Origin of the sequence: Streptomyces kanamyceticus, assembly GCF_008704495.1 — a bacterium.
Classification (GTDB): domain Bacteria; phylum Actinomycetota; class Actinomycetes; order Streptomycetales; family Streptomycetaceae; genus Streptomyces; species Streptomyces kanamyceticus.
Genome location: NZ_CP023699.1, coordinates 6281239 through 6391577, shown reverse-complemented (window position 1 = coordinate 6391577; position 110339 = coordinate 6281239). Strand labels below are relative to the sequence as shown.

The following is a 110339-nucleotide window of genomic DNA, read 5'->3' as shown; positions in this document are numbered from 1 at the left end:
TCGACGAGAACGGCGAGGTCACCGGCGAGGCGCCGGCCATCGCCAAGGTCATCTTCCCGCGCCTCGGCGTGCCCAAGGTCAAGGCGGTGCCCACCAAGTTCGGAGCGCTGATACCGGGACTGACGCAGGCCCGGCAGTTCGACGTGGTGTCGGCGGGCATGTACATCAACCCGACGCGCTGCGAACAGGTCCTCTTTTCCGACCCCGACTACCTCATGCTCGACTCCTTCATCGTGAAGAAGGGCAACCCGCACGGCATCAAGGGTTACGAGGACATCGCCAAGAAAGGCCTGAAGCTGGCGAGCGGCACCGCCTACGCGGAGATCGACTACGCCAAGGCCGCGGGCGTGGAGTCCGTCCTCGTGCTTCCCGACCAGGTGGCGGGACTCGACGCCGTCGCCCAGGGCCGGGTCGACGCCTTCGCGGGCACCAACGTCACCGTACGTACGGTGATCAAGGGGAATCCGCAGGTCGAGGCGACGAAGCCCTTCCAGCCCGAGGTCGACGGCAAACCGGCCTACGGCGCGGGCGGCTTCGCCTTCCGGCTCTCGGAGAAGAACCTGCGCGACGCCTTCAACGAAGAGCTGCACAAGCTCAAGAAGAGCGGCGAGCTCCTGCGGATCGTCAAGCCGTTCGGCTTCACCGCGGACGAGATGACGGATCTGACCGTGGCGAAGCTGTGCCCCCCGGCGAAGGGCGCCTCCTCATGATGTCGTCCGAGTTCTTCTCGAACTGGTTCCTGCCCGGGGTCTGGATCACGATCCAGGTCACCTTGCTCAGCGCGGCCCTCGCCTTCGTGATCGCCTTCCCGATCGGCGTGCTGCGCACCTCCCGGCTCTGGATCGTGCGGTTCCTCGCCGGGGCCTACTTCGAGATCTTCCGCAGCACGTCGTCGCTGGTCTTCATGTTCTGGATCGCGTTCACGGTGCCGCCGGTGTTCCACATCAGCTTCCAGCCGATGGCCGCGGGCATCGTCGCGCTCGGCATCACCTACGGGGCGTACGCCTCCGAGATCGTGCGCGGCGCGCTCGCCGCGGTGCCGCCCGCGCAGCGCGAGGCGGGCATCGCCCTGAACTTCACCCCGGCGCAGCGACTGCGCCGCATCGAACTGCCGCAGGCCTGGCCGGAGATGATCCCGCCGTTCAACAACCTGCTCATCGAGCTGCTCAAGGGCACCTCGCTGGTGTCCCTCATCGCGGTGGCCGACATGACCTTCGCGGGTGACCTGCTGCGGCTGGTCAAGAACGAGAGCGCGCCGATCTACACGCTGCTGCTCGTCCTGTACTTCGTCTTCGCATTCGTCCTCACGCGCGGCATGCGGCTCCTGGAGCGGCACGCCAAGAAGCGGGTGGGGCAGACGCCCGCGAAGACCGGCCTGTTCGGCGGGATGCGCTCTTCGTCGTCGATCGATGCCGTCACCGGCACAGGGGGTGCCAAGTGAACTGGGACTGGTCGAATGTCGACGACTTCATGCCGATGTTCTGGGACGGCGTGTGGCTCACCCTCAAGGCGCTGTTCTTCGGCACCCTGATCGCCTTCTCGCTCGGCCTGGTCTGGGCGGTCGCCCAGCGCTCCGAGAAGAAGTGGATCCGCTGGCCCGTCACGGTGGTCACCGAGTTCATCCGCAACACCCCGCTCCTGGTGCAGCTGTTCTTCCTCTTCTACGTGGTGCCGGAGTGGGGCCCCTCGATGTCCCCGCTCGCCACGGGCATCGTCGGCCTCGGCCTTCACTACTCGACGTACACCTCCGAGGTCTACCGGGCGGGGATCGACGGCGTCCCGGAGGGCCAGTGGGAGGCGGCCACCGCGCTCAGCCTCTCCAAGCGCCGCACCTGGACGGCCGTGATCCTGCCGCAGGCGGTGCGCAGGGTGATCCCCGCGCTCGGCAACTACGTGATCGTCATGCTGAAGGAGTCGCCGCAGATGGCGGCCATCGGCGCGCTGGACATGCTGGGCCAGGCCCAGAACTACAGCCAGACGACCTTCACCTACGAGGCGATCAGTGTGGTCGGTGTCGCCTTCATCGTCATCGCCTACCCGGCCTCTCTTCTTCTGCGAGTTTTGGAGCGTCGCCTTGTCCGCTGACAGCAGCACTTCCCAGGAAATCCCCAACCCGGCCGTCGACGGCAGCGAGCTGATCCGCTTCGACAAGGTCGTCAAGCGCTACGGCTCGAACGTCGTCCTCGACGAGCTGGACTTCTCGGTCGCCTCCGGCAAGCACGTGACGCTGATCGGGCCCTCCGGTTCCGGCAAGACCACGATCCTTCGGCTCCTGATGACGCTGGTGAAACCGGAGCAGGGCACCATCAAGGTGGGCGGCAAGTACCTCACCCACGAGGAGAGAAACGGCAAGCTCGTCCCCGCGGGCGAGAAGCACGTCCGCGAGGTCCGCAAGAACATCGGGATGGTCTTCCAGCAGTTCAACCTCTTCCCGAACATGAAGGTCCTGCGCAACATCATGGAGGCGCCGGTCACCGTCCTCGGCCTCTCCAAGGACGAGGCCGAGCAGCGCGCCCGCGAGCTGCTCGACCTGGTCGGGCTCGGCGACAAGTGCGACGCGTATCCGTCGCAGCTCTCCGGCGGCCAGCAGCAGCGCGTCGCCATCGCGCGCGCCCTGGCGATGCGTCCGCAGGTCCTGCTGCTCGACGAGGTGACGTCCGCGCTCGACCCTGAGCTGGTGGCGGGCGTCCTGGACGTCCTGCGCGACATCGCGCACACCACCGACATCACGATGCTGTGCGTGACCCACGAGATGAGCTTCGCCCGCGACATCTCGGACCAGGTGCTGATGTTCGACTCGGGCCGGGTCATCGAGTCCGGTACGCCGGAGAAGATCTTCACGGAGCCGGAGCACGAGCGCACCCGGGAGTTCCTCAGCGCGGTCCTGTGACCCAGGCCCCTGTCCCATGACAGGGGCATATGCCAGGGTGGCGCGTTCCTGCTGACAGGCACGAGCGCGCCACCAATCTCCCCAACAGCCGCTCCAAATGCGCCACTTGGCAGCTATCGTGGGACAGAGCCCAGCTGTCCGGAACCGTTCCACGCAGGGGGAAGCCGTGGCGTTGCAGCACGAGGCGACCACGCCGCACCACTCCGTCCAGAGCGCTCTGCGCGTGCTCGAGATCGTCGCCAGGCACAACACCGGGGTGACCACCGCCGACCTCGCCCGCGAGACCCGGCTGCCTCCCGGCCGACTGGCACCCCTGCTGCGCATGCTGCGCCGCGAAGGCTATGTCGTACAGCTCACCGACAGCGCCACCGGGGCGTACGTCACCGGGGAGTCCTTCGCCCGGCTCGGCTCCGCCCACCAGCACGACCAGGCCCTGCGCGAGAAGCTGCAGCGCACCCTGGACGGCCTGCGCGACTCGATCGGCGCGGCGGTCTACATCAGCCGTTACGTGGACGGCGAGGTCAAGGTCACCGACTTCGCCGCGGGCCCCCGCGCCCCCGCGGTCAACGAGTGGGTGGATTTCCGGTCCTCCGCGCACGCCAGCGCGGTCGGCAAGAGCCTGCTGACGCAGCTCGACGTCAATGGCCGCAGGGATCATCTCTCCCGGCACAAGATGGCGCGGCTCACGTCCCGGACGATCACGAACGAGCGGGTGCTGCTGAATCGTCTTGCCGCTCAACCGGCCACGGTGCCGGTGCTTGATCTTCAGGAGTACGCGGTGGGCACGGTGTGTGCGGCCGTGCCGATCACCGCGGGTGCCGCTGTGGGGTGCCTTGCGCTTTCCCTGCCGGTCGAGCATGCGCATCGCTTGCGGGAGGCTGCGGACACGCTTAACCGTGGGGCTGCGCCGGTGTTGCTGTCCCTGGCGATCTAGCTTTCGACCGCGGGTGCACTGTGGCTGGGCGCGCAGTTCCCCGCGCCCCTTACGGGGCGCCCCTCACCGTGGTCATCGGCACCCCCTCGCACCAGGTAGTATTTTCTTGTCAGCAGGCGCCGCTAGCTCAGTTGGTTAGAGCAGCTGACTCTTAATCAGCGGGTCCGGGGTTCGAGTCCCTGGCGGCGCACAGACAGCGAAAGGCCCTCCGTTCACGCGGGGGGCCTTTCGCGTACGGCACGTTCCACGCAGGACGCGCCCCGGGGGTGCGGAAAACCGCACCCCGAGTCGACGGCAACCCCCATACCGCCGCTGACCTGCAATTTCTAGCGTTGCCCCTATGGACCTCATGACTCTCGCCCTCCCCCAGGAGCCCGCGGGCGGCATCGCGGGCTGGGCAGCCGACCTCGTGGACACACTGGGCGGTCCCGGCGCCGGTCTCGCCATCGCCCTGGAGAACCTCTTCCCGCCGCTGCCCAGCGAGGTGATCCTGCCGCTGACCGGCTTCGCCGCCGGGCAGGGCGTGATCAGCCTCGCCTCCGCGCTGTTCTGGACCACGCTCGGCTCGGTCGTCGGCGCCGCCGCCCTCTACTGGATCGGCGTGCTCTTCGGACGCGAGCGCATGCACGCCCTGTGGGCGAAGCTGCCGCTGGTCAAGGCCTCCGACCTGGAACGCACCGAGGCGTGGTTCGCCAAGCACGGCACCAAGGCCGTCCTGCTCGGCCGGATGGTGCCGATCTTCCGGAGCCTGATCTCCGTCCCCGCCGGGGTGGAGCGCATGCGGCTGCCGGTCTTCCTCGCCCTCACCACGCTCGGCAGCCTGGTCTGGAACTCCGTGCTCGTCCTCGCCGGGTACTGGCTCGGCGACCAGTGGGACGCGGTCGAGACGTACGTCGGGCTGCTCTCCAAGGCGGTCCTGGTCATGGTCGTCGTGGCCGTCGCCGTCTATGTGGTGGTGCGCGTCCGGTCCAGGAAGCGGCCCCAGGCCGCCTCGACGCCCCGGCACCGCCGCGTCGACTAGGGGTCGGCTAATGTCGGACGGCGTGAAGGAGCCCGTGGCCGCCCCATTCCTGCTCAGAGTCGTCGGCGTGCTGATCGGCTGCCTCACCGCCCTGCTCGGGCTCGGCTACTTCGTCGTCGCCGGTGCGGCCCTCGGCGCCTTCCTGCTCTGGCCGCGCACCCGCGGCCGCGCCCACGCGCTCCTCGCGTCGGGCGCGCGCAGGCTGACCGGCGTCGAGCGGTGGCGCAGGTCGGTCTTCTTCCACGACACGTTCCCCGAGCACCGCGCCTCCGACCAGCAGATCCTGCGCTACCTCGCGGCTCGTACGTACTCGGGGCTGCTGTGCGCCGTCGTGGTCGGTCTGGTCGACTTCGGCGCGGTCCTCGCCGGGATCTTCGCGGTCTCTCTCACCACTCGGGCCACGATGACCTGGGTCGACGTGCTCAGCCAGGTCGTACTCGGCGGCACCCTGCTCTTCCTCGCCGTGCAGGGTCTTCGCGCGCTGACCGACCAGGACGCCCGGCTCGCCAGCGAGTGCTTCGGCCCCTCCGAGCGCGAGCTGCTCCAGCGGCGCATCGACGAGCTCGCCACCAGCAGGGCCGCGGTGGTCCAGGCCGTCGACGTGGAGCGGCGCCGCGTCGAGCGGGATCTGCACGACGGCGTCCAGCAGCGGCTCGTCGCGCTCGCCATGCTGCTCGGCAGGGCCCGCCGCGGCCGCACCCCCGAGCGGGCCGACGCGCTCCTGGAGCAGGCGCACAAGGAGGCCCAGGAAGTCCTCACCGAGCTGCGCGAGGTGGCCTGGCGGGTCTACCCCACCGCGCTCGACAGCCTGGGCCTTCGCGAGGCGCTGGGCGGGGTCTCCGAGCGGTCCGCGATCCCCGTGCGCATGGAGTACGACGTGCCGGCGCCGCTGCCGCCCGCCGTCGAGACGGCCGCCTACTTCGTCGTCTCCGAGACCGTCACCAACGCCGCCAAGCACTCCCTCGCCGACGAGGTCCACGTGACGGTGCGCGGCAGCGGGGCCACGCTCACCGTCGTCGTACGCGACACCGGGGCGGGCGGCGCCGACCCCGCGGGCAGCGGTCTGACCGGGCTGCACAGCCGGGTCGCCGCGCTCGACGGCACCCTGCGAGTCGACAGCCCCCTCGGGGGACCCACCACCATCACCGCGGAGCTGCCGTGCGCGTAATCCTCGCCGAGGACTCGACCCTGTTGCGGGAGGGCCTCGTCCGGCTGCTCGCCGAGGAGGGCCACGAGGTCCTCGCCGCCGTGGGCGACGCCGACGCGCTGCTCCGCGAGGTCGAGGCGCACGCCCCGGACGTCGTGGTCACCGACATCCGCATGCCGCCCGACCACACCGACGAGGGGCTGCGCGCCGCGGTGCGGATCCGGGAGCTGCGCCCCGAGATCGGCGTGGTCGTCCTGTCCCAGTACGTGGAGCGCAACTACGCGGCGCAGCTGCTCACTTCGAGCGCCGAACGCGTCGGCTACCTCCTCAAGGACCGGGTCGCGCAGGTCGAGGAGTTCCTCGACGCCCTGGAGCGGGTGCACGCGGGCGGCGCCGCCATCGACCCCGAAGTCGTACGGCAGTTGCTGATCCGCACCACGCACGTCGATCCCCTGACCCGCCTCACGCCCCGGGAGCGCACCGTCCTGGAGGCGCTCGCCGAGGGGCACACCAACGCGGCCATCGGGGAGAAGCTGCACATCTCGCTGAGCGCGGTCGAGAAGAACCTCAACGCGATCTTCGACAAGCTGGGCCTGCACCGGACGACGGGCTACAGCCGCCGGGTGCTGGCGGTGCTGCGGTACTTGGAGTCCTGAACGTCCCCTGCGGGCGCTACGAAAGCACGACCCCGTCCATGAGCAGCGCCGCCACGAGACCCGCGGCGAGCAGCCAGGTGCCGAGCCTGGTGCGGCCGCGGCGGCTCAGTTCGATCACCATGCCGCAGAGGATGAGCAGCAGGCCGTAGACCCCGACGACGAGCACGGACGATCTGCTCGCCAGACGCAGTGCGAGGACCACGGCGGCGGCGGCCATCAGGAGCGAGGCCGCGGCTATGCGGGCGCGGCGGGCTCTGGCCGCGGGGGTGGGGCCCTCGTGCGGCGTGGGGCCGGGTTCCGGGGTGTCGTGCGTCGCGGACTCTGTCCGGTCTGGCGTGCTCATGTCGTGGATCGTAATCCCGTCGGTGCGTTCGCATGTTCCGTCACCACGGATCCCTCACGCCCTCAGGTACGCCAGGACCGCGAGGACCCTGCGGTGCGTGCCGTCCGCCGGTGGCAGGTCCAGCTTTCCGAGGATGTTGCCGATGTGCTTGCCGACCGCCGCCTCGCTGACCACGAGTTCGCGGGCGATCGCCGCGTTCGACTTGCCCTCGGCGACGAGCCCGAGCACCTCGCGCTCGCGCGGCGTCAGGTGCGCCAGCGGGTCGCGGCGGCGGCGCAGCAACTGCCGTACGACCTCGGGGTCGACGACCGTGCCGCCCTCCGCGACCCGCGTCAGCGCCGCCACGAACTGCTCGACCTGGCCGACCCTGTCCTTGAGGAGGTAACCGACGCCGGTGCCGTCGCCGGTGTCCAGGAGCTCGGCAGCGTAGGACCGTTGGACGTACTGGCTGAGCACGAGCACCGGCAGCGTCGGCCGGGCGGCTCTGAGCTCCACCGCCGCGCGCAGCCCCTCGTCCTGGAAGCCCGGCGGCATCCGCACGTCCGTGACCACGATGTCCGGCTCGTACGCCGATACCGCGTCCCGCAGCGCGTCCGCGTCGCCGACCGCGGCGACCGTCTCGTGGCCGAAGCGGGTGAGCACGCCGACGAGGCCCTCGCGGAGCAGCACGCTGTCCTCGGCCAGTACGACTCTCAGCGGGCTTCGGCTTGGCAAGGGATCTCCACGGAGAGGACGGTCGGGCCGCCGGGCGGGCTGGTGACCGCCAGTCTGCCATCGAGGACGGCGAGCCGGTCGGCGAGTCCCGTCAGGCCCGTGCCGCGCCCGGGGTCGGCGCCGCCGCGGCCGTCGTCGCGCACGTCGATGCGGAGGACTCCTGCCGTATGGGCGGTGGTGATGTGGGCGCGGGTGGCTCCGCTGTGCTTGCCGACGTTCGCGAGCGCCTCGCGCACCGCGAAGTACGCCGCGGACTCGACCGGTTCGGGCAGCCGGGGCAGCGGCGGCCCGGTGCCGTCCGTGTCCACGGGGACCGCCGAGCGGTCCGCCGCGTCCTCCATCGCCGCGGTGAGGCCGTAGTCGGCGAGGACTTGGGGATGGATGCCGCGGATCAGCTCCCGCAGCTCGGTCAGTACGCGGCCCGCCTCGTCGTGCGCGGTCGCCAGCTTGTCCGCCAGGGGGCCGTCCGGAGCGGCGTCCATCCTCGCCAGGCCCAGCGTCATGGTCAGCGCGACGAGCCGCTGCTGGGCTCCGTCGTGCAAGTCCCGCTCGATGCGCCGCCGTTCCGCCTCGAACGCGTCCACCAGACGGGCCCTGGAACGGGTGACCTCCGCGAGCCTGTCGGCCAGTTCCGCCTCGCGCGGCGCGAGCAGGAGGCGGGTGAACGCGGCGCGGGCCGCGGCGTAGGCGCCCAGGGGGTGCAGGAGCACGAGCAGGAGTACGACGCCGAGCAACGCGGTGCCGGTGGCCGCCGGGTAGCCGTCGACCAGCCACAGCTTCGCGGGCCGGATGTCGCCCCCGGCGAGGGCGAGTTGGGCCGGGGCCGCGACGAGCAGGACCGGGAGTCCGACCGCGCACGCCACGACGAGGAGGTCCAGGGGCCACAGGACGAGCGCGAGCAGGACGGCGTACGCCAGCTCGCGCCAGGTCGCCTGCTCCTTGAGCCTGAGCCGGAACCAGGCGGGGATGCCCGGGGCGTCCGGGGTGCGGTGCGGGGTGGGCGCGGGGGCGGGGTCCACGAGGCGGACGCGGCGGCGTTCCAGGGCGGCGAGGGGGATGCCGGAGAGGGTGAGGGCGGCGAGGAGGGGGATGCCGATGAGGACTACGGCGAGGATGCCCGCGAGGGCGACGAGGACGGAGCCGATGACCAGGACGACGGCGCCGAGTAGGGCGCCGCCGGCCAGGTACGCGGCGCTGCGCCACGGGGCGCTTCCCCTGAGGTAGCCGCCGCCGCGCAGCTCGTCCCAGACGGTCTTCTCTCGGAGCATGGGCTTACGTTAGGCGCCTTTGGTTCGGGTGGGGGGGCGGGGCCGCGGCGGTATGTCCGTCCTCGCCGTCGCGGGGCTGATGCCTGGGGCGGGATTGCTTGTCACGGTGGCTCAATGTGCTCCGGGCGGACATACCACCACGTCCCCTCCGGCATCGCTCGCGGCTGCGGGCCGGTGGTCGCTCTGCTCCTACAGGCGGTGCTCGGTGCGGAGATACGGGTGGGCGGGTGGGGACGATGCTCCTACAAGCGGTGCTCGGTGCGGAGATACGGGTGGGCGGGTGGGAATGATCCGCCGCGGAGCGGCGGTGTCGGTGCTCCTACAGGAGGGGGCGGTGCGGAGCACGCAGGCAACGGGTTTCAGCCGCGCAGCCGTCAAGTGGCGGACACATAAACGAGCTTCGGGCGCTGGTGAGCGACCGTAACCCGCACCGACGCGCACCGTCCGCAGCCGTGATCCGGACACCGGCGTGAACGGCTCACTCGACGCGGCGCGCACACGGAGCGTCACGGCGGCAGGGAGCCCACCCCGGGCCCGTGGGGGCGCTCCGCCCGTTGCCGTACGGGCTCGCCACCTGGCGCGAAATCACGGCGTGCATACGTTCGCCATGCCCCCCATTCTGATGAATCTGCAGGTCAGCGCCTCGTGGGCCGAAATTGCCCTCGGCATGGGCCAGTCGGTGGCCGCACCGTAAGACTCGTACCGAAGATCGGTGCATCCCTCGACCAGGGAAGGAACACCATGAACCACAGGTCACTGGTGCGGCGCGTCGTCCTCATGGCGGTTGCCGGACTCCTCACCCTCCCCTTCGCCTCCGCGGCCTCAGCGGCAGCCCCGGCTCAGGGCCACGCCCAACTCCGCGTGCCCGTCAACGTCTGGGCCAGCGACGTCAACACCCACTCCGGCCCGCACACGACGGACCCGGTCACCGGCCAAGTGGGCCCGGGCACGGTGGAGGCGGTGTGCCAGGCGGCGGGCGGCAGCGTTTCCTACGGCTCCTACTACAACTTCTGGTGGGCGCAGCTCGACGACGGCAGTTGGATCTCGGACGTCTTCATCTCCGGCGGCAACAACGACGAGCCCGTACCCGGCATCCCCTACTGCTGAATCCGGCCGCCGCACCACCCCTGGGCGCAAGCTCAGGGGTCCAGCAGGTCCCGCCTGCCCTGCGCCCGGTACTGGGCGAGGAGTTCGGTCAGGCCCGGCCGGGCCAGTCGGCGGTAGGACGAGGAGCCCGGTGGCCGCCACCACACGGGGTCCTCGCAGCGGAAGCCCTCGCCCCGCAGCGCGGCCCGTGCCACCTTGTTCGTCGCCGTCACCGGCATCCGCTCCACGACCCGGACGAAGCTGGGCGCCATCTTCGTGCCCAAGTCGGGTTGGGAGAGCAGGAATTCGGCGAAGTCGAGAGGGTCGAAGGGGATGCCGGGAGGTGGCGCAAGGGCCGCCATGACCTGGTCCCCGGCCACCGGGTCCGGCACCGCGTACACCGCGACCGCCGCCGCCCCCTCGTACCGCGCGAGGATGTTCTCGATGACCGCCGCCGCGAGGTTCTCGCTGTCGACCCGCAGCCGGTCGTCGGTGCGTCCGGCGAAGTAGAGGTAGCCGTCGGCGTCGCGGTAGAAGAGGTCGCCGGTCCAGTACCAGCCGCCGCGCAGCCGTTCCGCCTCCGCCTCCTCGTTGCGCCAGTAGCCCTCGAAGGGGCTCCTGCCCCGGTTCACCAACTCCCCTATCGCCGTGGCGCCGTTGAGGAGTCTGCCGTCCGCGGCGAAGAGCGCGGTCTCGCACTCGTCGAGCGTCTGCGGATCCACCACCGCGAGGTCGTCGCCGGGTGCCGACCTGCCGATCGCGTTCGGCGGCGCGTCCGGTGAGCGCTGGATCGCCGCGCCGCCCTCGGAAGAGCCGTAGCCCTCGACGAGCCGCACCCCGAAACGCTCCTCGAAGCGTGCCGCGTCCACCGCGCCCGCCTCGGTCCCGAACCCGACCCGCAGCGGGTTCTCCCGGTCGTCGGGGCGGGCCTCGGTGGCCAGGACGTACTGGACGGCCCGGCCCACGTAGGTGAAGTACGTCGCCCTGAACTCCCGTACGTCGTCGAGGAAGTGGGACGCGGAGAAGCGGCGGCGCAGCGCCACCCCGGCCCCCGCGGCCAGCGCGGGCGCCCAGTCCGCGATGACCGCGTTCCCGTGGAACATGGGCATGCAGACGTAGTGGGTGTCCGCGGGGCGGATGCCGAAGTGCCCGACCAGGGAGCCGCCCGCCGCCGCCAGCCTGCCCTGGCTGCAGATGGCCGCCTTGGGCGCGCCTGTCGATCCCGAGGTGAAGTAGAGCAGCATGCGGCTGCGCGGCGTCACGCTCCGCGCGATCTCCGGTTTCGCGCCCGCGTAGGGCGCGAGCAGCTCCGCGTACGCGTCCGTGTCGGTCACCAGGATGCGTACGGAGGGGAGTTGGAGCCCGTCGAGGAGCGGGAGATGGGCCCGCTCCGTCACCAGGACCGCGCAGTCGGTGTGCAGGATGTCGCGGGCCAGCTCGGCGCCGCGCCGCGTGGGGTTGATGCCCGCCACGGCCGCGCCCGCGAGCGCCGCCGCGCTCAACCACAGGGGATATTCGGGGGTGTTGTCGAGCAGTACGCCGATGTGGGGTTCACCGTGCCGGGGCAGCAGGTCGGCGAGCAGGGCCGCCCGCGCCGCCGCCCCCGCCGTCACCTGGTGGTGACTGAGCCGCCCCTCCGCGAAGCGCAGCCCTGTGCGGTGGTCGCCCCAGCGCGCCAGTACGAGTTCCGCGACCGTGGCCGCGGCCGTGCTCCCGGTGCTCTCCATGGCCGCGCACGATAATTGACGGGCCGTCATATTGGCAGGGGGCGGAGTGACCGGGGGTAGGAGGTGGTCGGTCGCTCCGCGCACGCCGCGTGGTCAGCACGGCGTGCGCGGAATCTACCCGTGGCGTGCGGGGAAGAGCCCCGGGCAGTCCCCGTGACCGCCGGAGCGGATCAGAACTTGACGTCCGAGCAGGCGTAGAACGCGTTCGTCGTGTCCGCGACCGTCCAGACCGCGACGATCACGTGGTGCCCGCTGCGGCCGCCGGGGATGGCGCCACTGTGCGAGAGCGAGGCGGGCGGCTGCTGGCTGTTGTAGGGAACGGTGAGGAACGGCGTGGTGTCCAGGGAGGCCCTGGTCACGGGCTTGCTCTCGTCCCAGCCCTGCTTGGTGATGTAGTACTTGAAATCGGTGGTGCGGTGCCGTGCGGTGAACTGCCAGCGGAACGTGTAGTTCTGACCACCGCTCACCTGCGTCGTCGGCCAGGCTCCGCCGCCCGGGGTCTTGGGCGAGTTGAGCTGGTCGAAGCCCGCGATGCCCGCCGAGCAGATCTTGCCGTCGGCCGGACCCGCGGCCGGGAAGCCCTTGAGGCCCTCGACGCTCTGCGGTTCGTACTGGATGGAACCACAACCGGTCACCACGCCCTTGGCGCAGTTGATCTGCCGACTGGCCGGCAGGTCCGTGTAGCCGTGGCTGCTGGCGCCGCTCGCGGAGAGCGCGAACGCGCCGACCGTACCGAGACCGACCAAGGCCGCGTACATCTTCTTGTTTCGCATGTGCCGCTCCTGCCGAACGTGGGAAGTTCCGTGGGACGTGCGCGCACTGCGGTCTAGACCAAGCTCAGATTATTGCCGTTAGTTGAACATGTCCATACCAATCTTGGAGAGGATCCGTCCGCATCGCCCACGCGAGGTCTCCACGAGTTCACCGTTGGGCCCGTCGTTCCCCGCGACCCAGGCCGCGGCCTCGTCGGGCGCCCGGCCCCCCGCCAACTGCCGCGCGACCAAGCGCTCTTGGCGTACGCCGCCGGGAACCTCCAGGTACCAGCACTGGCCGAGCAACGCGTGCGCCGCGCGCCAGCCCGGCAGGTCGCAGGCCAGATAGTTCCCCTCGGTGACCACCAGGCGCGCGGTGGGCGCGACGAGATGGCGGGCCGCGACCGGCTCGTGGAGGGTGCGGTCGTAATCCGGTACGTAGATGTCGTGCGCCGGGTCGTCCAGGACGCGGCGCAGCAGCGCGACGTACCCCGCCACGTCGAAACTCGGCTCCGAGCCCTTGCGGTCCGTCAGGCCGAGGCGGGCCAACTGCGCGTTGGACAGGTGGAATCCGTCGAGCGGCAGATACGCGGCCCCCTCGCCGAGCCGCGCGACAAGGGCCCGCGCCAGCGTCGACTTCCCGGCGCCCGGCGGTCCCGCGATCCCGAGTACGGCTCGCGGCACCCCTGCCGTCAGCTGCCAGGCGTCGGCCGCCAGGTTCGCCAGGTCATCCCGGCTCTCGCGGTCATCTGTGTTCTCCATGGCCCGTATAGAACGCCACCGTCAGGTCCTTCACCAAGGCCTTGCGCTCGTAGTCGTCCAGCTCGACCAGGCCCCGCGTGGTCAGCCGCGTCACCGTGTCCTCGACCGAGTCGACCACCGAGGTCAGCACCGTGTCGCGGTGCCGTGCGTCGAGGGCCGCGACCCTGCGGCGCTGCATCGCTCCGGCCACCTCCGGGGCGTACTCGATACGGGTCGGCTGCGCCGAGAAGATCTCCACGCCGACCGCCTCCGCGTCCACGGCGAGCGCCTTCGTCAGCGCCTCGCCGACCGCCTCGGCGTCGCGCAGCGTGGGCGCGTCGTCGTGGAAGGCGTCGGCGGGCAGCCGCGAGAGCACCCGTGCGGTGGTCGCCTCCACGCACTCGCGCAGATACTCCTGGTGGTCGGCGACCGCCAGGGTCGCCCGCGCGGTGTCCTTGACCCGCCACACGACGAGCACGACGACCCGCAGCGCCACCCCGGAGCGGTCCACGGCAGGCATCGGCTCACTCCGCCAGTGCCGCAGCCGTACGTCCACGCGGCGCCGCAGCAGCAGCGGGTTCACCCACAGCAGGCCGGTGCGCCGGACGGTCCCCCGGTAGCGGCCGAAGAGGCTGAGGACCCAGGCGCCGCCGACCCGGCCCCTGGCGAGCCCGCCGAACCCGAACAGGGCGAGCGTCCCCGATCCGGCGAGCGAGGCCCACTGTTCGACGCCGAGCCCGGCACCCGCGTACCCGGGCAGCCCCGCCAGCTGGACCGCGGGGTCGGGCAGCGTCCCCGCCCACCACAGCGAGAGCACGCACCCCGCGGCGCCCGCGCAGCCGCCGAGCACCCCGGCGATGCCCGGCAGGACCCGCGCGCGCCGCTCGACGAGGTCCGGGTCGACGTCCGGCACGGCCCGCGCGGGCGGCTCGACGACGACCGGGCGGCGCGCGGCGCGCGGCTGCTCCCCCGTGCCCTGTCTGCGCCGCACCACGGCGGGCGGCAGCGGCACCGCCGCCGCGGCGCCCGGCTCATCGGGGTCGTCGCGGAAGAGGAGGTGGACGGGGATCTCGGTGGTGGCCTCGCTCTGGATCACCCGCGGCGGCCGGGCGGTGCCCGGCTCCGGCGCCCCCGCGGGCCCCGGGGACTGCGGCTGTGAAGCTGCCGTCGCACTCATCCGTGCCTCCCACTCATCCGTGCCTCCGCCTTGTTCGTGCCTGGATCTGACCGCTGCCGGAATCACGCCCGCCGTGCCCGGACCTCACCGCTGCCGTAGTCACGTCCGCGCCCGGAACTCGTCGCCGCCGGAATCACTCCCGCGCCGGGGTCCGCTGCCGGAGTCACGTCCGTGCCCGGAACTCACCGCTGCCGGAATCACTCCCGCGCCCGGATCCGCCGCCGGAATCACTCCCGCGCCCGGATTCCTCGCGTCACCTCCGCCGCCGCGCCTCACCGGAACAACCGCCGCCAGGTCTCGGGCCCCGGGAAGCCATCGGCCGCGGCCCCCCGCCAGCCCTGGGCCCGCTGGAACGCCTCCACGTTGCGCCGGTCGCTCTCGCCCCAGCTCGGGCCCGGGCCCCGGGTGTAGTACGTGCCGAAGCCCTTCTTCACCAGCTGCCTGCCGAGCCGCTCGATCGCCGCGTCCGTCCGGCCGGGGCGGAAGACCCCCTTGCCGGGGTAGGCGGGGGCACCCTTCGCGCCGGTGCCCGTGCCGCCGCCGGGGCTCGCGCCGATGTCCCTGCCCTTGCCCGACATCAGGTACGACCAGGTGGTGCGGCCCGGCAGGCCGTCCGCGTCCTTGCCGCGCCAGCCCTGGGCCCGCTGGAACGCCTGGGTCGCCCGCCGGTCCGCGTCGCTCCAGCGCGGTCCAGGACCCGAGCGGTAGTAGCGCTTGCCGCCCCGGGCGACCAGGGCCTCGCCGAGCCGGGTGACGTACTTGTTGTGCGCGCCGGGACCGAAGGACCCGGCGCCCGGGTAGCGCGTCGCCGATGCGCCCGAGCCGCCCGGGGTGCCGCCCTTCACGCCCTTGTAGCGGTAGGCCACATAGCGGTCTCCGTACGACCAGTAGCCGTACGGAGTGGCCTGCTTGCGGGCGTGCGGGCGGGCCTGTTCGTAGGCGAGGTAATGCGTGTGCGTGTAATCCGTCCAGCCGCCGAAAATCGTCACGTGCGAACCCTTCGTGGGGTTCGCCGGATTGTGGAAGAGCAGAATGTCGCCGGGCTGCAGCTGGTCCTTGGAAATACGCGTCCCGTACGTGTCGAGGCTGCCCGTCCATTCGTTTCCGCTCAGGTTCCACGCCATGGAGACAAAGCCCGAGCAGTCCTGCCGGTAGCCGTCGGACCAGTACGCGTCCATGCTGTACGGCACCCGCGCCGCGACCCACTTCTTGGCCCGGTTGATGATCGCCGAGCGGGTCGTCGACCGATAGGCCACCGTCGGCGCCGCGCCCGCGGACGCTGGTGTCGCCGTGGCCCCCTGCCTGCCGTGCAGCGGGCTCGTGGCCCCCTGCGGCATGCCGGGACCGTCGTCGGCCGGGAGCCTCCCCGGAGTCGCCGGGGGGCCTCCCACCTCGGTGGACGCCACGGCCGGGAGCGTCTGGCCGCCGCCGAGCACCGTGCACGAGGCGGCCGCGAGCACCAGGGCCCTGCGTGCGCCGTGCGCCGCCGGATGGCCGCCGAGCCGTAGCGGGAGAGCGTGCGCCGCCGTACGCCGCCAGTGAATACAACCGGGGCAGTCACAGTCGCTCTCGGGGTCGAATTCCTCGAATACCGGAGCGTCCTCCATGCGATTCCCCTCACACCCCAGGAAAGAATGTCCGCGCATCTGCACGTCCGTCAGTTTCTCAACTGTCCGGGGATACCGCATGTTGACGGTCCGAATGATGCATTCGCCCACGCCAGGGGTCCCCGGCCGCGCTCCGGGCCCGCCCGGGGTGGTCGGGAGCACCCCCGCGCATCCGGTAGAGTTCTCCAGGTCAGCAGGCGCCGCTAGCTCAGTTGGTTAGAGCAGCTGACTCTTAATCAGCGGGTCCGGGGTTCGAGTCCCTGGCGGCGCACAGACAGCGAAAGGCCCTCCGTTCACGCGGAGGGCCTTTCGCGTTCCCGCGCCGGGCCGGAAGCAGCTCCCGCGCCGGGCCGGAAGCAGCGCCCCTGCCGCTACCGTTGCGCCATGGCGCGTGACATCCAGGAGCGGATCAAGAGGCTGATCATCGACCAGCGGCTGCCCTCCGGGGCCACGCTGCCCACCGAGCCCGAGCTGATGGAGCGCCTGGGCGTCAGCCGGAACTCCGTGCGGGAGGCCCTCAAGGCGCTCCAGGCGATGGGGATCGTGGAGATCCGGCACGGTTTCGGGACGTACGTCGGACCGATGTCGGTGGCACCGATGATCGAGGGGCTCGCCTTCCGTACGGTCGCGGGCCACTACCGGGGCGAGGACAGCCTGCTCCAGCTCCTGGAGCTGCGCGAGGCCGTGGAGACCGGCCTGATCGCGCGCCTCGCGGGCCGGATCCCGGACGCCGACCTGGCCGAACTGGACGCCTTGGTGGACCGGATGGACGCGGAGGCCGCCTCCCCGCGGGGCGCCGTGCGCGCCGAGACCGACCGCGCGTTTCACGCCGCGCTCTACCGCGGCCTCGGGAACGTTCTGCTCGGCGAGGTCCTGGAGGCGTTCTGGGACGCCTTTCACAAGGTCCGCACAGATCTCGTGGACGTACCGCAGGATCCCAAGGTCACCTGCCGTCAGCACCGCGAGATCCTGGAGGCAGTGCGCTCGGGCGACGCCCTCCGGGCTGAGCAGGCCATACGCGAGCACTTCGGCAACATCCGCGCCCGCCTGAGCTCACCCGCCCCAACAGACGCCCCAAATCGCTCGTATGACCGGTAAACACCATGTTTCGCTCTTGCGATCATGGCTGGAGGCAGAGAACCTTGTGATGGAGCCATTGGCTCTCATGAGGCGGGCGATACGGGGTAGTTGGGGGCCCGAGACGACCGCGGCGGGACAGGGACGGGGGCCCCGTTCATGAAGCGATGCCGAGGGGGGCATCATGCAACCGGAAGGTAGTCGTTCCATGTCTAGGGAGACGACGGCCTGACACTGATGCGTCCATGACGGTCTAGGGGGACCCGACCGGACGGAAGGACCAACGAACACGCGGGGGACCGCGTGCGGGGGGATGACTCATGACGTCGACGCCGACGGGCGCCCGACAGAACGACCCGTCAGAGACGACCCAACTACGGGTGCCGTCGCACAGGACGGGCGGATTCCGCAGAATCAAGAAGACCCTGCCGCGCTACGACTACGAGCACTACAGCCGTCTCGCCGGGCCGCTGACCCAGCCCGATCCGAGCAAGCCGTACAAGGTCAAGTACCGCTCGCTCCTCTCGCAGGAGCCGCACAAGGTACGGGCCGCGCTGATGCTGGGCGCGGCCCCGCTGCTCTCCCTGGTCCTGCTCGGCTGGCTGCTCCAGCCCGAGCACTGGACCGAGCGCGACTACGTGGCCAACGACTGGCTGCCGGTGCTCGACGTCGTCATGCTCGTCTCGATCGGTCTGATCGAGTTCTTCCGCTGCATGAACGTGCTCTCCAACGCGCACGCGACGCTCGTGGCCCGCGACCCGATCCCGGTGGTGCCCGAAACCGGCACCAGAGTCGCCTTCCTCACCTCGTTCGTGCCCGGCAAGGAGCCGATCGAGATGGTGACGAAGACGCTGGAGGCCGCGGTCAAGATCCGCCACCGCGGTCTGATGCACGTCTGGCTCCTGGACGAGGGTGACGACCCTGAGGTCAAGGAGGTCTGCCGACGGCTCGGCGTGCACCACTTCTCCCGCAAGGGCGTGGCGAAGTGGAACATGACCAAGGGCCCGCACCGCGCCAAGACCAAGCACGGCAACTACAACGCCTGGCTCGACGCGCACGGCGACGACTACGACTACTTCGCGTCCGTGGACACCGACCACGTCCCGATGCCGAACTACCTGGAGCGGATGCTCGGCTTCTTCCGCGACGAGAACGTGGGCTTCGTCATCGGCCCGCAGGTCTACGGCAACTACGACAACTTCGTCACCAAGGCCGCCGAGTCCCAGCAGTTCCTCTTCCACGCGCTGATCCAGCGCGCGGGCAACGCGTACGGCGCCCCGATGTTCGTCGGCACGTCCAACGCGGTGCGCATCAAGGCCCTGAAGCAGATCGGCGGCCTGTACGACTCGATCACCGAGGACATGGCGACGGGCTTCGAGATCCACCGCGCCACGAACCCGGGGACCGGGAAGAAGTGGAAGTCGGTCTACACGCCCGACGTGCTCGCGGTCGGCGAGGGCCCGAACGCCTGGACGGACTTCTTCACCCAGCAGCTGCGCTGGTCACGGGGTACGTACGAGACGATCCTCAAGCAGTTCTGGAAGGCGCCCTTCTCGCTGCCCCCCGGCCGTCTCTTCAACTACACGATGATGGTCATCTTCTACCCGATGTCCGCCATGAACTGGATCCTGGCCGCGCTCAGTTGCGCGCTGTTCCTGGGCCTCGGCGCGTCCGGCGTGAACATCGACCCGACCATCTGGCTGATGCTGTACGGCAACGCGTCCGCGCTGCAGATCGGCCTCTACATCTGGAACCGCAGGCACAACGTCTCCCCGCACGAGCCCGAGGGCTCCGGCGGTGTGGCGGGCATGGTGATGTCGGCCCTCTCGGCGCCGATCTACGCCCGCTCGCTCCTGGACGCCGCGCTGCGCCGCAAGAGCAAGTTCGTGGTGACCCCCAAGGGCGACTCGGCGAGCCCGGACACGCTGTTCGGGACCTTCCGGATCCACCTGTTCTTCATCCTGGTCTTCGGTGGCTCGATGGCCGCCTCCTTCATGTACGGGCACTCCCACCCCGCGATGATCACCTGGGCCACCTTCGCCCTGCTGATCACGGCCGCGCCGATCTTCGCCTGGCGCTGGGGCATGCGGCAGGACAAGAAGAAGGCCAAGTCCGCGCAGGGCCCCGGGACTTCGGTGCCGCCGTCCGGGCCGGACACGCTGGTCCCGCAGCAGCGCGACGCCACGGCGACGACGCCCCTGCCGCAGGCCCAGCCGGGTCCGCCCGCACCGCACGGGCAGCACGCCGCCCCGCACCCGCCGCAGCAGAAGCCCAGCTGGGCGGCGCCCGACCAGACCATGCAGATTTCCCTTGGGGGACGTAAGAAATGAAAGACCGTTCCAGCCGCCGCCGCGCCCGCCGCATCGCGATAGGCGCGGCGGTGGTCATAGCGCTGGCCGGGATGAACGGCCCGTGGCTCTGGCGCGTGGGATCCGAGAAGTACCACGACTACAAGATCAACAAGCCGGAGTACAAGGCCGACAACGGCCACTGGGAGGTCCTCAACTTCCCCGAGGAGTACCGCCAGAACACCATCCACGCGGCCCTCCTGCACACGGGCAAGGTCCTGCTCGTCGCCGGTTCCGGCAACAACCAGAAGAACTTCGACAAGAAGCAGTTCGACACGCGCCTGTGGGACCCGGTCAAGAACACCATCAAGAAGATCCCGACGCCCGTCGACCTGTTCTGCACGGGCCACACCCAGCTGGGCAACGGCAACCTGCTGATCGCGGGCGGCACCCAGCGCTACGAGAAGCTGAAGGGCGACATCACGAAGGCCGGTGGCCTGATGATCGTCCACAACGAGGACCCGGACGAGCCGAAGACGATCCCCGCGGGCACGAAGTTCACCGGCAAGAAGAACGGCAAGACGTTCGTCTCGCAGCACAACATCCTCGTCGACAAGGCGAAGAAGGTCTTCGACCCGGCGACGGGCGCGTTCCTGCGCACCGAGCCCGGCCTCGGCCGGGTCTACGTGGAAGCGGCCAGGAGCGGCACCAAGTACGAGACGGGCACCCAGGACAACTACCGCATCCAGGGCCTGAAGGGCGCCGACACCCGCAACGTGTACGGCATGGCGCAGAAGCTCGCCCTGGACAAGAAGGACTTCCAGGGGATCAAGGACACCTTCGAGTTCGACCCGGTCGCCGAGCGGTACATCAAGGTCGACCCGATGAACGAGGCGCGCTGGTACCCCACGCTGACCACGCTCACCGACGGCAAGATCCTCTCCACCTCGGGCCTCGACGAGATCGGCCAGCTCGTCCCCGGAAAGAACGAGGTGTACGACCCGAAGACCAAGAAGTGGACGTACACCAAGGGGATCCGCCAGTTCCCGACCTACCCGGCGATCTTCCAGATGGCCAACGGGAAGCTCTTCTACTCCGGTTCGAACGCGGGCTACGGCCCCGACGACATCGGCCGCAAGCCCGGCATCTGGGACCTGAAGACCAACAAGTGGCAGGGCATCCCCGGCCTCGGCGACCCCAAGCTCCTGGAGACCTCGGGCACGGTCGAGCTGCCGCCCGCCCAGGACCAGAAGTACATGGTGGTCGGCGGCGGTGGCGTCGGCGAGTCCGAGGACTCCAGCAACAAGACCCGCATCGTCGACCTCCTCGCCGAGAAGCCGATGTTCGCGAACGGCCCCGAGCTGGAGAAGGGCACGCGCTACCCGCAGATCTCCACGCTGCCCGACGACACGGTGCTGATCTCCGGCGGCTCCGAGGACTACCGCGGCCGCGGCGACTCCAACATCCACCAGGCGCGCATCTACGACGCGAAGACCGGTGAGATGCGACGGGTCGCCGACCCGGAGGTGGGCCGCAACTACCACTCGGGCTCGATCCTGCTGCCCGACGGCCGCGTGATGTTCTTCGGCTCCGACTCTCTCTACGCCGACAAGGCCAACACCAAGCCGGGCGTCTTCGAGCAGCGCATCGAGATCTACACGCCGCCGTACCTCTACCACGGCTCACAGCCGGCGCTCGGCGCGGGCCCGAAGACGATCGCGCGGGGCGGTTCCGGCACGTTCCCGACGAAGCACGCGTCGGCCATCAAGACGGCCCGCCTCATCAAGCCGAGTGCGTCGACGCACGTCACGGACATCGACCAGACGTCGATCGCGCTCGACCTGAAGAAGTCGAAGGACTCGGTCACCGTGACGGTGCCGAAGAATCGGTCGATGGTGGAGTCGGGCTGGTACATGCTCTTCGTTACGGACGATCAGGGGACCCCCAGCAAGGCCCGCTGGGTACGGGTGCCGTAGGTCGGGCCCCGATAGGGGCGCGGGGAACTGCGCGCTCAGCGCACGAAAAGCCGCGGTCGCGTCTGCCAGGTAACTCGGCAGACGCGACCGCGGCTTTTCTCCGGTTGCTCGCGCCCACGCGGCGGAGCCGCAAATGTCACAGCCCCGCGCCCCTTACGGGGCTACTTGCCCGCGAGGCCCAACGCGTACTCCGGCCACCACTGCCCGGCCTTGGGGCCACCCCTGCACGTCCCATCAGACTCACCGGGCCGCTTGATCCACAGATACGCGTCGACGAGCGGGTCGGACGTCTGGGTGGTGGGCGCCTCCCCTAGGGCCCGCCCCGGCGGATTGCACCAGGGATCCTTGCCCTTGGTGTACGGCCCGTTCCCGTTCCGCGCCGTGTCGATGACGAACGGCTTGTTGCCGATCTTCGCCGACAGCTTCTTGCCGAAGTCCGTACTGGTCTGCGTGGTCTGGAAGTTGGAGACGTTGACCGAGAAGCCGTCGGCCTGCTCGACGCCGGACCGCTTCAGGGGCTCCCAGAGCGCGTCGGGGTTCTGCCAGCCCGCGTTGCCCGCGTCCAGGTACACCTTCGTGTTCTTCAGGGACTTGAGCTTGCCGATGGCGCCCTTGAGGAGGTCGTAGCGCTCCTCGTGGAACTGCGCGGGCGTGCAGTTGTCGACCATGTGGAGCACCGCGTCCGGCTCCAGGATCACCGTGGCGTGGCGGTCCTCGATGCCCTTGGCGACCTGGTCGATGAAGGCGCGGTAGGCGTTGCCGTCGGCCGCGCCGCCGCCCGAGTACTGGCCGCAGTCGCGGTGCGGGATGTTGTAGACGACCAGGAGCGCGTCGCGGTCGGCCTTCTCCGCGGCCTCGGTGAAGCCGCGCGCCTGGTCCTCCGCGTTCTCCGGGACGATCCACTCGGCGACCGGCTGCTCGGCGATCTTCCGGATCAGCCCGGCGTCGTCCTTCTTGCCGTCCTTGTCGTACGCGGCGACCTGTTTGGCCGCGTTTCCGTCCGGGTTGACCCAGTAGGGGTCCTTGCCCTTGGGCTGTTGTTTCACCGGCGGGCTCGACGTGTCGCCGTCCGAGTCACCGCCGGAGGAACACGCGGAAAGGACCAGAGCGGCGCCCGCGAGCGCCACTGCGGTCCTCACGCCCCTGGTCGCGAAACCATGCCCGCGACCGGTGCTTTTGCGGTACATCCACTCCCCCTTGGGTGCACTGTCCGTATCTCAATCCTGGCATAGGTATTCGCTGCCCACGAGGGCCGACCGCCCGGCGTGAAGACCTGTAGAAGAGCTGTTACAGCACGCCGCGCGCGGGCGGCGGCGGCCGGATTGCGCAGCCGTCGCCCTCACGCGGAGTGCCCAACTCCCTCCGGTCGGCCGAGGATCGCACTGGACAGTCGCATTCGAACTGAACAGGCCAAAGGCATACTCGCCGAACGCCGGGGTGTCGGCATGGGCGGGCCGTTTGACGTGCCGCGTTGCCTCACGCGCGGAGAACGCCTGGTCATCGACGCGGTCGCGGCGCGAGTGATCAAGGGCGAGATCAAGGGCGAGATCGACAGCGGAGCGTTCCCGCAGGATGGGTCCGGACCTTTCCCGGAGCCCCGCCCACCTGGGATGATCACAGAGGGAAAGCGCTTCACGACTTGGCGTCATTCGGCCTCTAGGCCGACGCGCTCATTCGTTCTAAAGTCTGTCTCACGGCCCAAGCCCCCGGCCTTGTCGACCGTTCCGTATTTCGGAATGGTCCCCGAACCTCCCGCGCCGGCGCCGGGTTTCTCCCGCAGCTCGTGCGCGCGCGGTCGAGGACCAGCCCGGTCGGCGGCTCCGGGGGGAGCGGGCCGCCGATCGGGCACAGGTCGACCGGCTACCGGCCGCCGACTCCCGTCAGATACGCGGAGACGACCACGTTCGCCGTATACGTACGGGTCGCCCTGTCGAACGTGCCGCCGCAGGTGATCAGGCGCAGCTCGGCCCGGCCCTCCTCGTGCGGGCCGTACGCCTTCTTCGCGTCGAACCGGTCCCGGGCGAGCACCCGCACGTCCTCCACCGTGAACTCCGCGACCGTGCCGTCCTCGCGGCTCACCCCGACCTTCTCGCCGGGACGCAGCGCGCTCAGGTCGTAGAAGACGGCGGGCTCGGTCTCCGTGTCGACGTGGCCGACCAGGAGGGCCGCGCCGGGGGCGCCGGGGCGGGTGCCGCCGCCGTACCAGCCCACCGTGCCCGGCTGTTCGAAGGGCGGCGGGTCGATCGCCCCTTCGGCGTCCAGGCCGCGGGCCGCCACCGGGGCCCGCACCTTCAGCGCGGGCACGTCGACGCGCTCCGGGCGGGCGGGCGCCAACGGCTCGTGGGCGGGCGGCAGTTCGACGCCGAGCGGGCGGCCGACCTCGGCGACGTCACCGGTCGCGGGCCCGGACGTGCCGCCGCGCAGGTCCGCCATGTCACTGCCCCAGAGCCACAGGCCGACCAGGAGGACCGCCCAGGCGACGCCGGTCAGCAGGCGGCTGGTCCCCGACGCGCGCTCACCGTCGGACATGGGTGCGCCGTCCCCGTCACCCGGAGCGGCGTCGGCGGACGCTGCGGAACGCCACGGCGACCGCCGCGACCCCCGCGAGGACCAGGCCGATCACCGCGTGCCGGGTACCGGGCCCCGCTTCGTCGGCGCCCTGCGGCGCGGCGACGGCCAGCTCGGCGGTGCCGCCGCCACCGGCGCGCACCGGGGAGACCGGGGCCGGGTTGTGCTGGATGACGTGGACGGTGCCCGCGCCCTGGTGGGGGTGGCCGTCACAGGTCACGCTGACGTCGTACGTACCGGCGACGCCGTGCTTGATCCGGCCGCTGCCGTTGAGCGAGAACTGGTCGCCGTCACGCCCGGTCAGCTTGACCTCCCCGTCGAAGGCACCGGACCCGGCTGACCCGGTCGTGCCGTCGCAGCCCGAGACGCTCACCTCCACGGTGGCGCCGGGCGCGGCACTGGACGGGGTGACGGTCGCCCGTACGGAGCTGTGGTCGTGGGCCTGGGCCACGGTGAGGGGCAGGGCGGCCGTCAGGGCGACGGCCGCCGCGGCACCACGCAGGGCAAGGGGACATATACGCATCGTGAACCTCCTGCTACCGAGGTTCACGCGCGGTGACGCCACCCGCATCCCTGACGCACCCGTATGGCTGCCAGGGCCCCTACAAACACGCTCCGGCGCGGAGATTCGGGCGGGCGGGCGGGAAAGGTATCGCCGCGAAGCGGCGCTTAGACCCGATCCACAAGATCAGCGATGGAATCAACGATGTTCGAAGGCCGGAAGGGATGCTGATCAACATCCCCCCGGGCGGTAAGCCCGGTGAGCACCAGAAACGTCTCCATCCCCGCTTCCAGTCCGGCAAGGACATCCGTGTCCATGCGGTCCCCGATCATCGCGCTCGTCTCCGAATGCGCCCCGATCGCGTTCAGCCCCGTCCGCATCATCAGCGGATTCGGCTTGCCCGCGAAGTACGGGTTCTTGCCGGTCGCCTTGGTGATCAGCGCCGCGACGGCCCCGGTGGCGGGCAGCGGCCCCTCGGTGGAGGGACCGGTCTCGTCCGGGTTGGTGCAGATGAAGCGCGCCCCGCCGTTGATCAGCCGGACGGCCTTCGTCATGGCCTCGAAGGAGTACGTCCGGGTCTCGCCGAGCACCACGTAGTCGGGGTCGTGGTCGGTCAGGACGTACCCGATGTCGTGCAGCGCCGTGGTAAGACCGGCCTCACCGATGACGTACGCCGTGCCGCCGGGCCGCTGGTCGTCCAGGAACTTCGCCGTGGCGAGCGCGGACGTCCAGATGTTCTCGACGGGCACCTCCAGGCCCATCCGGGTCAGCCGGGCCTGGAGGTCGCGCGCGGTGTAGATGGAGTTGTTCGTCAGGACCAGGAAGGGCTTCCCTGAGTCGCGCAGCTTCTTGATGAAGGCGTCGGCTCCGGGGATCGGCACTCCCTCGTGGATGAGTACGCCGTCCATGTCGGTGAGCCACGATTCGATGGGCTTGCGCTCTGCCATGGGGTGCACTCCTGCGGTGTACGGGTTGCCTGGGGCGCCGGGACAGCGCTGTGCCGACGCCCACAGCCTAATCAGGAAGCCGTGATCTTGACCCCGTCGATCGTCCAGTACCAGTTGTTGCCCCCGGTGTAGCGGAACCGGACCTGAGCCTTCCGGGCGCCGGCCGGTACCTGGAGGGTGAGGTTCTCGACGACGGATGCCGTGTCCGCCGTGTACGTCTTCACCGCGACAGGGGCCCCGCCGTCGTACGAGACGAGGACCTCGCCCTTCTGCGGTGCCTCCTGGCGGTAGTACGTCGTGTACGTGAGCGTCGCCTTCGCGCCGCCCCGCACGTCGTACGAGGGGCTGATCAGTGTCGAGTCGAAGGTGCCGGAGAAGGACTTGTCCGCCCACTCGTCGCCGTCGGCGACGGCGAACACGCCCCGCGCGCGGATGTTGTTCTCGCGCCGCTGGTCGCGCTCGGCCTTGGTCCAGAACTCGTCGGTCGTGAAGGACCAGCCGCGCCACTCGGTGATGCCGCCGGTGCCCATCTTCGTGTTGTCGACGCTCCAGCCGCTCGGCGGCGTGTGGGTGAAGCCGATGACGCCGGAGCCGATGCCGCCCTCGTCGACCGGGCCCGTCAGCTCGGCGCGCAGCGCGTCGAAGTCGTCGGGCCTCGGCTGCTGGACCGGGCGGCCGTCCAGGCCCCAGGCGGGGTCGATGGCGATGCCGAGGTGGGCGAGGGCGCTGGCCGCGATGTCGGGCATGCGGACGTCGTGGCGCACCGATCCCGCCGTGACCGTGCCGCCCGTGGCGATCATGAAGGTCTGGCGCTCGGCCCAGCTGGAGCCGCCGTGGCCGCCCGCGTCGGTGTGCCCGTGGTCCGCGGTGATCATGATGAGCCAGTCCTCGTTGCCGTACGTGGCGCGGGACTTGACGGCGGCGAGGATCTGGCCGACCTGGGTGTCGACGCCGTGCAGCGCGTCCAGGTACGCCTGGCTCGCCGCGCCGCTCTCGTGGCCCGCGTGGTCGACGTTGTCGAGCTGGACGAAGACCGCGTCGGGGTTGCCGTTCTTGACCTCGGCGACGGCGCGGGACGTGGTGCCCACGTCGTACTCGGCGGCCGGGGTGGAGACCCGGGCGTCGACCTTCGCGGAGAAGATGATGTCGGTGATCGGCGCCCAGGACGCCACGGCGTAGGTCCGGAGCCCTGGCTTCGCCGCCTCGACTCGGGTCATGAAGTCCGGGTACTTGGCGAGCTGGTGTCCCGTGAACTCGTTGTTCACGACCTTGTGCTTGTCGGGCCAGACGCCGGTGATCAGCGTCGACCAGCCGGGGCCCGACGAGGTGGGCGCGAGCGGCTGGGCGTAGAGCGCGCTGGGCGCGGTCAGGCCCGCGCTCATCAGGCCCTTGAGGGTGGGGGTTTCCGCGTCCTTGATTCTGTTCAGCAGCGCGCCGTCGAGGCCGATGACCAGGACCTTGGGGGTCTTGGCCGCGGCCCTGGCGACGGCGGCGAGGGGCCCCGCGGCGAGGGCGGCGGCCGCGGTGGAGACGAGCAGTGAGCGGCGGGTGATACCTGACGACACGTGGTCCTCCGAAGTCGGTGATGCGTTGGGGGGAGTCGGAGCACGCCAACGCCCCTGGGTTTCCAGGGGCGTTGGGTCCATACCCGTTATCTTTTCGCTACCGAGTACCCCGGGGCCAGAGGTGCGACGGTGAACTCTCGGCTGCCCGGTGAACTCTCAGCTACCCGTCGCCGACTTCCAGTCCTCGACGTACGCCTTGAGGTTCTTGGAGATGTCCGCCCAGTCGGGCTCGAAGACCTCGACGCCGTCCACGATCTTGTCGAGCGCGACCGCGTTGTCGTCGGTGGCCTTGACGTCCTTGCGGGCCGCGAAGCCGCCGCCGATCTCGCTGACCTGCTGCTGGGCCTTGCGGCCGAGCAGGTAGTCGAGGAACTTCTTGGCGTTGGCGTCGTGCGGGGCCTTGGTGACGAGCCCGGCCGCGTAGGGCAGGGCGAAGGTGGTCGGCTTGCCGCCCTGCTTGGCGGGGAACCAGATGCCGAGGTTCGGCATGTCCTTGGACTGCGCGTAGTTCATCTGGACGTCGCCGTTGGCGGCGAGCAGCTCGCCCTTGTCGACCTTGGGCGCGAGCTTGCCGGTGGAGGCGGACGGGCCGACGTTGTTGGTCTGGAGCTTCTTCAGGTAGTCCATGGCGGGCTTCTTGCCGCCGAAGTCGTGCATCGCCTTGATGAGCACGGCGGTGCCGTCGCCCGCGACGCCGGGCGTGGAGTACTGCACCTTGTCCTTGAACGAACTGTCGGTGAGGTCCTCCCACGTCTTGGGCGCCTTGCCGCCCGACAGCTCCTTCTTGTTGTAGATGAAGCCGAAGTAGTTGTTCACGACGGAGGTCCACTTGCCGTCGGCGTCCTTGTCGGCGCCGTCGACCTGCTCGGACCCCTTGGGCTTGTACTCCTGCAGCAGGCCCTTCTCGTCGGCCTGCTGGATGAACGGCGGCAGGGTGATGATGACGTCGGCCTGCGTGTTGGACTTCTCGCGGACGGCGCGCTGCACCATCTCGCCGGAGCCGCCCTCGACGTAGTTCACCTTGATGCCGGTCTTCTTCGTGAAGTCCTTGAAGACCTGGTCGTACCAGCCGTCGCCGTTCTCGCCCTTGAGGCCGTCGGCGCTGTAGACGGTGACGGTCTTCTCGTCGGACGCGGCGGAGCTGCCGCCGCACGCGCTGAGGGATCCGGCGAGGACGAGGCTGCCGGTGACGGCGGCGATCGTGCGGGCGTGGCGGGCTCGGATAAGGCGGGACATGGCGTTTCGTACTCCTTGAAGAACCGTGGGACGGGGGTCAGTTCGGCGAGTTCAGCGATAGGAGGCGCGGGTGCGGACGCGGGACACGGCGAAGAGCACCAGCAGCGTCGCCGCCATCAGGACCACGGCGACGGCGGCACCGGTGAAGAGGGAGCCTCGGTCGGTGGCCGCGTAGATCCGCACGGGGAGCGGCATCCAGTCCGGCGGGTAGAGCATCATCGTGGCGCTCAACTCGCCCATGGAGAGCGCGAAGCAGAGCCCGGCGGCCGCCGTCAGGGACGGCAGCAGGAGCGGCAGCTTCACCTTCCACAGGACGTACGAGGGCCGGGCACCGAGCGATGCGGCGGCCTGTTCGTACGCCGGGTCGAGACGCACGATGGCAGCCGAAACCGACTGGTAGGCGAACGCCGTGACAAGAATGGTGTGCGCGAGGATCACGATCGAGCTCGTGCCGTTGAGGATCATCGGCGGCTTGCTGAACGCGACGAGGACCGCGAGGCCGACGACGACGGACGGCACGGCGACGGGCAGCATGAACAGCGCGTCGAGCAGCCGCTTGCCGCCCTTCCTCAGCGAGGCCGCGGCGAGCGCGGCCCACGATCCGACGGTCAGCGCGAGCAGGCTGGCGCTGAGGGCCGTGACCAGGCTGGTGGTGAGCGCCTGGAGCGACTCCCCTCGGGTGGCCGACCCGTAGTGCTCGGTGGTGAACCCGGAGGGGAAGGCCCCCGACCAGTGCTGGGCGAACGACGCCGCGAGGATCACGAGCAGCGGCAGCGCGAAGAGCGGCAGGAAGAGGACGAAGAAGAGCGCCCAGGTGGCCCACTTCCCCTTGCGGCTATGCACCAACACGACGGCTCACCACCCGGTACAGGCCGTAGAGGCCCACGGAAATCGCGATGTTGACGACGGCGACGACACAGGCCGCCGGATAGTCGGACTCCAGGATCGCCTTGCTGTAGACGAGCATCGGCAGGGTCGTGACGCCCTTGGCCCCCGTGAAGAGGACGATCCCGAACTCGTTCAGACACATGACGAGGACGAGGCTGCCGCCCGCCGCGAGCGCGGGCAGCGCCTCGGGCAGGATCACCCGGCGCACGATCCGCCACGGCTTGGCGCCCAGGCTCGACGCGACCTCCAGCTGCGCGGTGTCGAGCTGCGAGAACGCGGCGAGCAGCGGCCGCATCACGAAGGGCGTGAAGTACGTGATCTCGGCGAGCAGCACGCCCCACGGGGTGGTGAGGAACTGGAAAGGCCCCTCGGCGGCGCCCGTCGCGTCCGTCCACACCCCGTTCGCCATGCCCTTCGTCCCGTAGACGAACAGCAGGGCGAGCGTGATCAGGAAGGACGGGAAGGAGAGGAAGACGTCGATGAACCGGGAGACGGCCTTGCCACCGGGAAACGGCACGAAGGCGATGACGAGCGCGAGGGCGAACCCCAGCACGAGGCACCCCACGGTCGCCCCCACCGCGAGCCACACGGTGGTCCCGAGCGCCTCCCGGAACGCCTCGGAGGCGAACACGTCGGAGTAGGGCTGGAGGGAGGTCCCCCCGCTGTCGGGTTGCACGGACTGCTGGACGACGAGGGCGAGGGGATAGAGGAAGAAGAGGGAGAGGAGGGCGATGGGGGGCAGGGCCCAGACGAAGGCGGGCACCTTGCGCCCCGGCTGCCCGCCCCTGCCTCCGGCAGCCTTCGCCGTGCCGGTCGCGGCGGCAGTGGCCGCTACCGCTGTGGGCATGCCCTCCGCCGGGGCGAGTGGGGCCTCCCCTGTTCGAGCGCAGCCGAGAGCTTGGGGATGGGTGGGCACAGCCCCCGTCGCCGAGCCCTGCTTACCGAGGCGCTCAGTCGGACTACCCATCGGTCACCCCGCCGGACAAGAGCACCGCGTCCTCAGGAGCGAAGTGCAAGGTGACCGAGTCCCCGATGGCAGGCGGTGTCCGGAGTTCCCGGACATCCGCCTTCACCCGCTGACCATCCACATCGACGTACAACCGATGCGTGGAGCCCCGCCATTGGACCTCGCTCACCTTCCCCCGGAGGGGGTTGGGCCCGTCGCCGAGCCCCACCAGATGCGGCCGCACGCACAACGTGGCCGTCGCCCCCGGCGCCGCCGACCCCGTGTCCACCTTGAGCTCGGCCCCGCCGAGGGAGACACCCGCCGACCCCACCGTCACCGGAAGGAGATTCGCGTTGCCCACGAAGGAAGCGGTGAACTCGGTCCGAGGCGCCCGATAGAGCTCCTGCGGCGTACCGCAGTCCCGCAGCCGCGCCCGGTCCATGACGGCGATCCGGTCGGCCAGGGTCAGCGCCTCCACCTGGTCATGGGTGACGTACAGAATGGAGACGTCCGGCAACTCCCGGTGCAACCGGGCGAGTTCGGCGAGCATTCCCGACCGCAGCTGCGCGTCGAGCGCGGACAGCGGCTCGTCGAGGAGCAGCACTCCGGGCCGGATGGCGAGCGCCCGCGCGATCGCGACCCGCTGCTGCTGCCCGCCGGACAGCTCGCGCGGGAAGCGCCGCGCGTACGCCGCCATGCCCGTCATCTCCAGGGCTTCGGCGACCCGTCCGGGGATCTCGCCCTTCGCCACCTTCTGCGCCTTCATGCCGAAGGCGACGTTGTCCGCGACGCGCATGTGCGGGAAGAGCGCGTACTGCTGGACGACCATGCCGATGCCGCGCTGGTGCGGCGGCAGGCCCGTGACGTCGCGCTCCCCGATGAACACCCGCCCGGAGGCGGGCCGCACGAAGCCCGCGACGGCCCGCAGCGCGGTGGTCTTGCCGGACCCGGAGGGCCCGAGCAGGGCCATGACCTCGCCGGGTTCGACGGTCAGGTCGAGCGAGTCGAGGACGGTGTTCCCGCCGTAGGCGACGGAGACCCGGTCGAAGCGGATGCCGCTGCCCATCAGCCGGTTCCCCGGAGCAGCGCGGGCAGTTCGGCGACGGAGCCGAGGACGTGGGTGGCACCGGCCTCGCGGAGCGCCGCGTCGCCGTGGGCGCCGGTCAGCACTCCGGCGACGACCGAGGCCCCGGACCGTACGCCGCTGAGCATGTCGTACGCCGTGTCGCCCGCGACCGCGACGTCCTGGACCCCGTCGACCGCCCCGGTGCGCAGGAACGCGGCGAGCACCATGTCCGGGTAGGGCCGCCCGCGGCCGCCCGCGTCGGCGGGACACAGGGTGAGCCCGACGAGGTCGCGCCAGCCGAGCGCGTCGAGGATGGCGTCCTGCGTGACGCGGGCGAACCCGGTGGTCAGGACGACGGTCCTGCCGTCCTCCTGGAGCTCCTCGACGGCCTCGCGCGCCCCGGGTATCGGGGCGATGCGGCCGCCGTCGACGAGCGTCCCGTACGCCTTCTCGAACGCGACGTTCGCCTGCTGGGCGAGCGCCTCTTCGCCGAAGAGGTGCCGGAAGACGGAGATCTTGGACTCGCCCATCGTGGCGCGGACGTACTCCAGTTTCGCCGCGTGGTCGGCGGAGTCGGGCTCGACGCCGAGCTCCCGCGCGGCGGCGGCGAAGGCCTGCTCGACGAGGCCGCCGTCGGCGACGGTGGTGCCCGCCATGTCCAGTACGACGAGGCCCGTACGGTGCGTGCTCAATTCGTTCACCATCCCAGTTGGTCCGCGGTCTTCTCGGCGATGGCGGGCGAGCAGGTCATGCCGCGCCCGCCGGGCCCGGTGACCAGCCACACGCCGGGGCGCAGCTCCTGTCGGTGCACGACGCGGCTGGTGTCGACGCACTGCGCGTACACCCCGGCCCAGCGCCGCCTGATCTTCGGCAGCGGGCGGCCGAGGAAGCCCTCGACGACCTCGGTGAGGTGCTCGTAGGGGTCTTCGAGGGTGTCGAAGGCGAAGGGGTGTTCGTACTCGTGGGTGTCGCCGATGGTCAGGCCGCCGTCCGCGCGCTGCACCATGAGCAGCTGCATCTTGTGCGCTTCGGCGGTCGGCCGCTGGGCCTGTCCGGCGTTGAGCGCGTCGAGCGCGTCGGACTTGTACGCCGGGTAGTAGCGGAAGCTGTCGGCGTCGGCGACGGAGGTGGTGAGCGTCTCGCCGAGCGGTTCGGTCTGCATCATCTGGAGGCGTACGCGGCGCACGGGCAGGTCGGGGCCCGCCAGTTCGCGCACGAGGCCGCCGAGCCAGGCGCCGGTGGCGAGCACGACGGCGTCGCCGGTGTGCACGTCACCGTGGTCGTCGCGGACGCTGCCCGTGCCGACGACCTCGCGGACCTCACGGCCGGGCAGGAAGGTGTAGCGCGGGGACTTCGACAGGGCTTCGCGCAGCCTCAGTTGGGCGGTGCGCGGCTCCACCGCCGCGTCCCGCTCGCACCACAGGGCGGCGCTGAACTCGCCGCGCAGGGCGGGGTTGAGGTCGCGCGCCTCGTCGGCGGTGAGCAGCTTGTAGCCGCGGGCGGCCGCGTCCGGGCGGGCGAGCGCCGCCTCGGCGACGGCGCGCTCGCGTTCGTTCCGCACCAGGGTCAGCGAGCCGATGGCCCGGAAACCGAGGCCCGGCACGCGTTCGCCGATGCCCTCCCAGAGCTCCCGGGCGCGCAGCGCGGTGTCGAGCTCCTCGCCGCCCGCGCGGCCGCTCACCCATATCTGTCCGAAGTTGCGCAGCGACGCCCCGCGGGCCTCGCTCTCGCGCTCGATCTGTACGACCTCGTGGCCGCGTTCCACTGCGTGCCAGGCGTGCATGGTTCCCACCACGCCGGCTCCTACGACGATGACTCTCACGGCGGCAACGCTCCTGGGGACGGGTGACCCGCGTGGGGCCGACGGGCAACGGGACGGTGAACGGCCACCCAAGCTTGGCCTAGACCCGTTACGTTTCCGTTATCATCTTGGGTCGATCGCCGTCTGTGGAGGGCGTGTTCAGCCGTTGTCCGTGACGCCCGCGGTGTGGCCGAGATGCGTGGTGAACGAGAACCGGTCGCCCCGGTAGAGGGTCCGCACCCGCTCGAGGGGGCGTCCCGAGGTGTCCCGGGAGAGCCGGTGGATCAGCAGCATCGGCAGCGCGGGCGGCGTCCCGACGAGCAGCGCCTCGCGCGGGGTGGCGAGCACCGTCTCGATCCGTTCGTCGGCGTCCCCGAAGGCGATGCCGAGTTCGTCGCGCAGATAGGCGTAGAAGGACGAGTCCGGCTCGAAGTCGCCGTCGAGCCGGGGCACCAGGCCCACCGGGACGTAGGTGCTCTCCAGGCCGACCCGCTCGTCGTCGGCGAGCAGCACGCGCTCCATGTGCCAGACGGGTTCGCCCACGTCGGCGCGGATCTCCGCGGCGAGCACGGGCGGGCACGGGAAGCGGTCGAGGGAGATGAGGTGACGTCCCGGCCTGCGCCCCTGCCGTCGTACGCCTTCGGTGTAACTCGCGAGCGACAGCGGCTGCTCCAGCTTGGGGCCCGCGACGACGGTGCCGCGGCCCTGCCTGCGCAGCCGTCCCTCCAGGAGCAGTTCGCGCAGCGCCTGGCGCACGGTCTCGCGCGCCACCTCGTAGCGCACGGCGAGATCCCGCTCGGTGGGCAGCGCCTTGCCGTCCCCCAACTCCTCGATGAGGACGGCGATCCTGGCCTTCACGGCGTAGTACTTCGGGATGCGTCCGTGCTCCGGGATGCCGGAGCGCACGGGGGCGCCGGGGGCCTGGTCGAGCAGGTGGGCGGGCGGCTGCGCGGTGTTCGGGTTGTCCACCCGGGGATGTTCGCAGACGTTCGTGAACTGGCAGGTGAACGGCGGGTGCCGCCAGCCGTTCGGCAGGTGACGGGAACGGAATGGCCAGTTCAGCGCCCGGTGGCCCGAATGCGCCGGGAACCCACCACCAGGGCGCCGCCGACGAAGAGGAGCGCGCCCGCGGTGGCGCCGAGCCCGAGCAGCGCGTCCGGGCCCGTCTCGGCGAGCTGATTGGTGGCCGACGGCAGACGGGAAGAGCCGCCGGTCACGATGTCGAACGGATAGTCGTTGGACTCGCCGACCCAGTCGCCGTCGTCGCCCCTGCGCTGGACGAGCGCGGCGGAGGCGACCACGTGATCGGGCCGCGCGTCGGCGGTGAAGGCGAGCCGGGCCTTGACGGTGACGGTCCTGCCGGGGCCGACCGTGAAGCCCTCGAAGTCGCCGGAGCCGCCGTTGGCGTCGGTGCCGTCGGAGCCCTCGCCGAAGACGCCGATCTTCTCGTCCCGGTCGGTCTTCTCGAACGCCACGGGCCGCCAGCGCGTCCCGTCGTGGAACTCCAGGCGGATCTGGCGCGCCCGCAGCGTCCGCTTCCCGTCGACGAGGACGAGGACCGGGTGGACGTCGTCGCAGGTGTCACCCGTGGTGTTGGTGAGGTCGATCGTCCAGCTCCGGTGGCCGCCGCCCGCGCGGTAGGCGGCGGGGCCCGCGTGGATGCGGGTGTCGACGGGGAAGTCGGCGCTGTCCGCGGGCGCGCAGCCGGGTCCCTGATGCGCGCCGCTGTCCGCCACAGCTGGTGTCCCCACCGCGCCGGACGCGAGGGCGACGACCGCGGCGGCGACGCCGGAGGCGAGAGAACTGCACAAGCGCATGGCGGACCTTTGCTCAACGGGGCGCGGAAGACCGGTCGTGGCCCGCGACCCTGCCACGCGCGCGCGACCTCACCGGCACGCCACCACCCAATGGGACCGATCGGGCGTCCGAACCCGCCCGATCAGCGGATTTCCCTCACTCCTGATGAACGGGAAAGCCCCGGCGAACCAGAAAGGCCCGGCGAACCGGAAAGGCCCCGATGGGCGGGAATCGCCACATCCGCCCGGCCGAAGACCGGCGCGAGCACCAGCTGGGCCGCCCCCTCCGCGACCCCGCGCTCCCCGCCGGGAGCGAGCGCGACGGGCACCCGCGCTCCCCCGCCGCCGCGCCGCACCCGCTCGTCGACGACCGCGCCCACACCGCGTACGAAGAGGTCCTCGGCGGCGAATACGGTCCGTCCGCCGAGCAGGACGCGGTCGATGTCGAGGAGCCCGACGAGGTTGCCCGCCGCCGTGCCGAGCACGCGTGCCGCCTCGTCGAGCGCGCCGCCCGCGACGGCCGCCAGGCACAGCGCCTCGACGCAGCCGCGGTCCCCGCACGCGCACGCGGGCCCGTCCAACTGGAGCACCTGGTGGCCGAATTCGCCTGCCCCGGTGCGCTCGCCCCGGTACAGGGCGCCGCCGAGCACGAGTCCGGCGCCGAGCCCGGTGCCCAGGTGCAGATACGCGAAGGACTCGGCGGCGCCCGCGAGCGCGAGGCCGAGGGCGGCGGCGTTGGTGTCCTTGTCGACCACGACGGGCAGCGCGAGCCGCTCCGCGAGCGCGTCCCCGAGCGGGAAGCCGTCCCAGGCGGGGAAGCCGGTCACCCGGTGCAGCACGCCTTCGGCGTGGTCGAGCGGGCCCGGCAGCGCCACGCCGACGCCGGACACCGCGCCGTGCCCGGCGAGCAGCGCCCGCACCTCCCCCGCCGCCGCGGCCACCACGGCGTCGGCGCCCGCGCCGAAGGCCAGCGGGGCGCGGCGCTCGGCGACCACCGCGCCGGTCAGGTCGACCAGGACGGCGGTCAGCTCGTCGCGGTCGAGGTGCAGTCCGACGGCGTGCCCGGCGTCGGGGACGAGCCGGAGCACCGTGCGCGGCTTGCCGCCCGTCGAGGCGCGGCGGCCCGCGTCGGCGGCGAGCCCTTCGGCGCGCAGCCGGGCGGTGATCTTGCTGACCGCCTGCGGGGTGAGCCCGGTGCGCTCGGCGAGTTCCAGGCGGCTGATGCCGCCGTCGCCCGCCGCGCGCAGCAGATCGAGCACGAGCGCGGCGTTGTGGCCGCGCAGCGCAGGCAGGTTCACTCCGGCGTTGGCCCTGTTCACGTACGACTTCACGGGGCCATTGTCCCTTCCGCTTGCACTTTGGCAACACCGTTGCTTAAGTGGAGTGCATGACTGGTACAGGCTCCGGCACCCCTCTCAGCGTCGGCACCCCCCTCAGCGACGGCACCCCCCTCCGCGTCGGCCTCGTCGGGTACGGCCTCGCGGGTTCCGTCTTCCACGCCCCGCTGATCGCCGCCACCGAAGGGCTCGTCCTCGACACCGTCGTGACGTCGAACCCGGAGCGGCAGGAGCAGGCCCGCGCCGAGTTCGGCGACGGGCTGCGCGCCGCCGCGTCGGCCGACGAGCTGTGGGAGCGTGCCGACGAGCTCGACCTGATCGTCATCGCGTCCCCGAACAAGACCCATGTGCCGCTGGCCACCGCCGCCCTCAAGGCGGGCCTGCCGGTCGTCGTGGACAAGCCGATCGCGGGCACGGCCGCCGAGGCCCGCGAGCTCGCCGCCCTCGCCGACGAGCGCGGCCTGCTCCTCTCCGTCTTCCAGAACCGGCGCTGGGACAACGACTTCCGTACGCTGCGCGCCCTGATCGCCGACGGCGAGCTCGGCGACATCTGGCGCTTCGAGTCCCGCTTCGAGCGGTGGCGGCCGCGACCCAAGGGCGGCTGGCGCGAGTCCGGGAACCCGGAGGAGATCGGCGGTCTCCTCTACGACCTGGGCAGCCACGTCGTCGACCAGGCGCTCGTGCTCTTCGGCCCGGCGGCCCGCGTGTACGCGGAGACCGATGTGCGCCGCCCCGGCGCCGAGGCCGACGACGACACGTTCATCGCGATCACGCACGCGAACGGCGTCCGCTCGCACCTCTACGTCAGCGCCACCACCGCCCAGCTCGGCCCGCGCTTCCGCGCGCTCGGCTCGCAGGCGGGCTATGTGAAGTACGGCCTGGACCCCCAGGAGGCGGCCCTGCGCGACGGCAAGCGGCCCGCGTCCGACACCCCCTGGGGCGTGGAGCCCGATTCGATGTGGGGCCGGGTCGGCTCCGGAGAGTCCCCGCTGACCGGCGGCGGCCGCCCCACGCCCACGCTGCCCGGCGACTACCCCGCCTACTACGCGGCGGTCGCCGACGCCCTGCTCGGCACCGGCGAGAACCCGGTCACCGCGCACGAGGCGGCCGCGGCCCTCGACGTCATCGAGGCGGCCCGCCGCTCGGCGCGCGACGGCGTGACGGTGACGCTGTGACGACGCCCGCGTCCTCGCCCACACCCACGCCCACGGTCGCCGAGCTGGAGGAGCAGGAGCGCCGCCTTGTCCTGCCCCACTTCACGTACGACGACGCCTGGCGGCTCGGCACGCTCCTGGTCGGCCTGGCCCGCGAGCGCGAGGCCCCCGTCGCCATCGACATCCGGCGCGGCGGCCAGCAGCTGTTCCACGCGGCGCTGCCGGGATCGACGCCCGACAACGACGCCTGGATCGACCGCAAGCGCCGCGTCGTCGAGCGCTACGGCTGCGCCTCGTACCTGGTCGGCGCCCGCTTCCGCGCCAAGGGCACCACGTTCGAGGAGTCCTCTCACCTGGACCTCGACGTCTACGCGGCGCACGGCGGCGCGTTCCCCCTCGCGGTCGAGGGCGCGGGGGTCATCGGCACGGTGGTGGTGTCGGGGTTGCCACAGGTGGCGGATCACGCACTGGTGGTGGAGGCACTGGAGCGGTTCATGGCCTAGGCCATGCCATCTACGCATACACTCGCGCCCCCGACGGTCAGAACCAGGCTCTTTCAGCCTGATCGGGTGATTCCGGCCATGCGTCGCCCCAGGGACCCCATAAGGTCGCCCGCATGCGCCTGCCCGCGTCCGTCGGACCGCCCCCCGTACGTCTGCCCGCCTTCGTGGACCTGCGCCCCATCGGCCGTTGCAATCTCGACTGCCCCTTCTGTTTCGGCCCCCGCCACGACGTCCCCTCCATGGACGAGGAAACGGCACTGCGCGTCGCCTCCGTCCTGCGGGACGGCGGCGTCCAGGGCGTCGTGATCTCCGGTGGCGAACCGACCCTGCTGCCCTATCTCCCGGATCTCGTACGGGAGTTGAGCGATCCCCTGCCGGACGGCCGAAGGACCCGCGTGGTCCTCAGCACCAACGGCCTCGCCCCGCTGCGCGCCATGGAGCGCGTGCTGCCGGGGCTCTCCTGGATCGCCCTGCCGCTTGAGTCCAAGGACGAGGCGGAGCACAAGCTCATGCGCACCGGCGTCGCGCCGCACCGCGACAGGGTGCTCGGCCTCCTCAGGGAGGTCCGCAAGAACCACCAGCACGTCCGCGTCAAGCTGGGCACGGTGGTCACCCGCCTCAACACCCAGGGCGCGCCGGACGTCCTCGACCTGATCGAGGACGACGGATCGCTCCCCCACGTGTGGAAGGTCTACCAGATGTCGGAGACCAACTACGGCGCGGACAACCGGGACTGGCTCTCCATCGGGGACGCCGAGTTCGAGGACGTGGTGGCCCGCTGCCAGGAGGCGGCCGACCGGCGCGGCGTGCCGCTGCGCGTGTACCGCAACTCCACCCGCACCGGCAGCTACTTCTTCGTCGACCCGGACTGCGAGATCGTCGTGGTCGACGAGGATGGGGAGCGCAGGACAGGGAATCTCTTCGAGAGGCTGGCTCGCGGAACGCTGCGCCCCGCCGAGCTGATCGCCCCGGCGCGCAATGCCGAGAACTTCGACGGTACGTACCCGGACGCATGAGGAGCTCCCGATGACAGCACACGTTCGCGTAGGGGTCCAGGCGATCGTCCGCCTCGGCGGCGACGTCCTGCTCGGCCTGCGGGCCAACTGCTTCGGGGCGGGCACCTGGGGCCTGCCCGGCGGCCATCTGGAGGTGGGCGAGACCCTCATGGACGCCGCCCGCAGGGAGCTCGACGAGGAGACCGGCGTCCGCGCCCTGGACATGCGGGTCGCCTGCGTCACGGATCCCGACCCGGCGGCCAACCACCACATGCAGGTCGGCGTCGAGATCGTCGACTACAGCGGCGACATCCGCCTACGCGAGCCCGACCGGTGTCTGCGCTGGGAGTTCTGGCCCATGGACGCGCTGCCCGATGCCCTCTTCGTCGGCTCGGCCGGTGTCCTCGGGAGCGTCAGGGCCGGCGCGCTGCACCGCCCATGAAGCCCTCGCCGCTCTCGCCGCCCGCGCCGTCCGCGTCGTCGTCGGCATCGTCGTTCTTGCTCAGCCGGTCGTCGGACTGCGTCGCGAGCAGCGCCCGCAGCCGCCCCTTGTGCCGCTCCTCGTGCACCCTGAACTGCTCCCAGGTACTGGTCAGTTCCCACTGTGCGAGGAACGCCGCCTGGCTGTCCGCGTAGTACTTGCTGTCCTTGCGGAACCGGTGCTCGAAGACCATCAGGCCCCTGCGCGTACGGTGCTGCGGGTTCGTGGTGATGTACGGCTCGAAGAAGCTCACCTCCGAGGTGATCAGCGTCGACCCGGAGAGGTCGGTGGGGGTCAGCTTCAGCTCCACCTGACCGGGGAACTCCTTGCGCAGCGAGAGATAGGAACGGATCACGGGCACATAGGTCTTGCGGTAATAATCGCTCGCCTTCACCCGGTCCACGATGTTCTCGCAGGCCCGGTCCGATTCCGTGCCGTGGTGCATGAAGATCGCGAGATTGTTCCAGGGACTGCTGAGGATCACGTGGAAAAGAACGCCGCGTTGCAGCGCCGCCCTGATCTGCCAGTAGAAGATGTCCAGGTCGTCGAGGAAATACGAGGCTCCCGCGTGCGCGATGAGGCGGATGACATTGCCCTCCGCGTTGATCGCCGTGCGCTTCGCCTCATTGCGGAGGTCGTTCTGCTGCGGTGTATAGGTGTGATCGATGAGGTACGGCAGGTCGTCCGGCTGCACGGTGGCTTCTCGTAAATGCGCGAGCGCCTCCCTTATCGCCAGGGTCTGGGCGTGGCCGCGGCCCAGCACGTCCACCGCCATCTCCTCGGCCGTCTCAAGGAGGCACACGGCACGCTGCCTGCGCAGCAGGCTGCCCGAGCCGCCGCTCGCCGCGTCGAACTCGGCGACCGCCAGGGCCGCTTGGGCCACGATGGTCTCGCGGTGGCGCGCCCCGAGGAGAGCCGAGGCGTTCAGCTTCACGATCTCCATCTCGCCCAGCTGGCGCTCGCTGCGCTCCACGTCGTGGGTCGCGGCGGCCTTCTCGTACTTCGCGGTGGCCAGGGCGCGCCGCGCGGCGATCGCCGTGGGGTGGTCGCCGCCCTTGAGGCGGATGACGTCGTCGGCCGACTGGTCGAACTGCTCCATGGCGGAGTCGAGTCGACTGATGTCCTCGTGCTCCCTGGCGACTTCGAGGAACACCCAGTCCGCGGTCATCCGCGCTTCGCGGTCCTCGTCGCCCCAGTACGTGTCCAGCTCCCGCAGCGCCTTGCCCGCCCAGACCTCGGCGTCCGCGATGTGCCCCATGCGCAGGCTCACGGCGCCCAGGTTCGCGAGGATCCTGCCCCGCTCGGGGGCGTCACTGCCCCTCTTGGCCCTGCCGAGGGCGCAGCACAGGATGAGCCTGGACCGCTCGAGCTCGCCGTGTTCGGCCAGCAGCGCGCCCAGTTCGTTCCAGACGGAGGCCCCGTACACCTCGTGGTCCGCCTCCGAGATCTCCATGTGCCGCAGCGTCATGCCCGCCACGTTCAAGGAGAGCGTCTTCATGTCGAGCGCGCCGAGCAGCTTGGCGAGGTGGGTGAGTTGCTCGGCGAAGGCTTGTTGGGACTCGGCGGCCGGCTCCGGCCTGCCGACGTACTTCACGTAGTCCGCGAGGCGGTCCCTGTCGCCCCTGCGCGGCGCGGACGGCGCGAGGAGCATCTCCTCGGCGACCGCGATGGCGTGATCCAGGTATTCGGTCGTGGTCATGGTTCCTCCTGGGGTGCCGCCGGCCCGCTGCCGGTCGGGCGCGGTATCAGCGGCGTTTCCACGGCAGTCTCACCACGGACGAGTAGCCGGCCCGGTCGAGGGCTTCTCTCGCCGCGGCCCTGCTCCGCATGTCGTCCACCGATTCGGTGGACTCCAGGCGGTAAGGGCTCACGGACAGGGGATAGGGCTCCCTGTCCAGGTCCTCGATGCGGAAGCGTCCGAACCGCCGGACGGCCTCCCGCACGGTGCCCGCGTAGACCGTCTTCGGGTCGGGGCCCGCTCCTGGCCGCAGTTTGACGATGAGCCCGAGGACGACGGGCGGCCGATAGGGGTCTCCGCGTTCCACGGGACTCCCGGCGAACCTGCCGTAGTCATCTGGTACCCGGTAACAGTCGAGGCGCAACGCGCAGACCCGGGCCCCATCCTGTGTACTTCGGTACGGGCTGGCGACTTCGGCGACGCTGCCCCTCAAGTCATTTCCCGTGTCGGGCAGTTGGTGGGTCGCCTGCCACAGCTCGCCCTCGCGCGCCTCGTCGAAGCACACTCCCGGAAGCTGGACGTCCTCGTCCTTGTGGAAGATGAGCCTCAGTAGCGCGAGGTCGGAGAGATCGTCGTATTCCTGCACCTCACCCATGGCCTGCTTGCCGTCCGGCAGACAGAGCCTTACCGCCGCCCTGCCCTCGAGTTCGTTCAACTCCAGGCAGTGCGCCGCGGTGAGGGCGAAATCCCGGGTGAGCCGCACTCCGGACCCCAGCCGGAAGTCGTCCCGGAAGATTTCGATGAAGTACTCGTCATAGACCACGGGTCACCCCCCGTACCGGACCCTGAGCGAACCCCCGCTTTCGCCCGGAAGACGCCATGGTAGCCAGGAAAGGTTTCGGCCGCGCCACGCTCTGCGCGCTTCTTGGCGAATATGCCGGAAGAAGGGCCGAATACCGTTGCTGTTACGTCACGTTGGGCGTATTCCGCCCCGTGAATCACCGCTTCCCGTACGGCTCGGTGATCTATCGATTCGATGCGCGCGCATTCTCTGCCGCAGCTGCCGTCAGTTTCCGTCAGTCGCCGTCAGTTCCCTGTCCTGCGCCTCTTCCGCCAGGCGTGCCGCTCCCGCAACTTCCACCACTCGGGGGGCCGTTCGACGTGCACGTCGGACCTCAGTAGTCCGATGGCGCGGCTCTCCGCCTCACGCGACACCTTGACGAGGTCCAGGAACCGCACCCACCGTGGATCGGACGCGCTGCGCCGGGGGTTGGTCTCGCGCTGGGTGTGCCAGGCGCCCCAGGCCCTGTTCCAGCCATCCAGCGCCTCGAAGACCCGTTCACAGGCCGCCAGGAGTTCATCGGTCCCGTAGATGTCCATGCGGGCCACGAGTGCGGTCATGTCACCCACGGGGTCGGGGTCGCCGGGCGCGCGCTCGGGGAAGGCGCCGGTCTCCTCGACCTCGTCGCGCAGGTGCCCGATCCGGTGCATCAAGATCACGGCCTCGTCGTAGACACCCCGCCGCCGCTCCCAGAGGCGGCTCTCGTGCTCGCGCCTGGTCGTGGCGCGCTGGATGTACCAGGCACTGGAGAACGTGGCGAGGGATCCCAGCGCCGTGCCGGTGAGCGCGGCTTCGACCGCAGTCAGTCCCACGGCGTCATCATGCACCGGCGGCACGCCGGGCGGCAGCCCTCGCTCCCGGCGCACGGGAGCCGGCTGCCGCCACGGCGCTTTCCTCGCCGCGACGTCGAGGACGGGCCGGTTACGCGCCCTTGAGTTCCTGCCGCTGCCGCCCGAGCCCTTCGATCTCCAGCTCCACCACATCGCCCGCCCGCAGATACGGCTTGGGCTCGGGCTGCCCCATGGCCACGCCCGCGGGCGTACCGGTGTTGATGACGTCGCCCGGGTACAGCGTCATGAACTGGCTTACGTAGCGCACCACTTCCGCGACCGGGAAGATCTGGTCGGAGGTGCTGCCGTCCTGCTTGAGCTCGCCGTTGACCCAGAGCTTGAGGGACAGGGCCTGCGGGTCCGGCACCTCGTCCGCGGTGACCAGCCAGGGGCCGAGCGGGTTGAACGTCTCGCAGTTCTTGCCCTTGTCCCAGGTGCCGCCGCGCTCGATCTGGAACTCGCGCTCGGACACGTCGTGCGCCACCGCGTACCCGGCGACGTGCGCCAGCGCCTCCTCGTGGGACTCCAGGTAGCGCGCCGTACGTCCGATGACCACGGCGAGCTCGACCTCCCAGTCCGTCTTGACCGAGCGGCGCGGCACCAGGACGGTGTCGTCGGGGCCGACCACCGTGTCCGCCGCCTTGAAGAAGACGACGGGCTCGGCCGGCGGCTCGGCACCCGTCTCCGCCGCGTGGTCGTGGTAGTTGAGGCCGATGCAGACGACCTTGCCCACCCGGCCGACCGGCGGCCCGACGCGGAGCCCGTCGGCCGGGAGTACGGGCAGGTCACCGGCTTCCGCGGCGGCCCTGATCCGGCCCAGGGCGGCGGCGTCGGCGAGCACGGTCCCGTCGATGTCGGCGACCACCCCCGACAGGTCCCGCAGGGTCCCCGCGGCGTCGAGCAGTGCCGGACGCTCCGCGCCTGCCGTACCGACTCGCAGCAGCTTCATGGTCAGACTCCATTCCTTCGGTAGCCCGGCCGATGGGTTGCGGCCATCGGAGGTTTGGTCGATCGTCCAAGGTCCTCGTCCCGTCCGCAAGACCTCGTTCACGTACTGGACTGTTACGCGGCGGTAGCCAACGCCCCCGCGCCGCTCGGCATGTCCCGGTACAGCACGGCCCGCTCGACCGCGCTCCAGGTCGTGCTGGTCACCACGTACAGCGCCGCGGCCAGCGGGACCACGGCCACGGTGAACAGAGTCATGAACGACATCAGCGGCATGACCTTGGCCATCGCGGCCATGCCCGGCATCGGCTGGTCACCGGCCCCGGTCCCCGCGCCCGTCCCCGGCTGCGGGTTGGCGGCCATCTGTCGCTTGGTGCGCTTGAAGTTGAACGTGGCGACGGCCGCGACGATCGCGAAGAGCCCGAGGTAGACGAGCCCCTGCGCCCCGAAGACCCCGCCGTCGGAGAGCGCGTCCGCCCAGCGGCCGCCGAGCGGCGCGGCGAAGAGCGTGTGGTCGAGCAGCGTGTTCGCCTCGCCGCCGATGCTGGAGTTGGAGAAGAGGTGGTAGAGCAGAAAGAAGGCGGGCAGCTGGAAGAGGCTCGGCAGGCAGCCGGAGAGCGGCGAGACCTTCTCCTTGCGGTGCAGCTCCATGACCGCCTTCTGGAGCTTCTCCGGGTTCTTGGAGTGCTTCTTGCGCAGCTCCGCGATCTGCGGGGAGAGCTTGGCGCGCGCCTTCTGGCCGCGGGCCGACGCGCGTGACAGGGGGTGGACGAGGAGGCGTACGCAGGCGGTGAACAGGACGATCGCGGCGGCGGTCGCCGAGGCGTGGAAGAGCGGGTCGAGCGCGTCGGCGAGGTGCTCGACCAGACTGGCGAACACGGACATGAAAGCGGACATGGAGAAGCCCTCCGAGGGTTTCGTCGTGCCGGGAGGCGAAGCGGAAGAAATCGCGTCGGCGTGACGACCCACGAGGGGTGATGGTGTGGCTGTTTCCCCTACGCGGCCGTCAGGAGGGCACGGCCGGGCGCTCGGGGCCGTGGACGGCCCGCCGCGTCGGGGTCGCGCTGGGGCAGGAAGGCGGTGCGCCGTTCCCGGTCGCGGATGGCCGTGCGCACCTTGGTGCGGGGCACGGCGGGCGCGCAGCGCGCGGCGATCACCGAGCAGACGGCGAGCGCGGAACTCGCCGCGGCGGTGGCGGCGAGGGCGACGGCGGCGGTGAGGCTGCCGGTGTCGACGAGGACGACCTCGACGAGCAGGAAGAGGAGCAGCAGGGCCGGACGCACGGCCGCTTTCCCGTTCCGGATCACGTCTCGCATGGTCGGTCCCCCTCTCCTCGTGCGCTCGCCACTTGTCGTACTGATGGCGTACTGATGTCGTACTGCAGGTTATACCGGACGTACGGGCCGGACGAGCCCCTGCCTCACGTGGGGTCGGTCTCAACGGGCTGCGGGAGGCGGCGGGGCCGGGCGAGGGCGCGGCTGACCGGGTCCGCCGGGTCGGGGTCGAGCCCGGGACCCGGCAGCGTCTCGACGTCCGCGGGCGACACGAGGAGCCCGCAGGCCGGCGGCAGTCGCCGACGGGGCCGACTGGTCATCGGCTTCGCGCTGCACACCGTCGCCGTCCTGACGGTGCTCGGCGCCGCCTCCGCGGGCTCCTGGCCCCGGCTCCTGCCCGGCCTGCTGGTCTCCGGCGCGGGCAGCGGCCTGCGGAACGCCGCGCTGCCGCCGCTCGCCGTGGAGTCCGTGCCCGCCGACCGTGCGGCGACGGGCTCGGACGCCGACAACACGGCCCGCTACATCGGGTCGGCCGCGGGCGTCGCCCTGAAGATCGCGGTGTCCACGTCCTCCGGCGATCTGGCGCGCGGCACGGACGCGGCCATGGCGCTCGCGGCGGGGCTCGCCGTGCCCGCGGCGGGGCTCGCCGTGCCCGCGGCGGGGCTCGCCGTGCCCGCGGCGGGGCTCGCCGTGCCCGCGGCGGGGCTCGCCGTGCTCGCGGCGGTCAGCGTGCCGCTCCTGCTGAGGGAGCGCCGACGCTGACATCCCCCTCGTCGCCTTCCTCGCCCTCCTCGCCCAGGGGGTCGCGCGCGAGCACCTCCGAGTCCGGCCGCCCGTCCGCACGGTCGGCGGGACCGGCGTACGTCAGCGCGAGCGCCACCGCCAGATTGGCGGCGAGCGCGACGATCCCCGCGTTCACGCCGAAGACCGGATCGCGCTCGCTGAAGACCAGCGCGCACACGACCGCGACCCCCACGACGAGCCCGCTCAGCGCCCCCACGAACGTCAACTTCCGCCATACGAGGCCGAGAAGCAGCATCGGTACGAGCTGCGCCATCCCCTCGTACGAGATGAGGGAGAGCCGTACGAGGGTGTTGGGCGCCGCGTAGGTCAGGACGAGGGCGAGCGCCCCCGCGACCACGACCACCGCCTGCGAGGCGAGCTTCTGCCGCCGCTGCCCGCGCCACCGGGGCAGCAGCGAGAGCACGCTGCTCCCCCACATCGTGCCGATGACCAGCATGAATACGGCCATCGGCACGATGGAGGAGAGCGCGGCGGCGACCCCGATCACGCCGACCGCCCACGCGGGCAGCGAGTCCACCACCAGCTTGAAGAGCGCGAGGTTGGACTCGGCGCCGGTGAGCCCCGGCACCACGAACACCGCCGCCATGCCAAGGAGCATGGGGACGAAGAGCAGCACGTTGTAGGCGGGCAGCCAGATGGCGTTGCGCCGCAGCCCGTCCGCGCTGCGCGCGCCGAGGTACCCGGCGACGGTGGTCGGGAAGATGACGACGGTGAGGGCGTTGAGGAAGGAGGTGGTGGCGAACCACGCCTCCCCATAAGGACTTTCGCCGCCGCCCGGCAGCGTGAGCCACTGCGCCTTCTCGTCGACGATCCGCCCGAGGAAATCCCCGTACCCGTCGAAGTAGTGGAGGGGTACGTAGGCGGCGAGAAAGGCCAGCGTCCCGATGACGAGTACGTCTTTCAGGACGGAGACCCAGGCGCTTCCGCGCAGACCGCTCACGACCACGAACCCGGTGGTGACCGCGAATCCGATGAAATAGGCCCAGTTGAGGCTGATCGCGCCATAACTGATGGTGGACACGACGACGCCCATGCCGGTGATCTGCAACTGAATGTACGGAAGCAGGAAGACGGTCACGAGAATCGCGACACCGGCACCGAGCCAGGGCCTGGCGAAACGGTGGGCGACCATGTCACTGATGCTGACGAGACCGTGCGTGCGGGCGTAGTTCCAGAGCATCGGGCCGACCACGTATCCCACGGCGTATCCGCAGGACATATAGGCGACGACGTACAACACGGGCGCCCCGTAGTTGTACCCCCACCCCGCGGCCCCCAGATAACTGAAACTCGTGTACCCCTCCCCCGCCATCAGCACCCAGATGAACACGGCCCCCAGACTGCGCCCGCCCACCGACCACTCGGTGAGCCCGCCCTGCTTCCCCCGCCCGCGCACGGCGGCGAGCCCGAGGACGACGGTGCCGACCATGAAGACGGCGAAGATGCCGGTGGCGACGGTGCCGTCACTCATGGCCCGCCCTCCCGCCGCGCTCGACGAGCCGCTGGTCCCCGCGGCGGGCGAGCCACACGCACAGCGGCGTGAGCAGGGTCGCGGCCAGCAGCCAGAAGAAGAGGAACGGCAGCCCGAAGACGACGGGCCGCACCCGGTTCACGAAGGGCAGCACGCCGATATAGAGCACGAAGGGAACGAGGAGCCACAGCAGATGCGGACGTCGAGCGATCACGAACGACGACCCTATCGGCAGGACTACCGGGGCCGCATGGAGCGGAGCTTGCCCCACACGACGAGCCGGTATTTCGAGGTGTACTCGGGAGTGCAGGTGGTGAGCGTGATGTAGAACCCGGGCTCGGCGTACCCGTACCCCTTCCGCACCTCGCTGCGCGGCACGCTCCGAATGACGCCGCTGTCGCGGGCGGAGGTCTGCGCGAGTGCCTTGTCGACGACGTACGTATAGCGGGCGCTCTTGGTCTCGACGGTCAGCTCGTCCCCGTTCCGCAGCCGATTGATGTACCGAAACGGCTCCCCATGGGTATTGCGGTGCCCCGCGACGGCGAAATTCCCGGCCTGCCCGGGCTGGGCGGTACGGGGGTAATGCCCGACGTACCCCTGATTGAGAACGGCGCTCTTGCTGATGCCTTCGGCGACGGGGACGCGGATGCCGATGCGGGGAATGCGGAGGACGGCGTAGGCCTGGTCCCAATTGGGCTTGGGGGCGGGTGGGTTGGCGCGGGCTCGGGACTCGGGGCGGGTGTCGACATCGGTGTCACGCGAGGGACGCCGCCCCTCAGCCCCGGAACCGTCCGCGCCCTCGCCCCCGTCCCCGCCCCCGTCCCCCGACGGCACGTCGTCGGCGCCTGTGCCCCGCCCCCACTCCTCCTCAAGAGCCTGAACCTTCCGCTCGGCGGCGGCGCGGGCCTGCCGGTTGGTCCACCACAGCTGATGGGCGACGAGCAGGAGGAGCACGAGGCCGAGGGTGACGGCGACTTCGGCGCCGTTCCAGAGGAGGCGGGCGGCGGGCCCGCGCCGCGCGCGACGGGGACCGTGCCGCACCACCACCGGAATTCGTTCCCGCACGCCGCCGCCCTCCCAGAAGAGGCCCGCACGATAGGCGCTCCCCTCGCAACAATCCATACATCCCATGCCCGGACCAGCCCCGAAGACGGGCCGCTCCCTGCCACGCCCCTCCTGCGGCCTGCTGCGGCCCTGCTCCAAACAGGCGCTCGGCAGTACGGTGTCCCGTATGCGCCCCGACAAGCCTGCTGCTGCCGACCACGTCGACGTCGACCACATCGCCGAAGCCGCGCGCCTGGAACGCACGGCCGGCCTGTACCCGGAGGACGCCGAACAGCTCCTCCTCCAGGCCGCGGCCCACCTGGAACTGGCCGGCGCCCGCGACCGCGCGACGACGCTCTACGACAGCCTGCTGTCCCCGTCCGCCCCGCAACCGCCCTCCTCGCCCCTCCTGATCCGCGCCCTGAAGGCGTCGAACCTCTGGGAGTACGGACACGAGGCGGAGGCCAGGGCGATCATCGACGGCATCCGCACGTCGGCGCCGCGCGACCCGGCGCCCTGGGTGATCGTGGCGGAGTCCCTGGAGTCCCACGACGAGCTGGAACAGGCGCACGACACGTTCACGGAGGCGGTGACGCTGCTCGTCCCCGAGGACTCCTCGGAACCTCCCTACGCGACGCACCCCCTCCTCTTCGGCCGCCACCGCGTACGCCGCCTCATGGGCGCGGACCACGACGCGTGGGACACCCTGGCGGACCACGTCCACACGACCCGCGCCACGGTCTCCCTCGACGAACTCCACGACCCGAAGCGCATCTGGTCCCTCGGCTCGGAGAACCCCGCGGAACTCCGCGCGGAAATCTCCCGAATCCAGGCGGAGTTGGGCTCCTACCGCGAGGCGCTCTCCCGTCCCTTCCCGGTGGCGATCCTGCACTGGCCGTCCACGGAACTAACAGAACTCCTGACGGCGTACCCGTCGCTCGCGACCGAATACCCGTCCCACGAGACGCACTTGACGACCATAGAGTCGTCGCTGAGGGAACTCTCGTCCTCGGGGACCCCAAACTTGGGCATCGTGACGGGCACGGTCCCCTCGTACGAGGCGTTCGCCGCTTCGGAGGGCGCGTCCCCGGAGGACTCATCCTTGCTGCCGCAGTACGCGACGACGCTTGCGGCGCGGGGGCGGGCGGCGGGGTGGCCGCCGGAGGCGGGGGCGGGGTGCTGGTGTGGGTCGGGGCAGGCTTATGAAGGGTGCCACGGCTCGGCATAGCCGCTCACGAAAGAAGACAAATATCAAAGAGGGATTTTTCGGCCTACCCCTCCCCCTCTCCAAGGAGATCTAATTCTTGCGCGCGAGGCCCCACGAAGTGGCCGTCTCCGATCCGCGCCACTCTCCTTCATCTTGCCAAACAGAAGCAACACCATGATCTTCTAGGTACTCTTCATACACCCCAATACCTTCAGTAAAGAGAGCCAAGAGGTGGGGTTTGGGCTCGCCGCGCTTACGGTAGATGAGATAGCTGTACTCAAAGAGTTGCCCGACCGCCTCACGGACAGCTGCGGTTGGATTTCCGTTCCGCACCACCTTCGCCTCGACAAGCCAGGTTGATTCTCGCGACACTTCCCGACGGCATAGGATTAGATCCCTTGGGTGCACGCCATCGGTTATCGGCGTGTATCCACATGTGACCGCATGATGACCGAAGTCCTGGATCAGATCCTCATGGAGCCGCCTTCGAGGGCGCCTCCCGCCAGTGACATGGACGTAGTATTCACTACTGTCCTTCGGATGGAACCTATCCAAGGGACCTTCTAGGGAATGTCCATCGCCGGGATACTCAACGATGAGATCCGCGGGGTCAGGCATCTGGAGGTATAGGCGTTGCGCCGCCGCCGCGTCACGCAGCAACTTGGACGCTTCCAGTAAATCCTCGGCCAGCGACACCTCAGATGGCAATCGCGCTATCTCGTAACGGCGCGCGGCTACACTCCCCGCCTCGTACGCGCGTGGCCGCCATTCTTTAGCGTAAAAGGAAGGCTGATGCATCCATTCAGACGCCAGGCCCGGAGGGAAGGCCCCACGGAGGCGCTTGGCGCGCCGCGCCAACTCGTCTCGTAGCGCGGGCCGCTTAGGGAATCGCTTAATAAGTCCGGTCATACCTTGCTGCAGCGTCAATGTGACGGCCCTCAAATCCGCGCTGAATATGTACGCGAGATAAAGGCCGTTATGCGGTTCCGCACTGATCGCTGGGTCGTATACACCGATCCACGGCGTGCTGCTCGCTGTGCCCTGACCGCCATGTCCATCCGCCGTGAACCCCGGAGGTAGCGGCAGATCATCTCGCCGACTCACACCACGAAGTAGAAGCTGAGCCGGCTCCTCGTTAGAGGGGGGAGCGCCGGGGTCATAGGTTTCCGCGACGCGCAGGAGTATGTCATGTAGAGGCACGAGCAGAGGGTAGCTCAATACGATCAACCTGTCGCCAAGTTACGCCACTTGGCGACAATTGGTGACGCATTCTTCCTCAAACACCGGGATCCAACGCTACGTCCGCAACAGCGGCCCTCACTACGCGCTATAGAACCCGGCCAGCCTCAACAAAACCCCCCGGGTTAGCCTCACCCCTAAGACAACAAGGACGTACCCCCGAAAGGCGGACCAATCATGGCGAAGATTCCGGCAGCAGCAGCAGTGGCGGCGAGCGGTCTTGTCGGCGGATACGCCGTCGCCCGCTTCACCAAGAAGCGGCCCCTCGGTGGGGTCGTGCTCGCCGCCGCCGGGGCCGTTGCCGCGCGCCAGTGGCGGGAGATGGCCGGGGGCAAGACCGCCGTCGCGCTCAGCGTCGCGTACGTCGCCGGGTTCGCCGGGTCGCATCCGTTGGCCAAGAAGGTGGGCGCCTGGCCCGCCGTGTTCAGTGTTGCGGGTGGGGTCGGGGTCGCTTCGTATCTGCTGGCCGACCGGCGGGGCTGATCACCGAGGGCCCAGGGGCCAGGCGTCGCTCAGCGGGCCCGCGGCCCGAACTGTCGCGCGACCGACCCCGCCACCAGCACCCCGGCCCCCAGCACCAACGTGAAGAACGCCCACGCCACCGGCCACGCGTTCGCGTCCTGGGTGGGGTGGCTGGAGAGGGAGGCGTAGAGCAGTGTCGCCGGTGGGGCCGCCACCACCAGGAGGGTCCAGGACAGGCGGTCCCTTATGCCGAAGTAGGCCGCCAGGGACAGTAGGGAGAGGGACAGGAACGTCACGCCCAGTGCCGTCACCGGGGACGTCTCGTTGATCGCGCCCGCGGTCTCGGCGCGGTTGCGCAGGTCCCAGGGGAGGCACACCGCGTACGCGGTCGCCGAGAGGGCGGCGCCCAGCAGGCGCGTCGCGTACCTCGGCAGCGGCGTGCTCTTCGGGAGGGAAGTCAGCAGCGTGTTCATGTGTACGAGCGTGCCGCGCGGCGGAGCGGCCCGACAGAGTACGCGTACTCAGATGCGCATGCTCAGACACGCGTACTCAGACAGGCGTAGTCAGACACGCGTACTCAGGTACGCGCCGTCGCCGAGTGCGTACCCGGGCCCGTACCCGGCCCCACACCCGTACCCGGCCCCGCACCCGGCCCCAGGCCCGACCCCGCACCCAACCCCCTGAACGTCGCCCGATAAGCCCCCGGCGACACCCCCACCCCCAGCGCGAAGTGCTGCCTCAGCGACGCGCCCGTCCCGAAGCCCGCCTCCGTCGCGACGCGGTCGATCGTGTGGTCCGTGGACTCCAGGAGTTCCCGCGCCCTGTCCACCCGCCGCTGCGTCAGCCACTGCATCGGTGTCAGGCCCGTCTCCTCGCGGAAGCGGCGGCTGAAGGTGCGTACGCTCATCGACTCGACCGCCGCCAGGTCGGCCAGTGTCAGCTGTTCGGACAGGCGGGGCAGTGCCCACGAGCGCGCCGCGCTCGTGGACGTCAACTGCGGCTCCGGAACCGGGCGTTGGATGTACTGGGCCTGGCCGCCCTCCCTGTGCGGGGGTACGACCGTGCGGCGGGCCACCTCCGCCGCGACCGCCGCGCCGTGGTCGGAGCGGATCAGGTGCAGGCACAGGTCGATGCCCGCCGCCTCGCCGGCCGAGGTGAGGACCTCGCCCTCGTCGACGTAGAGGACGTCCGCGTCGACCGTCACCGCCGGGAACGTCCGTGCGAAGAGGTCCGCCGACATCCAGTGCGTCGTCGCCCTGCGCCCGTCCAGGAGACCGGCCGCCGCCAGGACGAACGAGCCGGTGCAGATGGAGGCCACCCGGCCCCGGACCTGCCGCAGCGCCGACGCCAGCGCCGCGTCCAGGCCGCCCGGCGCCAGTCCCTCGTCGCTCTCGTGCGAGGCGATGACCAGCACGGTGTCCGCCGCCGCGACCACGTCCAGGCCGTGCTCCGCGTAGATCGGGAAGTCCGCGTCCGTGCGGATCCGGCCGGGGCTCGGCGCGCACGTGCGGACGTCGTACAACACGTCACCCGACGGCGAGCGCGCCGTGCCCAGGAGCTGGTGGACCAGGCCCAGCTCCATCGGCAGCACGCCGTCCCTGACCAGGACCGCCACCACGTGGCGGCGGCCGGCGGCCCGGGCGCTCACGCGCCCAGCGCCCGCGACACCGCATAGATCGCCAGCCCCGCCAGGGAGCCGACCACCGTGCCGTTGATCCGGATGAACTGCAGGTCACGGCCGATGTGCGCCTCGATCTTCTTCGAGGTGTGCTCGGCGTCCCAGCCCGCGACGGTGTCCGTGATGAGCGAGGTGATCTCGTCGCGGTACGTGGTGACCACGTAGACCGCCGCGCCCTCGACCCAGCCGTCGACCTTCTGCTGCAGCCGAGGGTCCGTCGCCATCCGCGCGCCGAGCGAGAGCAGCGAGGCCCGTACGCGCAGGCGCAGCTCGCTGCGCTCGTCCTCGGCGGCGGCCACGATCATCTGGCGGACCGCCGACCACGTGGAGGCGATCAGGTCCTGCACCTCGCCGCGGCCCAGCACCTCACGCTTGAGGCGCTCCACGCGCTCGCGGGTGTCCGGGTCGGACTGGAGGTCGCCCGCGAAGTCGGCGAGGAAGCGGTCGAGGGCGCCGCGCGCGGGGTGCTCGGGCATGTCCCGCATCTCGGTGACGAAGCGGAGCAGCTCCTTGTAGACGCGCTCGCCGACCCGCTTGTCGACGAACCGCGGCGTCCAGCCGGGCGCGCCACCCTGCACCGCGTCCATCACCGAGTCGGCGTGCTCGACCAGCCAGTCGTGGGCGCGTACGCAGACCAGGTCCACGACCCGCTTGTGACCGCCGTCCGCGACGACCTTCTCCAGCATCTTGCCGATGCCAGGGGCGATCTCCTGGGCGTCCGCGCGGCGCGTGATGGCCTCGCCTACCACCGCCTGGACGTCGGAGTCCCGCAGGACGGTGAGGGCGCCGCGCAGCGCCGTGGCCAGTTCGGCCGTCACGCGGTCGGCGTGCGCGGGCTCGGCCAGCCAGCTGCCGAGGCGTCCGCCGATGCCGACGGCGTGCAGCCTGCCTCGTACGACGTCGGCGGAGAGGAAGTTCTCGCCGACGAACTCGCCGAGGGAGGCGCCCAGCTGGTCCTTCTTGTTCGGGATGATCGCCGTGTGCGGGATGGGCAGGCCGAGCGGGTGGCGGAAGAGTGCCGTCACCGCGAACCAGTCGGCGAGCGCGCCGACCATGCCCGCCTCGGCGGCCGCCGCGACGTACCCCGCCCAGGCTCCGGCGCCGGAGTTCTGCGCCCACTTCGCCAGGACGTAGACGACGGCGACGAAGACGAGAAGACCGGTCGCCGTGATCTTCATGCGGCGCACCCCGCGCCGCTTCTCCTCGTCGGCGGCGCTGTAGGTGAAACCGCCGGGCGTCACGGGGGCGGCGGCGGGCCGACCGCCGCTCGCCCCGTCGGCGGCACCCCTTGCGCCATCGGTGGCACCCCCTGCCCCGAACGGGCCACCGCTTGAAGAGCGAACCTCGCGGGCATGCTGCCCCGCGTCCCCCTTGTCGGGTTCGGTCGCTTCCTCCGCGTTTGTGCGTTCCACTCAGTCCACCTGGCCCGTTCGCCTAGTCCTCATCCGCATTGTCCCCACGTCGTGTGTCATACGCCCCTTCATGACCGACTCCTGGAACGGACGACAAGTTCCCGGCGTCTCATGGGGCGGAGGGGGGCAGTGTCGGCCGCCTCACGGCCCATGACGCATCATGGGGTGATCACATCGGAGCCTCGGGGCTCCCCCTGCCCGAGGAGAAAGAGCCCGCATGACCAAGCGACACGGTTATGCCCTTCTCGCCGCGGTCCTCGCGGTCATAGTGGTGATTTCGGCCGCCATATACCTCGGCGTCTCCGCCGACGACGGCTCGCAGGACACCATCAGCGCGGGTCCGCGCACCCCCCGCAACTCCGCCGCGCCCGCCTCGTCCGGCACCTGGGTCGGCTCCTGGTCCGCATCCCCCGCGGGGTACGAACCGGGCACCGAGCACAAGGGATTCGCGGGCCGCTCCATCCGCAACGTCGTGCACACCAGCGTCGGCGGCAGCAGCGCCCGCATCACCCTGTCGAACCTGTACGGCACCACGCCGCTGAGCATCACGCACGCCTCCATCGCGCTCGCGTCGGCCACGAACAACCCGGCGGCCGCGGTCGGCACGCTGCGCCGCCTCACGTTCGACGGCAACACCTCGGTGGTCATCCCGCCGGGCGGCCAGGTCCTCAGCGACGCGGCCAGGCTGCGCGTCCCGCACGACGCGGACCTGCTTGTCACGACGTACTCGCCGACCCCGTCGGGCCCGGTCACCTACCACCCGCACGCGCGCCAGATCAGCTACGTCGCCGAGGGCGACCGCACCGAGGACCAGGGCGGCGAGGCGTACACCGAGCAGAGCCCGTACTGGCGCTACCTCGCCGCGGTGGACGTGCTGAGCAACGAGTCGGACGGCACCGTCGTCGTCTTCGGCGACTCCATCACCGACGGCATCTCCTCCACGATGGGCGCCAACCGCCGCTGGACCGACGTCCTCGCCGACCGCATGCGCGACGAGGCGGACGCGCCCCGCTACGGCGTCGTGAACCAGGGCATCAGCGGCAACCGCATCCTCTCCGACGGGCTCGGGCGGCCCGCCGTCAACCCGAGCGGCCTCTCCCGCTTCGACCGGGACGTCCTGGACCGCAGCGGCGTCAAGGCCGTCGTCATAGCCCTCGGCGTCAACGACATCCTGCGCAACCCGCACCAGAACGACCCGGACCGCATCGTCGACGGCCTGCGCGAGCTGACCCGCCAGGCGCATACGCGCGGGCTGCGGGTCGTCGGCGCGACACTCATGCCGTTCGGCGGGCACCGGGGGTACGAGCCCCGGCTCGAAGCGGTCCGGCAGGCGGTGAACCAGCGGATCCGCGACGGTCAGGTCTTCGACGAGTACGTCGACTTCGACAAGGCGCTGCGCGACGGCTATGACCCGCGGAAGCTGCGTAGCCAGTACGACTCCGGGGACCATCTGCATCCGAGTGACGCGGGGTATCGGCGGATGGCGGAGACGTTCAACCTGTCGCATTTGAAGGGGTCGGCTGCGGCGGAGCTCTGACAGGCGCTTCCGCAGGGGGCACGTCGACTGCGGGTCCGTTGTGGCTGATCGCGCAGTTCCCCGCGCCCCTGAAGGGCCCCTGCGGGGCCCCTTACGGGGCGCCCCCCTCAGCCCCTGCCCCCCTCCAAGCGCTGGCGGCGCCGCTCCTCCTTCAGGCGCAGCTTCTCCATCCTGCGGATCTTGCGTTCCACGCCTACGCCGCCCATCAGCGCGAAGCCCTTGATGACCACGCGGGGCGAGCCGGGAGTGCCCTCGCCGGTCGCCTGGTCGTCGAAGCCGCCCATGATGCCGAAGCCCTTGACCACGACGGTCATGTCGGGCGGCACCGTGACGTGCAGACCGCCCATGATCGTGAAGCAGCGGATCTCGACCTCGCGCTCCGTGAACCGCGCCTCGCGCAGGTCGATGTCGCCGCCGCCCCACAGCGCGAACCCGGTGAACGTCCGCCCGACCACCCAGCTGCCCTTGCGGCTGAACCCGCTCCACACGGCGAAGCCCCCGGTCGACGACGGTTCGCCGCTCGCCATCCGCTGGGACCAGTCGATGGCGGCGGGGTCGTCGCTCACCGGGTGCTTCACCATGGACACCTTGGCGGCGTGGTGGCCGGGGAGGTCCCGGGTGATGGGCTCCAACTCGCCGTACGTACGCGCCTTGTAGGTGGCGTCCAGGCGCTCGTCGAACTCCGCCATGTCGAGGCGGCCCTCGGCCATCGCGTCCCGGAGTTGTTCGGCGACCCGCTCGCGGTCGGCGTCGGAGGCCCGCAGATCGGGCCCGGGGGGTCCTGGGGGTGTCCCCCCGGAGGAGGCAGCGTCGCTCATACGTGCACCTTACGAGGTCACCTTCTCCGCGTACATCTTGGCGATGACCGCTTCGATGTCCGGCTCCCTGACGGAGAGGTCGACCATGGGGTACTCGGCGGCGATCCGCGCGACGAGCGGAGCTGCCGACTCCGCCGCGGGGAAGGCGAGCCACTGCCGTGGTCCCTCCACCTTCACCACCCGGGCCGACTCGACCTCGATGGGCGGAAGTTCACGCTCCAGGTCCACCACGAGGGTGCGCTCGCTCTCGCCCACCTCGTGCAGCCCGGAGAGCGCGCCGTCGTACATGAGGCGGCCGTGGTCGATGACCATCACGCGCTTGCAGAGCTGCTCGATGTCGGTGAGGTCGTGCGTGGTGAGCAGCACCGTCGTGCCCGACTCGGCGTTCAGGTCGCGCAGGAACCCGCGCACCTTCGCCTTGCTGATCACGTCGAGGCCGATGGTCGGCTCGTCGAGGTAGAGCACCTCGGGGTCGTGCAGGAGCGCCGCCGCGATGTCGCCGCGCATCCGCTGCCCGAGCGAGAGCTGCCGCACCGGCACGTCCAACAGATCGGCCAGTTCGAGGAGTTCGACGCACCGGTCGAGGTTCTGGGCGAACCGCTCGTCGGGGATGCGGTACATGCGGTGCATGAGCCGGTAGGAGTCGATCAGCGGCAGGTCCCACCAGAGCGTGGTGCGCTGGCCGAAGACGACGCCGATGCGCCGGGCGAGGCGCGTGCGCTCGCGGGAGGGGTCGATCCCCGCGACCCGCAGCCGCCCGCCGCTGGGTGTCAGGATCCCCGTCAGCATCTTGATCGTCGTCGACTTGCCCGCGCCGTTGGGCCCGATGTAGCCGACCATCTCGCCGCGCGGCACGGTGAAGGAGATGCCGTCGACGGCCCGCACCTCGTGCTTCTCACGGCGCATGAAGCCCGTCTTCTTGCGTACGTCGAAGACCTTCTCGACGCCGTCGAGTTCGATGAAGGCACTCTCCACGGCAGTTCAGCTCCCAGTGCTGCGGTACGAACGGAGACCGGCGCGCCAGGCGAGTCCGGCCAGGGCGAGACATCCGGCGGCGATCAGCGGCGGCAGGAACGCCACCCACTGCGGCAGGTCGAGCGGGTAGGGCCGTCCCAGGACGTACAGCGCGGGCAGCCAGTTCACGAAGGCGAGCGGCAGCACGAACGTGACACCGCGCACCAGCTCCTTGCTGAAGAGGGTCGGCGGGTACTGGAGCAGCGTGCTCCCGCCGTACGTGAAGGCGCTCTGCACCTCGGCCGCGTCCTGCGCCACGAACTGGAAGGCGGCGCCCGCCACCCACACGGACGCGAAGATCGCCGCCCCGCTGAGCACCATCAGCGGGATCATCAGGACCTTCAGCGGGGTCCATCCGATGTCCAGGACCACGAGCCCGTACGTGAGGATGAGCGCGCCCTGCAGCACGCGTCCGATCCGGTGCAGCCCGAAGCGGTCCGCTGCGACCTGCGCGATGACCGGGGCGGGCCGCACCAGGAGCGTGTCGAACGTGCCGTCGCGGACCCGCTTGCCGAGCCGGTCCATGGACCCCATGGCGAGGTCCGAGAGGCCGAACGCGGTGCCCGACGTGCCGTACAGGAAGGCGATCTCGGCCAGCGAGTAACCGCCGAGCCGATCCACCTGGGAGAACATCAGCAGGATCGCCACGAAGTCGAACGCGGTCACCGCGAAGTTGCCGAGCGCGGTCATCACGAACGACACGCGGTACGCCATGAGGGAGCGGATCCACATGCCGGAGATCAGCCGGTAGGCGCGCAGGCCCTCCCGCGCCTGTGCCAGGTCAGCCACCCTGGACCACCACCCGTCGGGTCGCCGCGTTCTGCAGCAGCCGCCCCGCCGTGAGCAGGACCGTGGCCCAGCCGAGCTGGAAGGCGTACAGCCGCGCGAGCCCCGCGCCGGACTGCGTGCCGAGGAACACGTCGGCGGGCACCTGGAGCAGCGCCGACCAGGGCAGCGCGCGGGCGAACTCGCCGAGCGCGCCGGGGAAGACGTTCAGCGGGAGCAGCATCCCGGAGAAGAAGACGCCGGCCAGGGACGCCAGTTGGCTGGTGCCCGCGCCGTCCATCAGCCAGAACGCCGAGAGCGCCACCAGGAAGCGGATCGCGAAGCTGACCACCACGCCGAACAGGACCGCCAGCAGGAACGCCGCCCAGCGCAGCGGTTCGGCGGGCAGCGTCAGATCGAAGAGGAGGGCGCCGACCACCAGCGGCACCACTCCGCGGCCGAGCAGCTGGAAGCCCGCGCGGCCGATGTCGGCCGACAGCCACCAGGTCTGCAGGTCGACGGGCCGGTACAGGTCGACGGCGATGTCCCCGGTGCGGATCCGCTCGATCAGCTCGACCTCGAAACCGCCGCCCATCAGGGACATCACCGTGAGCAGCCCCTGGCCGAGCCACACGTAGGTGAGCGCCTGCGACTGGTCGTACCCGCCGAGCCCCGGGCGCTCGTCCCAGAGCGCGATGAAGGTGTAGGCGAGGATGACGCCGAAGACGGTGTTGGTGAACACCCCCGCCGCGGTCGCCACCCGGTACGTCGAGTACCGGCGGAATCCCCCCTTGGCGACGGCCGCGTACAAACGGAACCGTCCTGCGCGCACGAGCATCCCTTTCAGCGTGAGCCTCGCCCCGAATCGGGCCAAAGCGCTGGAGCCTAGTGCGATCGGGGTCGCCCGTGCCAGGCATTTTCGGCTCGGGGGCGCGTGCCTGGTCGGGAACGAGTGTCGCAACGGTGTGCAATGAGGTTTACGAGGCGTACTGGTACGTACGACGCTAACCGGGAGTTCCGCGAGACATGAGCGACGAGCCGCAGCAGCAGGGTTCCGCAGGGCACCAGGGCTGGGCGCCCCGGGAGCCCGGGGACACGCCCGCTGACGCCCCGAAGGAGTCTCCCGAGGCGGCGGCGACACAGGGCGCGACCGCGCAGGACGGCACGGGCGGAAAGCCCGAGAAGGCCAAGAAGCCCAAGCGCCCCAAGCGCAAGGGCTGGCGGCGGATCTTCCCGACCTGGCGCATGGTCCTCGGCGGGTTCATCCTGATCGTCCTGCTCGGCATCGGCGCGTTCATGACGGGCTATTTCCTGGTCGACATCCCGCCCGCGAACGCCGCGGCGACCAAGCAGAGCAACGTCTACCTGTACGCCGACGGCACCGAACTCGCCCGTGACGGCAAGGTCAACCGCGAGAAGGTGCCGCTCAAGCAGATCCCCCTGAAGGTCCAGCACGCCGTGCTCGCCGCCGAGGACCGCGACTTCTACAGCGAGTCCGCGGTCGACCCGAAGGCGATGCTCCGCGCGGCCTGGAACACCGTCACCGGCAAGGGCAAGCAGTCGGGTTCCACGATCACCCAGCAGTACGTGAAGAACTACTACCTGGGCCAGGAGCAGACCGTCACCCGGAAGGTGAAGGAGTTCTTCATCTCGATCAAGCTGGACCGCGAGGTGAGCAAGGACGACATCCTGGAGGGCTACCTCAACACCAGCTACTTCGGCCGCAACGCGTACGGCATCCAGGCCGCGGCCCAGGCGTACTACGGCAAGGACGTCCAGAAGCTGAGCGTCGGCGAGGGCGCCTACCTCGCCACGCTCCTCAACTCCCCCAACGCCTACGACGTCGCCACCCACCCGGAGAACAAGCCGCGCGCCGCGGGCCGCTGGAACTACGTCCTGGACGGCATGGTCAAGGAGGGCTGGCTCGGCAAGTCCGAGCGCACGGGCATGAAGTTCCCGGTGCCCGACGAGGCCAAGGGCACGTCGGGCCTGTCCGGGCAGCGCGGCTACGTCGTCAAGGCCGTCGAGGACTATCTGACGAGCAACAAGATCATCGACGAGGAGACCCTCGCCAAGGGCGGCTACCGCATCACCACCACCCTCCAGAAGGACAACCAGAAGTCCTTCGAGAAGGCCGTCGAGGACCAGGTGATGTCCAAGGTCGACAAGGGCGCGCGCAAGGTCGACCGCAACGTCCGCGCGGGCGGCGCCTCCATCGACCCGGCCACCGGCAAGGTCGTCGCGATGTACGGCGGCATCGACTACACCAAGCAGTACGTCAACAACGCGACGCGCCGCGACTACCAGGTCGGCTCCACCTTCAAGCCGTTCGTGTTCACCTCGGCGGTCGAGAACGGCTCGGTCACCCAGGACGGCCGCACCATCACCCCGAACACCATCTACGACGGCACCAACAAGCGCCCCGTACAGGGCTGGAGCGGCGGCACCTACGCCCCCGAGAACGAGGACCAGGTCAGCTACGGCAACGTCACCGTCAGCGCCGCCACCGACAAGTCCGTCAACGCGGTCTACGCGCAGATGGCCGTCGACGTCGGCTCCGACAAGGTCAAGGACACCGCGATCGAGCTCGGCATCCCGAAGACCACCCCCGACCTCACCGCGTCCCCCTCCATCGCGCTCGGCCCGTCCACCGCGAGCGTCCTGGACATGACCGAGGCGTACGCGACGCTCGCCAACCACGGCAAGCACGGCACGTACACGATCGTCGAGAAGATCACCAAGAACGGCGACGAGGTCGAGCTGCCGGGGCAGAAGACCCGGCAGGCCGTGACCCGCGAGGCCGCCGACACCACCACGTCCATCCTGCAGAGCGTCGTCCAGGGCGGCACCGGCACGGCCGCACAGGGCGCGGGCCGCCCCGCCGCGGGCAAGACGGGCACCGCGGAGAACGACACGGCGGCCTGGTTCGCGGGCTACACCCCGAACCTCGCCACCGTCGTCGCCGTGATGGGCCAGGACCCCGACACCGGCGCGCACACCCCGCTCTACGGCGCGCTCGGCGAGCAGCGCATCAACGGCGGCGCCTACCCGGCCCGCATCTGGGCCCAGTTCACCAAGGCCGCCCTCAAGGGCAAGCCCGTCAAGGACTTCGACCTGGAACTCGAACAGGGCGCGGACGTCCCCGAGGTCCCCGACCCGACGACGGGCGGCACCACGGACGGCGGCACCACCGACGGCGGGCCCACGGACGGCGGGACCACGACAGGGGGCCCGACCGACGGCGGGACCACGACCGGCGGCCCCACGGACGGCGGCACCACGACTGGCGGCCCGACCGACGGAGGCACCACGACAGGCGGTCCGACCGACGGAGGCACCACAACAGGCGGCCCCACGGACGGCGGCACCACGACCGGCGGCCCGACCGACGGTGGGACCACGACCGGCGGCCCCACCGACGGAGGCACCGACACAGGCGGCCAGACAGGCGGCACACCGGATGGCGGGACTACGGACGGCGGGGCGCTAAGCGGCTTGACGGACGGCTAGGGGGGCGCCCCGTGAGGGGCGGCCCCGTAAGGGGCGCGGGGAACTGCGCGACCAGCCCAAGCGGGCCCGCAGTTCCCCAAAGCCTTTAGTGCCCCGAGGTCGCCTTAAGCCCGACGACGGCCACAAGCAGCAGACAAACGAAAAAGATCCGCGCCGCGGTAACCGGCTCACCAAGAATCACCATGCCAAGGACCGCCGCACCGGCGGCGCCGATGCCCACCCACACCCCGTACGCCGTACCGATCGGCAACGTCTTCGCGGCATGCGAGAGCAGCACCATGCTCGCGACGATGCCCGCGCCCGTGAACAAGCTGGGCCACAGTCGCGTGAACCCCTCGGTGTACTTCATCCCGATCGACCAGCCCACCTCGAGCAGACCGGCGATGATCAGCAGAACCCAGGCCATGACGGCACCTCCGACAACGTGAAACGCGGAATCAACGGGTGCGTCGTCTTTGCGGAAGCCCGGTACGGCGCGTCTCGTCGGGGTCCTTACAAGGTAGCAAAGACCACGCAAAAGGGGCTGGTGACGATGGTCACCAGCCCCTCCGCGACAGTTGCTACAGGTAGAGCCCCGTCGAGTCCTCGGAGCCCTCGAACCGGTCCGCGGCCACGGCGTGCAGATCGCGCTCGCGCATCAGGACGTACGCCACGCCCCGCACCTCGACCTCGGCCCGGTCCTCCGGGTCGTACAGGACCCGGTCGCCGGGCTCCACCGCGCGCACGTTCTGCCCGACCGCGACCACCTCGGCCCAGGCGAGCCGTCGGCCCACGGCCGCGGTCGCGGGGATCAGGATGCCGCCGCCGGAGCGGCGCTCGCCCTCGCTGGCGTCCTGCCGCACGAGCACGCGGTCGTGCAGCATCCGGATGGGCAGCTTGTCGTCGTGGGTCTTCTCGCTCACGCCCCGAAACCTACCTGTCCCCCGCCCGGCCATGGGCCGCCGGGTCGCCGTTGCCACCTGCCCGGTCAGCTGCTGCGGCGCCGCGAACCCACCACGAGGAGCCCCACGAGGCCCACCGCCACCAGGGCCACCGGGACGATCCGCTCGATCCGGGGCGCGCCCTCCTCCGTGACGAGCTGGCCCTTCACGTCCGAGACGAAGCGGTTCACTCCGACGTACGCCCGGCCCAGTGAGTTGTCCACGCTCGCCGCGACCTTCGCCTTCGCGTCGCCCACGATCGTCTTCGGGTGGACGCGCACCCCGATCTCGTCGAGGGTCTCGGCCAGCTGGTCGCGCCGGCGCTTGATGTCCGCCTCGATCTGCGCAGGGGTCCTGACATCCGCATCCGACACCGCGCTGCCTCCGTGGTCGTATCCGAGAGTGGTCGTGTCCGAGAGCCTGTGAATGCGTGACCCACAGTCCGTCGTCCCACAGTCTGTCAGCTTCGCGGTCCCCGCACCCCACGGCACCCCCATTACGCTCAGGACCGTCACTGCACCCTTGCGAGGAGACCGAGCACCATGAGCGAGCGACTCACGCCGGGCGACACCGCCCCCGCCTTCACCCTGCCCGACGCGGACGGCAAGGACGTCTCGCTTGCCGACCACAAGGGCCGCAAGGTCATCGTCTACTTCTACCCGGCCGCCCTCACCCCCGGCTGCACCAAGCAGGCCTGCGACTTCACGGACAACCTCGACGTGCTCGCGGCCGCCGGGTACGACGTCATCGGCGTCTCCCCCGACAAGCCGGAGAAGCTCGCCAAGTTCCGCGAGCAGGAGAACCTCAAGGTCACGCTGGTCGGCGACCCCTCCAAGAAGACCCTTGAGGCGTACGGCGCCTTCGGCGAGAAGAAGCTGTACGGCAAGACGGTGACGGGCGTCATCCGCTCCACCGTGGTCGTCGACGAGCAGGGCAAGGTCGAGCACGCCTTCTACAACGTCAAGGCGACGGGACACGTCGCCAAGATCATCCGGGACCTCGGCGTCTGAGCCGTTCCCGCTCCTTTCGCCGTGTGACGAAGGCCCCTCTCATGAGGGGCCTTCGTTTGCATCGGCCATCTTCGAGCAAGTGATCTCAGGGGGATCTGCCCGAAGAACGAAAGGAACCACTCCATGGCGGCCCACGAAGAGACCGAGGCCGATACCGAGGCGGTCAAGCGCCACCGTGCCCTGTTCCGGGCCGTCAGACGGCGCAAGAACCCGCCGTTGCGCCGCACCGACATCACGGTCACGGACGAGGCCGCGGTCAAGCGGGCGGTCAAGGCGGCCTCGCTCGGCAACGCCATGGAGTGGTTCGACTTCGGCATCTACAGCTATCTGGCGGTGACGATCGGCCATGTCTTCTTCCCTTCCGGGAACGACACGGTCCAACTGGTCTCGTCCTTCGCCACGTTCGCGGTGTCGTTCCTGGTCCGCCCCATCGGCGGCATGGTCTTCGGCCCCATGGGCGACAAGATCGGCCGCAAGAAGGTCCTCGCGCTGACGATGATCATGATGGCGATCGGCACGCTCGCCATCGGCCTGATCCCCTCCTACGCCACGATCGGCTTCTGGGCCCCCGTCCTGCTGATCTTCTTCCGCCTGGTCCAGGGCTTCTCGACGGGCGGCGAGTACGGCGGCGCCTCCACGTTCATCGCCGAGTACGCGCCCGACAAGCGCCGCGGCTACTTCGGCAGCTTCCTGGAGATGGGCACCCTCGCCGGATACACCGGCGCGGCGGGCCTCGTCCTCATCCTCAACAGCGCCCTCGGCTCCGCCGCCATGGAGTCCTGGGGTTGGCGCGTCCCGTTCCTCGTCGCGGGCCCGCTCGGCCTCGTCGGCCTCTACCTGCGGCTGCGCCTCGACGAGACCCCGGCCTTCCAGAAGATGGAGGACGCGACGTTCCACTCCGCCTCCGAGGGCGCGTCCACCGTGGAGACGACGGCCAAGGGCGACCTGGCGAAGATCTTCCGCGACCACTGGGCCACGCTCATCCTCTGCATCGCCCTGGTCGGCGCGTACAACGTCACCGACTACATGCTGCTCTCCTACATGCCGACGTACCTCTCCGACGAACTCGGCTACGACGACTCGCACGGCCTCCTGATCCTCATCGGCACCATGGTGATCCTGATGCTGATCATCACCCAGGTGGGACGCCTCTCCGACCGCTTCGGCCGCAAGCCGCTCCTGATGACGGGCATGGTCGGCTTCCTGGTCGTCTCGATCCCCGCGTTCCTCCTCATCAAGCAGGGCAGCCTGCTCGCGGTCTCCGGAGGCATGCTGCTGCTCGGCCTCTCCCTGGTCTGCCTCCTCGGCACGATGTCGGCGACGCTCCCCGCCCTCTTCCCCACCTCGGTCCGCTACGGCTCCCTCTCGGTGGGCTACAACCTCTCCGCCTCCCTCTTCGGCGGCACGGCCCCCCTGGTCATCACGTCCCTGATCAGCATCACGGGCACGGACATGATCCCGGCGTACTACTCGATGGCGGCGGCGGTCGTGGGCGTCATCGCGGTGGCGTGCATGAAGGAAACGGCCCAGCAGCCGCTGGCGGGTTCGCCTCCGTCGGTGGAGACGAAGGAGGAGGCGGCGGAAATGGTGGAGGCACAGGCTCCGGCGCCGCGGTTCTGAGCTCCGTCCGACCTCCCGGCCCGCCCTACGTTCAAGTGGGGCGGGCCGTTCCGCATTTCGGAGGCGCGCGGGTATGTGCGGGAGCGGCTGCTGTGCCCCAACTGCCATGCGATCACCACCACCTAGCGCAGAGGAGGGCGGCGACCGGCACCGTAGGAGAAACCCGCGATCAACCAGAGCCGCCTGCCCGGTACCATGGCAGGCGGCTAGCGGCGGTGGCGCAACGGCGACGCAGCAGACTTAGGATCTGTGGCCCTTGATCGGGCTTGAGGGTTCGAATCCCTTCCGCCGCACAGCAAATGGCCTGCGAATCAAAGAGTTGATCGCAGGCCATTGCCATGCGCGTGTCAGCCCAACAACTCCCGAACCACCGGCACCAGCCCCCGGAACGCCTTCCCCCGATGGCTGATCGCGTTCTTCTCGTCCGCCGTCAGCTCCGCGCACGTGCGCGTCTCGCCGTCCGGCTGGAGGATCGGGTCATAGCCGAAACCGCCCGTGCCCGAGGGGGCGGTGCGGAGGGTGCCGGGGAGGCGGCCCTCGACCACGCGTTCCGTGCCGTCGGGGAGGGCGAGTGCCGCCGCGCAGGCGAAGTGGGCGGCGCGGTGTTCGGGGGCGATGTCGCCGAGTTGGGCGAGGAGGAGGTCCAGGTTGGCTTGGTCGTCGCCGTGCTTGCCCGCCCAGCGGGCGGAGAAGATGCCGGGCGCGCCGTTCAGGACGTCGACGCACAGGCCCGAGTCGTCGGCGACCGCGGGCAGGCCCGTGGCCTGGGCGAGGGCGTGCGCCTTGAGCAGGGCGTTCTCGGCGAAGGTGACGCCGGTTTCCTTGACGTCGGGGATCTCGGGGTAGGCGTCCGCGCCGACGAGGTCGTGGGTGAGCCCTGCGTCGGCGAGGATCGCCTTCAGTTCCGTGATCTTGCCTGCGTTGCGGGTGGCGAGGATGAGGCGGGTCATGTCCCCAGTATCGCCGCCTGCCCGGTGGCGTCTTACGGGGTGCAGACCTTCGTCAGTTCGCCCGCCGCGTCCGTGACCGGGGAGACGTCGGGAGTCGCGTCGCCCTTCTTGACGGCGTCGCGTACGTTGTCGACGGCCTTGTCGAGGTCGTCCACGGCCTTGTTGACGTCGGTGTTGTCGGTCTTGTCGCCGATCTTGTCGAGGTTCTTGCCGATGTCGTCGAGTGCCTTGTCCGCCTCGGCCGGGTTGTCACCGGCGTTCTCCACGGCTTGCTGCAGGTCGGTGACGCTGTCGGCGATCGTGTCGGCGGTCTGTACGCAGTCGAGGGCCTTCGAGACGGCGTCGCAGCCGACGAGGCCGATGCCGCCGGGTACGGCGATGAGAACGGTGGCGACAGCGGTGGCGATACGGCGGTGGCGCGCGGCCATGGTTCGGTCCCTCCCCAGGGGGTACGGACGGGCGCACGGCTTGGCCCGGGCGCCCGTACTCGTTAGAACGCCCCTAAGGGGCCCGATGGTTGCTTACGGAGTGCTTACAGCGCGGCTTCGAGCGCAGCGCGTCGAGCTCCGCGATCTTACGGGGTACAGGCCTTGGTGACCTTGCCGCCCGCTGCCGCGATGGGCCTGAGGTCCGGGGTCCTGTCGCCGTCGTCGACCGCGTCCTCGATGTTGTCCACGGCCTTCTTCATCTCGTCGACGGCGTCGAGGACGTCCTGGTCGTCGTTCTTGTCACGGATCTCGTCGAGGTCTGACTTGATCTCGTCGAACGATCCGTCGGCCCTGTCCGGGTAGAGGGCCGCTTCTTGAGCGGCCTTGCGTAAGGCATCGACGCCGTCGGAGACCGCGTCGGCGGCGCGAACGCAGTCCACGGCGTCCTCCGGGTCGCAGGCTGTGAGGCCGAGCGCTGCCGGGACGACGAGCAGGGTGGTGCCTGTGGCGAAGGCGAGACGGCGGTGACGGTGGCGGTGGCGCGCGGCCATGAGGTGAGGCCCTCCCCCGGGATACGGGTGGGCGCGCGGCCTGGTCCGCGCGCCCGTCGTATTCGTGACAACGCCCTCGGGGATCCGCGGGTTGACCGGCCACCCTCAACTGGTGGCGCGGCCCGCGCGATTCAGCCGTTCTGGAGCGTCGCTTCCAGCGCCTGGCGCTGCACGGCGGCGAGTTCGTCGCAGCCGCCGACCGCGAGGTCGAGCAGCGCGTTGAGCTCCTTGCGGTCGAAGGGCTCGGCCTCGGCGGTGCCCTGGACCTCGACGAAGCGGCCGTCGCCGGTGCAGACGACGTTCATGTCGGTGTCGGCCCTGACGTCTTCCTCGTAGCAGAGGTCGAGGAGGGGTACGCCGCCGACGATGCCGACGGAGACGGCCGAGACGGTGCCGGTCAGCGGCTTGCGGCCGTGCTTGATGAGCTTCTTGCCCTGCGCCCAGGTGATGGCGTCGGCGAGTGCGACGTAGGCGCCGGTGATGGCGGCGGTGCGGGTGCCGCCGTCGGCCTGGAGGACGTCGCAGTCCAGGACGATGGTGTTCTCGCCGAGCGCCTTGTAGTCGATGACGGCGCGGAGCGAGCGTCCGATGAGGCGGCTGATCTCGTGCGTGCGGCCGCCGATCTTGCCGCGCACGGCCTCGCGGTCGCCGCGGGTGTTGGTGGCGCGCGGCAGCATGGAGTACTCGGCGGTGACCCAGCCTTCGCCGCTGCCCTTGCGCCAGCGCGGGACGCCCTCGGTGACGGATGCGGTGCAGAAGACCTTGGTGTCTCCGAAGGAGACGAGGACGGATCCCTCGGCGTGCTTGCTCCAGCCGCGCTCGATGGTGATGGGGCGGAGCTGTTCGGGGGTGCGGCCGTCGGTGCGGGGCGTTGAAGACATGCGTTGAGCCTAGCCTTTTGGCGGTACCCCGGGGTGCTGTCCCCTGGGGGCTGCGCCCCCAGCCCCCCCCTGTCGCGCTTCGCGCTCGTCCTCAAACGCCGGACAGGCTAAAACCAGAGGCCCCGTCCGTGTACTGGACGGGGCCTCTCTCAGCGAGTCAGCGGGTCAGCGACTCACATCATGTCTTCGATGTCCGCGGCGATCGGGTCCGCGTCGGTGCCGATGACGACCTGGACCGCGGTGCCCATCTTGACGACGCCGTGGGCGCCCGCGGCCTTGAGGGCGGCGTCGTCGACCAGAGCCGGGTCCTTGACCTCGGTGCGGAGGCGGGTGATGCAGCCCTCGACCTCTTCGATGTTGTCGATGCCGCCGAGCCCGGCAACGATCTTCTCAGCCTTGCTGGCCATGGTGTTTCTCCCTGGTTCTTAAAGGATGCGGCCTCGACGCACCGTAGGTCCGCTTTGTCACGGTAACGCACGGTTGGACCATCTTCGCGGGCGGTTACGGCAGTCGTGCCCAATGATGACGATCAAGGTGCCGTCCCTCATCGGGTGGCCCCCACCCGTTCCGCAACTGGTCTACACCAGTTTTCAACGACCGCCAAACCAGGCTTGTTCCGGGAGGGACGCCGATGAGCTCCGACGCCGCCGCGGTGCCACAGAAGAAGTGGTGGAACGGCCTGTTCCAAGGCCTCCAGAAGATGGGCCGCAGCCTTCAGCTGCCCATCGCGGTGCTGCCCGCCGCGGGCATCCTCAACCGCCTCGGCCAGCCCGACGTCTTCGGCGACGACGGCCTGGGCTGGACGAACGTCGCGAAGGTCTTCGCCGCGGCGGGCGGTTCGCTGCTCGACTCCTCGCTCGGCCTGCCGCTGCTGTTCTGCATCGGCGTCGCGATCGGCATGGCGAAGAAGGCGGACGGCTCCACGGCGCTCGCCGCGGTCGCGGGCTTCCTCGTGTACTACGCGGTCCTGCGGGCCTTCCCCGACGACTGCCCGGCGGGCGCGGACTTCGCGGGCGCGGGGATGTGGAGCGGCCTGTGCGTGAACGAGGACGGCACGTCGGCGCAGGCCGCGTACCAGAACCCAGGCGTGTTCGGCGGCATCGTGATGGGCCTGCTCGCCGCCTGGTTCTGGCAGCGCTACCACCGCGTGAAGCTGGTCGACTGGCTCGGCTTCTTCAACGGCCGCCGCCTCGTACCGATCATCATGGCCTTCATCGGCCTGGTCTTCGCCGGGGTCTGCGTGTGGATCTGGCCGCCCATCGGTGACGCGCTGACCAGCTTCTCCAAGTGGCTCGTCGACCTCGGCTGGCTGGGCTCGGGCATCTTCGGCGTCGCCAACCGCGCGCTGCTCACGATCGGCCTGCACCAGTTCCTGAATACGTTCGTGTGGTTCCAGTTCGGCGACTTCACCAAGCCGGACGGGACGGTCGTGCACGGTGACATCAACCGGTTCCTCGCGGGCGACCCGACGGCGGGCCAGTTCACCTCGGGCTTCTTCCCGATCATGATGTTCGCGCTGCCCGCCGCGGCCCTCGCCATCACGCACTGCGCCCGCCCCGAGCGCCGCAAGGTGGTCGGCGGCATGATGCTCTCGGTCGGTCTGACGTCGTTCGTCACGGGCATCACCGAGCCCATCGAGTACTCGTTCCTCTTCATCGCGCCACTGCTCTACGCGATCCACGCGGTGCTCACCGGTGTCTCGATGGCGGTGACGTGGGCGCTCGGCGTGAAGGACGGCTTCAGCTTCTCCGCGGGGTTGATCGACTACGTCATCAACTGGAGCCTCGCGACCAAGCCATGGATGATCATTCCGATCGGTCTGTGCTTCGCCGCGCTGTACTACGCGCTATTCCGCTTCGTCATCGTCAAGTTCAATCTGGCGACTCCCGGACGTGAACCGGAGGAGGAGGCAGAGGCCTTGGACAGAGAGCAGACCAAGGCGTAAACCACCGGTGCGAGGAGCCTCCTCGCCCGCCCCACAAGGCCCTCGGACCTCAGGTCCGGGGGCCTTTGGTCTGTCATATACGGATATGGCTGAGGCCACAGGAATCACGGGTTCCTTACGTCACCTTCACCGTGCTACAACAGGTCTACACCACTAATTGGTGTAGACCACGCGGCCTTCTCGCCGCGTCCCCCGGAGACGCCGCCGTCCCCCACTTCCTTGTCCCAGGCGGCGCCTTGCCCACTGGAGGAAGTTGTGTCCACGGCCAGTGCCGCCCCCGCGGCCGCCAAGAAGAAGGGCTCCGGCGTGATGCCGGTGCTGCAGCGCATCGGGCGCAGCCTCATGCTGCCGGTCGCCGTGATGCCGGCCGCCGCGCTCCTGGTGCGGCTCGGCGCCGACGACATGCTCGGCCGGGAGTCCTTCCCGACCTGGATCACCAAGATCGCCAGCTACATGTCGGCCGGCGGCGGCGCGATCATCGACAACATCGCGCTGCTGTTCTGCGTCGGCATCGCGATCGGCTTCGCCAAGAAGTCGGACGGCTCCACCGGCCTCGCGGCCGTCGCGGGCTACCTGGTCTTCCAGAAGGTGCTCGCCACCTTCACCGACAGCAACCTGCCGAAGGTGCAGGCCGTCGTCGACGGGAAGATCGTCGAGAACGCCGCCCCGGTCAACGCCGGTGTGCTCGGCGGTGTGGTCATGGGCATCGTCGTGGCCCTGCTCTACCAGAAGTTCTACCGGACCAAGCTCCCCGACTGGGCGGGCTTCTTCGGCGGCCGCCGCCTCGTCCCGATCCTGTCGTCCTTCGCGGGTCTGGTCCTCGGCATCGTCTTCGGTCTCATCTGGCCGGTCCTCGGCGCCGGTCTGCACAACTTCGGTGAGTGGCTGGTCGGTTCGGGCGCCGTGGGCGCGGGCATCTTCGGTGTCGCCAACCGTTCGCTGATCCCGATCGGCATGCACCACCTCCTGAACTCCTTCCCCTGGTGGCAGGCGGGCGACTACAACGGCAAGCACGGCGACATCCCGCGCTTCCTCGAGGGTGACCCGACCGCGGGCCAGTTCATGACCGGCTTCTTCCCGATCATGATGTTCGCCCTCCCCGCGGCCTGCCTCGCGATCACGCACTGCGCCCGTCCCGAGCGCCGCAAGGTCGTCGGCGGCATGATGTTCTCGCTCGCGCTCACCGCGTTCGTCACGGGCATCACGGAGCCCATCGAGTTCACGTTCATGTTCATCGCGCCGGTCCTGTACGCGATCCACGCGGTGCTCACCGGTGTCTCGATGGCCCTGACCTGGGCGCTCGGCATGAAGGACGGCTTCGGCTTCTCGGCCGGATTCATCGACTACGCGCTGAACTTCGGCACGGCCACCAAGCCGATCGGGCTCGCCGTCGTTGGCCTCTGCTTCGCGGCGCTCTACTACGTGGTCTTCCGCTTCGCGATCACCAAGTGGAACCTGCCGACGCCGGGCCGCGAGACCGACGAGGAGCTCGCGGAGCTCCAGAAGGCAGAGGCGAAGTAGTCTCCGCCCGCACCTGGTGACGTAAGCCCCACTCCGTCGGTACCAACGGAGTGGGGCTTCGTCATGTGCGGCCGATTACGGTCGAAGTATGACAACCGAACGCATTCTCGACCTCGACCGCGAGCGCCTCGCCGCCCTGCGCGGGCGCGAGCTGACCGCCTCCGTGGCCGCCGCGGAGGGCCGCACCATGGTCGCCGAGGTCTTCGCCGACCGGGCCGCCCTGATCCCGCTGCCGGGCATGCCCGGCGTCCACAACGCCGAGCTCGTCGCCTCCTTCGGCGCCGACATCGTCGTACTGAACCTCATCGAGCGCGCCTGGGACGGCGAACGGCTCGACCTGCCGGGACTCGGCACCTTCACCTCCATCGCGGACCTCGCCGCGTACATCGGCCGCCCCGTCGGCATCAACCTGGAGCCCGGCGACGTCCCCGAGATCCGCCGCGCCAAGCCCGAGTACGCCAAGCGGCTGATCGACATGGGCGCGGCGATGCTCTGTCTGACGGCGAACCCGGGCACGGGAGGGTCGTACGAGGGGCTCGCGCGGGTCACCGAGGAGCTGCGCGCCGGGCTCGGCGACGACGTGGCGCTGTGGAGCGGCAAGATGCACCACGCGGGGCACCCGGAGCGGGTCACGGTGGAGCGCCTCACAGGTCTGGTGGACGCGGGCGCGGACGGCGTCGTCATGCCCCTGCCCGGCACGCTGCCCGGCGTCACCAAGGAGCTGGCCGCCGCGGCGGTGGCGGCCGTGCAGGACGCGGGCGCGGTGGTGATGGGCGCGATCGGCACCAGCCAGGAGGGCAGCCACGCGAACGTGGTGCCCCAACTCGCCCTGACCGCCAAGGAGGTGGGCATCGACGCCCACCACTTCGGCGACTCGTTCCTGCCGGGGATGTGCGACCCCGAGGTTATGTACGACTACTCGGTGGCGATCCGCGGCCGCCGCCACACCTGGAACAGGATGGCGCTCGGCGGCCGCGGCCACCGTCGTACGGCCTAGATCTCGTACGTGGCGCCGGGCGCGGCCAGCGCGGTGGGGCCCCCGTAGACCGCGCGTGCGTCCGCGAGGTTGACCTGCGGGTCCGTCCACGGCGGGATGTGGGTGAGCAGCAGCCTTCCCGCACCCGCCCGGGCGGCGGACTCGCCCGCCTCGCGGCCGTTGAGGTGCAGGTCGGGGATGTTCTCCTTGCCGTGCGTGAAGGCCGCCTCGCAGAGGAACAGGTCGGTGCCCGTGGCGAGTTCGTCCAGGACGTCGCAGGTGCCCGTGTCCCCGGAGTAGGTGAGGGAGCGGCCCTCGTGCTCGACGCGGATCGCGTACGCCTCCACGGGGTGGCAGACCTTCTCGGTGCGTACGGCGAAGGGGCCGATGTCGAACGAGCCCGGCTTGACCGTGTGGAAGTCGAAGACCTCGCTCATCGAGGACGCCGAAGGGGTGTCCGCGTACGCGGTGGTCAGGCGCTGCTCGGTGCCCTCGGGTCCGTAGACGGGGATGGGGGCGCAGCGGCCGCCCTCGTGCCGGTAGTAGCGCGCCACGAAGTACGCGCACATGTCGATGCAGTGATCGGCGTGCAGATGGCTGAGGAAGATCGCGTCGAGGTCGTACAGACCGATGTGGCGCTGCAGCTCGCCGAGGGCGCCGTTGCCCATGTCGAGCAGCAACCGGAAGCCGTCGGCCTCGACGAGGTAGCTCGAGCAGGCCGATTCCGCGGAGGGAAACGACCCCGAGCAGCCGACGACGGTGAGCTTCATGAAGCTGGAACCTCCGCGCTGGCAGAAGAGCTGGGGGGTGTGCGGTCCGTCGAGCGTAAGGCGCAAAAGCCCTGGTCGCTCCTCCGTCGCGGGCCGTTGTGGGGGAACTCACCTGCGGTGTCACCGGTTCGGGGGGCTTGTGGGGCGCCCGGGATGCGGTGGGCGGCGGGGGGCGCGCGCCGGTACCGTCGTCGGTATGGACACGTCCTGGTGGCTCGCGCTGGCCGCCGTGGTGGTGCTCGCCCTGGTGGCCGCTCTGGTCGACGGGTGGGGTCGCGGGCACCGGAAGCGGAGTACCCGACCGGCTGGTCGGACCCGCCCGCCGCGGGGGCCGCGGCGACGGCTGCCCGCGCCGCGGCCCGCGGAGATCTGGTGGGCGCGGGTGCCTTACGAGGACGGGCCCGGCGGGAAGGACAGGCCCTGTCTGGTGCTGTCCGTGCGCGGGGAGAGTGCGGTGGTCGCGAAGATCACCAGCAAGTATCACGATGAGCGGCCGGGGGTGATTCCGTTGCCGCCGGGCGTCGTGGGCGACGCCCAGGGGCGGGCGAGCTTCCTGGAGACGGACGAGTTGAGGGACGTCCCCCTCTGGGAGTTCCGGCGCAGGGCCGGGGTGGTGGATCCGGCGCTCTGGGACCAGGTCAGGTATTTGGCGGGCTGACCCGCCGCCCCACGGGGCTCCGCCCCGGACCCCGCTCCTCAAACGCCGGAGGGGCTGAATTTCCCAGCCCCTCCGGCGGAGGATTCCCAGTTCGCCGGGCGGATATTTTCAGCCCGTCCGGCGTTTGAGGACAATCTCGGCGAAGCCGGGGCTGACAACTGCCCGGGCCGGGAAATTTAAGCCCGTCCGGCGTTTGAGGACGAACTCGGCGGAGCCGGTGATGAACAGTTCCCCGGGGCGGCTAAGCCCACAGTTGGCCCTGCAGCGTCTCGATCGCCGCCTCGGTCGTCTCCGCCGTGTAGACGCCCGTCGACAGGTACTTCCAGCCGCCGTCGGCCACGACGAAGACGATGTCGGCGGGCTCCCCCGCCGCGACGGCCTTGCGGCCCACGCCGATGGCGGCGTGCAGCGCCGCCCCCGTGGAGACGCCCGCGAAGATGCCCTCCTGCTGGAGCAGTTCGCGGGTGCGGGTGACCGCGTCCGCCGAGCCGACGGAGAAGCGCGTGGTCAGGACGGAGGCGTCGTACAGCTCGGGGACGAAGCCCTCGTCGAGGTTGCGCAGGCCGTAGACGAGGTCGTCGTAGCGGGGTTCCGCCGCGACGATCTTGATGTCCGGCTTCTGCTCGCGGAGGTAGCGGCCGACGCCCATGAGCGTGCCCGTGGTGCCGAGGCCCGCCACGAAGTGGGTGATCGAGGGGAGGTCCGTGAGGATCTCCGGGCCGGTCGTGGCGTAGTGGGCGCCCGCGTTGTCGGGGTTGCCGTACTGGTAGAGCATCACCCAGTCCGGATGCTCGGCGGAGAGCTCCTTGGCCACCCGGACCGCGGTGTTGGAGCCGCCCGCCGCGGGCGAGGAGATGATCTCGGCGCCCCACATGGCGAGCAGGTCGCGCCGTTCCTGTGAGGTGTTCTCCGGCATGACGCACACGATGCGGTAGCCCTTGAGCCTGGCCGCCATGGCGAGCGAGATGCCGGTGTTGCCCGAGGTCGGCTCCAGGATCGTGCAGCCGGGTGTCAACCGGCCGTCCTTCTCCGCCTGTTCGACCATGTGGAGGGCCGGGCGGTCCTTGATGGAACCGGTCGGATTGCGGTCCTCCAGCTTGGCCCAGATGCGGACGTCGTCCGACGGGGAGAGGCGCGGCAGGCGGACGAGCGGCGTGTTGCCGACCGCGGCGAGCGGGGAGTCGTAGCGAGGCATCCGGGATCGGGCCTAGACCATGCCGCCGGCCACGGCCGGCAGGATCGTGACGCTGTCGCCGTCGGCGAGCTTGGTGGAGATGCCGTCCAGGAAGCGGACGTCCTCGTCGTTGAGGTACACGTTCACGAAGCGGCGCAGCTTGTCGCCGTCCACGATGCGCTCGGCGATGCCCGCGTGCCGCGAGTCGAGGTCGGTGAAGAGCTCGGCGAGGGTGTCTCCGCTGCCCTGGACGGCCTTCTCGCCGTCGGTGTAGGTGCGGAGGATGGTCGGGATGCGGACCTCGATGGCCATGGCGGGGGCTCCTGTCGGGAGTCGATGATGCGGGTGGCGGGCGCGCGGCGGCCCTGATCCTTGCGGTGCTGCGTACGAGGGTGCGACGCCGCGGCACACGGCCGTGCGGCGGAACGGTTCAGCGTGAACAGATGGCGCTGGCGAGGCGGCACAGGTCGACGTGCAGGCGCGCGACTAGCAGCACGGGCGGTGCGCTCTTCGTCTCTTCGCTCACGTCATGGGGAACCATGCGGTCATCGTATCGATTCCCGGTCCGGATCCCGGAATGTGATCTCAGCTGGTGGACGGAATCCGCTCAGGATGCGGGCGGCGGCAGATAGACGACGGTCGGGGCGCCGGTCACCGGATGGGTGCTGACCTCGGCCGTCACTCCGTACACGGTGGCGAGCAGCTCGGCCGTGAGCACCTCCTTCGGCGCCCCCGAGGCGACGATCCTGCCGCCGTCCAGGACGTAGAGGCGGTCGCAGTAGTACGCCGCGAGGTTCAGGTCGTGCAGGGCGAGCAGGTTCGTCGTGCCCAAGTCCCTCACCAAGGAGAGGATTTCCAGCTGGTAGCGGATGTCCAGGTGGTTGGTGGGCTCGTCGAGTACGACCAGGGTGGGGCGCTGCACCAGGGCGCGGGCCATCAGGGCGCGCTGGCGTTCGCCGCCGGAGAGCGAGGGGAACGCGCGGTGGGCCAGGGCCGCGACGCCGACCCGTTCGAGCGCGGCCCGCACCAGTTCCTCGTCGGCTGCCGTGTCCGCCTCCCAGAAGCGCTTGTGCGGGGAGCGGCCCATGGCGACCACCTGCTCGACGGTCAGCTCGAAGGCGGCCTGCCCGTCCTGCGGCACGGTGGCCAGGCGCCTGGCGCGCGCCTTCGCGCCCATCGCGCCCAGGTCGTCGCCGTCCAGGAGGGCGCGTCCTCCCGTCGCCCGCAGGGTGCCGTACACGCAGCGCAGCAGCGTCGTCTTGCCGCTGCCGTTGGGGCCGACGACGCCGACGGTCTCGCCGGGGGCGGCGGCGAGGTCCACGCCGTCGACGAGGAGCTTGCCGTCCACTTCGTACGAGAGGTGCTCTGTGCGCAGGTCACCGGCGGGCAGGGGCTGGTTCATGCCGGGACTCCTTCGGTACGCCGCCGCAGCAGCCACAGGAAGAACGGGCCGCCCGTCAGCGCGGTGAGCACGCCGACCGGGATGTCCTGCGGCGCGGCGACCGTGCGCGCGGCGAGGTCGGCGACGACCAGGAACACCGCGCCCATCAGCGCCACCACCGGGAGCAGCGCGCGGTGCGCGGCGCCGACCAGCATGCGGGCGGCGTGCGGCACCATCAGGCCGACGAACCCGATGGCCCCGCTGTACGCGACCAGGACGCCGGTCAGGAGCGAGGCGAGCACGAAGACCGCGGCGCGGAAGCGCGCCGTGTCCAGGCCGAGGACGGTGGCGCCCTCCTCGCCGACGAGCAGCAGGTCCAGGGGGCGGGCGAGCGCCATCAGCAGGGCCGTGCCGACGACCAGGGCGCAGCAGGGCAGGGCGAGCATGTCCCAGCGGGCGCTGCCGAGGCCGCCGAGCGTCCAGTACAGGACTTCCTTGAGGTGGTCAGCGCTGTCCGCGGTGACCAGGATGAGGCTGGTCAGGGCGGTCAGGATGTACGAGACGGCGACGCCCGCGAGGATCAGTCGGCCGGTCGCGAACCCGCCGCCGCCGCTGCGGGCCAGCGTGTAGACGAGGACCAGCGAGATCAGCGCGCCCACGAAGGCCGCGGCGGGGATGGTGACCGTGGTCGCCAGGGCCGAGCCGACACCGAAGGTGCCGCCGAGCACGATGGCGCCGACCGCGCCCACGGAGGCGCCCGAGGAGACGCCGAGCAGGAAGGGGTCGGCGAGGGGGTTGCGGACGAGGGCTTGGAGGACGGTGCCGATGACGGCGAGTCCGGCGCCGACGGCTGCGCCGAGCAGGACTCTGGGGAGTCTTACGTCCAGCACGATCGTGCGGAACGGGGAGGGTTCCGCGTTTCCCGTGAGGATCTCCAGGACCTGGCCCGGGGGGATCCGCACCGAGCCGAGGGCGAGCCCCGCGACCGTCGCTGCCGCGAGGGCTGCGGTGAGTACGGTGCAGATCAACAGGTGCTGCCCCCGTGACCTGCGTTTATCGCCCTTCGGGCTCGTCCTCAATCGCCGGACGGGCTGGAACTTGCTCCCCACGGTCCGAACCTGGCTCACAGCTGCGCCGCCAGCTTCCTCACCGCCTCCGGTGCTCGTACGCCCGTCACCATGTCCGAAAGCGGCAGCACCGCGAAGCTCTTGTTCTTGATGGCGGGGACGTCGGCCAGGGCCGGGTCGTCGAGGAGGCGCTTCTTCTTCTGGGCCAGCGTCGTCGCGCCGTAGTCGAGGATCACGATGGTCTCGGGGTTGCGGTCCACGACCGTCTCCCAAGAGGCGTCGGCGAAGGACTTGTCGACGTGGGAGAGGATGTTGCGGCCGCCCGCCCGCTTGATGATGTCGTTGCCGATGCCTCGGCCGCCGACGCTGAACGCCGTCTTGTCGCCGCTGTCGTAGACGAACACGGACCGGGGCTTCTTGCCCTTCGACTTCTTCGCCGTGGCGGCCAGTTCGCGCTCGGCGCCGCCGACCCAGGTGTCCGCGCGGTCCCGCACCCCGAAGGTGGCGCCGACCTCGCGGACCTCGCGGAAGACGTCGTTCATGGTGACGGGGCGCTTCGCGCAGCCCTCGATGTTCAGGCGGCTCTCGATGCCGGACTTGGCGAGCGCTCCGCGGCTTCGTCCGTCGCCCGCGAGGAAGGCGCTCGCGTAACCGCCGTACACGAAGTCGGGGTTGGCGGCGAGCAGCTTCTCGTAGGAGGGGTACTCCTTGGCGACGACGGGGAGGGAGTCGTATGCCTTCGCGTACTTCGGCAGGACCTTGTCGTCGAGGTAGGCGGTCCCCGCCATGCGGTCCTTGAGGCCGAGTTCCAGCATCACCTCGGTGGCGTGCTGGTTCATGGTGACGGCGCGCTTCGGGGGTGCCTCGTACGTCGTCTTCACACCGCAGTTGGTGACGGTGTACGGGAATCCCGCGGCCTTGGCGGCGGGCTCGCTGTCACCGCCGGAGTCCGACGAGGAGCACGCGGCGAGCGGGACGAGCAGGGTGGCCGCGGCGAGCACGCGTATGCCGGTGTGACGTCGGGACATGGCTGTTGCTGCCTCCTCCAGGGGATTTCCGCGTCCCCTGCGTAGCGTGGAGAAGGGCGGCAGGTCAGTTCCTGACTCCCCCGCCCCTGAATGGGGGTGGGGTCACAGTGGCGGGACCGTGCCGGGTTCGCACCGGCTTCCTGGCTCCTGCCGCCCTCTTGGGTAAGGCCGAGTAAAGCTGAGTAAAGATCAGTATGCCTCTACGACCTTTACCTCTTCCTCGGTGACCTCGCCCTCGACGATCCGGTAGGAGCGGAACTGGAAGGGGCCCGCGTCGTCGGTGTCCGCCGTGGAGACCAGGACGTAGTGCGCGCCGGGCTCGTTGGCGTAGGTGATGTCGGTGCGCGAGGGGTAGGCCTCGGTCGCGGTGTGCGAGTGGTAGACGATCACCGGCTCCTCGTCGCGGTCGTCCATCTCGCGGTAGAGCTTGAGGAGGTCGGTCGAGTCGAACTCGTAGAACGTGGGCGAGCGGGCCGCGTTCAGCATCGGGATGAAACGCTCGGGGCGGCCGGTGCCCTCCGGGCCCGCGACCACACCGCAGGCCTCGTCGGGGTGGTCCTGGCGCGCGTGCGCGACGATCTGGTCGTGGAGGGCCTGGGTGATGGTCAGCATGGCAGCCAGGATAAGCAGAGGGGCCGGCCCGTACCGAGGAGTGGTACGAACCGGCCCACATGCTGGGATCCAGCGGTTGCCGCGTTACGTGCGCTACTTCACCGCGTCCTGCGGCTCGGCCTTGCCGCCGCCGGACACCTGGGTGTTCCTGCGCTGCATGACCAGGTAGCCGACGCCGAGGATCAGGGCCCAGACCGGAGCCGCGTAGAGCGAGATGCGCGCGTCCTTGTCGATGCCCATCATCACGATCACCATGCCGATGAAGGCGAGGGCGAACCAGCTCGTGTACGGGGCGCCCGGCGCCCGGAAGGTGGACTGCGGGAGCTCGCCGCGGTCGGCCTTGCGGCGGTACTTGATCTGGCAGACCAGGATCATGATCCAGGCCCACATGCCGGAGATGGTCGCGAAGGAGACGACGTAGTTGAACGCCTCGCCCGGCCACTGGTAGTTGATCCAGACGCCGACCAGCATCAGCGCGGCGGAGAAGGTCGTGCCGACGAGCGGCAGGCCGTTCTTCGTGAGCTTGGTGAAGAACTTCGGGCCCTGGCCGTTCATCGCCAGGTCGCGCAGCATGCGGCCGGTGGAGTACATGCCGGAGTTGCAGGAGGAGAGCGCGGCCGTCAGGACGACGAAGTTGACGATCGCCGCGCCGATGCCGAGGCCCATCTTGTCGAAGGCGGCGACGAACGGCGAGACGCCCGGCACGAACTCCGTCCACGGGACGACCGAGAGGATCATGATGAGCGCGCCGACGTAGAAGACGGCGATGCGCCACGGCACGGTGTTGATGGCCTTGGGCAGGACGGTCTTCGGGTCCTTGGACTCGCCCGCGGTGACGCCGACGAGCTCGACGGCGAGGAAGGCGAACATCACGATCTGCAGCGTCATCAGCGTGGAGCCGATGCCGTTGGGGAAGAAGCCGCCCTGGTCCCACAGGTGGGTGACGGAGGCGGTGTCACCGGCGTCGGAGAAGCCGATGGTGAGGATGCCGACGCAGATCAGGATCATGCCGATGATCGCGGTGACCTTGACCATCGAGAACCAGAACTCGAGCTCACCGAAGAGCTTCACGGAGATCAGGTTGGCGCCGTAGAGGATGACCGTGAAGATCAGCGCGTATCCCCATTGTGGAATGGAGTCGTGTGTCCAGTACTGCATGTACTGGGCGGCCGCCGTGACTTCCGTGATGCCGGTGACGACCCAGAAGAGCCAGTACGTCCAGCCGGTCACGTACCCGAAGAACGGGCCGATGAATTCACGCGCGTACTCCGAGAAGGAGCCCGACACGGCGCGGTACATGAGCAGCTCGCCCAGGGCCCGCATGATGAAGAAGATGACGAGGCCCGCGATGGCGTACGCCAGGATGAGGCTCGGTCCGGCCTTGTGAATGGCCTTGCCCGCGCCGAGGAACAGGCCGGTGCCGATGGCACCGCCGATCGCGATCATCTGGATCTGCCGGGCCCCGAGCCCGCGCTGGTAACCCTCGCCCTCGCCGGACTGCCCGGCGGCGGACTGCCCGGCCTCATTGCCGTCGTGATGCTCTTCGACCTGCACTGAGGTCATGGTGACGCCTTTCTCCATGCTGATCCGCGCCCGCACATCTGCGTTGTGGCTGCGGATCAGGTCCTGATCCCCCCGGATATGGAATGGAGTGCTACCGGCGGTCTGCCGGCTGGAGCGCCCTCGGCGACATGGGTGGCGTCACCGAGCGGTCGTGAAGATTTATCACGGCGGCAACGGTGACGCTTTGAGCCACATGTGGCCCACGTCACTGGAAGAAGCGGACAAAGTTCTCTTGCGTCGCCATAAACGGGCATTGGCTTGACGGGATCGTTATCCGGATTTGAGCGGCCGCTGAGCGAACCGTGCGGCGGCGCCGCAGAATGCTGCTATATACACCCAGTACCGGCCCGCTACTGCTCCAGCAACGTCCCGACCAGCGTTTCCTGCAGTCCGCCGAGCCACAGATAGGCCATCACCATCGGCTTGCGCGGGTCGGAGTCGGGGAGGCGGTAGAGCAGGTCCGCGTCCTCCTCGTCGGAGACGTCGAGGCGCGTGCCGATCGCGAGACGCAGGTCGTTGAGCGAGCCGAGCCAGTGCCGCGACTCCTCGACCGACAGTTTCAGGACGGCTCCGCCGTCGCCCGACGCCGTCATCGAGTCCAGCGAGCGGATCACGACCAGGGCGTCGTCGCGCTTCTTGGCCCGCAGGTCGTTCTCCGTGAAGCGCCTGAACTCGGCCGAATACGCGCGCAGTTCCTCCGGGTCGCCGACGGCGCCCTGCTCGCTGCCGGGCCCTCCGTAGGCGTCGGGGAGCAGCCGCATCATCACCGGGTCGGCGGGCGGCTCGCTCGGGCCCTCGGCGAAGAGCTCGGCGAGCGGGTCGTCGGAGGGCTCACCGCCAGGTCCCGGGCCGATCAGCTCCAGGAGCTGCACGGCGAGGGAGCGGATGATCGAGATCTCGACCTCGTCGAGCGCGACGGCGGCGCCGCCCCCGGGGATGGGTTCGAAGTGTCCTGGCATCAGATGCGTCGCTGCTTCCGGTCCGTGCGCTGCGGGCGGGCCGCTACTTGCGGTCCTGCTGAAGGGTGGCCCAGAGGCCGTAGCCGTGCATGGCCTGGACGTCGCGCTCCATCTCCTCGCGGCTGCCGCTGGAGACGACCGCGCGGCCCTTGTGGTGCACGTCCATCATCAGCTTCGTGGACTTCTCCTTGGAGTACCCGAAGTACGTCTGGAACACATACGTCACGTAGCTCATCAGGTTCACGGGGTCGTTGTGCACGAGCGTGATCCAGGGGACGTCCGGCTCGGGGACGACGTGTACCTCTTCGTCCGAATCGGGTCGGGTGATCTCTGCGGGAGCCGTACTCACCTGCCCCATGCTGCCACCCCGAGGGGGGCCTCGCACAAACGCCCTCCCGTACGACTGCCCTTCCGTACGACCGCATTCGCCGTACGGCCCTTGAAATCGTCAGAGTGACGAGATGCGGGGTAGCATCCTTCCTATGAACACAGCGGACCTTGGCCTGCCGGTGGATGTTCCGTCGACAGCGCTCTTCACGGACCAGTACGAGCTGACGATGCTGCAGGCCGCGCTGAAAGCGGGCACGAGCGAGCGGCGTTCGGTGTTCGAGGTCTTCACGCGCAGACTGCCCGAGGGCCGCCGCTACGGAGTGGTGGCGGGAACGGGCCGCGTCCTGGACGCCGTCGAGAACTTCCGGTTCGACGCCGACGTCATCAACTTCCTGCGCGAGCGCGGCATCGTCGACGAGCCGACCCTCCAGTGGCTCTCCTCGTACCGCTTCGGCGGCGACATCTGGGGCTACCCCGAGGGCGAGGTCTACTTCCCCGGCTCCCCGGTCCTGCGCGTCGAGGGCTCCTTCGCGGAGTGCGTGCTCCTGGAGACCGTGATCCTCTCCATCCTCAACCACGACTCGGCGATCGCGGCCGCCGCGTCCCGCATGTCGTCGGCCGCCGGTGAGCGCCCGCTGATCGAGATGGGCGCGCGCCGCACCCACGAACTGGCCGCCGTGGCCGCTTCCCGCGCCGCGTACGTCGGGGGCTTCGCGACCACGTCGGACCTCGCGGCGGGCTTCCGCTACGACATCCCCACCGTCGGCACCAGCGCCCACGCCTTCACCCTGCTGCACGACAACGAGCGCGACGCGTTCCAGGCCCAGGTCGACTCGCTCGGCCCCGGCACGACCCTGCTCGTGGACACGTACGACGTGACCGAGGCGGTCCGCACCGCCGTCGAGGTCGCCGGGCCCGAGCTCGGCGCGGTGCGCATCGACTCCGGGGACCTGCTCTTGGTCGCCCACCGGGTGCGCAAGGAGCTGGACGAGCTCGGCGCCACGAAGACGAAGATCGTCGTCACCTCCGACCTCGACGAGTACGCCATCGCCTCGCTCGCCGCCGCGCCCGTCGACGCGTACGGCGTGGGCACCCAGCTCGTCACCGGCTCCGGGCACCCCACCTGCTCCATGGTCTACAAGCTGGTGGCCCGCGCCCACTCGGCGGACCCCAAGGCGCCGCTCGAACCCGTCGCGAAGAAGTCGCTCGGCGCCAAGAGCTCCCTGGGCGGGCGCAAGTGGGCCGCGCGCAGGACCGACGAGCACGGCGTCGCCGAGGCCGAGGTCGTGGGCACCGGGCCCGTGCCCACCGCCCTCGCCGACCGGCAGCTCTTGGTCCAGCTGGTCAAGGGCGGCGAGGTGGTCGCCCGCGAGCCGCTGGACACGGTCCGCGACCGGCACGCCGCCGCGCGCGCGGGCCTGCCGCTCTCGGCGACGCAGCTGTCCCGCGGCGAGGCCGTCATTCCCACGGAATACATCTGACACTCCAGGGAAGGGGCGTCACCTGAACACCAGGGGCCCACCGAACGCCCCTTCCCGCCACGTACGTGAATTCTCTACGCTCGGTTCATCTGGCCGAGTCCCCACGAGTCCCCCGCCGATTTCCCGCCCTGCCGAGCCGAAGGACACCCGCCATGCGCCGCGCACTGATCGTCGTCGACGTACAGAACGACTTCTGTGAAGGCGGCAGCCTCGCGGTCGTCGGCGGGGCGGACGTGGCCGCCGCCATCACCGAGCTCATCGGCCAGGCCCCGGCCGGTTACCGGCACATCGTGGCCACCCGCGACCACCACGTCGACCCCGGCGCCCACTTCTCCGACCACCCGGACTACGTCGACTCGTGGCCGCCGCACTGCGTGGCGGGCACGGAGGGCGTCGGCTTCCACCCGAACTTCGCCCCCGCCGTCGCCTCCGGCGCGATCGACACGGTCTTCGACAAGGGGTCCTACTCGGCGGCGTACAGCGGCTTCGAGGGCACCGACGAGAACGGGGTGTTCCTCGCGGACTGGCTGCGGGAGCGGGGGATCACGGAGGTGGACGTGGTGGGACTCGCCACGGACCACTGCGTTCGGGCCACCGCGGTGGACGCGGCTCGGGAGGGGTTCAGGACCACCGTCCTGCTGGACCTGACCGCGGGGGTCGCCGAGGCGACCACGGAGGCGGCTGTCGCCGAGTTGCGGTCGGCCGGGGTCGAGCTCACCGGGAAGCCCGTCATGTGACTGGGTGGGTGCGCCCCGAAGGGGCGCGGGGAACTGCGCGACCAGCCACGACGCACCCGCAGACATGGACCGTATTGCCCGCGGAGCGCTTAGAAGCTGCCCCGGACCGGCCTGGTGCGGCTCTGCCGTCTCAGCGCCCTGATCGGATGCCACAGCTCCCGCGCGTCGTCCGGTGCCGTGCGCCATATCAGGCCGTCCGGGTGGTGCAGGACCGCCGTGATCTCGTCCGGGGTCGGCGGCTCCGCGTTGCCGCGGAGGTACACCGCCCGCATGCCCAGGTTCCGCAGCCTCGTCAGCGCCCTGGCGCGGTTCACGGCGTGCACGATCATGCGGACCGTGCCGCCGCCCGGCGACGGGCTCGGCAGGGTCAGCGCCACCACCACGCTGCCGTTCGGCAGCTTGCAGAAACCTCCTGCGGACATGCTTCGTCACACCCCCGTGAGACATCGCGGGACATCGCGCGAGACCCCTGGCCGGGTCCCGCGTCAATAAGAAATCCACAGCACGCACCTAAACACGATCGGCCGCCGCCCGCTAGAGGGCGACGGCCGATCATGGCTTGACCTGCAATAACGCTAATTACTTCGTGGAGGGACCCACCTGGACCGTGATCGTCGAGCCATCCTTGGGCTGCTTGATGATCTTGATCTGAGTGTTGGTGTCAGTGACCTTGACACTTCCCGTGGGGTTCTCCTTGTACCAGTAGGTGCCCTTGCGGTCGTCGAAGACCGGGACGCCCTTCTGGGACTTGACCTTCAGCGCGACGTCCGCGTTGTGGAGCGTGAGCTTGTCCGTCGCGAACTTGCTGAACGGCGCGTCGAACGGCTGGATCTTGTTGCGCAGAACCGTGCCGTCCGCCCACTTCAGCGGCTTGGCGTGCGCGTCGACCGGAAGGATCAGGCCCTCGCCGGGGTGCGCGCTGGTGTTGTTGTCCTTCTGCGAGGTGTCCCACTGCCAGACCATCAGGCCGGTCTGGTACGGGTAGTGCTCCACCCAGTCGGGACGGGCCTTCGAACCGAAGTTGTACGGGCCGACCTTGAGGGTCTTGTCGTACGACACGTACTGGCGGTTCTCGGCGAGGTAGTACTGGTCGTACTTCTTGGTGAAGGACTCGCCGATGCGCGAGAAGCCCTTCGCCGTCCAGCCGTTGTCGTCGCCCTCGGCGCCGTCCTCGAAGAGCTTGGTGCCGTCCGCGGTGACCGCGAGGGCGTCGGCCGCGAAGCCCTTGCCGCCCGCGCCGCCGTCCGTGGAGTAGCGGAAGCGGACGTCGATCTTCTTGCCCGCGTAGGCGTCGAGCGGGAAGACCAGCTTCTTGTACTTGGCCGAGGCGCCGGTCAACGCGGGCTTGTCACCGGCGTCGCGCGGGATCGGCTTGCCGTCCGCGGTGCCGTCCACCGGCGTCCAGTTGGCGCCGCCGTCCGTGGAGACCTCGGTGTACAGCCAGTCGTAGTTGGCCTCGATGTCCCACCAACCGTCAAGGGAGAGGTCGGCCTTGGACTTGCCGGTCAGGTCGACGGACCGCGTCAGGGTGTTCTTGAGGTCGTCGCCCTGGTCGCTCCACCACTGCTTGGAGCCCTCGGTGGGCTTGGTGACCGTGGTGGTGACGGGCTTCTTCGGCAGGTCGACGACGAGCGCCTGACGGTGCCTGGTGTTGTACTCGGAGACGCCCAGCTTGTGCTCGGAGGTCGTCGCGGCCTTGGCCTTGGCGTAGTCGAGCCAGCCCAGCTGGAACTTGTCCCAGGCGGTCATGTCGCCCGGCAGGTCACCGATCGAGTCCTTGCCGGTGCCGAGCCAGGAGCCCGCCGACATCAGCGACCAGAAGCCGACCGAGTTCTCGCCCTTGCCCGTGGTGTCGTACAGGTCGGGCAGACCGAGGTCGTGGCCGTACTCGTGGGCGAAGACACCGAGTCCGCCGTTCTCCGGCTGCATCGTGTAGTCGCCGACCCAGATGCCCGAGTCGCCGATCTGGGTGCCACCGGCCTTGTTGTTGCCGGGGCCGGTCTTGCCCGCGTCGTTGCCGTACGCGTACCAGCGGTGCGCCCACAGGGCGTTGGTGCCCTCGGCGCCGCCGCCGGCCGACTCGTCCTCGCCCGCGTGGACGATCTGGAAGTGGTCGATGTAGCCGTCGGGCTCGTTGAAGTCGCCGTCGCCGTCGAAGTCGTAGCGGTCCCAGAGGTCGTACTTGGCCAGGTCCGCCTTGATCTGCGCGTCCGTACGGCCCTGGGCCTTCTGGTCCTTGGTCCAGGCGGTCACGCCGTCCTTGACCGCGTCCCAGACGCTCGGGCAGTTGGTGTCGCCGCAGTAGTTCGAGCCGTAACGGGCCTCGTTGTAGTCGACCTTGACCCAGTCGGAGACCTCACCGTCGACCGAGTAGCGGCCCGACGAGGTCTTCTCGTAGTAGGTCTTCAGGGACTCCTTCTGCTTGCCCTTGGAGTCCTTGCCCTTCCCGAAGTACAGGTCCTGGAAGTGCTTCTGGTTGTAGTCCTTCTGCCAGGCCGTGCTGTTGTCCTTGGCACGGTCCGGCTTGGCTATCTTGTTGTGCAGGGGACCCGGCTTGCCGCCGTATTTCTTGACCGGCTGCTCGGGGCCCTCGGGACCGTCCGGGTCGTACATGGTCGTGTCGTCGACCTTGTCCCCGAACTCCACCAGGATCGTGAAGATCTTGTCGGTCTTCTCCCTGCCGAGCTCGACGTACTTCTTGTCGTCGAGCTTGACGACCTGGGAGCCGCCCTTCTTCTGGACCTTGGCGTCACCCGCGACGACCTGCTGCAGGGCGGCCTTGCGCTGCTGCGCCTGCTGCTTGCTGAACGGCCCGTCCAGGTCGTGGTCGACCTGGGCCTTGGCCCTCGAGGGGTCCTGCCGGTCGATGGCCGGCGCCCCGCCCGAGGTGCCGCTGTCGGCCGTCGCGGTCGCCGCCGAGTACGTCGCGGCGGCCGCGGCCATCGCCACGGCCACCGCGGTGGCTCTGAACGCCCGTGTTCTGACTGTCACTTGATGCTGTCCTCCCCCGCGCCCGCGCGAGAATTGGCGGACCGAGATCCCGGTCGGAGGAGGTCCGCGCGCGATGTACGCGTCACAAGTGACGACATTCGACCGGAAGTACGGGAGAAAAGACAGACCTTGACTTGAACAGGCCAAGTGCACTATGCAGGCTGCGGGATCCGGTATGCGGACACGGGGCACTCCCCCACGGAAAAGGTCAACGGGCGCGTCGTACCGTCCACTTACTGGACGCCATGAACCCGTGCGCCCCCTGTGCTCCGGCACCGTGGGTTAGGTCACGCTTACCAGCCGTTCCCGTCGGGCATGCAGCGGAATAGAGTCAATCGACGGTGCGCTACCGCGCGAGGCGGCCAATCCCAAGTCGCCCCCGTCGAGCCCCCTTTGATTCGCATACAGCAGTTCATACATCCGCATTCACCCTCATAGCCAAAAGCTTGGGGGGAACACTGCCGAGGACGGATCACGTCATGCCTCGTCCCATGCCTCGTCCGACCACCGCACAGATCACCTACGGTTCCGTGACCGTCGTCTTCTCCACCCTCGCCATGCTGCTGCTCTCCCAGACCAGTTCCGGGGTCGGCATCGCGGTGATAACCCTGGCCGCTCTCGGCCTCGGCATATTGGTGGCGCTGACGGTCCCGTTCCCCAAACCGGCCGCACCCGAGGCCCTGGTGCTGTCCGCCGCCCCGGAGGAGCGAGTACCCGCGCAGCGCGGCGTGCTGGCCGAATCCGTGGCGAGCGAGACGGCCCGCTCGTAACAGCGAGCACGCGGCAGCGAGTTCGTCACAGCGAAACGGCGGGCCCGTTTTTCACGGACCCGCCGGATCAGGTGCCACCGCCGCACCTGGCGTCGACAGCTCGGCGCCGACCCCCCTCTGTGGGTCAGGCGCTGACCACCACTGTCTTCGCGGCCTTGTCGTGCAGGCCCTGTTTGTAGGGCTTGTCGAAGAAGCTCCAGCCGCCGCAGATCGCCGTCCAGATGCAGGCGCAGCAGAACGCGAACGGCAGCCAGAGGACGGCCGCGCGGGCCAGCGCGGTCTGCAGGGTGGGCGTCGCCCCGTCGTTGAGGTTCGCGACGCGCATGCCCAGCCACTTCTTGCCGAGCGTCTGCCCGGACTTGGAGATCATGAAGCTGTCGTACGCGATGTAGAGCACGGCGGCCAGCAGGGACTGGCCGAACGACTTGCCCGTGTTCACCTTGTCCGGGTCGATGTCGTACTCGGCCGTGCCGAAGAGCCACGACAGCAGGCCGACGACGATGCCCACCAGAATCATGTCGATGATGCGGGCGAGCACCCGCTTTCCGCTCTCGGCCAGTGGCGGCATCCCGGCGAGGGGGTCCTGCCCGCCGTAGCCGCCGGGTCCCCCGGCTGAGCCATAGGGATCGCCGCCGTAGGGCGGGGGCGGCGGCGGAGTGCCGTAGGGGGAGCCGCCGCCGTCTCCCGGGGGTGGGCTCCCGTAGGGGGAACCGCCGCCGGGTGGCGGGGCGTCGTACGGGGAGCCGCCGCCCTGCGGGGGCTGCTGCGGAGGCTGCTGTGGGGGCTGCTTCTTGAACGGGTCGTCGTCCGGGGGCGGGTATTGCGGCGGTTCGGTGCTCATGGCCCGAGTCGACCGCGAAGGACCACACTCCGCATCCGGCGAGCGGCTGACCGGGTTACCCCACCGGACGCGTACGGGTCACGCCGCGGCAGGGCCCGCCGTCATCCCGCGACGAACGTATTTGCCGCCTTGTCGTGCCAGCACTGCTTCCAGGGCCTGTCGAAGAGGCACCACAGCACGCCCACGACACCGATCACGAGGACGCCGGGGACGCTGTACACCAGCCACCGGCGCAGCGCCGCCCCGAACGTCGGCGTCTCGTGCCCCTCGATGTCCCGCACGTCGATCCCGCACACCTTCTTGCCGAGGGTGCGGCCCCACTTGGCGGTGGGCAGCGCCTCGTACACGACGCCGAAGAGCAGCAGGACGGCGAGGACGAGGCCGAGGTAGCCCGCGGTGGTGCCGTCGAGCAGCCAGACCGTGGTCTTCTCGCCGGACATCTTGGCCACGTCGATCTTGCTGTCGACGTGGTCGGCGGCCTTGGCGCCGAGCGGCAGCGCCGCGGCGCCGGTGACGGCGACCAGGACGACGGTGTCGACGAGCCGCGCCGCGAGCCGCCTGCCGAGCCCGGCGGGCCTGGCCGACGCCTGGGCCTGCGCGAGCGCGCCGAACGGGTCGCTGGCAACGGGCTTCCACGGCACGACGGGCTGTCCATCGGCGCCGGGCGCGGGGGCGGCCTGGCCCCCGGGGCCCGCGAGCTGGTGGACCTGCTGGGCCCAGGAGGGCGAGCCGCCGCCGGGTCCCGCGGTGACGGGCGAGGGGGCGGCCGAGGGGGCACCGCCCTGCTGCGGGACGGCGGGCTGGGACTGGGGCTGAGGTTGGGACTGAGGCTGGGGCTGCGCGGGCGCGGCCGCCTGCGGCGGTACGGAGGCGGACTTGGGCCGCAGCGCGCGGATCGCCATGGTGCCTTCGGTGCCGCCGGACGCGGCGGGCGTGGCGGAGCCCGCGGGCCGCACCGGACCCGTCGGGCGGCGGAACGTCACGGTGCCCTCGCCCGTCGGCGGCTTCGGCGCACCCGGCTTCATGGCGCGGATCGCGACGGTTCCGGGGTTGCTGTGGTCGTCGGCGGGAGCGGGAGCCGTGGGGGAAGCAGGAGAAGCGGGAGGCGCGACGGGCTCGGGGGCCTCGGGGGTTGCCGGAGTCCCCGGCGCCTGCGCGCGAGGCGCCGCGTCGCTCGGCACGCGCGGGTCGCTCTGTCCCTGGGCGCCCCAGGAGATGCGGCGCTCGGCCTCGCTGCCGAGGCCGGACTGCCGGGTGGCGTCGGCCCCCCAGGCGGACGCGGGCTCGGGGCGCGAGCCGTGCTGCGCCGGGTCGTCGGCGTCGGGGGCGGGCCCGGACGCGGGTTCGGCCGCAGGTGCGGCGGCCGCCGGTTCCTCGTCGAAGAAGACGGGCCCGGTCTCCTCGGCGGGCGCGGGGAACACCGGGGCCGCCGGGGCCACATGAGCCGCTCCGGGCGGCGCGGGCAGGGGTTCGCCGTCGGTGGGCGCGGGACGGCTCGTACCGGGCACCCAGGCGGCACCGTTCCAGTACCGGACATATCCGGGAATGGACGGATCCGGGTAGTAGCCTTCGCGGGGCCTGTCGTCGCCTGGGGCCGGAGTTGGGGCGCTCATGTCCGTCGTCCCGTATCTGCTCGGGGGTCTTTTAGGTGCTCCACATCTATCAGACGTCCGTGTCCCACTGGGCCGGTCCTGCCCTACGGACCACTTTCCGGGCACGCTCCCCACACTTCCCCCGCGCCGCGCGCACCCCCGCCCCGACACCCCTTCGCGCACCTCGCCGCACCCCTCAAAAAGTCGCGCGAAGAAATTTTCCCGAACCCGCGTAATGCTCCGGCGATCTCGCGCTCTCCACTCGTACGGGTCCGCTCCCAGGGCCCGCACGAGGAAAGGAAGCACACGACATGCACTCTGTGGTGGAACGCGAGCTCGAACTCAAACTGGTCCTCTCGCCGGAACGGGCCATCCCCGTCCCGGCCCGCCTCACCTACCGCTCCGACGATCCCTACGCCGTCCACATCGCCTTCCACATCGGCTCGGAGCACCCGGTGAACTGGACGTTCGCCCGCGAGCTCCTGGTGGAGGGGGTGTTCAGGCCCTGCGGTCACGGTGACGTGCGGGTCTGGCCCACGAAGGTGGAGGGGCGCAGCGTCGTCCTGATGGCGCTCAGCTCGCCGGACGGCGACGCCCTCCTGGAAGCCCCCGCCGCGGCCGTGTCCGCCTGGCTGGAGCGGACGCTGCGGGTGGTTCCTCCGGGCTCTGAGTCCGAGCAGCTCGGCATCGACGACGGCCTCGCCGAGCTGCTCGCACCCACACCCGGCCGCGGCCACGCCGATGAGCTGTGGCTCAGCGACCCCTGGCCCTCGGACGAGTCCAAGGACGGTGAGTGAGCTCCGCCGCCACGGGGGCGACCGCGGAGAGAAGAAGGACGAAGGGTCAGAGTCAGAAGAGCTTGCCCGGGTTGAGGAGTGAGTGCGGGTCGAAGGCCGCCTTGACGGCCTGCTGCATCTCCACTCCCACCGGGCCGATCTCGCGTGCCAGCCACTCCTTCTTGAGGACCCCGACGCCGTGCTCGCCGGTGATGGTGCCGCCGAGTTCCAGGCCGAGGGCCATGATCTCGTCGAAGGACTCGCGGGCGCGCCGTGCCTCGTCGGGGTCTGCCGCGTCGAAGCAGACGGTGGGATGCGTGTTGCCGTCGCCCGCGTGCGCGCAGACCCCGATGGTCAGGCCGTACTTCTCACCGATGCGCTCGACGCCTTCGAGCATGTCGGCGAGCCCGGTGCGCGGTACGCACACGTCGTCGATCATCGTGGTGCCCTTGACGGCTTCGAGCGCCGTGAGGGACAGCCGCCGCGCCTGGAGCAGGAGTTCCGACTCCGCGGCGTCCTCGGCCGGGACCACCTGGGTGGCTCCCGCCGCCTCGCAGAGCGCGCCGACGGCGGCGAGGTCGGCGGCGGGGTCCGGGGTGTCGAAGGCGGCGAGCAGCAGCGCCTCGGTGGTCTCGGGCAGCCCCATGTGGGCCAGGTCGTTCACGGCCTTCACGGTCGTACGGTCCATCAGCTCCAGGAGCGACGGGACGTGACCGCCCTCCATGATCTTGCAGACCGCGTCGCAGGCGGCCCCTGACGAGCTGAACTCGGCGGCGAGGACCAGCTGTTGCGGCGGCTTCGGCTTGAGCGCGAGCACGGCGCGGACGACGATGCCGAGGCTGCCCTCGGAGCCGACGAAGAGCCGGGTCAGGTCGTATCCCGCGACGCCCTTGGCGGTACGGCGTCCGGTGCTCATCAGGCGACCGTCGGCGAGGACGACGTCGAGCCCGAGGACGTACTCCGCGGTGACTCCGTACTTCACGCAGCAGAGCCCGCCCGAGGCCGTGCCGATGTTGCCGCCGATGGTGCAGGTCTCCCAGCTGGAGGGGTCCGGCGGGTAGTAGAGGCCGTGTTCGTTGACCGCGCGGGAGAGCGTGGCGTTGACGACGCCCGGCTCGACGACCGCGATCCGGTCGACGGGGCTGATCTCCAGGATGCGGTCCATCTTGACGAGGGAGAGCACGACGCAGCCCTCGCTGGCGTTGGCGGCGCCCGACAGGCCCGTGCGCGCGCCCTGCGGGACGACGGGGACGCGCAGTTCGGTGGCGGTGCGCATGACGTGCTGGACCTGCTCCACGGTGCGTGGCAGGACGACCGCGGCGGGGACGCCCGCGTCGCAGAAGCTCGCCATGTCGTGGGAGTACGCGGCGGTGACGTCGGGATCCGTGAGGACCGCCTCGGCGGGCAGGCCCTCGTGGAGGAGTTCGATGAGTGTGCGGCTCATGATCACAGCCTCGCACCCGGGGCCATCGGTGTGAACCCGTGTGCGACGCCGATCCGTGCCGCCGGGATGTGCTCTTCGTATTGAAGTCATTGCCGCACAGTGAGCGTCATGAGGCCTTCGGTGAAGCGTCTGTTGATCGCGTCCGTCGCGGGGAGCGTCGTGCTCGGCGGCGTCCTGGTGCTGCTGCCCTCGTCGGGCGGCACGTCGGCGCCGCCCGCGCTCGGGCCCGCGGGACGCGCCATGGTGGCCGTGGGCGCGGGCGTGCCCGCCGCCCTGCCCGATCTGACGGCGCTCATCGGGGAGCGCGAGGCGCAGGTGCGGGCGCACCCCCGCGACGACCAGTCCTGGGCGGTGCTCGGCTCGGCGTACGTCGCACGGGGCGTGCGGACCGCCGACGCCGCGTACTACCCGAAGGCCGAGCACGCCCTGCGCGCCTCGCTCAAGGCAAGGCCGCGCGGGAACGCCGAGGCCCTGACGGGTCTCGCGACGCTGGCCAACGCCCGGCACGACTACCGCGCCGCCCGCACCTGGGGCGAACAGGCGGTCCGGCAGGCGCCGAAGCGGTGGACCGCGTACCCGGCGCTGATCGACGCCTACAGCGGTCTTGGCGACTCCAAAGCCGTCGGCAGGGCACTGGAATCCCTCCAGGAACTGGGCTCGGGCCCCTCGGTCATGACGCGGGCCGGGCAGGTCTACCGCGACCGCGGCTGGCGCGAGGACGCGGGCGCCGCGCTCGCCGACGCGGCGGCGCTCGCCGAGGCCCCCGCGGAGAAGGCGGCGTGCCTGTACCGCGTCGCCGAGCTCGCCTGGGAGCGGGGCGAGCCGACGGAGGCGCTGCGCTACTACGACGCGGCGCTCGCGGCCGACCCGGAGCACCACCCCTCCCTCGCGGGCCGGGGCCGCGCCCTTGCCGCGCTCGGCCGCTCGTCGCAGGCGCTGCACGCCTACCGTTCGGCGCTCACCAAGCAGCCGACGCCCGAATACGCCCTGGAACTGGGCGAGTTGTACGAGTCCCTGAAGCTGCTTCCGGCGGCGCGCGCGCAGTACGACGTGCTGCGGGCGCGGGTGCGACAGGAGAGCGCGGACGGGGTCGACAACGAGCGCGTGCTCGGCCTGTTCGAGGCGGACCACGGGGACGCGGACGCGGCGGTGGAGCGCCTCACCGCCGAGTACAAGCGACACGGCAGCCCCGCGACGGCCGACGCCCTCGGCTGGGCGCTGCACCGTTCCGGCGACGGCGAGGCGGGCTTGAAGCTGGCCACGAAGGCGATGGAGAAGGGCCCGCGCAGCGCGCTGTTCGCCTACCACCGGGGCATGATCGAACGGGAGCTGGGCTCCTATGGGGCGGCGCGCCGCCACCTCGGCGAGGCGCTGCGGATCAACCCGTTCTTCTCGCCACTCGGGGTACCGGCGGCGAAGGCCGCCCTCGCCTCGCTGGGCGACCCCCCGGAGGGCGGCCCGGAAGAGATGTACGCCCCAACTCCACCAGCAGCGGCGCCCCTTAAGGGGCGCGGGGCTGTGACATCTGCGGCTCCGCCGCGTGGGCGCGACAAGCCACGACGCGACCCGCAGGTGAAGCTCAGAGAACCCCGGTCCCGATCAACGCGTTCCGGGTGACAAGCGAGGCCAGCTCCCGCTCGGTCAGAGCCTCCGTGCCTGCCGGGCGAAGGGGCAGGACCAAGTACCGCGTCTCCGCGCTGGAGTCCCAGACGGTGACGTCCACCGAGGACGGCAGCTCGACCCCGAATTCCCGTAGAACCTCAAGAGGCTCACGTACGACCCGCGAGCGATAAGCCTCACTCTTGTACCAACTCGGCGAGGGCCCAAGCAGCCGCACCGGATAGCAGGAGCACAACGTGCACACGACGACGTTGTGCGTACGAGCCGTGTTCTCGACGACTCGCAGCCGCTGCGGCTGAACTCCCCCCGCCGAGAAGCCGAGTTCGGTCACGGCGGTGGTGCCGTCGGCGAGCAGCCGTTCCTTGTACGCGGGGTCCGTCCAGGCCCGCGCGACGACGCGCGCGCCGTTGAGCGGGGTCGCGCCGCTCAGGAACGCGTCGAGCATCTCGTCGAGCGCGGTGCCGACGACGACGCCCCGATCCTCCAACAGGGTTTCCAAGCGTCGTACCTGACGCGAGATCAGCGCATCGTCATGCGTACCGCTCATGAAGCCCCGTCCTCCCACTCCAAGTAGCTTTCCCACAGGTCGAGTACGACGTGGTGATCGCCCTCGCCCCACAGCTCGCGCGCCGCGAACCGCACCGCGTACACCTGCTCGACGGGCGCGTCGTCCCTGCCCTGCGAGCGGACGTCGGCCAGCGGATGACGGCCCTCGGGCTCGACGACCACGCCGTGCTTGCCGCGGGCGTAGCGCGGCAGGCGGGTGTGGTGGGGCGGGTCGTGGCGCACGGTGCGCACGTGGGCGCCGGGCCGGTAGCGGTCAGTCATCGAGGTCCGCCATGGCGACGACGCCCTTGCGGTCCAGGAGCGTACGGATCGCGTGGAACCAGCGCTCGTAGTACGAGGCCGCCAGATACGCGGAGGGCTCCATCGTCTCGATGGCGTCCCTGAACTCGTCGAGGTTGTAGACGCCTTCACGTACGAGTGCGCTGTTCAGGGCGAACACGCGCGCTTCCCAGTCGGCGTGGAAGGGCTCGGTGTCGTCGCTGGTGTCGAGCGGCCCGAAGCCCTGCATGCCACCGACGTCGTTGATCCTGGCCATGGCGGCACCCTAACCGGAGCGGAACGCCGAATCGCCGGACAGGTTCGAGGAATTCGAGCCTGTCCGGCGATTGAGGACGAGCTGGGCGCAGCCCGCGACTACCCCGCGTTACAGATTGCCCCGCTTCTCCTGCTCCCGCTCGATCGCTTCGAACAGCGCCTTGAAGTTGCCCTTGCCGAATCCCATGGACCCGTGCCGCTCGATCATCTCGAAGAAGACGGTCGGCCGGTCCTGCACCGGCTTGGTGAAGATCTGCAGCAGGTAGCCGTCCTCGTCGCGGTCGACGAGGATCTTCAGTTCGCGCAGCGTCTCCACCGGCACACGGGTCTCACCGGCCCATTCGCCGAGCGTGTCGTAGTACGAGTCCGGGGTGTCGAGGAACTGCACGCCCGCCGCGCGCATCGTGCGGACGGACTCGACGATGTCGTTCGTGGCGAGCGCGATGTGCTGGACGCCGGCGCCGCCGTAGAACTCCAGGTACTCGTCGATCTGCGACTTCTTCTTGGCGATGGCGGGCTCGTTGATCGGGAACTTGACCTTCAACGTCCCGTCGGCCACCACCTTCGACATCAGCGCGCTGTACTCGGTCGCGATGTCGTCGCCCACGAACTCCTTCATGTTCGTGAAGCCCATGACCTTGTTGTAGAAGCCGACCCATTCGTTCATCCTGCCGAGCTCGACGTTGCCCACGCAGTGGTCGATGGCCTGGAAGGTGCGCTTGGCCGGGGGCTCGACGATCGGCTTCGCGGGGCCGAATCCGGGCAGGTATGGACCGTCGTAGTCGACGCGCTCCACCAGCGTGTGCCGGGTCTTGCCGTAGGTGGCGATGGCGGCGAGCACGACGGTGCCGTTCTCGTCCTTGACCTCGTACGGCTCGGTGATGCCGCGCGCGCCGTGCTCGACGGCGTAGGCGTACGCGGCGCGTGCGTCCGGCACCTCGATGGCGAGGTCGACGACGCCGTCGCCGTGCTCGGCCACGTGCGAGGAGAGGAAGTGCCCCCAGTCGGTGGAGGGCTTGATGACGGAGGTGAGGACGAAGCGGGCGGCGCCGTTCGTGAGCACGTAGCTGGCGGTCTCGCGGCTGCCGTTCTCCGGTCCGGAGTAGGCCACGAGCTTCATGCCGAAGGCGGTGGAGTAGTAGTGCGCCGCCTGCTTGGCGTTGCCCACGGCGAAGACGACCGCGTCCATTCCCTTGACCGGGAAGGGATCGGCCTCGCGCGCGGTGTCGGGGGTGGGGTGGGTGGGGTTCGCGGAAGTTGCCATGGCCCGAGGCTCCCGCCGTTCCACAAGGTGCGCAATAGTTCGCGTTTTCAGTGGTCAATCTGCACAGCGACATACCAGTATGGGCGGGCTATCTGTACATCATGACCATCCCGGAGGCGGCATGGCGATCGATCATTTGGACGGCAGACTCATCGTGCTGCTGGCGCGCGAGCCGCGTATCGGGGTTCTTGAGGCGTCCCGACGGCTCGGCGTCGCGCGCGGCACGGTGCAGGCGCGGATGGACCGGCTTCAGTCCAATGGAGTCATCCGGGGCTTCGGCCCGGAGGTCGATCCGGCCGCGCTCGGCTACCCCGTCACGGCGTTCGCGACGCTGGAGATCAAACAGGGCCAGGGCGCGGACGTACGGGCCCATTTGGCGGGTGTGGCCGAGGTTCTTGAGCTGCACACCACCACCGGTCACGGCGACATGCTCTGCCGCCTGGTGGCCCGGTCCAACGCCGATCTCCAACGTGTGATCGACCGGGTCGTGGGCTTTGATGGCATCGTCCGGGCCTCCACGGCGATCGTCATGGAAAATCCCGTTCCGCTGCGGATCATTCCGCTGGTGGAGCAGGCGTCCGAAGACCCGTGAGTCACGGACCCGCGGGTCTGCGCCGCAGATCCGCGGGTCGGGTTCACAGTCCGTGAGTCCCCTTCGGAAGAACGAGGTGAGCACTTCAGTGAATTTCTGGGACTACCTCGGCAACCGTCACCAGCAGTTGCTGACGGATGCGTTTCAGCACGCCAGCGCCGTCTTCCAGTGCATGGTCGTGGCGACCGTCATCGGCGTACTGATCGGCGTCTTCACCTATCGCAGCGAGTGGGCCGGCAACTTGGCCACCACCGCGACCTCCACCATTCTCACCATCCCCTCGCTCGCCATGATCGGCCTGCTGATCCCGGTCGTGGGGCTCGGCGTCGCGCCGACGGTCATCGCGCTCACCCTGTACGGGCTGCTGCCGATCGTGCGCAACGCCATCGTGGGCCTGCGCGGCGTGGACCCCTCGCTCGTCGACGCGGCGAAGGGCATCGGGATGTCCAGGATCGCCCGGCTCTTCAAGGTGGAGCTGCCGATCGCCTGGCCGCCGATCCTGACCGGCATCCGCGTCTCCACCCAGATGCTGATGGGCATCGCCGCCATCGCCGCGTACGCGTCGGGCCCCGGGCTCGGCAACGAGATCTTCCGCGGCATCGGCTCGCTCGGCTCCAAGAACGCGATCAACCAGGTGCTCGCGGGCACGCTCGGGATCATCATCCTCGCGCTGCTCTTCGACGCCGCGTACGTCCTGATCGGCAGGCTGACGATTTCGAGGGGTATCCGTGTCTGAGACCACCACCGAGACCGCGCGGGACGAGGCCGCGGGTGCCTCAGCCAGCTCAGGGACGTCAGGCGCGACGATCGAGCTGGAGAACCTCACCAAGCGCTACCCGGGCAGCGGCGAACCCGCCGTGGACAGCGTCAACATGGAGATCAAGGCGGGCGAGATCGTCATCTTCGTCGGCCCGTCCGGCTGCGGCAAGTCGACGACGCTGAAGATGATCAACCGCCTGATCGAGCCGACCAGCGGCCGCATCCGCATCAACGGCGAGGACGTCACCGACATCGACCCGGTGAAGCTGCGCCGCAAGGTCGGCTACGCGATCCAGTCCTCCGGGCTCTTCCCGCACATGACGGTCGCTCAGAACATCGCGCTCGTACCGAAGATGATCGGCTGGGGCAAGTCGCGGATCAAGTCGCGGGTCGAGGAGATGCTCGACCTCGTCGGGCTCGACCCGGCCGAGTTCCACGGCCGCTATCCGCGCCAGCTCTCCGGCGGACAGCAGCAACGCGTGGGCGTGGCACGGGCGTTGGCGGCCGATCCGCCCGTACTCCTGATGGACGAGCCGTTCGGCGCCGTCGACCCCATCACCCGTGACCACCTCCAGGACGAGCTGATCCGGCTCCAGCACGAGCTGCACAAGACCATCGTCTTCGTCACGCACGACTTCGACGAGGCCATCAAGCTCGGCGACCGCATCGCCGTGCTGCGCGAGCGCTCGCACATCGCGCAGTTCGACACGCCGGAGGCGATCCTCACCAACCCCGCCGACGACTTCGTGTCCGGTTTCGTGGGCGCGGGCGCGGCCCTGAAACGGCTGAACCTCACCCGCGTACGGGACGTGGAGATCGCCGACGTGCCCACGGTGACGATCGACGACCCGCTCCAGGACATCTTCAACAAGTTGCGCGCGGGCGGCACCAACGAACTGCTGCTGCTCGACAAGCGCGGCCGCCCCTACAAGTGGCTGCGGCGCGGCGACCTGATGCGCGCCAAGGGCTCGCTCGCGCGCGCGGGCACCCTCGTGCACGACACGGTGACCCGCGACGCCACCCTGCGCGACGCGCTCGAAGCCGTGCTCACGGACAACGCGGGCCGGGTCGCGGTGACCGGGCGGCGCGGCGAGTACACGGGCGTCGTCGACATGGAGACGCTGATGAACTCCGTCCACGAGATGCTGGAGGCCGACCGGCTCGAAGCCGTGGAGCACCAGCACGAACTGGAGGAGCAGCGCGCCCAGTTGACCCACCAGGCCCAGGAGGGTGACGGCGGGGAGGGCAAGGCATGACGCCGGACACGCGCCGCCCCGAGGGCGAGCACGAGGTCAAGGGGCTCGCCTTCCGCGACGAGGGCGAGGCCGAACAGGAAGCTCCACCACCGGCCTTGTCCGAGAAGCAGCCACCTCGGGTCACCTGGCAGAAGCTCGTCTTCCTGCCCGCGGTCCTCGCCGTGATCCTGCTGCTCACCTGGTGGTGGTTCCAGCAGGCGGACCTGGACTCGATCTCGAAGAACGCCCTCGCGGACGGCAATGTGTGGCTCAGGCTCCGCCAGCACATCCAGCTCACCGCGATCTCGACCTTCTTCGTGCTGATCATCGCGATCCCGCTGGGCATCCTGCTCACCCGCAAGCGGCTGCGCAAGGCGGCCCCGGCCGCGATGGCGCTCGCCAACATCGGCCAGGCGACCCCGGCGATCGGCCTCCTGGCCCTCCTGGTGATCTGGCTCGGCATCGGCGAGAAGGCCGCCCTGATCGGCATCATCATCTACGCCGTACTGCCGGTGCTCTCCAATACGATCGCGGGCCTGAAGGCGAACGACCCGACCCTCCTCGAAGCGGCGCGCGGCATCGGGATGTCGCAGCTCGGGGTGCTCGGCAAGGTCGAACTCCCGCTCGCCGTACCGCTGATCCTCGCGGGCGTGCGGACGGCGCTCGTCCTGAACGTCGGCACGGCGACGCTCGCCACCTTCGGCGGTGGCGGCGGCCTCGGCGACCTGATCACGACGGGGATGACCAATCAGCGCATGCCGGTCCTGATGCTCGGCTCGATCCTGACGATCGCGCTCGCGCTGCTCGTGGACTGGCTGGCGTCCCTGGCCGAACTGTTCCTGCGTCCGCGCGGGCTGGAGGTGCGGACATGAGGATCTCGACGCGTACGTCCGCGATCGGCGCGGTGTCCCTCGCCCTGCTGCTCGCCGGGTGCGGACTCACCAGCGGCAGCCCGATGGTCGACGACGTCAAGCCGGGCTCGATCGGCAAGGGCCTGCCCCTGAAGGGCGCGGACCTGACGGTGACGTCCAAGGAGTTCACCGAGCAGCTGATCCTCGGCGCGATCATGGGCATCGCCTTCCAGGCGGCGGGCGCGGACGTGCTCGACCGCACCGGGATCCAGGGCTCGATCGGCGCGCGCGAGGCGGTCAAGGGCGGTGACGCGGACGCCATGTACGAGTACACGGGCACCGCGTGGATCACCTACCAGGGCAACTCCAAGCCGATCACCGACCCGCAGAAGCAGTGGCAGGCAGTGCGGGACGCGGACCTGAAGAACGGCATCACCTGGCTGCCGCCCGCCACCCTCAACAACACGTACGCCCTGGCCATCAACAAGAAGAACGAGGCCAAGTACCACAACCCGAAGACGCTCTCCGACGTGGCGGCACTCTCCAAGTCGGACCCGAAGGCGGTCACGCTCTGCGTGGAGAGCGAGTTCTCCTCGCGCGACGACGGCCTGCCGGGCATGCAGAAGGCGTACGGGATGAAGATCCCCAGCTCCAACATCACCAAGATGGACACCGGGATCATCTACACCCAGGTCTCCAAGGGGTCGTGCACGTTCGGCGAGGTCTTCACCACAGACGGCCGCATCAAGGCGATGGACCTGTCGGTGATGGCGGACGACAAGCACTTCTTCCCCAACTACAACGCGGCTCCTGAGATGAACAGCAAGGCGCTCAAGGAGCACCCGGAGATGGCGGAGGTGCTCGCGCCCATCACGAAGAAGCTGAACAACACGGTGGCGCGGGACCTCAACTCCAAGGTGGACGTGGAGGGTCAGGACCCGCATGAGGTGGCGAAGGACTGGCTGATCGAGGAGGGCTTCGTCAAGGAGTGACTCTGCGGTCCCGCGCGGCCTTCCCAGAGTTGCAAAGACTCCGTTGCAAAAACTGTTGCAACGGAGTCTTTGCAACTCTACGCTGCTGGGCATGACGGAAGACCGCATGGCGGAAGACCGGCAGCCGCCGCCCCGCAACGTCCACCACCTCAACCCGCGCTCCCTGCGCGGCCTCGCGCACCCGCTGCGCATGCGCCTGCTCGCCTCGCTGCGCCTGGAGGGCCCGGCGACCGCGTCCCAACTCGCCGCCCGCCTGGGCGAGTCGAGCGGCGCGACCAGCTACCACCTGCGCCAGCTCGCGGAGTACGGGTTCGTCGAGGACGACCCGGAGCGCGGCAAGGGCAGGGAGCGGTGGTGGCGCTCCGCCCACCAGGGCACGCACACCGACGAGGACCTCATCCGCGACCGCGACCCCGAGGTGCAGGGCGCGCTCAGCACGCTCCTGTACGAGTACGCCGCGCAGCGCGCGCAGGAGGTGACCACCTGGATCGCCACCCGGCACGAGTGGTCACAGGAGTGGGACGAGTCCGCGGACACCAGCGACTTCACCCTGTACCTGACGCCCGCGCAGGCCCGCGAGCTGAGCGGCAAGGTGAGCGAACTCATGGAGGGTTACCGGGCGTTGACGCCCGAGGACGGCACGCCGGACGCCGCCCAGGTGCGCGTGCACTCCCACATCTTCCCCACCCGGCCGATGGCCGGCAACGACTGAGAGGGGCACGTCATGCACGCCGACATCCACCTGGCTCTGCACCACGTCCGCGCCGCCGAATTACACCGCACGGCGCCCACCCGACGACCGGCCCCCCGCTTCCGCGATCAACTGGGCTGGACCCTGGTCGAGTTGGGCCTCCGCCTGGTCAGCAGCTCGGGACCTTCTCGCCCTTCTCAAGGGCCCGCAACGCGTCAACCGTGCCCGACAGCGTAGTGATCGGGATGAGCTTCATCCCCTTCGGCAGCTCCGCCTGAGCGTCCCCGCACTCCGCCTTCGGGACCAGGAACACCTTCGCGCCGTCGCGCCACGCGCCCTGCGTCTTCATGGCGACGCCGCCGACCGGGCCGACCTTGCCGTCGGCCTTGATCGTGCCGGTGCCCGCGATGGTGCGGCCGCCCGTGAGGTCGCCGCCGCTGCCGTCGCCGTCCAGCTTGTCGATGATGCCGAGCGAGAGGAACAGGCCCGCGCTGGGCCCGCCGATCTTGCCGAGGTCGGCGTCGACCTTCACCTTGTCGGTGCCGTCCACGCCGTTCGCCTTCAGATACGCCAGGGCCGCCTTCGTGGCGTCGTCCTGCGACTCCTTCATGTCGCCGAGGTTGTGCTCCTCGACTTCCTTCTCGTTGTCACCGACCGGGTAGACGGCCTCCTTGGGCATCACCGCCCGGTCGGTGCGGAACCAGCCGTCGATCACGTCGCCGAGACGGACGTCCATCTGCGGCCCGGTGGCCACGATGGTCGTCATCCGCAGCTCACCCTTCGTGTCCCGGGTGGGCGCGCCCGTGATCTTGAGGACCGGCTTCCCCTCGTACTTCCCGAGCACGTCCGCCGTGCCACCGGGCTGCGCCACGGCGAACGGCAACGGCGCGAACCCCGCGACGGCGAGCAGTGCCACGACGGGGAGGGCGCAGAGGGCGATGGCCTGGGGACGCGTGAGACGAGAGAGGGAGGAGAGCACGGTGCCAATCTAACGTGCTCCGGCTGGTCGGCTCCGGGGTGCTGCCCGTCGCCGGCTGCGCCGAGCTCGTCCTCAATCGCCGGACGGGCTAAGACCGCCCTCAGCGCAACGCGTCGGCTACCTCGCGCGCCGCGTCAACCACACGGGGCCCCACCCTCTCCGGCACCGAGTCCGAAAGCATGACCACCCCCACGCTGCCCTCTATCCCCGTCACCCCCACCAACGCCGCCGCGGCCCCGCTCGCGCCCGCCTCCAGCTCCCCGTGGGTGAGCTCGTAGCCGGGGTCGGTGACCAGGTTCTGGCGGGCGGCGAGGATCGCGCGGCCCGCGGCGCCTCGGTCCAGGGGGTGCCGGAAGCCCGTCCGGTAGGCCACGTGGTAGTCGGTCCACGTCGGCTCCACGACGGCGACCGCGAGTGCCTCCGTCCCGTCCACCAGCGTCAGGTGCGCCGTCGCCCCTATGTCCTCCGCGAGCGAGCGCAGCGCGGGCAGCGCGGCCTCCCGCACCAGCGGGTGCACCTGGCGGCCCAGGCGCAGCACGCCGAGGCCGACGCGGGCGCGGCCGCCCAGGTCCCGGCGCACGAGGGCGTGCTGTTCCAGCGTGGCGAGCAGGCGGTAGACCACGGTGCGGTTCACGCCGAGCTTGTTGGACAGCTCGGTGACCGTCAGGCCATGGTCGGTGTCGGCCAGCAGCTTGAGGACGCGCAGTCCTCTGTCGAGCGTCTGGGAAGTCTCCGCGGTCACGACGCCCACTCCTTAGGTGAGGGTCGGCGGCCCCCCTACGCGGCGGTTGCGTCGCCGGTCCCGTGGGCGACGCGCGTCAGAGGCCGCCGGTCGGAACACCGGCTGCGCTCCGCGGCGGCGCTGCCACGGGGCGTGTGCTTTGCGGGGACATTAGCGAGGCCGTCCCGCTGAGCGGAAGACTTCGTCCAGAATCCGGGCACCGCGGCGCCCCTAGCGCCCCCACTTGCCCCGTTACGCGGGGCGTACGACGCGGAGGGCTTGCACGACCTCCGCACAAGCCCTCCGCAGTCGGAACACCCCGCTCCCCGCGCCCGCCGGTGTCCGGCGGATCACTTCATGCGGGTGGCCCACTCCTGGACCTTCTCGATGCGCTGCCGCAGCTGCCCCGCCGTCGCCTCCGCGCTCGGCGGCCCGCCGCAGGTGCGCCGCAGCTCGGTGTGGATCACGCCGTGCGGCTTGCCGCTCTGATGGACGTACGCCCCGACCATCGTGTTGAGCTGCTTCCTGAGCCCGAGGAGTTCCTTGTGGGAGACCACGGGACGCCGCTCGGCGGGCAGTTCGAGGAGATCGGCCTCCTCGTCCGGCTTCTTCTTGCTGTGGGCGATCTGCCGGGCCTGCCGCTTCTGCAGCAGCATCTGCACCTGGTCGGGTTCGAGGAGCCCGGGGATGCCGAGGTAGTCCTGCTCCTCTTCACTCCCCGGGTGGGCCTGCATGCCGAACTCGGCGCCGTCGAAGAGGACGCGGTCGAAGACGGCCTCGGATTCCAGGGCCTCGAAGGAGAACTGCTCCTGCTCGCCGGTGTCCTCGTCCTCCTGCTTGTTGGCCTCGTCCATCTCGGCCTCGGACTCGGCGTAGGGGTCCTCCTCGCCGTCCTTCTTCGGCTTGTCGAGCACGTGGTCGCGCTCGACCTCCATCTCGTTGGCGAAGCCGAGCAGGTCGGGGACGGTGGGCAGGAAGACGGACGCGGTCTCGCCGCGCCGCCTGGACCGTACGAAACGGCCGACGGCCTGCGCGAAGAAGAGCGGCGTGGAGATGGTGGTGGCATACACGCCGACCGCAAGGCGCGGCACGTCGACGCCTTCGGACACCATGCGGACCGCGACCATCCACCGGTCGTCGCCCTCGGCGAAGTCGTCGATGCGCTGGGAGGCGCCGGTGTCGTCGGAGAGGACGACGGTGGCCTTGGTCCCGGTGATCTCGCGGATCAGCTTGGCGTAGGCGCGCGCGGATTCCTGGTCGGAGGCGATGACGAGGCCGCCCGCGTCGGGGATGGCCTTCCTGACCTCGGTGAGCCGCTTGTCGGCGGCCTTGAGGACGTTCGGCATCCACTCGCCGCGCGCGTCGAGCGCGGTGCGCCAGGCCTGCGAGACGGCGTCCTTGGTCATGGGCTCGCCGAGCCGCGCCGCGATCTCGTCCCCCGCCTTCGTACGCCAGCGCATGTTGCCGGAGTAGGAGAGGAAGATGACGGGCCGCACGACGCCGTCGCCGAGCGCGCTGCCGTAGCCGTAGGTGTAGTCGGCGGAGGACCGCCGGATGCCGTCGTTACCTTCCTCGTACTGGACGAAGGGGATGGGGTTCGTGTCGGACCGGAACGGCGTACCGGTCAGCGCGAGGCGCCGCGTGGCGGGCTCGAACGCTTCGAGGCAGGCCTCGCCCCAGGACTTCGAGTCACCGGCGTGGTGGATCTCGTCGAGGATCACGAGGGTCTTGCGCTGCTCGGAGCGGTTGCGGTGCAGCATCGGGCGCACGCCGACACCGGCGTACGTCACGGCGACGCCCTGGTACTCCTTGCTGAGCGGGCCCGCGCTGTACTCGGGGTCCAGCTTGATGCCTATGCGGGCGGCCGCCTCGGCCCACTGCTTCTTCAGGTGCTCGGTCGGCGCGACCACGGTGACCTGCTGCACGACGTGGTGGTGCAGCAGCCAGGAGGCGAGCGTGAGCGCGAACGTCGTCTTGCCGGCGCCGGGGGTGGCGACGGCGAGGAAGTCTCTCGGCTGCTCCTGGAGGTACCGCTCCATCGCGCCCTGCTGCCAGGCACGCAGCTTGTTCGCGGTGCCCCAGGGCGCACGCCCCGGGAAGGCGGGCGAGAGGTGGTGGGAGGAGTTGGCGGCGGCGCTGGTGGTAGTCACGGTCTCCGGGTTCGCGGGTCGGCGGCACGTATGACAACCGGGCCACCTTACCGGTGATGGGTTGACGTTCCCGTGAGATCGGGGCGGGTGCCGGGGTGGGTGCGACGGGTGTCACACCGGCCCCGGGGGGGAACCTCAGGCGGTACGTTCCTTCAGCCGCGTGCCGATCCAGGCCCCGGCCAGGGCGACCGCCGCCATCGGCAGGAAGACGGCGACGAAGGCGGCCGGGTGGGACCCCGCCGCACCCCCCGCCCCGTGTGTCGCGCCCACCGTGCCGCCGCCCAGCGCGGCGAAGGCGGCGCCGCCGACGGCGAGGAGGATCACGTTCGAGAGGCCGTCGGAGATCTGGAGTGCGGCGGAGTTCGAGCCCGCGTCGGCGGGCGGCGAGAGCCGCAGGAGCAGCACGCTCGTGGAGGCGATGACCATGCCCATCCCGAAGCACCCGAAGGCCCAGGCGACCCCGACGATCCACACGGGTACGGACGCGATGAGGACGGTCGGCGCGGCGGCGATGGAGGCGGCGACGAGCACCATGCCGATGGCGACGAGGCGTCCCCGGTAGGGCTCCATGCGAGGCCGCGACTGGACGAAGGACCCGAGCGCCCAGGTCGCACCGCCCACGGCGAGGGAGAGCCCGGCCATGGTGGGGCTGAGCCCGCGCTGCGTGACGAGCATCAGCGGCACGAAGGACTCGGCGGCGATGAACGACCCGGCGGCGACGCCGCGAAGCAGCACCACGGAGGGCAGCCCGCGCGCGGCCCGGTACGTCCCCTTGGGCAGCAGCCCCAGGACGGCGGGCACGAGGACGGCGGCACCGAGCACGGCGGGCACCAGCGAGAGCCACCGCAGGTCCTGACCGGCGTACTGAAGCAGTCCCGCGCCCAGCGAGATGCCCAGCGCGAGGCGGATACGACGCCGGTCGAACGCGGCGACGGGCGCGGAGGGATCGACGGGACCTGACGCGGTCCGGCGTATCGCGGGCAGCGCGAGGGCGAGGGGCGCTACGACGAGGACGGGGATGCCGACGAACACCCAGCGCCAGCCGAGGTGCTCGGTGACGGTCCCGGAGACGAGCGGCCCGACCACGGACGGCACGACCCAGCTCGCCGCGAACGCCGCCATGATCGAAGGGCGCAGATGCTCGGGGTAGGCGCGGCTGACGACGACGTACAGCGCGACGATCACGAGCCCGCCGCCGAGCCCCTGGACGGCGCGCCCCGCGATGAACAGCCACATGGTCCCGGCGGTCCCGCTCAGCAGCAGCCCCGCCGCGAAGAGCCCGATCCCGGCGGCGAGCGGCCCGAGCGGCCCTCGCCGGTCGGCCCACTGCCCGCTCAGCACCATGCCGAAGAGGCTGGTGGTGAAGTACCCGGAGAACGCGAAGGCGTAGAGCGAGACGCCGTCGAGTTCGCGCGCGGCGACGGGCATCGCGGTCCCGACGGCGGTCGCCTCGAAGGCGATGAGGAGGACGACGGAGACGATGCCGATGCTCAGGGCGCGGTAGGGCTTGGCCAGGACGCCACCGGCTCCCTGCGGGGCGGGCGGGGATATCGGTGCGTCGGAGGTGACATCGGTGTCACCGTGCTCCAGGGCGGTCATGCTCGCCAGAGTAAGGGGCGTCGCGCTTGGTGACCCCTGTCCGGAGGCGGGAGATCACTGGTCCCTTGGTCGTACGCCGCGTGCTCCGCGCCACGGGTCGCACGGCGCCTCCCCCGCGCGGCGGAGCCGTGCCGCACGGTTCGCGACCGGCGGCCGATCCCCGTACCGGTCCCGGATTGACAGCCTTCCGGCCATGACGACATCGACATCGCTCACCACGCCCCGACCTCCCGCCGGACGCCTCCGCACCGCCTGGCGCAAGGCGCACGCCCCCGTGCCCGGCGTCCCCCGCTGGGCCAGGAACGCCGCGTACGCCGTCCCGCTCGTCGTCCTGCCGTCGACCATCTGGCGTCTCGGCGCGGCGTTCTCCCCGGACGCCGACGGAAAGGACGGCAACCTGCCCTCGTGGCTCCCCGGCGAGGTGTACGTGTTCCTGCTGTCGGCCCTGTCCGAACTCCTCGCGTTCGCCGCGGTGGGCCTGGTGGCGGCGTGGGGCGAGGTGTTCCCCCGCTGGATCCCCTGGCTGGGCGGACGCAGGGTCAGGCCCCTGACCGCCGTCGTCCCCGCCGCCCTCGGCGCGTTCGTCCTGACGGTGATGTGGACGGCGTTGATCATCGGCGACGCCATGAACGTCACGGTCCGGGGCGACGAGTCCCCCGCGGACTACCCCGGAAATCAGGGTGGTTGGGACGGGATCCTCTTCTACGCCGGTTATCTGCCGCTGGTGCTGTGGGGGCCACTGCTCGGGGCGGTGACGGTTGCGTACTGGAGGCGGCGGGTCAGTGGTTCGACGCGTACGCGATGAAGGCGGACCAGGTGTCGGGGGCGAGGGTGAGGTGGGGGCCGTCGGTGAGCTTGGAGTCGCGGAGGTGGATGGTGGAGGGCGTTGAGGCGACCTCTACGCAGTCGCCGGATTCGTTGCTGCTGCTGTAGCTGCTCTTGCGCCACTCCAAGGCGACCTCGACGCAGTCGTCGCCCTCGCTGCTGCTGCTATAGCTGCTCTTGAACCACTCAAGCCCGGAGGCGTCCCCGACAGAGGCCTTGCCGATCATGTTTCTCCCAGCATTCGCTCGATGAAGGCCAGCGACTCCCGTGGCCTGAGAGCCTGAGTCCGGATCATTCCATAGCGCAACTCCAGGATCCTGAGCTGCTTCGGGTCGGAGACAGGGTGGCCACCGAACGCCCCCTCGGAGCGCCCAACTCCCGTGCCGTCACGGAACTTCAGCACTTCGATCAGGCCTCCCATTCCGGTATGACTCTCACAGTCGAGTGGCATCACCTGGAACGTGACACTCTGCAACTTAGCTACTTCCGCGAGGTGTTCCAGTTGTCGCCGTAGAGCCATTCTCCCTCCGATAGTGCGTCGCAGCGTCGCCTCTTCCTGTACGAAGTTGAGGGCTGGTGCGGGCGAGCGCTCGAAGATCACTCGCCGGGCCATACGGGCGGCCACGAATCGCTCCACCTGATCCGGCGAGTAGGACGGCCTCCGCATCTCGAACAGCGCCCGCATGTGCTCCTCTGTCTGCAGCAGGCCGTGGATGTTGTGGTTGCTGTACAGCCCGATCTCGACCGCCTGCGCCTCCAGCTTCGCCAAGTCACGCGCCCTCTTCGGATACCTGGCCTCACGCATCTCCTTCTTCATCCCCGAGATGCGTCCGCCCGCCCCCAGCACCTCGTCCACCTTGTCCAGGTACTCGGGGCGTGGGATCCGAGCCCCACGCTCGATCTTGCGGACAAGGTCCTCCCCGTACCCGACGCGCTCCGCGAACTCCGCGACCCGGAGCTCTGCCGCCTCCCTCCACAACTTGAGCTGTCGGCCGACGAACTCCACCACCGAGCTGATCTCATCACTCGGATCGACGTCCCAACCCGGTTCATCCACACCGTCGTTACGCTCCATTGCGCCCACCTCCGACGTACCGTCCAAACCCAACGCGCACTCGTACCCAGACGTCACCCGGGACAGCCGGGACAGGCCGGGACAAGCACCGGACAAACCTGGTACGCACCGCCCGCACCGCTGTTCACGCACTGCGCACGCGGCCACGCTCAGTGACATGAAGCGAGAATTCACCGGGACCAGGACGCTGAACCCCGAACGCCAGTTCACGATCCTGCTGTCCGCGACGCGAAGAGGCGCACGCCTGGCGCGGCTGCTCGCCAGGGAGCAACTCCGCAGCTGGGGACAGCCGTTCGAGGCGGCGGAGCAGATCGTCGCCGAGCTGGCGAACAACGCGGTGCTGCACGGTCACGTACCCGGCAGAAACTTCCGCCTCGGGCTGACGCTCACGGAGACGGCCACGCTCCGTATCGAGGTCACGGATGCCCGAGCGGACGATCTACCGAAGGGACCGGAACTCCCCGACGCGGAGGCGGAGTCGGGCCGAGGCCTGTTCCTGATCGAGGCGTACGCGAACCGCTGGGGAACGGACCTGAGCCCAAGCCCCTGCAAGACGATCTGGGCGGAAATCGACCTCTGAGCCCTGCTCAACCGGATCGAGGTTTCCACGCCCCGGTGGACCAGCACTCGGTGCTGCCCGACATCAAGAACGTAAGAAATGAGGGTGAGAACCCTTCCCACCCACCCCAAACCCCGAGGCGCTCACTCGGACGGGTGATCGCGGCCAACTCCACTGGCGCATATGCCAGTTCACGGTGCAAGCTCGCCCTCGACAACCGAAGACATGGAACGGCCCCCGCCGGGACTGCAATCCCAATGCGAGGGCCTAACACCAAGGAAGACAACACCTTCCCGATGACTGAGCAGCAGCTTAACGCGCCCCCGCCCGCGAAGCCCCCGATTCCCGCAAGCGGCATCCGGCACATCAACCGCCGCCACCCGGATCGCTTCACGGTGGTGGGGAACCACCTCACCCAGCACCGCGAACTCAGCCTCACGGCGATCGGCCTGGCCGCCCACATCCAGTCGCTGCCCGCAGGCGCCAAGGTCACGATCAAGTGCCTGGCGGACCGCTTCCCGGAGGGCGAGGTCCGCATCGCGGCGGCGCTGCGCGAACTCGAAGCGCACGGCTACCTGGCCCGAACCCGCGAGCGCCTACCGTCGGGGCAGGTCATCACCCGCACGGTGTCG

114 protein-coding genes, 3 tRNA genes, 1 pseudogene and 2 riboswitches (2 of these 120 only partly in view) are annotated in these 110339 nt (G+C 70.1%); of the genes and pseudogenes, 44 read left to right on the top strand and 74 right to left on the bottom strand.

All coding sequences use genetic code 11. The features are described 5' to 3' along the window. The 9 genes from ehuB to CP970_RS27505 form a co-directional block, all read left to right on the top strand. Positions 1 to 710: the 3' portion of an ectoine/hydroxyectoine ABC transporter substrate-binding protein EhuB gene (gene ehuB / locus CP970_RS27545; protein ID WP_150494058.1), read on the top strand. The gene continues 223 nt to the left of window position 1, outside the view; 710 of the gene's 933 nt are visible here — the last part of the coding sequence; its start codon lies off the left edge, out of view; it ends in the stop codon at positions 708 to 710. Further along, a complete protein-coding gene (gene ehuC / locus CP970_RS27540) occupies positions 710 to 1441 on the top strand; it encodes an ectoine/hydroxyectoine ABC transporter permease subunit EhuC (RefSeq protein WP_191095082.1) in 732 nt (243 codons plus the stop codon). Before ehuB ends, ehuC begins: the two co-directional genes overlap by 1 nt. Continuing rightward, a complete protein-coding gene (gene ehuD, locus CP970_RS27535) occupies positions 1438 to 2085 on the top strand; it encodes an ectoine/hydroxyectoine ABC transporter permease subunit EhuD (RefSeq protein WP_055554411.1) in 648 nt (215 codons plus the stop codon). The genes ehuC and ehuD overlap by 4 nt, the downstream gene beginning before the upstream one ends. Continuing rightward, on the top strand, positions 2075 to 2890 hold the full coding sequence (gene ehuA, locus CP970_RS27530) for an ectoine/hydroxyectoine ABC transporter ATP-binding protein EhuA (protein WP_055554413.1): 816 nt from the start codon (positions 2075 to 2077) through the stop codon (positions 2888 to 2890). Before ehuD ends, ehuA begins: the two co-directional genes overlap by 11 nt. 166 nt (positions 2891 to 3056) lie before the next feature. After that, positions 3057 to 3824 carry an IclR family transcriptional regulator gene (locus tag CP970_RS27525; RefSeq protein WP_055554416.1) on the top strand — a complete coding sequence of 256 codons (768 nt, stop codon included), beginning with the start codon at positions 3057 to 3059 and terminating at the stop codon, positions 3822 to 3824. 116 nt (positions 3825 to 3940) lie between these two features. Then, positions 3941 to 4014 (top strand) — tRNA-Lys (locus CP970_RS27520). Positions 4015 to 4164: 150 nt separating this feature from the next. Continuing rightward, positions 4165 to 4845, top strand: coding sequence for a DedA family protein (locus CP970_RS27515; RefSeq protein ID WP_055554418.1), 681 nt, complete (start codon positions 4165 to 4167; stop codon positions 4843 to 4845). A 10-nt stretch (positions 4846 to 4855) separates the two neighbouring features. Beyond that, positions 4856 to 6013 carry a sensor histidine kinase gene (locus tag CP970_RS27510; RefSeq protein WP_055554420.1) on the top strand — a complete coding sequence of 386 codons (1158 nt, stop codon included), beginning with the start codon at positions 4856 to 4858 and terminating at the stop codon, positions 6011 to 6013. Then, the gene (locus tag CP970_RS27505; RefSeq protein ID WP_055554422.1) at positions 6004 to 6648 is read left to right on the top strand and encodes a response regulator transcription factor; all 645 of its coding nucleotides are present in this window, start codon (positions 6004 to 6006) and stop codon (positions 6646 to 6648) included. Before CP970_RS27510 ends, CP970_RS27505 begins: the two co-directional genes overlap by 10 nt. A 16-nt stretch (positions 6649 to 6664) precedes the next feature. Here the strand turns inward: CP970_RS27505 and CP970_RS27500 are convergent, their stop codons facing one another. From CP970_RS27500 to CP970_RS27490, 3 genes are read right to left on the bottom strand one after another with little or no spacing between them, the layout of a single operon-like run. After that, positions 6665 to 6991 (bottom strand): hypothetical protein, encoded by a 327-nt coding sequence (locus CP970_RS27500; protein ID WP_224058737.1) that lies wholly within the window; start codon positions 6989 to 6991, stop codon positions 6665 to 6667. A 54-nt stretch (positions 6992 to 7045) separates the two neighbouring features. Further along, positions 7046 to 7705, bottom strand: a complete 660-nt coding sequence (locus tag CP970_RS27495; protein WP_055554426.1) for a LuxR C-terminal-related transcriptional regulator — start codon at positions 7703 to 7705, stop codon at positions 7046 to 7048. Next, positions 7684 to 8973, bottom strand: a complete 1290-nt coding sequence (locus tag CP970_RS27490) for a sensor histidine kinase (protein WP_150494056.1) — start codon at positions 8971 to 8973, stop codon at positions 7684 to 7686. The genes CP970_RS27495 and CP970_RS27490 overlap by 22 nt, the downstream gene beginning before the upstream one ends. A gap of 741 nt (positions 8974 to 9714) precedes the next feature. Here CP970_RS27490 and CP970_RS27485 point away from each other — a divergent pair. After that, positions 9715 to 10080 carry a hypothetical protein gene (locus tag CP970_RS27485; RefSeq protein WP_055546583.1) on the top strand — a complete coding sequence of 122 codons (366 nt, stop codon included), beginning with the start codon at positions 9715 to 9717 and terminating at the stop codon, positions 10078 to 10080. A 32-nt stretch (positions 10081 to 10112) separates the two neighbouring features. Here CP970_RS27485 and CP970_RS27480 read toward each other — a convergent pair whose 3' ends face one another. The 5 genes from CP970_RS27480 to CP970_RS27460 form a co-directional block, all read right to left on the bottom strand. Then, the gene (locus CP970_RS27480; RefSeq protein WP_055546581.1) at positions 10113 to 11786 is read right to left on the bottom strand and encodes an AMP-binding protein; all 1674 of its coding nucleotides are present in this window, start codon (positions 11784 to 11786) and stop codon (positions 10113 to 10115) included. 170 nt (positions 11787 to 11956) lie between these two features. Next, the gene (locus CP970_RS27475) at positions 11957 to 12559 is read right to left on the bottom strand and encodes a lytic polysaccharide monooxygenase auxiliary activity family 9 protein (protein WP_055546579.1); all 603 of its coding nucleotides are present in this window, start codon (positions 12557 to 12559) and stop codon (positions 11957 to 11959) included. A gap of 78 nt (positions 12560 to 12637) precedes the next feature. Next, positions 12638 to 13300: a nucleoside/nucleotide kinase family protein gene (locus CP970_RS27470; RefSeq protein WP_055546577.1), complete on the bottom strand. Its 663-nt coding sequence runs from the start codon at positions 13298 to 13300 to the stop codon at positions 12638 to 12640. Continuing rightward, complete coding sequence (locus CP970_RS27465) at positions 13284 to 14456, bottom strand: SPFH domain-containing protein (protein WP_055546575.1); 1173 nt, start codon at positions 14454 to 14456, stop codon at positions 13284 to 13286. The genes CP970_RS27470 and CP970_RS27465 overlap by 17 nt, the downstream gene beginning before the upstream one ends. Before the next feature lie 272 nt (positions 14457 to 14728). Then, positions 14729 to 16063 (bottom strand): peptidoglycan-binding protein, encoded by a 1335-nt coding sequence (locus CP970_RS27460; RefSeq protein ID WP_055546573.1) that lies wholly within the window; start codon positions 16061 to 16063, stop codon positions 14729 to 14731. 197 nt (positions 16064 to 16260) lie between these two features. Here CP970_RS27460 and CP970_RS27455 point away from each other — a divergent pair. The 4 genes from CP970_RS27455 (at position 16261) to CP970_RS27440 (ending at position 21404) form a co-directional block, all read left to right on the top strand. Further along, positions 16261 to 16334, top strand: a tRNA-Lys gene (locus CP970_RS27455). A 113-nt stretch (positions 16335 to 16447) separates the two neighbouring features. Continuing rightward, on the top strand, positions 16448 to 17161 hold the full coding sequence (locus CP970_RS27450; protein WP_055546571.1) for a FadR/GntR family transcriptional regulator: 714 nt from the start codon (positions 16448 to 16450) through the stop codon (positions 17159 to 17161). Between the two features lie 299 nt (positions 17162 to 17460). Continuing rightward, a complete protein-coding gene (locus CP970_RS27445; RefSeq protein ID WP_055546569.1) occupies positions 17461 to 19470 on the top strand; it encodes a glycosyltransferase family 2 protein in 2010 nt (669 codons plus the stop codon). Then, a complete protein-coding gene (locus tag CP970_RS27440) occupies positions 19467 to 21404 on the top strand; it encodes a radical copper oxidase GlxA (protein ID WP_055546567.1) in 1938 nt (645 codons plus the stop codon). Before CP970_RS27445 ends, CP970_RS27440 begins: the two co-directional genes overlap by 4 nt. 161 nt (positions 21405 to 21565) lie before the next feature. Here CP970_RS27440 and CP970_RS27435 read toward each other — a convergent pair whose 3' ends face one another. From CP970_RS27435 to CP970_RS27370, 14 genes are all read right to left on the bottom strand, one after another. Continuing rightward, the gene (locus CP970_RS27435; protein ID WP_055546565.1) at positions 21566 to 22591 is read right to left on the bottom strand and encodes a glycoside hydrolase family 6 protein; all 1026 of its coding nucleotides are present in this window, start codon (positions 22589 to 22591) and stop codon (positions 21566 to 21568) included. Between the two features lie 673 nt (positions 22592 to 23264). Then, positions 23265 to 23933 carry a class F sortase gene (locus tag CP970_RS27430; RefSeq protein WP_055546563.1) on the bottom strand — a complete coding sequence of 223 codons (669 nt, stop codon included), beginning with the start codon at positions 23931 to 23933 and terminating at the stop codon, positions 23265 to 23267. Between the two features lie 16 nt (positions 23934 to 23949). Beyond that, positions 23950 to 24495, bottom strand: coding sequence for a hypothetical protein (locus CP970_RS27425; protein ID WP_055546561.1), 546 nt, complete (start codon positions 24493 to 24495; stop codon positions 23950 to 23952). 146 nt (positions 24496 to 24641) lie between these two features. Next, positions 24642 to 25421, bottom strand: coding sequence for an HAD-IIA family hydrolase (locus CP970_RS27420; RefSeq protein WP_055553933.1), 780 nt, complete (start codon positions 25419 to 25421; stop codon positions 24642 to 24644). A 71-nt stretch (positions 25422 to 25492) separates the two neighbouring features. Continuing rightward, entirely contained in the window at positions 25493 to 26986 is a 1494-nt protein-coding gene (locus CP970_RS27415; RefSeq protein ID WP_224058735.1) for an alkaline phosphatase family protein, read from the bottom strand. A gap of 156 nt (positions 26987 to 27142) precedes the next feature. Next, on the bottom strand, positions 27143 to 28222 hold the full coding sequence (locus CP970_RS27410; RefSeq protein ID WP_079043904.1) for a 2-aminoethylphosphonate ABC transporter substrate-binding protein: 1080 nt from the start codon (positions 28220 to 28222) through the stop codon (positions 27143 to 27145). 51 nt (positions 28223 to 28273) lie between these two features. Further along, positions 28274 to 29071 (bottom strand): ABC transporter permease, encoded by a 798-nt coding sequence (locus CP970_RS27405; RefSeq protein ID WP_055553935.1) that lies wholly within the window; start codon positions 29069 to 29071, stop codon positions 28274 to 28276. After that, positions 29058 to 29957: a 2-aminoethylphosphonate ABC transporter permease subunit gene (locus CP970_RS27400; RefSeq protein WP_055553937.1), complete on the bottom strand. Its 900-nt coding sequence runs from the start codon at positions 29955 to 29957 to the stop codon at positions 29058 to 29060. Before CP970_RS27400 ends, CP970_RS27405 begins: the two co-directional genes overlap by 14 nt. A gap of 112 nt (positions 29958 to 30069) precedes the next feature. Beyond that, positions 30070 to 31122: an ABC transporter ATP-binding protein gene (locus tag CP970_RS27395; protein WP_055553939.1), complete on the bottom strand. Its 1053-nt coding sequence runs from the start codon at positions 31120 to 31122 to the stop codon at positions 30070 to 30072. After that, positions 31122 to 31814, bottom strand: coding sequence for a phosphonatase-like hydrolase (locus tag CP970_RS27390; protein WP_398655858.1), 693 nt, complete (start codon positions 31812 to 31814; stop codon positions 31122 to 31124). Before CP970_RS27390 ends, CP970_RS27395 begins: the two co-directional genes overlap by 1 nt. A 5-nt stretch (positions 31815 to 31819) precedes the next feature. Further along, positions 31820 to 32944, bottom strand: coding sequence for a TIGR03364 family FAD-dependent oxidoreductase (locus tag CP970_RS27385; protein ID WP_055553943.1), 1125 nt, complete (start codon positions 32942 to 32944; stop codon positions 31820 to 31822). Between the two features lie 138 nt (positions 32945 to 33082). Next, positions 33083 to 33892 carry a GntR family transcriptional regulator gene (locus CP970_RS27380; RefSeq protein WP_079043905.1) on the bottom strand — a complete coding sequence of 270 codons (810 nt, stop codon included), beginning with the start codon at positions 33890 to 33892 and terminating at the stop codon, positions 33083 to 33085. Positions 33893 to 33981: 89 nt separating this feature from the next. Further along, positions 33982 to 34740, bottom strand: a complete 759-nt coding sequence (locus CP970_RS27375; RefSeq protein ID WP_055553945.1) for a hypothetical protein — start codon at positions 34738 to 34740, stop codon at positions 33982 to 33984. Between the two features lie 122 nt (positions 34741 to 34862). Then, positions 34863 to 36050: an ROK family transcriptional regulator gene (locus CP970_RS27370; RefSeq protein WP_079043906.1), complete on the bottom strand. Its 1188-nt coding sequence runs from the start codon at positions 36048 to 36050 to the stop codon at positions 34863 to 34865. A 56-nt stretch (positions 36051 to 36106) separates the two neighbouring features. Between CP970_RS27370 and CP970_RS27365 the strand changes: the two genes are divergently transcribed. From CP970_RS27365 to CP970_RS27350, 4 genes are all read left to right on the top strand, one after another. Next, positions 36107 to 37231 carry a Gfo/Idh/MocA family protein gene (locus tag CP970_RS27365; RefSeq protein ID WP_055553947.1) on the top strand — a complete coding sequence of 375 codons (1125 nt, stop codon included), beginning with the start codon at positions 36107 to 36109 and terminating at the stop codon, positions 37229 to 37231. Then, positions 37228 to 37713, top strand: coding sequence for a heme-degrading domain-containing protein (locus CP970_RS27360; protein ID WP_055553950.1), 486 nt, complete (start codon positions 37228 to 37230; stop codon positions 37711 to 37713). Before CP970_RS27365 ends, CP970_RS27360 begins: the two co-directional genes overlap by 4 nt. A 113-nt stretch (positions 37714 to 37826) precedes the next feature. After that, entirely contained in the window at positions 37827 to 38729 is a 903-nt protein-coding gene (locus CP970_RS27355; RefSeq protein WP_055553952.1) for a radical SAM protein, read from the top strand. A gap of 10 nt (positions 38730 to 38739) precedes the next feature. Further along, complete coding sequence (locus CP970_RS27350; RefSeq protein ID WP_055553954.1) at positions 38740 to 39150, top strand: nucleotide triphosphate diphosphatase NUDT15; 411 nt, start codon at positions 38740 to 38742, stop codon at positions 39148 to 39150. Here the strand turns inward: CP970_RS27350 and CP970_RS27345 are convergent. The 7 genes and pseudogenes from CP970_RS27345 to CP970_RS45095 all read right to left on the bottom strand — a co-directional run. Beyond that, positions 39122 to 40888 carry a hypothetical protein gene (locus CP970_RS27345; RefSeq protein WP_055553956.1) on the bottom strand — a complete coding sequence of 589 codons (1767 nt, stop codon included), beginning with the start codon at positions 40886 to 40888 and terminating at the stop codon, positions 39122 to 39124. The two genes, CP970_RS27350 and CP970_RS27345, sit on opposite strands and share 29 nt — an antisense overlap. A gap of 46 nt (positions 40889 to 40934) precedes the next feature. Continuing rightward, positions 40935 to 41690, bottom strand: a complete 756-nt coding sequence (locus CP970_RS27340; protein ID WP_055553958.1) for a trypsin-like peptidase domain-containing protein — start codon at positions 41688 to 41690, stop codon at positions 40935 to 40937. A gap of 263 nt (positions 41691 to 41953) precedes the next feature. Next, on the bottom strand, positions 41954 to 42520 hold the full coding sequence (locus CP970_RS27335) for a hypothetical protein (RefSeq protein ID WP_055553960.1): 567 nt from the start codon (positions 42518 to 42520) through the stop codon (positions 41954 to 41956). Between the two features lie 109 nt (positions 42521 to 42629). Further along, complete coding sequence (locus CP970_RS27330) at positions 42630 to 43487, bottom strand: fumarylacetoacetate hydrolase family protein (RefSeq protein WP_055553963.1); 858 nt, start codon at positions 43485 to 43487, stop codon at positions 42630 to 42632. A 113-nt stretch (positions 43488 to 43600) separates the two neighbouring features. After that, on the bottom strand, positions 43601 to 44380 hold the full coding sequence (locus CP970_RS27325) for a YidC/Oxa1 family membrane protein insertase (protein WP_055553966.1): 780 nt from the start codon (positions 44378 to 44380) through the stop codon (positions 43601 to 43603). A 98-nt stretch (positions 44381 to 44478) separates the two neighbouring features. Next, positions 44479 to 44799, bottom strand: coding sequence for a DUF6412 domain-containing protein (locus tag CP970_RS27320; RefSeq protein ID WP_055553968.1), 321 nt, complete (start codon positions 44797 to 44799; stop codon positions 44479 to 44481). A gap of 104 nt (positions 44800 to 44903) precedes the next feature. Beyond that, positions 44904 to 45047, bottom strand: a pseudogene (locus tag CP970_RS45095) (winged helix-turn-helix transcriptional regulator); the annotation flags it as partial. A gap of 64 nt (positions 45048 to 45111) precedes the next feature. On the opposite strand from CP970_RS45095, the gene CP970_RS27310 reads away from it, so the two are divergent. After that, a complete protein-coding gene (locus CP970_RS27310; RefSeq protein WP_079043908.1) occupies positions 45112 to 45519 on the top strand; it encodes an MFS transporter in 408 nt (135 codons plus the stop codon). Here CP970_RS27310 and CP970_RS27305 read toward each other — a convergent pair. The 3 genes from CP970_RS27305 to CP970_RS27295 are packed head-to-tail and all read right to left on the bottom strand — an operon-like array spanning position 45482 to position 48097. Further along, positions 45482 to 47032, bottom strand: a complete 1551-nt coding sequence (locus CP970_RS27305) for a sodium:solute symporter family protein (protein ID WP_150494054.1) — start codon at positions 47030 to 47032, stop codon at positions 45482 to 45484. The two genes, CP970_RS27310 and CP970_RS27305, sit on opposite strands and share 38 nt — an antisense overlap. Further along, positions 47025 to 47246 carry a DUF3311 domain-containing protein gene (locus CP970_RS27300; RefSeq protein ID WP_224058730.1) on the bottom strand — a complete coding sequence of 74 codons (222 nt, stop codon included), beginning with the start codon at positions 47244 to 47246 and terminating at the stop codon, positions 47025 to 47027. The genes CP970_RS27305 and CP970_RS27300 overlap by 8 nt, the downstream gene beginning before the upstream one ends. Positions 47247 to 47269: 23 nt before the next feature. Further along, the gene (locus CP970_RS27295) at positions 47270 to 48097 is read right to left on the bottom strand and encodes a class E sortase (protein WP_224058728.1); all 828 of its coding nucleotides are present in this window, start codon (positions 48095 to 48097) and stop codon (positions 47270 to 47272) included. A gap of 166 nt (positions 48098 to 48263) precedes the next feature. On the opposite strand from CP970_RS27295, the gene CP970_RS27290 reads away from it, so the two are divergent. After that, complete coding sequence (locus tag CP970_RS27290) at positions 48264 to 49304, top strand: SEC-C domain-containing protein (protein WP_150494866.1); 1041 nt, start codon at positions 48264 to 48266, stop codon at positions 49302 to 49304. Between the two features lie 69 nt (positions 49305 to 49373). Here the strand turns inward: CP970_RS27290 and CP970_RS46030 are convergent, their stop codons facing one another. After that, positions 49374 to 50387, bottom strand: coding sequence for an MrcB family domain-containing protein (locus tag CP970_RS46030; RefSeq protein WP_224059310.1), 1014 nt, complete (start codon positions 50385 to 50387; stop codon positions 49374 to 49376). A 312-nt stretch (positions 50388 to 50699) separates the two neighbouring features. On the opposite strand from CP970_RS46030, the gene CP970_RS27280 reads away from it, so the two are divergent. Beyond that, complete coding sequence (locus tag CP970_RS27280; RefSeq protein WP_055552251.1) at positions 50700 to 51005, top strand: hypothetical protein; 306 nt, start codon at positions 50700 to 50702, stop codon at positions 51003 to 51005. A gap of 29 nt (positions 51006 to 51034) precedes the next feature. Here the strand turns inward: CP970_RS27280 and CP970_RS27275 are convergent, their stop codons facing one another. The 3 genes from CP970_RS27275 to CP970_RS27265 all read right to left on the bottom strand — a co-directional run bounded on the left by CP970_RS27275 (position 51035) and on the right by CP970_RS27265 (position 53840). Then, positions 51035 to 51457, bottom strand: a complete 423-nt coding sequence (locus CP970_RS27275) for a hypothetical protein (RefSeq protein ID WP_055552249.1) — start codon at positions 51455 to 51457, stop codon at positions 51035 to 51037. 104 nt (positions 51458 to 51561) lie between these two features. Continuing rightward, on the bottom strand, positions 51562 to 52632 hold the full coding sequence (locus CP970_RS27270; RefSeq protein WP_150494052.1) for a GlxA family transcriptional regulator: 1071 nt from the start codon (positions 52630 to 52632) through the stop codon (positions 51562 to 51564). Further along, on the bottom strand, positions 52629 to 53840 hold the full coding sequence (locus tag CP970_RS27265) for a DUF445 domain-containing protein (RefSeq protein WP_191095081.1): 1212 nt from the start codon (positions 53838 to 53840) through the stop codon (positions 52629 to 52631). Before CP970_RS27265 ends, CP970_RS27270 begins: the two co-directional genes overlap by 4 nt. 451 nt (positions 53841 to 54291) lie before the next feature. Here CP970_RS27265 and CP970_RS27260 point away from each other — a divergent pair, with 451 nt between their 5' ends. Then, positions 54292 to 55611 carry an SGNH/GDSL hydrolase family protein gene (locus CP970_RS27260; RefSeq protein ID WP_055555547.1) on the top strand — a complete coding sequence of 440 codons (1320 nt, stop codon included), beginning with the start codon at positions 54292 to 54294 and terminating at the stop codon, positions 55609 to 55611. Between the two features lie 107 nt (positions 55612 to 55718). On the opposite strand, the gene CP970_RS27255 is transcribed toward CP970_RS27260, so the two are convergent. The 4 genes from CP970_RS27255 to CP970_RS27240 are packed head-to-tail and all read right to left on the bottom strand — an operon-like array spanning position 55719 to position 59046. Then, positions 55719 to 56429, bottom strand: coding sequence for a DUF1707 SHOCT-like domain-containing protein (locus CP970_RS27255; RefSeq protein ID WP_055553158.1), 711 nt, complete (start codon positions 56427 to 56429; stop codon positions 55719 to 55721). Between the two features lie 9 nt (positions 56430 to 56438). Continuing rightward, positions 56439 to 57404 carry an ABC transporter ATP-binding protein gene (locus CP970_RS27250; protein ID WP_055553160.1) on the bottom strand — a complete coding sequence of 322 codons (966 nt, stop codon included), beginning with the start codon at positions 57402 to 57404 and terminating at the stop codon, positions 56439 to 56441. Between the two features lie 6 nt (positions 57405 to 57410). Then, a complete protein-coding gene (locus CP970_RS27245) occupies positions 57411 to 58175 on the bottom strand; it encodes an ABC transporter permease (protein WP_079043869.1) in 765 nt (254 codons plus the stop codon). A gap of 49 nt (positions 58176 to 58224) precedes the next feature. Next, a complete protein-coding gene (locus CP970_RS27240; protein WP_055553164.1) occupies positions 58225 to 59046 on the bottom strand; it encodes an ABC transporter permease in 822 nt (273 codons plus the stop codon). A 188-nt stretch (positions 59047 to 59234) separates the two neighbouring features. On the opposite strand from CP970_RS27240, the gene CP970_RS27235 reads away from it, so the two are divergent. Beyond that, entirely contained in the window at positions 59235 to 61718 is a 2484-nt protein-coding gene (locus CP970_RS27235) for a transglycosylase domain-containing protein (RefSeq protein ID WP_055553166.1), read from the top strand. An 85-nt stretch (positions 61719 to 61803) separates the two neighbouring features. Here the strand turns inward: CP970_RS27235 and CP970_RS27230 are convergent, their stop codons facing one another. The 3 genes from CP970_RS27230 to CP970_RS27220 form a co-directional block, all read right to left on the bottom strand. Beyond that, complete coding sequence (locus tag CP970_RS27230) at positions 61804 to 62124, bottom strand: DMT family transporter (RefSeq protein ID WP_055553168.1); 321 nt, start codon at positions 62122 to 62124, stop codon at positions 61804 to 61806. 37 nt (positions 62125 to 62161) lie between these two features. Then, positions 62162 to 62223, bottom strand: a riboswitch (guanidine-III (ykkC-III) riboswitch). A 55-nt stretch (positions 62224 to 62278) separates the two neighbouring features. Then, on the bottom strand, positions 62279 to 62620 hold the full coding sequence (locus CP970_RS27225; protein WP_055553171.1) for a GroES family chaperonin: 342 nt from the start codon (positions 62618 to 62620) through the stop codon (positions 62279 to 62281). A 65-nt stretch (positions 62621 to 62685) separates the two neighbouring features. Then, the gene (locus CP970_RS27220) at positions 62686 to 63012 is read right to left on the bottom strand and encodes a DUF3618 domain-containing protein (protein WP_055553173.1); all 327 of its coding nucleotides are present in this window, start codon (positions 63010 to 63012) and stop codon (positions 62686 to 62688) included. A gap of 168 nt (positions 63013 to 63180) precedes the next feature. Between CP970_RS27220 and bcp the strand changes: the two genes are divergently transcribed. From bcp to CP970_RS27205, 3 genes are all read left to right on the top strand, one after another. Further along, positions 63181 to 63648 (top strand): thioredoxin-dependent thiol peroxidase, encoded by a 468-nt coding sequence (gene bcp, locus CP970_RS27215; RefSeq protein ID WP_055553175.1) that lies wholly within the window; start codon positions 63181 to 63183, stop codon positions 63646 to 63648. 123 nt (positions 63649 to 63771) lie between these two features. After that, positions 63772 to 65268, top strand: a complete 1497-nt coding sequence (proP, locus tag CP970_RS27210; RefSeq protein WP_055553177.1) for a glycine betaine/L-proline transporter ProP — start codon at positions 63772 to 63774, stop codon at positions 65266 to 65268. A gap of 209 nt (positions 65269 to 65477) precedes the next feature. Further along, positions 65478 to 65561, top strand: a tRNA-Leu gene (locus tag CP970_RS27205). A 54-nt stretch (positions 65562 to 65615) separates the two neighbouring features. Here the strand turns inward: CP970_RS27205 and rdgB are convergent. The 5 genes from rdgB to CP970_RS27180 form a co-directional block, all read right to left on the bottom strand. After that, on the bottom strand, positions 65616 to 66218 hold the full coding sequence (rdgB, locus tag CP970_RS27200; RefSeq protein WP_055553179.1) for an RdgB/HAM1 family non-canonical purine NTP pyrophosphatase: 603 nt from the start codon (positions 66216 to 66218) through the stop codon (positions 65616 to 65618). A gap of 32 nt (positions 66219 to 66250) precedes the next feature. Next, complete coding sequence (locus tag CP970_RS27195) at positions 66251 to 66646, bottom strand: hypothetical protein (RefSeq protein ID WP_055553181.1); 396 nt, start codon at positions 66644 to 66646, stop codon at positions 66251 to 66253. Positions 66647 to 66792: 146 nt separating this feature from the next. Next, the gene (locus tag CP970_RS27190; RefSeq protein ID WP_055553183.1) at positions 66793 to 67197 is read right to left on the bottom strand and encodes a hypothetical protein; all 405 of its coding nucleotides are present in this window, start codon (positions 67195 to 67197) and stop codon (positions 66793 to 66795) included. A 131-nt stretch (positions 67198 to 67328) separates the two neighbouring features. Further along, positions 67329 to 68078 (bottom strand): ribonuclease PH, encoded by a 750-nt coding sequence (gene rph / locus CP970_RS27185; RefSeq protein WP_055553185.1) that lies wholly within the window; start codon positions 68076 to 68078, stop codon positions 67329 to 67331. A 173-nt stretch (positions 68079 to 68251) separates the two neighbouring features. After that, positions 68252 to 68485: a glucose PTS transporter subunit EIIB gene (locus tag CP970_RS27180; RefSeq protein ID WP_055553187.1), complete on the bottom strand. Its 234-nt coding sequence runs from the start codon at positions 68483 to 68485 to the stop codon at positions 68252 to 68254. 224 nt (positions 68486 to 68709) lie between these two features. On the opposite strand from CP970_RS27180, the gene CP970_RS27175 reads away from it, so the two are divergent. The 3 genes from CP970_RS27175 (at position 68710) to CP970_RS27165 (ending at position 72541) form a co-directional block, all read left to right on the top strand. Beyond that, a complete protein-coding gene (locus CP970_RS27175) occupies positions 68710 to 70023 on the top strand; it encodes a PTS transporter subunit EIIC (RefSeq protein WP_055553189.1) in 1314 nt (437 codons plus the stop codon). A gap of 255 nt (positions 70024 to 70278) precedes the next feature. Continuing rightward, on the top strand, positions 70279 to 71544 hold the full coding sequence (locus tag CP970_RS27170) for a PTS transporter subunit EIIC (RefSeq protein WP_055553191.1): 1266 nt from the start codon (positions 70279 to 70281) through the stop codon (positions 71542 to 71544). An 88-nt stretch (positions 71545 to 71632) separates the two neighbouring features. Then, positions 71633 to 72541 (top strand): DUF7916 family protein, encoded by a 909-nt coding sequence (locus CP970_RS27165; RefSeq protein ID WP_055553193.1) that lies wholly within the window; start codon positions 71633 to 71635, stop codon positions 72539 to 72541. Here the strand turns inward: CP970_RS27165 and CP970_RS27160 are convergent. Beyond that, positions 72538 to 73290 (bottom strand): MBL fold metallo-hydrolase, encoded by a 753-nt coding sequence (locus tag CP970_RS27160; protein WP_055553195.1) that lies wholly within the window; start codon positions 73288 to 73290, stop codon positions 72538 to 72540. The two genes, CP970_RS27165 and CP970_RS27160, sit on opposite strands and share 4 nt — an antisense overlap. Positions 73291 to 73486: 196 nt before the next feature. On the opposite strand from CP970_RS27160, the gene CP970_RS27155 reads away from it, so the two are divergent. Next, a complete protein-coding gene (locus tag CP970_RS27155) occupies positions 73487 to 73948 on the top strand; it encodes a type II toxin-antitoxin system PemK/MazF family toxin (protein WP_150494050.1) in 462 nt (153 codons plus the stop codon). A 241-nt stretch (positions 73949 to 74189) separates the two neighbouring features. Here CP970_RS27155 and CP970_RS27150 read toward each other — a convergent pair whose 3' ends face one another. From CP970_RS27150 to clpS, 10 genes are all read right to left on the bottom strand, one after another. Further along, positions 74190 to 75143, bottom strand: a complete 954-nt coding sequence (locus CP970_RS27150; protein WP_055545382.1) for a PLP-dependent cysteine synthase family protein — start codon at positions 75141 to 75143, stop codon at positions 74190 to 74192. 12 nt (positions 75144 to 75155) lie between these two features. Then, positions 75156 to 75434 carry a MoaD/ThiS family protein gene (locus CP970_RS27145; protein ID WP_055545381.1) on the bottom strand — a complete coding sequence of 93 codons (279 nt, stop codon included), beginning with the start codon at positions 75432 to 75434 and terminating at the stop codon, positions 75156 to 75158. A 118-nt stretch (positions 75435 to 75552) separates the two neighbouring features. Beyond that, positions 75553 to 75663 (bottom strand): putative leader peptide, encoded by a 111-nt coding sequence (locus CP970_RS45820; protein WP_317987168.1) that lies wholly within the window; start codon positions 75661 to 75663, stop codon positions 75553 to 75555. 66 nt (positions 75664 to 75729) lie between these two features. Then, positions 75730 to 76524 (bottom strand): ABC transporter ATP-binding protein, encoded by a 795-nt coding sequence (locus tag CP970_RS27135; protein WP_055545380.1) that lies wholly within the window; start codon positions 76522 to 76524, stop codon positions 75730 to 75732. Continuing rightward, positions 76521 to 77534, bottom strand: coding sequence for a FecCD family ABC transporter permease (locus CP970_RS27130; RefSeq protein ID WP_224059303.1), 1014 nt, complete (start codon positions 77532 to 77534; stop codon positions 76521 to 76523). Before CP970_RS27130 ends, CP970_RS27135 begins: the two co-directional genes overlap by 4 nt. 92 nt (positions 77535 to 77626) lie before the next feature. Then, positions 77627 to 78598: an ABC transporter substrate-binding protein gene (locus tag CP970_RS27125; RefSeq protein WP_055545379.1), complete on the bottom strand. Its 972-nt coding sequence runs from the start codon at positions 78596 to 78598 to the stop codon at positions 77627 to 77629. A gap of 45 nt (positions 78599 to 78643) precedes the next feature. Continuing rightward, a riboswitch (cobalamin riboswitch) is annotated at positions 78644 to 78786 on the bottom strand. Position 78787: 1 nt separating this feature from the next. Continuing rightward, entirely contained in the window at positions 78788 to 79210 is a 423-nt protein-coding gene (locus tag CP970_RS27120) for a Mov34/MPN/PAD-1 family protein (protein ID WP_055545378.1), read from the bottom strand. 93 nt (positions 79211 to 79303) lie between these two features. Next, positions 79304 to 80773 carry an amino acid permease gene (locus CP970_RS27115; RefSeq protein ID WP_055545395.1) on the bottom strand — a complete coding sequence of 490 codons (1470 nt, stop codon included), beginning with the start codon at positions 80771 to 80773 and terminating at the stop codon, positions 79304 to 79306. A 350-nt stretch (positions 80774 to 81123) separates the two neighbouring features. Continuing rightward, entirely contained in the window at positions 81124 to 81732 is a 609-nt protein-coding gene (locus tag CP970_RS27110; RefSeq protein WP_055545377.1) for a DUF2017 domain-containing protein, read from the bottom strand. Between the two features lie 43 nt (positions 81733 to 81775). Next, a complete protein-coding gene (gene clpS, locus CP970_RS27105; protein WP_055545376.1) occupies positions 81776 to 82090 on the bottom strand; it encodes an ATP-dependent Clp protease adapter ClpS in 315 nt (104 codons plus the stop codon). A 124-nt stretch (positions 82091 to 82214) separates the two neighbouring features. On the opposite strand from clpS, the gene CP970_RS27100 reads away from it, so the two are divergent. Further along, a complete protein-coding gene (locus CP970_RS27100) occupies positions 82215 to 83543 on the top strand; it encodes a nicotinate phosphoribosyltransferase (protein ID WP_055545375.1) in 1329 nt (442 codons plus the stop codon). Between the two features lie 152 nt (positions 83544 to 83695). Further along, positions 83696 to 84280 (top strand): isochorismatase family protein, encoded by a 585-nt coding sequence (locus CP970_RS27095; protein WP_055545374.1) that lies wholly within the window; start codon positions 83696 to 83698, stop codon positions 84278 to 84280. Between the two features lie 89 nt (positions 84281 to 84369). Here the strand turns inward: CP970_RS27095 and CP970_RS27090 are convergent, their stop codons facing one another. Both CP970_RS27090 and CP970_RS27085 read right to left on the bottom strand, forming a co-directional pair. Continuing rightward, positions 84370 to 84702 carry a hypothetical protein gene (locus CP970_RS27090; RefSeq protein WP_055545373.1) on the bottom strand — a complete coding sequence of 111 codons (333 nt, stop codon included), beginning with the start codon at positions 84700 to 84702 and terminating at the stop codon, positions 84370 to 84372. Between the two features lie 157 nt (positions 84703 to 84859). Next, a complete protein-coding gene (locus tag CP970_RS27085) occupies positions 84860 to 87271 on the bottom strand; it encodes an immune inhibitor A domain-containing protein (RefSeq protein WP_055545372.1) in 2412 nt (803 codons plus the stop codon). A gap of 491 nt (positions 87272 to 87762) precedes the next feature. Between CP970_RS27085 and CP970_RS27080 the strand changes: the two genes are divergently transcribed. Continuing rightward, a complete protein-coding gene (locus CP970_RS27080) occupies positions 87763 to 88041 on the top strand; it encodes a hypothetical protein (RefSeq protein ID WP_055545371.1) in 279 nt (92 codons plus the stop codon). 124 nt (positions 88042 to 88165) lie between these two features. Here CP970_RS27080 and CP970_RS27075 read toward each other — a convergent pair whose 3' ends face one another. Together CP970_RS27075 and CP970_RS27070 are read right to left on the bottom strand one after the other, a co-directional pair. Then, positions 88166 to 88882 carry an RDD family protein gene (locus CP970_RS27075; protein ID WP_079043342.1) on the bottom strand — a complete coding sequence of 239 codons (717 nt, stop codon included), beginning with the start codon at positions 88880 to 88882 and terminating at the stop codon, positions 88166 to 88168. Positions 88883 to 88983: 101 nt separating this feature from the next. Continuing rightward, positions 88984 to 90495, bottom strand: a complete 1512-nt coding sequence (locus CP970_RS27070) for an RDD family protein (protein WP_150494048.1) — start codon at positions 90493 to 90495, stop codon at positions 88984 to 88986. Between the two features lie 290 nt (positions 90496 to 90785). On the opposite strand from CP970_RS27070, the gene CP970_RS27065 reads away from it, so the two are divergent. Continuing rightward, entirely contained in the window at positions 90786 to 91271 is a 486-nt protein-coding gene (locus CP970_RS27065; protein ID WP_055555065.1) for an SsgA family sporulation/cell division regulator, read from the top strand. Between the two features lie 52 nt (positions 91272 to 91323). On the opposite strand, the gene CP970_RS27060 is transcribed toward CP970_RS27065, so the two are convergent. Next, positions 91324 to 92694, bottom strand: coding sequence for an FAD-binding oxidoreductase (locus tag CP970_RS27060; RefSeq protein WP_055555073.1), 1371 nt, complete (start codon positions 92692 to 92694; stop codon positions 91324 to 91326). A 108-nt stretch (positions 92695 to 92802) separates the two neighbouring features. On the opposite strand from CP970_RS27060, the gene CP970_RS27055 reads away from it, so the two are divergent. Next, positions 92803 to 94311 carry a tetratricopeptide repeat protein gene (locus CP970_RS27055; RefSeq protein WP_079043974.1) on the top strand — a complete coding sequence of 503 codons (1509 nt, stop codon included), beginning with the start codon at positions 92803 to 92805 and terminating at the stop codon, positions 94309 to 94311. On the opposite strand, the gene nthA is transcribed toward CP970_RS27055, so the two are convergent. From nthA to hppD, 4 genes are all read right to left on the bottom strand, one after another. Further along, on the bottom strand, positions 94274 to 94861 hold the full coding sequence (gene nthA, locus CP970_RS27050) for a nitrile hydratase subunit alpha (protein ID WP_055555067.1): 588 nt from the start codon (positions 94859 to 94861) through the stop codon (positions 94274 to 94276). The genes CP970_RS27055 and nthA overlap by 38 nt on opposite strands. After that, positions 94858 to 95142, bottom strand: coding sequence for an SH3-like domain-containing protein (locus tag CP970_RS46025; RefSeq protein WP_055555069.1), 285 nt, complete (start codon positions 95140 to 95142; stop codon positions 94858 to 94860). The genes nthA and CP970_RS46025 overlap by 4 nt, the downstream gene beginning before the upstream one ends. Continuing rightward, the gene (locus CP970_RS46020) at positions 95135 to 95416 is read right to left on the bottom strand and encodes an SH3-like domain-containing protein (protein WP_055555071.1); all 282 of its coding nucleotides are present in this window, start codon (positions 95414 to 95416) and stop codon (positions 95135 to 95137) included. Before CP970_RS46020 ends, CP970_RS46025 begins: the two co-directional genes overlap by 8 nt. A gap of 108 nt (positions 95417 to 95524) precedes the next feature. Further along, complete coding sequence (gene hppD / locus CP970_RS27035; protein WP_150494046.1) at positions 95525 to 96679, bottom strand: 4-hydroxyphenylpyruvate dioxygenase; 1155 nt, start codon at positions 96677 to 96679, stop codon at positions 95525 to 95527. 121 nt (positions 96680 to 96800) lie between these two features. Here hppD and CP970_RS27030 point away from each other — a divergent pair, with 121 nt between their 5' ends. The 6 genes from CP970_RS27030 (at position 96801) to CP970_RS27005 (ending at position 101820) form a co-directional block, all read left to right on the top strand. Then, positions 96801 to 97271, top strand: a complete 471-nt coding sequence (locus tag CP970_RS27030) for an Lrp/AsnC family transcriptional regulator (protein ID WP_055549677.1) — start codon at positions 96801 to 96803, stop codon at positions 97269 to 97271. An 88-nt stretch (positions 97272 to 97359) separates the two neighbouring features. Then, positions 97360 to 98007 carry an ABC transporter permease gene (locus CP970_RS27025; protein WP_055549675.1) on the top strand — a complete coding sequence of 216 codons (648 nt, stop codon included), beginning with the start codon at positions 97360 to 97362 and terminating at the stop codon, positions 98005 to 98007. Further along, complete coding sequence (locus CP970_RS27020; RefSeq protein WP_055549673.1) at positions 98000 to 99286, top strand: betaine/proline/choline family ABC transporter ATP-binding protein; 1287 nt, start codon at positions 98000 to 98002, stop codon at positions 99284 to 99286. Before CP970_RS27025 ends, CP970_RS27020 begins: the two co-directional genes overlap by 8 nt. Then, complete coding sequence (locus tag CP970_RS27015; RefSeq protein WP_055549671.1) at positions 99283 to 100137, top strand: ABC transporter permease; 855 nt, start codon at positions 99283 to 99285, stop codon at positions 100135 to 100137. The genes CP970_RS27020 and CP970_RS27015 overlap by 4 nt, the downstream gene beginning before the upstream one ends. Further along, entirely contained in the window at positions 100134 to 101108 is a 975-nt protein-coding gene (locus CP970_RS27010) for a glycine betaine ABC transporter substrate-binding protein (RefSeq protein WP_055549669.1), read from the top strand. The genes CP970_RS27015 and CP970_RS27010 overlap by 4 nt, the downstream gene beginning before the upstream one ends. A 91-nt stretch (positions 101109 to 101199) precedes the next feature. After that, complete coding sequence (locus CP970_RS27005) at positions 101200 to 101820, top strand: ArsR/SmtB family transcription factor (RefSeq protein WP_055549667.1); 621 nt, start codon at positions 101200 to 101202, stop codon at positions 101818 to 101820. A 148-nt stretch (positions 101821 to 101968) separates the two neighbouring features. Here the strand turns inward: CP970_RS27005 and CP970_RS26995 are convergent, their stop codons facing one another. The 4 genes from CP970_RS26995 to CP970_RS26980 form a co-directional block, all read right to left on the bottom strand. Continuing rightward, positions 101969 to 102778 carry a S16 family serine protease gene (locus CP970_RS26995; protein WP_055549665.1) on the bottom strand — a complete coding sequence of 270 codons (810 nt, stop codon included), beginning with the start codon at positions 102776 to 102778 and terminating at the stop codon, positions 101969 to 101971. A 100-nt stretch (positions 102779 to 102878) separates the two neighbouring features. After that, positions 102879 to 103520, bottom strand: a complete 642-nt coding sequence (locus tag CP970_RS26990; protein ID WP_150494044.1) for an IclR family transcriptional regulator — start codon at positions 103518 to 103520, stop codon at positions 102879 to 102881. 329 nt (positions 103521 to 103849) lie between these two features. After that, positions 103850 to 105649: a DEAD/DEAH box helicase gene (locus CP970_RS26985; RefSeq protein ID WP_055557061.1), complete on the bottom strand. Its 1800-nt coding sequence runs from the start codon at positions 105647 to 105649 to the stop codon at positions 103850 to 103852. 135 nt (positions 105650 to 105784) lie between these two features. Then, positions 105785 to 107248 (bottom strand): MFS transporter, encoded by a 1464-nt coding sequence (locus tag CP970_RS26980; RefSeq protein WP_150494042.1) that lies wholly within the window; start codon positions 107246 to 107248, stop codon positions 105785 to 105787. A 193-nt stretch (positions 107249 to 107441) separates the two neighbouring features. Between CP970_RS26980 and CP970_RS26975 the strand changes: the two genes are divergently transcribed. Continuing rightward, positions 107442 to 108053, top strand: coding sequence for a hypothetical protein (locus CP970_RS26975; protein WP_079043956.1), 612 nt, complete (start codon positions 107442 to 107444; stop codon positions 108051 to 108053). On the opposite strand, the gene CP970_RS26970 is transcribed toward CP970_RS26975, so the two are convergent. Both CP970_RS26970 and CP970_RS26965 read right to left on the bottom strand, forming a co-directional pair. Further along, the gene (locus CP970_RS26970; protein ID WP_055554800.1) at positions 108028 to 108300 is read right to left on the bottom strand and encodes a DUF397 domain-containing protein; all 273 of its coding nucleotides are present in this window, start codon (positions 108298 to 108300) and stop codon (positions 108028 to 108030) included. The two genes, CP970_RS26975 and CP970_RS26970, sit on opposite strands and share 26 nt — an antisense overlap. After that, positions 108297 to 109148: a helix-turn-helix domain-containing protein gene (locus tag CP970_RS26965; protein ID WP_055554798.1), complete on the bottom strand. Its 852-nt coding sequence runs from the start codon at positions 109146 to 109148 to the stop codon at positions 108297 to 108299. The genes CP970_RS26970 and CP970_RS26965 overlap by 4 nt, the downstream gene beginning before the upstream one ends. Before the next feature lie 157 nt (positions 109149 to 109305). Here CP970_RS26965 and CP970_RS26960 point away from each other — a divergent pair, with 157 nt between their 5' ends. Both CP970_RS26960 and CP970_RS26955 read left to right on the top strand, forming a co-directional pair. Beyond that, positions 109306 to 109728 carry an ATP-binding protein gene (locus CP970_RS26960; RefSeq protein WP_055554796.1) on the top strand — a complete coding sequence of 141 codons (423 nt, stop codon included), beginning with the start codon at positions 109306 to 109308 and terminating at the stop codon, positions 109726 to 109728. Between the two features lie 275 nt (positions 109729 to 110003). After that, positions 110004 to 110339: the 5' portion of a helix-turn-helix domain-containing protein gene (locus tag CP970_RS26955; RefSeq protein WP_150494040.1), read on the top strand. Its footprint extends 465 nt past the window's final position; only the first 336 of its 801 coding nucleotides appear in the window; the start codon lies at positions 110004 to 110006; the stop codon falls past the right edge of the window.

Excerpts from the sequence above, each read along its gene's own strand:
- ehuC (WP_191095082.1), top strand. The coding sequence starts at position 710 with ATGTCGTCCGAGTTCTTCTCGAACTGGTTCCTGCCCGGGGTCTGGATC.
- CP970_RS27515 (WP_055554418.1), top strand. The coding sequence starts at position 4,165 with ATGGACCTCATGACTCTCGCCCTCCCCCAGGAGCCCGCGGGCGGCATC.
- CP970_RS27510 (WP_055554420.1), top strand. The coding sequence starts at position 4,856 with ATGTCGGACGGCGTGAAGGAGCCCGTGGCCGCCCCATTCCTGCTCAGA.
- CP970_RS27500 (WP_224058737.1), bottom strand. The coding sequence starts at position 6,991 with ATGAGCACGCCAGACCGGACAGAGTCCGCGACGCACGACACCCCGGAA.
- CP970_RS27490 (WP_150494056.1), bottom strand. The coding sequence starts at position 8,973 with ATGCTCCGAGAGAAGACCGTCTGGGACGAGCTGCGCGGCGGCGGCTAC.
- CP970_RS27485 (WP_055546583.1), top strand. The coding sequence starts at position 9,715 with ATGAACCACAGGTCACTGGTGCGGCGCGTCGTCCTCATGGCGGTTGCC.
- CP970_RS27480 (WP_055546581.1), bottom strand. The coding sequence starts at position 11,786 with ATGGAGAGCACCGGGAGCACGGCCGCGGCCACGGTCGCGGAACTCGTA.
- CP970_RS27475 (WP_055546579.1), bottom strand. The coding sequence starts at position 12,559 with ATGCGAAACAAGAAGATGTACGCGGCCTTGGTCGGTCTCGGTACGGTC.
- CP970_RS27470 (WP_055546577.1), bottom strand. The coding sequence starts at position 13,300 with ATGGAGAACACAGATGACCGCGAGAGCCGGGATGACCTGGCGAACCTG.
- CP970_RS27465 (WP_055546575.1), bottom strand. The coding sequence starts at position 14,456 with ATGAGTGCGACGGCAGCTTCACAGCCGCAGTCCCCGGGGCCCGCGGGG.
- CP970_RS27460 (WP_055546573.1), bottom strand. The coding sequence starts at position 16,063 with ATGGAGGACGCTCCGGTATTCGAGGAATTCGACCCCGAGAGCGACTGT.
- CP970_RS27450 (WP_055546571.1), top strand. The coding sequence starts at position 16,448 with ATGGCGCGTGACATCCAGGAGCGGATCAAGAGGCTGATCATCGACCAG.
- CP970_RS27445 (WP_055546569.1), top strand. The coding sequence starts at position 17,461 with ATGACGTCGACGCCGACGGGCGCCCGACAGAACGACCCGTCAGAGACG.
- CP970_RS27440 (WP_055546567.1), top strand. The coding sequence starts at position 19,467 with ATGAAAGACCGTTCCAGCCGCCGCCGCGCCCGCCGCATCGCGATAGGC.
- CP970_RS27435 (WP_055546565.1), bottom strand. The coding sequence starts at position 22,591 with ATGTACCGCAAAAGCACCGGTCGCGGGCATGGTTTCGCGACCAGGGGC.
- CP970_RS27430 (WP_055546563.1), bottom strand. The coding sequence starts at position 23,933 with ATGTCCGACGGTGAGCGCGCGTCGGGGACCAGCCGCCTGCTGACCGGC.
- CP970_RS27425 (WP_055546561.1), bottom strand. The coding sequence starts at position 24,495 with ATGCGTATATGTCCCCTTGCCCTGCGTGGTGCCGCGGCGGCCGTCGCC.
- CP970_RS27420 (WP_055553933.1), bottom strand. The coding sequence starts at position 25,421 with ATGGCAGAGCGCAAGCCCATCGAATCGTGGCTCACCGACATGGACGGC.
- CP970_RS27410 (WP_079043904.1), bottom strand. The coding sequence starts at position 28,222 with ATGTCCCGCCTTATCCGAGCCCGCCACGCCCGCACGATCGCCGCCGTC.
- CP970_RS27400 (WP_055553937.1), bottom strand. The coding sequence starts at position 29,957 with ATGCCCACAGCGGTAGCGGCCACTGCCGCCGCGACCGGCACGGCGAAG.
- CP970_RS27395 (WP_055553939.1), bottom strand. The coding sequence starts at position 31,122 with ATGGGCAGCGGCATCCGCTTCGACCGGGTCTCCGTCGCCTACGGCGGG.
- CP970_RS27375 (WP_055553945.1), bottom strand. The coding sequence starts at position 34,740 with ATGCGCTTGTGCAGTTCTCTCGCCTCCGGCGTCGCCGCCGCGGTCGTC.
- CP970_RS27365 (WP_055553947.1), top strand. The coding sequence starts at position 36,107 with ATGACTGGTACAGGCTCCGGCACCCCTCTCAGCGTCGGCACCCCCCTC.
- CP970_RS27355 (WP_055553952.1), top strand. The coding sequence starts at position 37,827 with ATGCGCCTGCCCGCGTCCGTCGGACCGCCCCCCGTACGTCTGCCCGCC.
- CP970_RS27350 (WP_055553954.1), top strand. The coding sequence starts at position 38,740 with ATGACAGCACACGTTCGCGTAGGGGTCCAGGCGATCGTCCGCCTCGGC.
- CP970_RS27345 (WP_055553956.1), bottom strand. The coding sequence starts at position 40,888 with ATGACCACGACCGAATACCTGGATCACGCCATCGCGGTCGCCGAGGAG.
- CP970_RS27330 (WP_055553963.1), bottom strand. The coding sequence starts at position 43,487 with ATGAAGCTGCTGCGAGTCGGTACGGCAGGCGCGGAGCGTCCGGCACTG.
- CP970_RS27325 (WP_055553966.1), bottom strand. The coding sequence starts at position 44,380 with ATGTCCGCTTTCATGTCCGTGTTCGCCAGTCTGGTCGAGCACCTCGCC.
- CP970_RS27320 (WP_055553968.1), bottom strand. The coding sequence starts at position 44,799 with ATGCGAGACGTGATCCGGAACGGGAAAGCGGCCGTGCGTCCGGCCCTG.
- CP970_RS27305 (WP_150494054.1), bottom strand. The coding sequence starts at position 47,032 with ATGAGTGACGGCACCGTCGCCACCGGCATCTTCGCCGTCTTCATGGTC.
- CP970_RS27290 (WP_150494866.1), top strand. The coding sequence starts at position 48,264 with ATGCGCCCCGACAAGCCTGCTGCTGCCGACCACGTCGACGTCGACCAC.
- CP970_RS27280 (WP_055552251.1), top strand. The coding sequence starts at position 50,700 with ATGGCGAAGATTCCGGCAGCAGCAGCAGTGGCGGCGAGCGGTCTTGTC.
- CP970_RS27275 (WP_055552249.1), bottom strand. The coding sequence starts at position 51,457 with ATGAACACGCTGCTGACTTCCCTCCCGAAGAGCACGCCGCTGCCGAGG.
- CP970_RS27265 (WP_191095081.1), bottom strand. The coding sequence starts at position 53,840 with ATGAAGATCACGGCGACCGGTCTTCTCGTCTTCGTCGCCGTCGTCTAC.
- CP970_RS27260 (WP_055555547.1), top strand. The coding sequence starts at position 54,292 with ATGACCAAGCGACACGGTTATGCCCTTCTCGCCGCGGTCCTCGCGGTC.
- CP970_RS27255 (WP_055553158.1), bottom strand. The coding sequence starts at position 56,429 with ATGAGCGACGCTGCCTCCTCCGGGGGGACACCCCCAGGACCCCCCGGG.
- CP970_RS27245 (WP_079043869.1), bottom strand. The coding sequence starts at position 58,175 with ATGTGGATCCGCTCCCTCATGGCGTACCGCGTGTCGTTCGTGATGACC.
- CP970_RS27240 (WP_055553164.1), bottom strand. The coding sequence starts at position 59,046 with ATGCTCGTGCGCGCAGGACGGTTCCGTTTGTACGCGGCCGTCGCCAAG.
- CP970_RS27235 (WP_055553166.1), top strand. The coding sequence starts at position 59,235 with ATGAGCGACGAGCCGCAGCAGCAGGGTTCCGCAGGGCACCAGGGCTGG.
- CP970_RS27230 (WP_055553168.1), bottom strand. The coding sequence starts at position 62,124 with ATGGCCTGGGTTCTGCTGATCATCGCCGGTCTGCTCGAGGTGGGCTGG.
- bcp (WP_055553175.1), top strand. The coding sequence starts at position 63,181 with ATGAGCGAGCGACTCACGCCGGGCGACACCGCCCCCGCCTTCACCCTG.
- proP (WP_055553177.1), top strand. The coding sequence starts at position 63,772 with ATGGCGGCCCACGAAGAGACCGAGGCCGATACCGAGGCGGTCAAGCGC.
- rdgB (WP_055553179.1), bottom strand. The coding sequence starts at position 66,218 with ATGACCCGCCTCATCCTCGCCACCCGCAACGCAGGCAAGATCACGGAA.
- CP970_RS27195 (WP_055553181.1), bottom strand. The coding sequence starts at position 66,646 with ATGGCCGCGCGCCACCGCCGTATCGCCACCGCTGTCGCCACCGTTCTC.
- CP970_RS27190 (WP_055553183.1), bottom strand. The coding sequence starts at position 67,197 with ATGGCCGCGCGCCACCGCCACCGTCACCGCCGTCTCGCCTTCGCCACA.
- rph (WP_055553185.1), bottom strand. The coding sequence starts at position 68,078 with ATGTCTTCAACGCCCCGCACCGACGGCCGCACCCCCGAACAGCTCCGC.
- CP970_RS27180 (WP_055553187.1), bottom strand. The coding sequence starts at position 68,485 with ATGGCCAGCAAGGCTGAGAAGATCGTTGCCGGGCTCGGCGGCATCGAC.
- CP970_RS27175 (WP_055553189.1), top strand. The coding sequence starts at position 68,710 with ATGAGCTCCGACGCCGCCGCGGTGCCACAGAAGAAGTGGTGGAACGGC.
- CP970_RS27165 (WP_055553193.1), top strand. The coding sequence starts at position 71,633 with ATGACAACCGAACGCATTCTCGACCTCGACCGCGAGCGCCTCGCCGCC.
- CP970_RS27160 (WP_055553195.1), bottom strand. The coding sequence starts at position 73,290 with ATGAAGCTCACCGTCGTCGGCTGCTCGGGGTCGTTTCCCTCCGCGGAA.
- CP970_RS27155 (WP_150494050.1), top strand. The coding sequence starts at position 73,487 with ATGGACACGTCCTGGTGGCTCGCGCTGGCCGCCGTGGTGGTGCTCGCC.
- CP970_RS27150 (WP_055545382.1), bottom strand. The coding sequence starts at position 75,143 with ATGCCTCGCTACGACTCCCCGCTCGCCGCGGTCGGCAACACGCCGCTC.
- CP970_RS27145 (WP_055545381.1), bottom strand. The coding sequence starts at position 75,434 with ATGGCCATCGAGGTCCGCATCCCGACCATCCTCCGCACCTACACCGAC.
- CP970_RS45820 (WP_317987168.1), bottom strand. The coding sequence starts at position 75,663 with ATGGTTCCCCATGACGTGAGCGAAGAGACGAAGAGCGCACCGCCCGTG.
- CP970_RS27135 (WP_055545380.1), bottom strand. The coding sequence starts at position 76,524 with ATGAACCAGCCCCTGCCCGCCGGTGACCTGCGCACAGAGCACCTCTCG.
- CP970_RS27125 (WP_055545379.1), bottom strand. The coding sequence starts at position 78,598 with ATGTCCCGACGTCACACCGGCATACGCGTGCTCGCCGCGGCCACCCTG.
- CP970_RS27120 (WP_055545378.1), bottom strand. The coding sequence starts at position 79,210 with ATGCTGACCATCACCCAGGCCCTCCACGACCAGATCGTCGCGCACGCG.
- CP970_RS27115 (WP_055545395.1), bottom strand. The coding sequence starts at position 80,773 with ATGACCTCAGTGCAGGTCGAAGAGCATCACGACGGCAATGAGGCCGGG.
- CP970_RS27110 (WP_055545377.1), bottom strand. The coding sequence starts at position 81,732 with ATGCCAGGACACTTCGAACCCATCCCCGGGGGCGGCGCCGCCGTCGCG.
- clpS (WP_055545376.1), bottom strand. The coding sequence starts at position 82,090 with ATGGGGCAGGTGAGTACGGCTCCCGCAGAGATCACCCGACCCGATTCG.
- CP970_RS27100 (WP_055545375.1), top strand. The coding sequence starts at position 82,215 with ATGAACACAGCGGACCTTGGCCTGCCGGTGGATGTTCCGTCGACAGCG.
- CP970_RS27095 (WP_055545374.1), top strand. The coding sequence starts at position 83,696 with ATGCGCCGCGCACTGATCGTCGTCGACGTACAGAACGACTTCTGTGAA.
- CP970_RS27090 (WP_055545373.1), bottom strand. The coding sequence starts at position 84,702 with ATGTCCGCAGGAGGTTTCTGCAAGCTGCCGAACGGCAGCGTGGTGGTG.
- CP970_RS27080 (WP_055545371.1), top strand. The coding sequence starts at position 87,763 with ATGCCTCGTCCGACCACCGCACAGATCACCTACGGTTCCGTGACCGTC.
- CP970_RS27075 (WP_079043342.1), bottom strand. The coding sequence starts at position 88,882 with ATGAGCACCGAACCGCCGCAATACCCGCCCCCGGACGACGACCCGTTC.
- CP970_RS27070 (WP_150494048.1), bottom strand. The coding sequence starts at position 90,495 with ATGAGCGCCCCAACTCCGGCCCCAGGCGACGACAGGCCCCGCGAAGGC.
- CP970_RS27065 (WP_055555065.1), top strand. The coding sequence starts at position 90,786 with ATGCACTCTGTGGTGGAACGCGAGCTCGAACTCAAACTGGTCCTCTCG.
- CP970_RS27060 (WP_055555073.1), bottom strand. The coding sequence starts at position 92,694 with ATGAGCCGCACACTCATCGAACTCCTCCACGAGGGCCTGCCCGCCGAG.
- CP970_RS27055 (WP_079043974.1), top strand. The coding sequence starts at position 92,803 with ATGAGGCCTTCGGTGAAGCGTCTGTTGATCGCGTCCGTCGCGGGGAGC.
- nthA (WP_055555067.1), bottom strand. The coding sequence starts at position 94,861 with ATGAGCGGTACGCATGACGATGCGCTGATCTCGCGTCAGGTACGACGC.
- CP970_RS46025 (WP_055555069.1), bottom strand. The coding sequence starts at position 95,142 with ATGACTGACCGCTACCGGCCCGGCGCCCACGTGCGCACCGTGCGCCAC.
- CP970_RS46020 (WP_055555071.1), bottom strand. The coding sequence starts at position 95,416 with ATGGCCAGGATCAACGACGTCGGTGGCATGCAGGGCTTCGGGCCGCTC.
- hppD (WP_150494046.1), bottom strand. The coding sequence starts at position 96,679 with ATGGCAACTTCCGCGAACCCCACCCACCCCACCCCCGACACCGCGCGC.
- CP970_RS27030 (WP_055549677.1), top strand. The coding sequence starts at position 96,801 with ATGGCGATCGATCATTTGGACGGCAGACTCATCGTGCTGCTGGCGCGC.
- CP970_RS27015 (WP_055549671.1), top strand. The coding sequence starts at position 99,283 with ATGACGCCGGACACGCGCCGCCCCGAGGGCGAGCACGAGGTCAAGGGG.
- CP970_RS27010 (WP_055549669.1), top strand. The coding sequence starts at position 100,134 with ATGAGGATCTCGACGCGTACGTCCGCGATCGGCGCGGTGTCCCTCGCC.
- CP970_RS27005 (WP_055549667.1), top strand. The coding sequence starts at position 101,200 with ATGACGGAAGACCGCATGGCGGAAGACCGGCAGCCGCCGCCCCGCAAC.
- CP970_RS26980 (WP_150494042.1), bottom strand. The coding sequence starts at position 107,248 with ATGACCGCCCTGGAGCACGGTGACACCGATGTCACCTCCGACGCACCG.
- CP970_RS26975 (WP_079043956.1), top strand. The coding sequence starts at position 107,442 with ATGACGACATCGACATCGCTCACCACGCCCCGACCTCCCGCCGGACGC.
- CP970_RS26970 (WP_055554800.1), bottom strand. The coding sequence starts at position 108,300 with ATGATCGGCAAGGCCTCTGTCGGGGACGCCTCCGGGCTTGAGTGGTTC.
- CP970_RS26965 (WP_055554798.1), bottom strand. The coding sequence starts at position 109,148 with ATGGAGCGTAACGACGGTGTGGATGAACCGGGTTGGGACGTCGATCCG.
- CP970_RS26960 (WP_055554796.1), top strand. The coding sequence starts at position 109,306 with ATGAAGCGAGAATTCACCGGGACCAGGACGCTGAACCCCGAACGCCAG.